The organism is Rhodococcus sp. W8901, assembly GCF_013348805.1.
Classification (GTDB): Bacteria; Actinomycetota; Actinomycetes; order Mycobacteriales; family Mycobacteriaceae; genus Prescottella.
Genome location: NZ_CP054690.1, coordinates 4969558 through 5084900 on the forward strand (window position 1 = coordinate 4969558; position 115343 = coordinate 5084900).

Annotated in this window: 104 protein-coding genes and 3 pseudogenes (1 of these 107 running past the window's edge); 55 read left to right on the plus strand and 52 right to left on the minus strand. The window is 68.4% G+C overall.

Annotated elements, in window-relative coordinates; translation table 11 throughout:
• Positions 1 to 245 precede the first annotated feature (245 nt).
• Positions 246 to 1337, plus strand: coding sequence for an IS110 family transposase (locus HUN07_RS23190; RefSeq protein WP_174913198.1), 1092 nt, complete (start codon positions 246 to 248; stop codon positions 1335 to 1337).
• A gap of 304 nt (positions 1338 to 1641) precedes the next feature.
• Here HUN07_RS23190 and HUN07_RS23195 read toward each other — a convergent pair whose 3' ends face one another.
• The 4 genes from HUN07_RS23195 to HUN07_RS23210 all read right to left on the minus strand — a co-directional run bounded on the left by HUN07_RS23195 (position 1642) and on the right by HUN07_RS23210 (position 4251).
• Entirely contained in the window at positions 1642 to 2607 is a 966-nt protein-coding gene (locus HUN07_RS23195; protein ID WP_114724618.1) for an IS481 family transposase, read from the minus strand.
• Positions 2608 to 2712: 105 nt separating this feature from the next.
• Positions 2713 to 3231, minus strand: a complete 519-nt coding sequence (locus HUN07_RS23200) for a hypothetical protein (RefSeq protein ID WP_174913201.1) — start codon at positions 3229 to 3231, stop codon at positions 2713 to 2715.
• Between the two features lie 168 nt (positions 3232 to 3399).
• Positions 3400 to 3774: a DUF4259 domain-containing protein gene (locus tag HUN07_RS23205; RefSeq protein WP_174914976.1), complete on the minus strand. Its 375-nt coding sequence runs from the start codon at positions 3772 to 3774 to the stop codon at positions 3400 to 3402.
• A 90-nt stretch (positions 3775 to 3864) separates the two neighbouring features.
• Positions 3865 to 4251, minus strand: a complete 387-nt coding sequence (locus HUN07_RS23210; protein WP_174913204.1) for an HsmA family protein — start codon at positions 4249 to 4251, stop codon at positions 3865 to 3867.
• Positions 4252 to 4584: 333 nt separating this feature from the next.
• On the opposite strand from HUN07_RS23210, the gene HUN07_RS23215 reads away from it, so the two are divergent.
• A complete protein-coding gene (locus tag HUN07_RS23215) occupies positions 4585 to 5361 on the plus strand; it encodes a CPBP family intramembrane glutamic endopeptidase (protein ID WP_174913207.1) in 777 nt (258 codons plus the stop codon).
• 181 nt (positions 5362 to 5542) lie between these two features.
• Here the strand turns inward: HUN07_RS23215 and HUN07_RS23220 are convergent, their stop codons facing one another.
• The 3 genes from HUN07_RS23220 to HUN07_RS23225 all read right to left on the minus strand — a co-directional run bounded on the left by HUN07_RS23220 (position 5543) and on the right by HUN07_RS23225 (position 7657).
• On the minus strand, positions 5543 to 6562 hold the full coding sequence (locus tag HUN07_RS23220) for a zinc-dependent alcohol dehydrogenase family protein (protein ID WP_174913210.1): 1020 nt from the start codon (positions 6560 to 6562) through the stop codon (positions 5543 to 5545).
• Between the two features lie 236 nt (positions 6563 to 6798).
• Positions 6799 to 7029 (minus strand): hypothetical protein, encoded by a 231-nt coding sequence (locus HUN07_RS27165; RefSeq protein ID WP_254622647.1) that lies wholly within the window; start codon positions 7027 to 7029, stop codon positions 6799 to 6801.
• A gap of 7 nt (positions 7030 to 7036) precedes the next feature.
• Positions 7037 to 7657 carry a hypothetical protein gene (locus tag HUN07_RS23225; RefSeq protein ID WP_254622648.1) on the minus strand — a complete coding sequence of 207 codons (621 nt, stop codon included), beginning with the start codon at positions 7655 to 7657 and terminating at the stop codon, positions 7037 to 7039.
• Between the two features lie 243 nt (positions 7658 to 7900).
• On the opposite strand from HUN07_RS23225, the gene HUN07_RS23230 reads away from it, so the two are divergent.
• On the plus strand, positions 7901 to 8368 hold the full coding sequence (locus HUN07_RS23230) for a hypothetical protein (RefSeq protein ID WP_174913213.1): 468 nt from the start codon (positions 7901 to 7903) through the stop codon (positions 8366 to 8368).
• Positions 8369 to 8415: 47 nt separating this feature from the next.
• Positions 8416 to 8934, plus strand: a complete 519-nt coding sequence (locus tag HUN07_RS23235; protein WP_174913215.1) for a hypothetical protein — start codon at positions 8416 to 8418, stop codon at positions 8932 to 8934.
• A 102-nt stretch (positions 8935 to 9036) separates the two neighbouring features.
• Here the strand turns inward: HUN07_RS23235 and HUN07_RS23240 are convergent, their stop codons facing one another.
• Positions 9037 to 9420, minus strand: coding sequence for a winged helix-turn-helix transcriptional regulator (locus tag HUN07_RS23240; protein ID WP_174913218.1), 384 nt, complete (start codon positions 9418 to 9420; stop codon positions 9037 to 9039).
• Positions 9421 to 9504: 84 nt separating this feature from the next.
• On the opposite strand from HUN07_RS23240, the gene HUN07_RS23245 reads away from it, so the two are divergent.
• Positions 9505 to 9915, plus strand: coding sequence for a RidA family protein (locus HUN07_RS23245; RefSeq protein ID WP_174913221.1), 411 nt, complete (start codon positions 9505 to 9507; stop codon positions 9913 to 9915).
• Between the two features lie 319 nt (positions 9916 to 10234).
• Here the strand turns inward: HUN07_RS23245 and HUN07_RS23250 are convergent, their stop codons facing one another.
• Positions 10235 to 10687: a hypothetical protein gene (locus HUN07_RS23250; protein WP_217487158.1), complete on the minus strand. Its 453-nt coding sequence runs from the start codon at positions 10685 to 10687 to the stop codon at positions 10235 to 10237.
• 311 nt (positions 10688 to 10998) lie between these two features.
• Here HUN07_RS23250 and HUN07_RS23255 point away from each other — a divergent pair, with 311 nt between their 5' ends.
• Positions 10999 to 11739 (plus strand): MBL fold metallo-hydrolase, encoded by a 741-nt coding sequence (locus HUN07_RS23255; protein WP_254623043.1) that lies wholly within the window; start codon positions 10999 to 11001, stop codon positions 11737 to 11739.
• Positions 11740 to 11849: 110 nt separating this feature from the next.
• On the opposite strand, the gene HUN07_RS23260 is transcribed toward HUN07_RS23255, so the two are convergent.
• A complete protein-coding gene (locus HUN07_RS23260) occupies positions 11850 to 12254 on the minus strand; it encodes a DUF4259 domain-containing protein (RefSeq protein ID WP_174913230.1) in 405 nt (134 codons plus the stop codon).
• A 289-nt stretch (positions 12255 to 12543) separates the two neighbouring features.
• Here HUN07_RS23260 and helR point away from each other — a divergent pair, with 289 nt between their 5' ends.
• From helR to HUN07_RS23285, 5 genes are all read left to right on the plus strand, one after another.
• Entirely contained in the window at positions 12544 to 14775 is a 2232-nt protein-coding gene (gene helR / locus HUN07_RS23265; RefSeq protein WP_174913233.1) for an RNA polymerase recycling motor ATPase HelR, read from the plus strand.
• Between the two features lie 301 nt (positions 14776 to 15076).
• Positions 15077 to 17473: a glycoside hydrolase family 5 protein gene (locus tag HUN07_RS23270; RefSeq protein ID WP_174913236.1), complete on the plus strand. Its 2397-nt coding sequence runs from the start codon at positions 15077 to 15079 to the stop codon at positions 17471 to 17473.
• Between the two features lie 307 nt (positions 17474 to 17780).
• Positions 17781 to 18086, plus strand: a complete 306-nt coding sequence (locus tag HUN07_RS23275) for a hypothetical protein (RefSeq protein ID WP_114723351.1) — start codon at positions 17781 to 17783, stop codon at positions 18084 to 18086.
• A gap of 57 nt (positions 18087 to 18143) precedes the next feature.
• Complete coding sequence (locus tag HUN07_RS23280; protein WP_174913240.1) at positions 18144 to 18320, plus strand: hypothetical protein; 177 nt, start codon at positions 18144 to 18146, stop codon at positions 18318 to 18320.
• A gap of 305 nt (positions 18321 to 18625) precedes the next feature.
• Positions 18626 to 20032 carry a WS/DGAT/MGAT family O-acyltransferase gene (locus tag HUN07_RS23285; RefSeq protein ID WP_174913243.1) on the plus strand — a complete coding sequence of 469 codons (1407 nt, stop codon included), beginning with the start codon at positions 18626 to 18628 and terminating at the stop codon, positions 20030 to 20032.
• A gap of 19 nt (positions 20033 to 20051) precedes the next feature.
• Here the strand turns inward: HUN07_RS23285 and HUN07_RS23290 are convergent, their stop codons facing one another.
• Positions 20052 to 20291 (minus strand): hypothetical protein, encoded by a 240-nt coding sequence (locus HUN07_RS23290; protein WP_254622649.1) that lies wholly within the window; start codon positions 20289 to 20291, stop codon positions 20052 to 20054.
• A gap of 20 nt (positions 20292 to 20311) precedes the next feature.
• Positions 20312 to 21091: an HNH endonuclease family protein gene (locus tag HUN07_RS23295; RefSeq protein WP_254622650.1), complete on the minus strand. Its 780-nt coding sequence runs from the start codon at positions 21089 to 21091 to the stop codon at positions 20312 to 20314.
• A 239-nt stretch (positions 21092 to 21330) separates the two neighbouring features.
• Between HUN07_RS23295 and HUN07_RS23300 the strand changes: the two genes are divergently transcribed.
• The gene (locus tag HUN07_RS23300; RefSeq protein ID WP_174913246.1) at positions 21331 to 22275 is read left to right on the plus strand and encodes an aldo/keto reductase; all 945 of its coding nucleotides are present in this window, start codon (positions 21331 to 21333) and stop codon (positions 22273 to 22275) included.
• Between the two features lie 74 nt (positions 22276 to 22349).
• On the opposite strand, the gene HUN07_RS23305 is transcribed toward HUN07_RS23300, so the two are convergent.
• Positions 22350 to 23366 (minus strand): beta-ketoacyl-ACP synthase III, encoded by a 1017-nt coding sequence (locus tag HUN07_RS23305; protein WP_114723348.1) that lies wholly within the window; start codon positions 23364 to 23366, stop codon positions 22350 to 22352.
• Between the two features lie 414 nt (positions 23367 to 23780).
• Between HUN07_RS23305 and HUN07_RS23310 the strand changes: the two genes are divergently transcribed.
• From HUN07_RS23310 to HUN07_RS23330, 5 genes and pseudogenes are all read left to right on the plus strand, one after another.
• A complete protein-coding gene (locus HUN07_RS23310) occupies positions 23781 to 24911 on the plus strand; it encodes a DUF4185 domain-containing protein (RefSeq protein ID WP_114723347.1) in 1131 nt (376 codons plus the stop codon).
• Positions 24912 to 24985: 74 nt separating this feature from the next.
• Entirely contained in the window at positions 24986 to 25420 is a 435-nt protein-coding gene (locus HUN07_RS23315) for a nuclear transport factor 2 family protein (protein ID WP_114723346.1), read from the plus strand.
• Between the two features lie 132 nt (positions 25421 to 25552).
• Positions 25553 to 26158 carry a class I SAM-dependent methyltransferase gene (locus HUN07_RS23320; protein ID WP_174913248.1) on the plus strand — a complete coding sequence of 202 codons (606 nt, stop codon included), beginning with the start codon at positions 25553 to 25555 and terminating at the stop codon, positions 26156 to 26158.
• 107 nt (positions 26159 to 26265) lie between these two features.
• Entirely contained in the window at positions 26266 to 28101 is a 1836-nt protein-coding gene (locus HUN07_RS23325; protein WP_174913251.1) for an acyl-CoA dehydrogenase, read from the plus strand.
• A gap of 760 nt (positions 28102 to 28861) precedes the next feature.
• Positions 28862 to 30753 (plus strand): annotated as a pseudogene (locus tag HUN07_RS23330) (YhgE/Pip family protein).
• Between the two features lie 76 nt (positions 30754 to 30829).
• Here the strand turns inward: HUN07_RS23330 and HUN07_RS23335 are convergent.
• Entirely contained in the window at positions 30830 to 32947 is a 2118-nt protein-coding gene (locus tag HUN07_RS23335) for a VanW family protein (RefSeq protein WP_174913254.1), read from the minus strand.
• 287 nt (positions 32948 to 33234) lie between these two features.
• A complete protein-coding gene (locus HUN07_RS23340) occupies positions 33235 to 34572 on the minus strand; it encodes an acetyl-CoA C-acetyltransferase (protein WP_174913256.1) in 1338 nt (445 codons plus the stop codon).
• A 173-nt stretch (positions 34573 to 34745) separates the two neighbouring features.
• Here HUN07_RS23340 and HUN07_RS23345 point away from each other — a divergent pair, with 173 nt between their 5' ends.
• Both HUN07_RS23345 and HUN07_RS23350 read left to right on the plus strand, forming a co-directional pair.
• Complete coding sequence (locus HUN07_RS23345) at positions 34746 to 36092, plus strand: 3-oxoacyl-ACP reductase (protein WP_174913258.1); 1347 nt, start codon at positions 34746 to 34748, stop codon at positions 36090 to 36092.
• On the plus strand, positions 36092 to 36964 hold the full coding sequence (locus HUN07_RS23350) for a MaoC/PaaZ C-terminal domain-containing protein (RefSeq protein ID WP_114723339.1): 873 nt from the start codon (positions 36092 to 36094) through the stop codon (positions 36962 to 36964). Before HUN07_RS23345 ends, HUN07_RS23350 begins: the two co-directional genes overlap by 1 nt.
• A gap of 75 nt (positions 36965 to 37039) precedes the next feature.
• On the opposite strand, the gene HUN07_RS23355 is transcribed toward HUN07_RS23350, so the two are convergent.
• Positions 37040 to 37366 (minus strand): MerR family transcriptional regulator, encoded by a 327-nt coding sequence (locus HUN07_RS23355; RefSeq protein WP_114723338.1) that lies wholly within the window; start codon positions 37364 to 37366, stop codon positions 37040 to 37042.
• A 459-nt stretch (positions 37367 to 37825) separates the two neighbouring features.
• On the opposite strand from HUN07_RS23355, the gene HUN07_RS23360 reads away from it, so the two are divergent.
• From HUN07_RS23360 to HUN07_RS23370, 3 genes are all read left to right on the plus strand, one after another.
• Complete coding sequence (locus HUN07_RS23360) at positions 37826 to 37969, plus strand: hypothetical protein (protein WP_174913260.1); 144 nt, start codon at positions 37826 to 37828, stop codon at positions 37967 to 37969.
• Positions 37970 to 38074: 105 nt separating this feature from the next.
• Positions 38075 to 38374: a WhiB family transcriptional regulator gene (locus HUN07_RS23365; RefSeq protein WP_114723337.1), complete on the plus strand. Its 300-nt coding sequence runs from the start codon at positions 38075 to 38077 to the stop codon at positions 38372 to 38374.
• Positions 38375 to 38436: 62 nt separating this feature from the next.
• Positions 38437 to 38592, plus strand: coding sequence for a DUF6131 family protein (locus tag HUN07_RS23370; protein WP_174913263.1), 156 nt, complete (start codon positions 38437 to 38439; stop codon positions 38590 to 38592).
• A gap of 57 nt (positions 38593 to 38649) precedes the next feature.
• On the opposite strand, the gene HUN07_RS23375 is transcribed toward HUN07_RS23370, so the two are convergent.
• Together HUN07_RS23375 and HUN07_RS23380 are read right to left on the minus strand one after the other, a co-directional pair.
• Complete coding sequence (locus HUN07_RS23375) at positions 38650 to 39243, minus strand: TetR/AcrR family transcriptional regulator (RefSeq protein ID WP_114723336.1); 594 nt, start codon at positions 39241 to 39243, stop codon at positions 38650 to 38652.
• A 94-nt stretch (positions 39244 to 39337) separates the two neighbouring features.
• Complete coding sequence (locus tag HUN07_RS23380) at positions 39338 to 40525, minus strand: glycoside hydrolase family 3 N-terminal domain-containing protein (RefSeq protein WP_174913266.1); 1188 nt, start codon at positions 40523 to 40525, stop codon at positions 39338 to 39340.
• 131 nt (positions 40526 to 40656) lie between these two features.
• Between HUN07_RS23380 and HUN07_RS23385 the strand changes: the two genes are divergently transcribed.
• The 4 genes from HUN07_RS23385 to HUN07_RS23400 all read left to right on the plus strand — a co-directional run bounded on the left by HUN07_RS23385 (position 40657) and on the right by HUN07_RS23400 (position 46947).
• On the plus strand, positions 40657 to 41124 hold the full coding sequence (locus HUN07_RS23385) for a universal stress protein (RefSeq protein WP_114723335.1): 468 nt from the start codon (positions 40657 to 40659) through the stop codon (positions 41122 to 41124).
• 55 nt (positions 41125 to 41179) lie between these two features.
• Positions 41180 to 42277 (plus strand): isochorismate synthase, encoded by a 1098-nt coding sequence (locus HUN07_RS23390; RefSeq protein WP_174913269.1) that lies wholly within the window; start codon positions 41180 to 41182, stop codon positions 42275 to 42277.
• Between the two features lie 142 nt (positions 42278 to 42419).
• Positions 42420 to 42593: a DUF2613 domain-containing protein gene (locus HUN07_RS23395; protein ID WP_114723333.1), complete on the plus strand. Its 174-nt coding sequence runs from the start codon at positions 42420 to 42422 to the stop codon at positions 42591 to 42593.
• Entirely contained in the window at positions 42574 to 46947 is a 4374-nt protein-coding gene (locus HUN07_RS23400; RefSeq protein ID WP_441346785.1) for an alpha-(1->3)-arabinofuranosyltransferase domain-containing protein, read from the plus strand. The genes HUN07_RS23395 and HUN07_RS23400 overlap by 20 nt, the downstream gene beginning before the upstream one ends.
• 71 nt (positions 46948 to 47018) lie before the next feature.
• Here the strand turns inward: HUN07_RS23400 and HUN07_RS23405 are convergent.
• Positions 47019 to 48017 (minus strand): annotated as a pseudogene (locus HUN07_RS23405) (acyltransferase family protein); the annotation flags it as partial.
• A gap of 216 nt (positions 48018 to 48233) precedes the next feature.
• Here HUN07_RS23405 and HUN07_RS23410 point away from each other — a divergent pair.
• On the plus strand, positions 48234 to 49382 hold the full coding sequence (locus HUN07_RS23410; protein WP_174913272.1) for a DUF3068 domain-containing protein: 1149 nt from the start codon (positions 48234 to 48236) through the stop codon (positions 49380 to 49382).
• 86 nt (positions 49383 to 49468) lie between these two features.
• Here HUN07_RS23410 and HUN07_RS23415 read toward each other — a convergent pair whose 3' ends face one another.
• Together HUN07_RS23415 and HUN07_RS23420 are read right to left on the minus strand one after the other, a co-directional pair.
• A complete protein-coding gene (locus HUN07_RS23415; RefSeq protein WP_174913274.1) occupies positions 49469 to 50482 on the minus strand; it encodes an alcohol dehydrogenase catalytic domain-containing protein in 1014 nt (337 codons plus the stop codon).
• An 83-nt stretch (positions 50483 to 50565) separates the two neighbouring features.
• Positions 50566 to 51768, minus strand: a complete 1203-nt coding sequence (locus HUN07_RS23420) for a polysaccharide biosynthesis protein (protein ID WP_174913277.1) — start codon at positions 51766 to 51768, stop codon at positions 50566 to 50568.
• 32 nt (positions 51769 to 51800) lie between these two features.
• Here HUN07_RS23420 and HUN07_RS23425 point away from each other — a divergent pair, with 32 nt between their 5' ends.
• Positions 51801 to 53570, plus strand: coding sequence for a hypothetical protein (locus HUN07_RS23425; RefSeq protein WP_174913280.1), 1770 nt, complete (start codon positions 51801 to 51803; stop codon positions 53568 to 53570).
• Here HUN07_RS23425 and HUN07_RS23430 read toward each other — a convergent pair.
• The gene (locus HUN07_RS23430; protein ID WP_174913282.1) at positions 53472 to 54725 is read right to left on the minus strand and encodes a glycosyltransferase family 4 protein; all 1254 of its coding nucleotides are present in this window, start codon (positions 54723 to 54725) and stop codon (positions 53472 to 53474) included. The two genes, HUN07_RS23425 and HUN07_RS23430, sit on opposite strands and share 99 nt — an antisense overlap.
• A gap of 180 nt (positions 54726 to 54905) precedes the next feature.
• Here HUN07_RS23430 and HUN07_RS23435 point away from each other — a divergent pair, with 180 nt between their 5' ends.
• The 5 genes from HUN07_RS23435 (at position 54906) to HUN07_RS23455 (ending at position 61700) form a co-directional block, all read left to right on the plus strand.
• Complete coding sequence (locus HUN07_RS23435; protein WP_174914980.1) at positions 54906 to 55661, plus strand: class I SAM-dependent methyltransferase; 756 nt, start codon at positions 54906 to 54908, stop codon at positions 55659 to 55661.
• 89 nt (positions 55662 to 55750) lie between these two features.
• Entirely contained in the window at positions 55751 to 56638 is an 888-nt protein-coding gene (locus tag HUN07_RS23440) for an ROK family protein (RefSeq protein ID WP_174913285.1), read from the plus strand.
• Positions 56639 to 56724: 86 nt separating this feature from the next.
• Positions 56725 to 58173, plus strand: coding sequence for an aldehyde dehydrogenase (locus tag HUN07_RS23445; protein ID WP_114723325.1), 1449 nt, complete (start codon positions 56725 to 56727; stop codon positions 58171 to 58173).
• Positions 58174 to 58628: 455 nt separating this feature from the next.
• On the plus strand, positions 58629 to 59588 hold the full coding sequence (locus tag HUN07_RS23450) for a cation diffusion facilitator family transporter (RefSeq protein ID WP_174913287.1): 960 nt from the start codon (positions 58629 to 58631) through the stop codon (positions 59586 to 59588).
• Between the two features lie 84 nt (positions 59589 to 59672).
• Complete coding sequence (locus HUN07_RS23455; protein WP_174913290.1) at positions 59673 to 61700, plus strand: APC family permease; 2028 nt, start codon at positions 59673 to 59675, stop codon at positions 61698 to 61700.
• Between the two features lie 33 nt (positions 61701 to 61733).
• Here HUN07_RS23455 and HUN07_RS23460 read toward each other — a convergent pair whose 3' ends face one another.
• From HUN07_RS23460 to HUN07_RS23495, 8 genes and pseudogenes are all read right to left on the minus strand, one after another.
• Entirely contained in the window at positions 61734 to 62351 is a 618-nt protein-coding gene (locus HUN07_RS23460) for a hypothetical protein (RefSeq protein ID WP_254622651.1), read from the minus strand.
• A 136-nt stretch (positions 62352 to 62487) separates the two neighbouring features.
• Positions 62488 to 63342, minus strand: a pseudogene (locus HUN07_RS23465) (SDR family oxidoreductase).
• 170 nt (positions 63343 to 63512) lie between these two features.
• Positions 63513 to 64091 carry a serine O-acetyltransferase EpsC gene (gene epsC / locus HUN07_RS23470; protein ID WP_114723314.1) on the minus strand — a complete coding sequence of 193 codons (579 nt, stop codon included), beginning with the start codon at positions 64089 to 64091 and terminating at the stop codon, positions 63513 to 63515.
• Positions 64092 to 64096: 5 nt separating this feature from the next.
• Positions 64097 to 65029: a cysteine synthase A gene (cysK, locus tag HUN07_RS23475; protein ID WP_114723313.1), complete on the minus strand. Its 933-nt coding sequence runs from the start codon at positions 65027 to 65029 to the stop codon at positions 64097 to 64099.
• Between the two features lie 231 nt (positions 65030 to 65260).
• Positions 65261 to 67090: a phosphoenolpyruvate carboxykinase (GTP) gene (locus HUN07_RS23480; protein ID WP_114723312.1), complete on the minus strand. Its 1830-nt coding sequence runs from the start codon at positions 67088 to 67090 to the stop codon at positions 65261 to 65263.
• Between the two features lie 296 nt (positions 67091 to 67386).
• Positions 67387 to 67692, minus strand: a complete 306-nt coding sequence (locus HUN07_RS23485; RefSeq protein ID WP_114723311.1) for a DUF6802 family protein — start codon at positions 67690 to 67692, stop codon at positions 67387 to 67389.
• A 92-nt stretch (positions 67693 to 67784) separates the two neighbouring features.
• On the minus strand, positions 67785 to 69185 hold the full coding sequence (locus HUN07_RS23490; protein ID WP_174913293.1) for a hypothetical protein: 1401 nt from the start codon (positions 69183 to 69185) through the stop codon (positions 67785 to 67787).
• A complete protein-coding gene (locus HUN07_RS23495; RefSeq protein WP_254622652.1) occupies positions 69182 to 69913 on the minus strand; it encodes a hypothetical protein in 732 nt (243 codons plus the stop codon). The genes HUN07_RS23490 and HUN07_RS23495 overlap by 4 nt, the downstream gene beginning before the upstream one ends.
• A gap of 162 nt (positions 69914 to 70075) precedes the next feature.
• Here HUN07_RS23495 and trmB point away from each other — a divergent pair, with 162 nt between their 5' ends.
• Genes trmB through HUN07_RS23510 form a run of 3 tightly spaced genes read left to right on the plus strand, consistent with a single transcriptional unit; the run spans position 70076 to position 74270 of the window.
• Positions 70076 to 70867, plus strand: coding sequence for a tRNA (guanosine(46)-N7)-methyltransferase TrmB (gene trmB, locus HUN07_RS23500; protein ID WP_114723366.1), 792 nt, complete (start codon positions 70076 to 70078; stop codon positions 70865 to 70867).
• Positions 70867 to 71544, plus strand: coding sequence for an NYN domain-containing protein (locus tag HUN07_RS23505; RefSeq protein WP_114723308.1), 678 nt, complete (start codon positions 70867 to 70869; stop codon positions 71542 to 71544). Before trmB ends, HUN07_RS23505 begins: the two co-directional genes overlap by 1 nt.
• A gap of 11 nt (positions 71545 to 71555) precedes the next feature.
• Complete coding sequence (locus HUN07_RS23510) at positions 71556 to 74270, plus strand: MMPL family transporter (protein ID WP_114723307.1); 2715 nt, start codon at positions 71556 to 71558, stop codon at positions 74268 to 74270.
• Between the two features lie 3 nt (positions 74271 to 74273).
• Here HUN07_RS23510 and HUN07_RS23515 read toward each other — a convergent pair whose 3' ends face one another.
• Together HUN07_RS23515 and HUN07_RS23520 are read right to left on the minus strand one after the other, a co-directional pair.
• Positions 74274 to 74954, minus strand: a complete 681-nt coding sequence (locus HUN07_RS23515) for a DUF1707 SHOCT-like domain-containing protein (RefSeq protein WP_114723306.1) — start codon at positions 74952 to 74954, stop codon at positions 74274 to 74276.
• Between the two features lie 17 nt (positions 74955 to 74971).
• Complete coding sequence (locus tag HUN07_RS23520; protein WP_114723365.1) at positions 74972 to 76162, minus strand: AI-2E family transporter; 1191 nt, start codon at positions 76160 to 76162, stop codon at positions 74972 to 74974.
• A gap of 224 nt (positions 76163 to 76386) precedes the next feature.
• On the opposite strand from HUN07_RS23520, the gene HUN07_RS23525 reads away from it, so the two are divergent.
• Complete coding sequence (locus tag HUN07_RS23525) at positions 76387 to 77844, plus strand: adenylate/guanylate cyclase domain-containing protein (RefSeq protein WP_114723305.1); 1458 nt, start codon at positions 76387 to 76389, stop codon at positions 77842 to 77844.
• A 28-nt stretch (positions 77845 to 77872) separates the two neighbouring features.
• The gene (locus HUN07_RS23530; RefSeq protein ID WP_114723304.1) at positions 77873 to 79045 is read left to right on the plus strand and encodes a lysylphosphatidylglycerol synthase transmembrane domain-containing protein; all 1173 of its coding nucleotides are present in this window, start codon (positions 77873 to 77875) and stop codon (positions 79043 to 79045) included.
• Positions 79046 to 79054: 9 nt separating this feature from the next.
• Here HUN07_RS23530 and HUN07_RS23535 read toward each other — a convergent pair whose 3' ends face one another.
• Complete coding sequence (locus HUN07_RS23535) at positions 79055 to 79738, minus strand: FadR/GntR family transcriptional regulator (RefSeq protein WP_114723303.1); 684 nt, start codon at positions 79736 to 79738, stop codon at positions 79055 to 79057.
• A 165-nt stretch (positions 79739 to 79903) separates the two neighbouring features.
• Between HUN07_RS23535 and HUN07_RS23540 the strand changes: the two genes are divergently transcribed.
• Entirely contained in the window at positions 79904 to 81616 is a 1713-nt protein-coding gene (locus HUN07_RS23540; protein ID WP_174913296.1) for a 2-isopropylmalate synthase, read from the plus strand.
• A gap of 148 nt (positions 81617 to 81764) precedes the next feature.
• On the plus strand, positions 81765 to 82316 hold the full coding sequence (locus tag HUN07_RS23545) for a YceI family protein (protein ID WP_114723301.1): 552 nt from the start codon (positions 81765 to 81767) through the stop codon (positions 82314 to 82316).
• Between the two features lie 74 nt (positions 82317 to 82390).
• Here the strand turns inward: HUN07_RS23545 and HUN07_RS23550 are convergent, their stop codons facing one another.
• The 4 genes from HUN07_RS23550 to paaZ all read right to left on the minus strand — a co-directional run bounded on the left by HUN07_RS23550 (position 82391) and on the right by paaZ (position 86701).
• The gene (locus HUN07_RS23550) at positions 82391 to 83242 is read right to left on the minus strand and encodes a DUF7927 domain-containing protein (protein ID WP_114723300.1); all 852 of its coding nucleotides are present in this window, start codon (positions 83240 to 83242) and stop codon (positions 82391 to 82393) included.
• Positions 83243 to 83917: 675 nt separating this feature from the next.
• Entirely contained in the window at positions 83918 to 84322 is a 405-nt protein-coding gene (gene paaI / locus HUN07_RS23555) for a hydroxyphenylacetyl-CoA thioesterase PaaI (RefSeq protein ID WP_114723299.1), read from the minus strand.
• Entirely contained in the window at positions 84319 to 84648 is a 330-nt protein-coding gene (locus HUN07_RS23560) for an EthD family reductase (RefSeq protein WP_114723364.1), read from the minus strand. Before HUN07_RS23560 ends, paaI begins: the two co-directional genes overlap by 4 nt.
• 1 nt (position 84649) lies before the next feature.
• On the minus strand, positions 84650 to 86701 hold the full coding sequence (gene paaZ / locus HUN07_RS23565; protein ID WP_174913299.1) for a phenylacetic acid degradation bifunctional protein PaaZ: 2052 nt from the start codon (positions 86699 to 86701) through the stop codon (positions 84650 to 84652).
• A gap of 274 nt (positions 86702 to 86975) precedes the next feature.
• On the opposite strand from paaZ, the gene HUN07_RS23570 reads away from it, so the two are divergent.
• The 9 genes from HUN07_RS23570 (at position 86976) to paaK (ending at position 94681) form a co-directional block, all read left to right on the plus strand.
• Positions 86976 to 87704 (plus strand): enoyl-CoA hydratase/isomerase family protein, encoded by a 729-nt coding sequence (locus HUN07_RS23570; RefSeq protein ID WP_114723297.1) that lies wholly within the window; start codon positions 86976 to 86978, stop codon positions 87702 to 87704.
• On the plus strand, positions 87701 to 88555 hold the full coding sequence (locus tag HUN07_RS23575) for a 3-hydroxyacyl-CoA dehydrogenase family protein (protein WP_174913302.1): 855 nt from the start codon (positions 87701 to 87703) through the stop codon (positions 88553 to 88555). The genes HUN07_RS23570 and HUN07_RS23575 overlap by 4 nt, the downstream gene beginning before the upstream one ends.
• 43 nt (positions 88556 to 88598) lie before the next feature.
• A complete protein-coding gene (locus HUN07_RS23580) occupies positions 88599 to 89390 on the plus strand; it encodes an enoyl-CoA hydratase-related protein (RefSeq protein WP_174913305.1) in 792 nt (263 codons plus the stop codon).
• A gap of 81 nt (positions 89391 to 89471) precedes the next feature.
• Positions 89472 to 90425 (plus strand): 1,2-phenylacetyl-CoA epoxidase subunit PaaA, encoded by a 954-nt coding sequence (gene paaA / locus HUN07_RS23585; protein ID WP_174913308.1) that lies wholly within the window; start codon positions 89472 to 89474, stop codon positions 90423 to 90425.
• Complete coding sequence (gene paaB, locus HUN07_RS23590; RefSeq protein WP_114723293.1) at positions 90422 to 90727, plus strand: 1,2-phenylacetyl-CoA epoxidase subunit PaaB; 306 nt, start codon at positions 90422 to 90424, stop codon at positions 90725 to 90727. The genes paaA and paaB overlap by 4 nt, the downstream gene beginning before the upstream one ends.
• Before the next feature lie 48 nt (positions 90728 to 90775).
• A complete protein-coding gene (gene paaC, locus HUN07_RS23595; RefSeq protein ID WP_114723292.1) occupies positions 90776 to 91693 on the plus strand; it encodes a 1,2-phenylacetyl-CoA epoxidase subunit PaaC in 918 nt (305 codons plus the stop codon).
• A gap of 1 nt (position 91694) precedes the next feature.
• Positions 91695 to 92219, plus strand: coding sequence for a 1,2-phenylacetyl-CoA epoxidase subunit PaaD (paaD, locus tag HUN07_RS23600; RefSeq protein WP_114723291.1), 525 nt, complete (start codon positions 91695 to 91697; stop codon positions 92217 to 92219).
• A gap of 2 nt (positions 92220 to 92221) precedes the next feature.
• Positions 92222 to 93319: a 1,2-phenylacetyl-CoA epoxidase subunit PaaE gene (gene paaE / locus HUN07_RS23605; protein WP_114723290.1), complete on the plus strand. Its 1098-nt coding sequence runs from the start codon at positions 92222 to 92224 to the stop codon at positions 93317 to 93319.
• A 66-nt stretch (positions 93320 to 93385) separates the two neighbouring features.
• Positions 93386 to 94681 carry a phenylacetate--CoA ligase PaaK gene (paaK, locus tag HUN07_RS23610; protein ID WP_114723289.1) on the plus strand — a complete coding sequence of 432 codons (1296 nt, stop codon included), beginning with the start codon at positions 93386 to 93388 and terminating at the stop codon, positions 94679 to 94681.
• 75 nt (positions 94682 to 94756) lie between these two features.
• On the opposite strand, the gene HUN07_RS23615 is transcribed toward paaK, so the two are convergent.
• From HUN07_RS23615 to HUN07_RS23625, 3 genes are all read right to left on the minus strand, one after another.
• Positions 94757 to 95365: a TetR/AcrR family transcriptional regulator gene (locus tag HUN07_RS23615; protein WP_114723288.1), complete on the minus strand. Its 609-nt coding sequence runs from the start codon at positions 95363 to 95365 to the stop codon at positions 94757 to 94759.
• 182 nt (positions 95366 to 95547) lie between these two features.
• Positions 95548 to 96330 (minus strand): SDR family NAD(P)-dependent oxidoreductase, encoded by a 783-nt coding sequence (locus HUN07_RS23620; protein ID WP_114723287.1) that lies wholly within the window; start codon positions 96328 to 96330, stop codon positions 95548 to 95550.
• Positions 96331 to 96915 carry a cupin domain-containing protein gene (locus tag HUN07_RS23625; protein ID WP_147283554.1) on the minus strand — a complete coding sequence of 195 codons (585 nt, stop codon included), beginning with the start codon at positions 96913 to 96915 and terminating at the stop codon, positions 96331 to 96333. It abuts the gene before it with no gap.
• Positions 96916 to 97023: 108 nt separating this feature from the next.
• On the opposite strand from HUN07_RS23625, the gene HUN07_RS23630 reads away from it, so the two are divergent.
• On the plus strand, positions 97024 to 97926 hold the full coding sequence (locus HUN07_RS23630; protein ID WP_174913310.1) for a LysR family transcriptional regulator: 903 nt from the start codon (positions 97024 to 97026) through the stop codon (positions 97924 to 97926).
• 44 nt (positions 97927 to 97970) lie between these two features.
• Here the strand turns inward: HUN07_RS23630 and HUN07_RS23635 are convergent, their stop codons facing one another.
• From HUN07_RS23635 to HUN07_RS23650, 4 genes are all read right to left on the minus strand, one after another.
• The gene (locus tag HUN07_RS23635; protein ID WP_174913313.1) at positions 97971 to 98879 is read right to left on the minus strand and encodes a LysR family transcriptional regulator; all 909 of its coding nucleotides are present in this window, start codon (positions 98877 to 98879) and stop codon (positions 97971 to 97973) included.
• A gap of 58 nt (positions 98880 to 98937) precedes the next feature.
• Positions 98938 to 99435 carry a 2,4'-dihydroxyacetophenone dioxygenase family protein gene (locus tag HUN07_RS23640; RefSeq protein ID WP_254622653.1) on the minus strand — a complete coding sequence of 166 codons (498 nt, stop codon included), beginning with the start codon at positions 99433 to 99435 and terminating at the stop codon, positions 98938 to 98940.
• Between the two features lie 78 nt (positions 99436 to 99513).
• The gene (locus tag HUN07_RS23645) at positions 99514 to 100572 is read right to left on the minus strand and encodes a 2,3-butanediol dehydrogenase (RefSeq protein WP_114723282.1); all 1059 of its coding nucleotides are present in this window, start codon (positions 100570 to 100572) and stop codon (positions 99514 to 99516) included.
• A 351-nt stretch (positions 100573 to 100923) separates the two neighbouring features.
• Positions 100924 to 103095: a phosphocholine-specific phospholipase C gene (locus HUN07_RS23650; RefSeq protein WP_254622654.1), complete on the minus strand. Its 2172-nt coding sequence runs from the start codon at positions 103093 to 103095 to the stop codon at positions 100924 to 100926.
• Between the two features lie 171 nt (positions 103096 to 103266).
• Between HUN07_RS23650 and HUN07_RS23655 the strand changes: the two genes are divergently transcribed.
• The 3 genes from HUN07_RS23655 to HUN07_RS23665 all read left to right on the plus strand — a co-directional run bounded on the left by HUN07_RS23655 (position 103267) and on the right by HUN07_RS23665 (position 105719).
• Positions 103267 to 103698 (plus strand): DoxX family protein, encoded by a 432-nt coding sequence (locus HUN07_RS23655; protein WP_114723281.1) that lies wholly within the window; start codon positions 103267 to 103269, stop codon positions 103696 to 103698.
• Between the two features lie 134 nt (positions 103699 to 103832).
• Complete coding sequence (locus HUN07_RS23660; protein WP_174913316.1) at positions 103833 to 104213, plus strand: DUF3054 domain-containing protein; 381 nt, start codon at positions 103833 to 103835, stop codon at positions 104211 to 104213.
• 33 nt (positions 104214 to 104246) lie between these two features.
• On the plus strand, positions 104247 to 105719 hold the full coding sequence (locus HUN07_RS23665) for a peptide MFS transporter (protein WP_114723279.1): 1473 nt from the start codon (positions 104247 to 104249) through the stop codon (positions 105717 to 105719).
• Positions 105720 to 105728: 9 nt separating this feature from the next.
• On the opposite strand, the gene HUN07_RS23670 is transcribed toward HUN07_RS23665, so the two are convergent.
• The 4 genes from HUN07_RS23670 to HUN07_RS23685 all read right to left on the minus strand — a co-directional run bounded on the left by HUN07_RS23670 (position 105729) and on the right by HUN07_RS23685 (position 109334).
• Positions 105729 to 106277: a hypothetical protein gene (locus HUN07_RS23670; protein ID WP_114723278.1), complete on the minus strand. Its 549-nt coding sequence runs from the start codon at positions 106275 to 106277 to the stop codon at positions 105729 to 105731.
• 80 nt (positions 106278 to 106357) lie between these two features.
• Complete coding sequence (locus HUN07_RS23675; protein ID WP_114723277.1) at positions 106358 to 107095, minus strand: SDR family NAD(P)-dependent oxidoreductase; 738 nt, start codon at positions 107093 to 107095, stop codon at positions 106358 to 106360.
• Positions 107092 to 108123 carry a phosphotransferase family protein gene (locus HUN07_RS23680; RefSeq protein WP_114723276.1) on the minus strand — a complete coding sequence of 344 codons (1032 nt, stop codon included), beginning with the start codon at positions 108121 to 108123 and terminating at the stop codon, positions 107092 to 107094. Before HUN07_RS23680 ends, HUN07_RS23675 begins: the two co-directional genes overlap by 4 nt.
• Entirely contained in the window at positions 108120 to 109334 is a 1215-nt protein-coding gene (locus tag HUN07_RS23685) for an acyl-CoA dehydrogenase family protein (protein WP_174913319.1), read from the minus strand. The genes HUN07_RS23680 and HUN07_RS23685 overlap by 4 nt, the downstream gene beginning before the upstream one ends.
• A gap of 176 nt (positions 109335 to 109510) precedes the next feature.
• Here HUN07_RS23685 and HUN07_RS23690 point away from each other — a divergent pair, with 176 nt between their 5' ends.
• Positions 109511 to 110569, plus strand: a complete 1059-nt coding sequence (locus HUN07_RS23690; protein ID WP_174913322.1) for a M48 family metallopeptidase — start codon at positions 109511 to 109513, stop codon at positions 110567 to 110569.
• Positions 110570 to 110584: 15 nt separating this feature from the next.
• On the opposite strand, the gene HUN07_RS23695 is transcribed toward HUN07_RS23690, so the two are convergent.
• A complete protein-coding gene (locus HUN07_RS23695) occupies positions 110585 to 111220 on the minus strand; it encodes a TetR/AcrR family transcriptional regulator (protein WP_174913325.1) in 636 nt (211 codons plus the stop codon).
• A gap of 146 nt (positions 111221 to 111366) precedes the next feature.
• Between HUN07_RS23695 and HUN07_RS23700 the strand changes: the two genes are divergently transcribed.
• Positions 111367 to 112299, plus strand: a complete 933-nt coding sequence (locus HUN07_RS23700) for a VOC family protein (RefSeq protein WP_174913327.1) — start codon at positions 111367 to 111369, stop codon at positions 112297 to 112299.
• Between the two features lie 11 nt (positions 112300 to 112310).
• On the opposite strand, the gene HUN07_RS23705 is transcribed toward HUN07_RS23700, so the two are convergent.
• From HUN07_RS23705 to HUN07_RS23715, 3 genes are all read right to left on the minus strand, one after another.
• Positions 112311 to 112775, minus strand: a complete 465-nt coding sequence (locus HUN07_RS23705) for a MarR family winged helix-turn-helix transcriptional regulator (protein WP_114723271.1) — start codon at positions 112773 to 112775, stop codon at positions 112311 to 112313.
• 57 nt (positions 112776 to 112832) lie between these two features.
• On the minus strand, positions 112833 to 114515 hold the full coding sequence (locus HUN07_RS23710) for an NTF2-like N-terminal transpeptidase domain-containing protein (protein WP_174913330.1): 1683 nt from the start codon (positions 114513 to 114515) through the stop codon (positions 112833 to 112835).
• A gap of 142 nt (positions 114516 to 114657) precedes the next feature.
• Positions 114658 to 115343, minus strand: partial view of a penicillin-binding transpeptidase domain-containing protein gene (locus HUN07_RS23715; protein WP_174913333.1) — the 3' end only. Its footprint extends 1078 nt past the window's final position; only the last 686 of its 1764 coding nucleotides appear in the window; its start codon lies off the right edge, out of view; the stop codon is at positions 114658 to 114660.

Consider the following 115343-nt stretch of genomic DNA (forward strand, 5'->3'; position numbering starts at 1 on the left):
CCCTCGGTTGGTGAGGATGTGGCCGGCGTGGGGGTCGAAGTCAACGTCGTTCATGCTCGCTGCGCTGCGCGTGCTCCACGTTGACATCGACAGCCTGCGCCGACCAGGTCGGCGGTGATCGAGGGACGCCCCAGAAGGCGACTGTGGACCGCTCTTGCGGGCCGGGACCTCACACACAAGATTCGTGGGTTACCGAGCAGACGAACCTGCCTGTTCGGCCTATCCGACAATTGTGGGAGGCCCCGGTGTTCACCGAGCGTACGAGCATTGGACTGGACGTGCACGCACGTTCAGTCGCGGCAGCGGCAATCGACAGCGTCACCGGTGAGGTGTTCCAGGCCCGGTTGACCCCGTCCTATGAGCACATCCGGTCCTGGGTCGCGGATCTACCCGGGCCGGCGGCGGCCGTCTACGAGGCCGGCCCGACCGGTTTCGGACTGTATCGGGCGTTGACCGACTCGCATGTGCGGTGCGAGGTCGCAGCCCCGTCGAAACTGCAGAAACCATCCGGGGATCGGATCAAGACCGACGCCCGCGACGCACTGCATCTGGCCCGGTTGCTGCGCCTCGACGAGATCACCTCGGTGTCGATCCCAAGCGTGGATCAGGAAGCGGCCCGAGATCTCGTGCGCGCTCGTGAGGACTGCCGCGGTGATCTGATGCGAGCACGGCATCGCCTGTCGAAACTGTTGTTGCGGCACGACATCGTCTACTACGGCGGCGCCGCCTGGACCGGAGCGCACGACCGCTGGCTACGCGCCGAAGCGGCACCCCAGTTGACCTCGCCTGCGACACGGATGGCGTTCGACGCCGACTACGACCACGTCCTCACGATGCAGGCCCGACGTGGGCGCCTCGACACCGCGATCGAAGAGATGGCTGCCGCCAGTGAGTTCACCCCGATCGTCCGCAGGATGTGCTGTCTGCGTGGGGTGAGCACCTTGACGGGCTTCGCGTTGGCGGTCGAGATCGGCGACTGGAATCGATTCACCGGCAACACGATCGGATCCTTCGTCGGATTGGTTCCGTCGGAGTACTCGTCGGGTTCGTCACGCGCACAAGGTTCTATCACCAAGACCGGAAACACCCATGCACGCCGGCTGCTGGTCGAGGCGGCCTGGCATCACCGGCCGCGGTATCACGTCGGCGCGGTGATGCGGTCGCGGTGGGACCGGGCACCGGCAGCTGCCCGGGCGCGTGGGGACGAGGGCAACCATCGCCTGCACGGCAGATGGGTGGGCTTCCTCGAACGCCGCAAACGCCCGACGGTGGCGAACGTGGCGATCGCCCGCGAACTGGCCGGTTGGTGCTGGTCCCTGGCGGTCATGGACGACTGACCGCCCACCGATCCGCTTCCTCCCCGGGTCGGTGGTGGCAGCGCGTGGATCGACCCGCGACACACCTATGAGCAGACCTTCGAGTCGACGCTCGATGCTAGACAAGCGGTTACGATCCAGCCGAAACCCACCGTCCTGCGGTAGCCAACCCGCGTATATCAGTCTGACCGCGCGTCGCACACCGACACGCTCACCACGCAGACTCCGGCCGAGGAAGCAACGAGGCGCCGTCAGGGTCGCTCCCCGGCGGCGCCTCACCATGGCCTCTTGACAATCTTCTCTACATATCAGGTGTACCTGGCCATCAGGTTGGTTGCAGTCGGCTGATCGGTGGGAGTCCTCCGAGTGCGCTGTGGCGTCGTCGAGTGTTGTAGTACTCGAGCCAGGGTGCAAGTGCGTCGGCGCGTTCGCTGTTGCTGGTGAAGACCTGACGGTAGGCCCACTCGGTTTGCAGGGTCCGGTTGAGGCGTTCGACCTTGCCGTTCTGCCACGGGCAGTGCGGTCTGATGAACTTCTGCTTGATCCCGTGTTCGGCGCAGACTGCGCGTAGGGACCATCGGTAGGCCCAGGCGTTGTCGGTCATCAACCGCTCGATTCTCGTGATGCCGCGGTCCGCGAAGTAGTCGATCGCACGGGTCAGGAAACCCGAACAGGTGGAGCCCTTTTCGTCTGGGAGGATCTCCGAGTAGGCGAGTCGGGAGTGGTCATCGACGAGCGAGTGGACGTAGTCGAATCCGGTCCGGGTGCTGCGGTCGCGGGCTGTCGATCCGGCGGCTCGTCCGTGTGCGCGCCATCCGCCACCGTCGGGGATTCTGCCGAGCTTTTTGACGTCCATGTGCACCAGTTCGCCGGGCCGCTCACGTTCGTAGCGCACGGCGGTGGTTTTCGACGAGCGGATCACCTGACCGGTCATCGGGTCCAAGTCCGCCAGGTGTGGCACCTGGTGGCGCCGTAGGACTCGGGAGACTGTGCGGGCCGGCACCCCGAGTTCTGCTGCGAGCCAGTCCGGCCCGCGTCGCTCACGCACACGGAGCTCGACGATCCGGGTCTCGACTTCGGCTGCGGTTCGGGTCGGCATGGTGTGCGGGCGGGAGGACCGATCGTGTAACCCGGCTTCGCCCTCGGTCTCGTAGCGGGCCACCCACGTCGACACGCACTTCCGGGATATCCCCATTGCGCTGGCGATATGCGCTTTCGGCCAGCCATCTCGGTAGCGCTCGACGATGAGCAATCTGCCGAGATATGTGGTTCGGGCATTACGGTGGGACACGAGAACCTCCGAGCGGATGTGGGCCTTAGACAAGCCACACCCCACTCGGAGGTTCTCTTCACATCAAGCCGACACGCCCGCTACCAACGTCCTGACCGGGTACACCTAGGTGTCATAGTCTCCGTCGTCCCACGGGGCGTAGAAGGCCATATAGTCGCCCGGTTCGACCGTGACATTCCAGTACCACTCATGGTCGTCCTCCGAATCCGGCCCGTGAAGGATCAACCCGAACTCGTGCCCGTGCGCCGTCACGGAGAACGGGGCGACGGTAATGTCGCAGAACGAGACTGGTTGAATCTCCGAAAGCAGGCGTTCGACGGCATTCTCCTGCTCGTCGAAGTGCGCGACGTTACCGGGAAGCGAACCATCCCCGGGTCGGGTTCCCAGTGGAACAATCGTCGAATCCACAAGCGCGCCGCCCACATCGAACAGGTATCTGGCTGCGAACTCCGCCCCGGACGCGTCGCCACTAGCCCACGCGAACGGAGTCGTGACAAAGAACTGGCGGCCGTCGACTGCCGTCCCGACGAACGCCGCGTGGTAGTCGTCATGCGCAATCACCAGGGACTGGGGAGCCAACTGTCCGTCAGCATCCCGCAAACCAGGATCGAGATGATTAGTCACCCAAAAATGATAACGATCAATCAACAGCACTGATGGAGATGCGCGACGGTGACACCCGGCTGCCGCAGGGGCGTGACCGGATCCGGATCCGTATGAGCAGTGGTGCTCGATACGTGTGTCTGCCGACCAGTCAGCCGCGCCAGTCCGCATGCGCCCCAGCCCGGCCCATCATCCCTCGCGCTCCGCCGCCACCTCGGCCAGTTGGTCGAAGGTCCGCACGAGGACCTCACGTCGCCGCTCCTTGTAGTCCGGCGCAGGCTCCAGCCCGTCGATCGCCCCGTCCCAGACGGCCAGGAACCGGTCTCTCCAGTCGGCGATGGTCCCCGGGTCGGGCAGGGTGACCCCGACGTAGTGCTGCTGCGAGATGAGATGGAGCAACTCCAGGTTGCACGGCACCGCGACACCCCAGTACTCGTCCGGCTCGATCTCGACCGGATCGCCGGACATCGCCTTGGTCACCTCGTCGACGAGCCGGCCGGTCATGTCGGCGAGATGATCGGCGGCGGTGTCGTCGTCGAAGTTTCCGCTGCCCCAGGTCCCCATACTGTCCACACCCTCCTGTATCCGATTCTGGCGACATCGAACCAGACAGCGCCGACATTCCGCCGACCGGCAGGCCAGGCCCGGGCCGCGCTAGCCGGTCATCGCGCCGATGGCCCCCGTGAAGTAGGGCACCAGCCAGATCGTCCACACGACCAGGCTGAACTGGTGGAACTTCGCCTTCTCGGAGGGACGATCGCGGAGGAGGACGATGACGGCCCACACCAGGTGAATGGCCATGAGCACGATGGCCACGGCTCCGGTGACGATCATGATCCTGTCGAAGGTGGATGTTCCGGTTTCCGTTGACTCGTCGGAGATTCGGCTCATCAGGAAGGTACCGGTGGCGTCGCAGACCAGGCCGAGCGCGAAGGCGCCGGCATGCCACCACTTCAGGGTCTTCTGGATGCGTTCCGACCACACGCCGATGGAGTAGAAGACCAGGGCAAACGTGATGACGATGATCGCGGTGGCCAGCATGCCCCGAGACTAGCCGGGGCTTGATGCCGATCCGCGACGCCTCGCCGCCATCTGCCGCCATCGGCTCGGAACCAGGCACATCGCCGCCGTGCTGAGATTTCGAAGGATCGCAAGGGTGCGAGCCGGCTAACTTCTCGTCTCCGGCGCCAGCGCCTCCGAGATCACCGCCCGGACCGGCGAGATCCACGTTGTGCCAGCGCAGTCGGGGCGGGATCACACCTGGGTACGAGGAACGGTTGATACCGTGGGTTGATGCGCTCCGGGGGGCGCCGCGTGAGGCTCTGCTGCATGACTTCACGACCGCCCCGGATGTGGGCGCCGACAATGGTTTACATGCTCGTCGTGTTTCTGGCCGGCGGCATCCTCGTCGCTACACAGTCCGCGACCGGACCCGATCCAGACCTACTCGAACTGGTGCAGTTCGCACCGGCAATTGCGGTTGTGGTGGTCCTGCTGGTCTGGTGGGGCCGGTGGCGTCCACCGCTCGAGGTGAGTCTGTGGCGGCCCGACGCCGCTCTGGCAGCCACCGCCGCCGGATCGGTGCTGGTGGTCTTGGCCTTGCCCGCAGTGGTGGTGGTCGCGCTCGGTGACAGCGTCAGCCTCTCCGCGGTGCACGCCGGGTCGGCACCGATCGGACTACTCGTCCTCGCGCAGTGTGTCGGCGCCTGCGGCGAAGAGATTGGATGGCGCGGCTTCCTGCAGCCCTACCTGCGCGGCAGGTACTCCGTACTGGTCACCGGCGTGCTGGTCGGGACCGTGTGGGGGGTGTGGCATGTGCAGATCTTCACGGTCGGGATCGCGTACGCGGCCGCCTTCCTGATGTCGACGATTACCATGTCGGTGCTGTTGGCGGTCCTCTTGGACCCGTTCCGCAACGGGAATCTGCTTGTCGCCACCCTGTTCCATGCCGTCGTCAACCTGGGACTGCTCGCCTTCGACGATGTCAGCGGCCGAGAGCCGCTGGTCTGGACGTTGATGGCGGTCGGCGCGGCGTGCTGCGCCGCCGCGATCGCGGCGGTCAGGAAGTTCAGAGGTCCTGCAGGCACCAGCGACCAATCGCAGGGCTACGCGACGGCCCACCGCGCTGCCGCGTCCCTCGATATCGAGTGATCACCGGCCGGTTGACATGACCAATCCACGTCTGCCGCAACATGACCCGCCGTTGGTGGACACCCACCCAATCGGGGCGTGTGGCGACCGCGCCAACAATGCCGTCGAAGGCAAGCCGCGCCAAGGTCTTTACACAACAGCGGTGTGGGCCGTTGCTCGGATTGCCGGACTTGCCTACCGGCTACGCTGCGAACACCAGCAGCGGTTTACCCCCGTGTGCGGCAGCTTCGGCCAAATAGACTGCTTCGCTGAACTTTTCGACGGGGATCGGCTGACCCTCCGGCACGCGCAACACTCCGCTGTCGGCGAGCCGAACTGTCCGGTCGATCGCGGCGGCCATCCGATCGTTCGGGCTCTCGGTGAACCAGCGGAACAGCCAGAACCCGCGAACGGTCTTTGTTTCGTAGATCAGTGAGCGCGCGAAGATGGGGATGGTGAGTTTGCCGGGATCGGTTTGGCGGTGCGTGGACAGCGCACCGTAGACGACCAACTCACCGTGCGGTGCCAGCGCACGCGACACGTCCGCACCCACCTGACCGCTGACGCAGTCGATCGCCTTGGACACGCCGTCGTGGCCCGCTATCTCGGCCACCCGTTCGCGCAGGTCCTCATCCTCCGTGCAGATCACCGCAGTGCCCCCCAGTGCGAGGATGCCCTCGACAGCGGATCGACGGCGGACCACGTTGAGGGTCTTGAAGCCGACGTGCGCGCCGAGTTGGATGACCGACTGGCCCACGATTGAACCGGCCGCGGTCTGCAGAAGCCATTCACCCGGTCGAACATCGAGCTCGTCACCGGTCAAGATCACTGCGGTGAGCGGATTGGTGAGAATCTGGGCGGCTGTGGAATCGCTCATGCCGGCGGGAACCGGCAAGACCCGCCCGGCGTCGGCGACGACATACTCCTGCCACGTGCCCTTGACTCCGATCGTGATGACGCGTTGCCCGACGCTCAGACCGTCTGTGCCGCTACCGAGTTCGTCGATCACACCGACGGATTCGATTCCGGGCACGGTGGGGAACTCCGGGATGAATCCGTATCGGCCGCGGATGGTGTGCAGATCGCTGGCATGGACGGGTACGGCGAGCACCCGGATCCGGACCTGGCCGGGACCGGGCTCCGGAATCGGGCGGGTCTGCAGGTGCAGAACCTCGGACGGCTCACCTACCGTGTCGGCGACGACAGACCACATGGTTCTCATCTTCCGGACGCTCCTTCGGTCGGATCCAGATCTCGCAACGGTTTCGGCTCGCACAATGTCTGCTGTGCCCGGTGACTGCGAAGATTCGGATCGGCGCGGTGCAATTCCAGCCCTACTGGTTCCAATGCTGCCACCACGGCGGGGCCGTTGCGGTCCAGACCGTCGTCTCACTCCCCGCCCCGCACGTTCGGGTACACCAATCCCGCGGGCACACTGTGCCGCCGCCTACGGGAGCGCTACCGTTCGGTCGCATCGGTAGTCGCGGCGCATTCAGCACACGCGCGCTCCAGTGCCTCGATGCGCGGCCGTCCCGCACCCGCCGGGGACCGTACCGCCAGCAGCGGCGGCCACGGCCAGTGCCGGCCGAGGCGGCCCCGCGCCCGTAGGAAGCCGAGTCCGAGCACGAGGCCGAAGATCAGGTGCCCGATCAGCGAGAGTGTGATCGTCGTCGGCGTCAGCGGAAACATGTCGTGCTCACCGCGCGGCGACAGGGCAACCGTTGCAATGAGCCCAGCCCATACGGGGACCACCGCGCCGGTGACGAACGCGAGGAGGACGGTGCGGCGGGACCGATGGTGGAGGCCTAGCGCGAGGGCGATGCGGAAGAAGGCGATTCCGAGTCCTCCGCCGTCGCCGAAGTAACGCCACAGGTAACCGACGATCGCGCCGGTCTGGGTGTCGGTTCCCCGAGCGGAGCCAGGTACCCATTTTCGGAATGAAGTCGTCCCAGAGACCGAGCAGATAGACGGTGTCGAGGCGGAAGACGTCATAGACCAGACACGCGAACATTCCCCAGCCGAGGCCGTGGCCGACGATGCGATCGATCGGGTGCGGAGCGATCACGCACAACACCACGAGGACGGCCGCGAGCGGAATGATCACCAGCGCGCCGGTGGCACTCATCGGCGCGACGCCGAACACCTGCGCCGAGATCGCGAGCAGCGGCAGGGACGCGAGCAGCAGGTACATGCCGATCCGGGCCAGGGTCCAATGGTGACGGACCGCCTTCCGGACGGATTCGACGGCGGGCAGGGCTGCGGCGGGCGGCCCGTGTTCGTGCACGTCGGGGATGGCGATACCGGGGATACGGGCCATGGCGGGCGGGGTCCTTTCGGTCGGGGGACCTCTCTCGACGAGTGGCCGGTTTCCGAGGCCTCTCCAGCGTCCGTCGGGTGCCCTGCCTGCGAATAGTCCCCCGAGGGGTGGTGAACAGCCACCCCTCACGCCCTCACGACTGCGACCTCCACCCATGACGCCCCACCCGTCGGCGCTACTCTGCTTTCCTGCAGCAACCTTCGCCCTGCGATCGCGGCCGGGCCACATCACCTGGGGGCAGTCGTGGGCTATGCATCCTTCACCAACTGGCGACGACTGGACGGTGACCCGGACGTCATCTGGCACGCATTCACCCACCCGGTGGAGACGGGGCTGTACGAGGAGCACAAGACGGAGACCGTGCTCGGGCCCGACTTTGCGATGGCCGCGGGGCACGGCTGGGACAGCAAGCACGGCGAGGAATGCGGCTTCGACGTCGTCCGATGGACCATCACCCGGCACGTGCCGAACGAAGTGTTCGAGTTCTCCGGCAAGCAGCGGGGGGTCCGGCAGAACGTCGTGCTCACCATGGAGCCCACGGACGGCGGCCACATCGTGACCGAGACCATCCACTTCCGCCCGGCACTTGCCGGCAAACCGGGTGCGCAACTGCTGTCCTGGCTGCTCCTGGCCACCGGCCTGCTGGCCAAGGTCGGCAATGACCACGGCGAGAATCTCGGCCTGCTCGAACAGCACGTCGCAGCCATGTAGCGGAACCTGTCGGCGCCTCGAATGATCTGGGGAAATAGGCTTTTGAAGTGACGGATCTGATTTCGAGCGGGATCACGGCCCTGCGTGCTGTTGGATGGGCGTGGGAGCCTGCAGGTGACCGGCAGGTGGTGTTTCCGGGTTCTCGTTACGAGGTGGTGCCGCCGCAGTTCTCGGCGTGGTCGTCGGCCTTCGGGCGCCTGTCGAACGCGGATGAGACAGTGTGGTTTCTGTCCGCAGGTGACTACTCGGCCGTCGGGGAAGACGCTTTTGCGTGGAACGAGTTCGAGATCATGAGTTTGGACGCCGCGGAGACCGACGAGCAGGCCTCGGCCGTCGTTCGCTTCTGGGACCGCCACCTTCCGATTCTGTTGTCGGTGAAGGACGGTTATTCGTATGTCGCGCTCGGGACGTCCGGTGAGGGTGCCGGAAGGGTGATCCTCGGCGAGGAGCCTGAGTTCGAGGAATCGGTGCCGCTAGCGGACGACTTCGACGAGTTCCTCGCCATCATCGCAGGCCGGCGGGACCCTGCCGATCCGCGTCCGTGGAACTTCCTCTTCGACAAGTGAATCGCTTCCTGCGTGGCCGGCACTTCAGCCCGGCACATCCAGGCGTCGAGTAGTTGTCGGCGCTTCTGCTCCCCCTCACCAACCTGTTCGGCGCCGAGAACGTCAGGCGAGTTCCGACTCGGCATCGAAGCGTGCGCGGGCGTTGTCGATGTCCGGCATGTACGTTTCGGCCCACCCGAGGAGGACGTCGACCGGGTGACGAAGGGTCTTGCCGAGCGGGGTGATCCGGTATTCGACGGCGATCGGGCGGGAACTGAGCAACTCGCGTTGGATGATGCCGTTGCGTTCGAGACGACGCAGCGTGGCGGTCAGCGATTTTTGTGTCACCGCGGGGATCGCGCGACGCAGATCATTGAAACGGCTCGGCCTCTCGCACAGTTCGTTGAGCACCGCCAACGACCACTTGTCGAGGATCTGATCGAGCAGCTCTCGATGAGGCGGGGCGATCGTGAGTTCGCCGCGAACGGCCGGGGAAGTAGCGCGCATGCTACCTAGTCTCGATGAAGTGACCTCCGTATACCAGGTATCAAAGTTATACCTATCCAGCTCGGTATTTCGAGGAGATCTCTCATGGCCGTTCAGTACCTCACGCCCGAGGGCATGACGCACCCCACTCCGTATCACCACGTCGCCGTCGGCTCCGGAACCCGACACGTCCACGTGGCCGGCCAGATCGCGCGACTCGCCGATGGAACCCCGGTGGCTCCAGGTGATCTCCCGGGGCAGGTCGCCCAGGCACTACGCAACACCGCTACCGGGCTGGCCGGGGCGGGCGCGACATTCAACGACGTCCTTCGCCTGACCTTCTACGTCACGCACTGGCATCCCGAGAAGATCGGCGAGTTCATGACCGGCGTCGAACGGGTCGCCGAGGACATCGGGCTCCCGCTGCCGCTACCGCCGGCATCGCTCATCGGCGTGGACTGTCTGTTCGAGCCGGACGTGCTCGTCGAGGTGGAGGCGACCGCCCTCATCGACTGACTGCATTCTCGGAGCCGCCCGTCTCGGAACAGACCGAGGGGCGACGTCGAAGGTTGTCCCGCAGGACAATCCCGCTTCGGCCCACGTCGCAGTGGTGGCCTCGGGTGGTGCGTGACAGTGCGCCCACCCGAGGGCTTCGCCTTCACTGGGACTGGCCGAGCCGGATCCCGGCCGCGAAGCCACCTCTCGCGGCTCGCTTGCGCTCTGCGACGCGCAGGACGTCGTCTAGGGTCGACCCGTGGAAATCGGCGATTCCGAGCACCACTTCCTGCCTCGACGGATGTATCGTGCTCTGGCTCAACGCAGTAGGCGATACGCCCTAGAGTCCCCTGAGCCCGAGCAGTCGACTCGCGAGGCGAGGTGGTCGATCCCCTCGCCCCGTCAGCCGATCTACGAGCTCGGGCGTGTGGGGTGGGAATGAGTCGAGGATCTCGGCGGGCCCGAACGTGATGGGTTCGCCTCGTTTCGTGCGGTCTAGAGCATCCGTCCAACCCGTGATGAGCAGATACCATCCCGCTTCCGCGACTACCGGCAAGTCTGAGGTCAAGACCGCGTCGATCTCCACGACGCCGTCGCTGAGCGAGGCGACGTCCTCGACCGTCCGAGATATCACCACGATCGTCACCGATGGGTCGCTGTTCCAGACCGTCGCGTCGGCCCATCGCTTGTAGAGCTCGGTTTCCTTGCGTTCTCGGGCGTCTTGACGCCACCAGAATGCGAGGAGTCCCGCCACGATGAGCCCAGTGGAGCCCCAGAGAACGAACTCGAACATGCCCACATCATAGGAATCGATCCGCCCGCCTGTCCGAGAAGCGGGCATATCCGAGCAGAGCATGCAGAGGTCGGCGACAAGCGCGTCAATGAGCACGATCAGAAGGCGATGAGTGTGAACGGTCCGAAGTACCCTGGCCCGCGGTGGGCGATGACCAGCCATTCAGGAGACACGCCCTAGGTGAAAACCGACGACGCCGTGATCATGGTGTGCGACTCCCTGTGTTGCCGCGGCGAGACCGGGCAGGCACCACGCCCGGCCAGATCGGCATGTCGATCGGGCGATACCGCAGAATGGGCGTCGTGACGAGAATGGACGAAGTGGCGTCCAACGTTTTCCGTGCCACCGGGACGGACGTCAACGTGGCGATTCTCCGAGACGGTGACGCCTTGACCCTGATCGACGGCGGCTATCCCGGCGACATCGGCGCCGTCGAAGGCGCAATCCGCTCCCTCGGCCGCCGTCCCGAAGATGTGCAGGGCATGCTGCTCACTCACGCACACATCGACCACATGGGTGCGATCGTCGCGTTCCACGACCGCTACGGAATTCCCGTGTTCACGGACCCTGCCGAGGTCGCCCACGTGAGACGGGACTACCTGGAGCAGGCAACTGCCAAGGACTTCCTTCCGATGCTTCACAGGCACGGAGTGCTGCCGTGGCTGCTGCGCATTGCACGGGCCGGGGCGACCAAGCCGCTCTCCCTCGACGACGCCCACGCCTTCCCGTCCGACGGCCCCCTCGACCTGCCCGGTGCGCCCGTCCCCGTGGCGACCCACGGCCACACGTCCGGGCACACGGCGTACCACCTGCCGCAGCACGGCGTGATCGTCACCGGCGACGCACTGGTCACGGCGCATCCACTGTCGAAACTGCAAGGCCCACAACTTCTCCCGGCGGTCTTCGACCACGGGACGTCGGACACTCTCGCCGCGCTCGACCATCTGGCGACGCTCGACGCGGAGACCATCCTCCCGGGGCACGGACCCTCGGTGTCCATGCCGATCGCCGCGGCCGTCGCGCAGGCAGTCGACAGGTACCGGATCGGATAGTCGACCGCCTCGTCGCGTGTCGTGCAATCCGTCGAGACGAAGGATCTGCTCGATCACGTCCTCACCGTGGCTCGTCGAGACGCGATGATCGCGAACCAGCGGATCCGCGCTCAGTTCAACGCCCGGAGGCTCTCCAATCTGCTCAGGATCGGCGCCCGCCACTCCTCGAGATCCTCCGGGCCGTTCTCGGCCCACAACTCGTGGAGCTCCGAGGTGTCGCTGTCGGCGATGGCGCGTCCGAGCGTCGTGAGGATCCACGCGCGCTGCTCCGTCGTCAGGGACCCGGTGTACGCGGCGGCGTCGATCCCCTCGAGCTGCGAGGGCGCCGACCGCAGTCCGTGGGCCACCGCGACCACCTCTGCGAGCGCGATTGCCGCCTGCGCGTCGTCCGCCTCGAGGTACTCGTCGTCGACGTGCCGGCAGTAGTCGTCGATGTCGAACTCGCCTGCCCGAATCGCCGCGAGCAGGTCGCCCGCTCCGTCGTTCTCGAACGGTCCCGAACCCCACGTCCCCACGTTCGCTCCTCCTGTTCCGCGGGCTGCTCAGCCCGTCGTGCCGACCCTACGGTCGACCACCGACAGTCCACGACCGGCGGCATCCAACGCCGAGTAGCCCATCGCGGCGAGCCCGATGGGTCGGCGTGACGGTGGAGGAAGTGAAGTTCGGAGGCCGGAAAGGGGGATGCCCGCTCCTTTCCACTTTCAACTTATAGCGCACAGGGGGCCTTGCGGCAAGGCCCCGGTCATGCCGCAGAATCGCTGGCCGAGGTCTGGAACTGAGGGAAACGGAAGCACCGGGATGCACATGTCGAATCAGGGGTACGACGACGAACTGCAGCACGAGCAGAGCTACGTGACCGGGCTCTACGCACGGCTCGACGCCGAACGCGCGCGGGTGAAGGGCAGGTACGGCGCGGAGTTGCGGGGACACGACGGGACACTCGTGGATCGGGAGGCCGAGGTGCGCGCGCTGGCCACCGAAGTGAAGCGGCTGGACGTGGCCGACAACGGGTTGTGTTTCGGCCGACTGGACTCCGTGTCCGGAGATCGTTCGTACATCGGCCGCATCGGCCTGTTCGACGAGACGAACGAGTTCGAACCGCTGTTGCTCGACTGGCGGGCACCGGCAGCCCGCGCGTTCTACGTCGCCACCGCCGCGAGCCCGGAGAACATGCGTCGGCGTCGCCAGTTCCACACGCGGGGGCGTCGAGTGGTCAGCTTCACCGACGAGGTCCTCGGCCGCCCCGAGGGTGACGAGCGGGCCGACGGCGCGGCACGGGGAGACTCCGCCCTGCTCGCGGCGGTCAACGCACCGCGCGGTGACGGGATGCGCGACATCGTGGCGACGATCCAGGCCGAGCAGGACCGGATCATCCGGCTCGACCACCCCGGCGTGCTGGTGATCGAGGGCGGCCCGGGCACCGGGAAGACCGTGGTGGCGCTGCACCGCGTCGCGTACCTGCTCTACACGCAGCGAGAGCGGATCGAACGCCACGGCGTGCTCGTGGTCGGACCCAACCCGGCGTTCCTGACCCACATCGGCCGCGTTCTGCCGTCGCTGGGCGAGTCCGACGTGGTCTTCATGACGACGGGCGATTTCGTGCCCGGTCTGCGCGTGACCGCCGAGGACGGACCGGAGGCCACGCGACTCAAGGGCTCGCTGAAGATCCTGGACGTGCTCGCGGCCGCGGTAGCCGACCGGCAGCGACTGCCCGAGGATCCCCTGCCGATCGAACTGTCCGACGTCACGGTGCGGATCGACGCCGAGACCGCACAGTGGGCCAGGGAGGAGGCGCGCGCGAGCGGGCGTCCGCACAACGAGGCCCGCGCGGTGTTCGCCGACGTCGTGACCTACGTACTGACCGAACGCGCGATTGCGCGGATCGGCCGGGGCTGGCTGACCCGGAAGGACGAGCAGGCGTGGGAGGAGTTGCGGGCCGACCTGGTCGCCGAGCTCGCCGACCACGATGCGTTCGCCGCCGCGCTCGACGAACTCTGGCCGAGCCTGACGCCGGAAACACTACTGGCACAGCTGTACACGTCCCCCGAACGGCTGCACGCGGCCGGCGCCGACCCGGCGCTGGGACGCGCCGACGGCGACGCCTGGACGGTGTCGGACGTGCCGCTGCTCGACGAACTCGTCGACCTGCTCGGCCCGGACCCGTCGGCCCAGCAGGCCGCCGACCGGGAGCAGAAGGCCGCAGCCGCGGCCGAGGCGTCGTATGCGGCCGGCGTGCTCGACCTCATGGTCGGTCGTGAGGACCACATGGACGACGACGACCATTTGTTCGCAACGGATTTGCTCTATGCCGAGGACCTGGCAGACCGGTTCGTCGAGCACGACACTCGGGAACTCGTCGAACGTGCTGCCGCGGACCGGGACTGGACCTACCGGCACGTCGTGGTCGACGAGGCCCAGGAACTGTCCGAAATGGACTGGCGGGTGCTGATGCGGCGCTGCCCGAGCCGATCCTTCACCGTGGTGGGCGATCTCGCCCAGCGCCGGTCGGCGGCCGGAGCGACCTCGTGGGCCACGATGCTGGATCCGTACGTGCCCGACCGCTGGGTCTACCGGTCACTGTCGGTGAACTACCGCACCCCGGCGGAGATCATGACCGTCGCCGCCGCGCTGCTCGCCGAGTTCGCGCCCGGAGTCCAGCCGCCGGAGTCGGTCCGTGCGTGCGGGGTCCGACCGTGGTCCAGACGGATCACCGAGGGCGAACTGGCCGCTGCCATCCAGGAATTCGCGGGGGACGAAGCCGGACGCCAGGGGACCAGCGTCGTGATCGGGCCGCCGGGGGTGCCGGGCACGGTGGCGGCGTCGGAGACGAAGGGCCTGGAATTCGACGCCGTCCTGGTGGTGGAGCCGGAACGGATCCTCGCCGACGGCCCCCGCGGCGCGGCCGAGCTCTACGTCGCCCTCACCCGCGCCACCCAACGCCTCGGCGTGCTGCACCAGGGCCCATTGCCGCAGACCCTGACCGGACTCGTCGAGACCGGGACACCTGCCCGGGCCGGGAATCGACCGTCGGCGTAGCGACCGGCGTCGGGCGGATTCACACCACCGGACCCTGCCACAGACGCACCGCGCCCGATCCGTCCGGCGTGCGCAGCTGCGTTCGGTCTCGCAGACTGACCGCCGCGAAGTCGAGGCCATCGGACACCGCCGAAACACCGCACGCTTCGAATTCTGCCGAGAACAGCGACCGACCGAACGTCGCGTCGAATACCTCCAGCCCTCCGGGCGACCCGACTTGGACATTTGACCAATTTCGGGAGTGCGCGGGCGCGGCGGCATCTAGGCTTGCCCGTCGTCCCCTCAGCGAACGGAAGTACCGGTGTCCCCACAGCGCCTTGCCTGGCTTGCCACTCTCACCTTGGGCCTGCTGGTCGTCGTCCAGGCCGCCGCGGATCCGAGCGGGCTGTTGAGCCTGGTCGGCTGGACCGGAGCCAACCTGTGGCCGATCCGTGCCCCGTGGCAGATCGCACCGTTCGTCGTCTATCTGCCGGTGCTGCTCGGTGTCACGTGGTGGGCGGTGCGCTCGACCGCCGGGTCGCGCTGGCTGTTCACTGCCGCCGCGTCGAGTGTCGTGCTCGCGGTGATGTTGGCGAAGTTCGCCATGTCGTTGGTGGCGGTGCACGACATCGGGACCGCCGCGTGGGGCGCGGGATTTGCCGCGGCCAAGGCGCTTCCGGCAGCACTGATCGTCGCCGGCGTCGTCGCGGTGGCCGGACGCAACCGCGCTGTCCCCGAGGTCCCCGCCGACGCGCCCCCGGTCCGGGTCGGGGCGCTCGTCTTCGGGGCCGCGGCACCCGTGCTGGCCGGGCAGTGGTGGGCGGGAGCGCCCTACGACCGGTGGATGCCGGCACCGAATCCGATGAACGGGCTGATCGCAACCGTCGGAGGTGTCGCCGTTCTCGTGCTCGGCACGATTGCCTGCCATCGGGTGCTCGGCCGCCGGATATCCGGCGGCCCCGCCGCAACCTTCCTCGCCGGGTGGTTCGCGGCGATGGGCGCGGGCATCCTGCTGGCACTCACCGCGACGATCGTCGGGCTGTTCTCCGATGACGGATTCGCCGGCGACCTCTGGCCGTTGATGTCCGGATACATCCGGTTCGCCGACGGCGTCTCCTACGGCGCCTGCACCGGTTGGATCGTCGGACTCGCCGCGCTCTGGGCGTACCGCCGTCGGGAGCAGCCGGCACCGGTCCCCCACACCGCAGCGTTGATCGGCGCAGTGGCGCTGCTCGCCGTCGCGATCGCCGTGCCGCTCCTCGCCCGGCCCGACGCCGCACCGACCGCCACTGCCTCGCCCGCGGCGGCCGACGCCGCCGACACCGGGGCCCTTCTCCCCCTGCGTGTCTCGGGCGAGGTTATCGCCGACTCCGCCGGCCGTGAGGTGCTGCTCCGCGGAGTCAACGTCAACCAGCTCGTCGACTTCTACGCGCCCCGGCCCGAGGTCCCGTCGACCCTGCCGCTGACCGACGAAGACTTCGCCGGGATCGCCGACCACGGGTTCAACGTGGTCCGCCTGGCACTGTCCTGGTCGGCGCTCGAGCCCGAGCCCGGACGCTACGACGAGGCCTACCTCGACCGGATCGAGCTGGCCGTCGCCCAGGCCAAGGCGCACGGCCTGTACACCGTGCTCGACATGCACCAGGACGGCTGGTCGAACGCCCCGTCCCCCGACGACGTCGACTGCCGACCCGGCACCTCGCCCATGTGGGGCTACGACGGCGCGCCCGAGTGGGCGACGATCACCGACGGCGCGCCGCGTTGCCAGTTCACCGGCCGCGACATCTCGCCCGCCGGCGGCCGCGCCTTCACCAACTTCTACTACGACACCGACGACGTGCAGGAGCACCTGGTCCAAGCCTGGGCGATGCTCGCGGGCAAGTTCAAAGACGAACCGGCTGTCGCCGGGTACGACCTGCTGAACGAGCCGAACTTCGGCGAGTCCGCGCCGCTGACCTCGTCGCTGCTGTTGGGCCGCTTCTACGACCGGACCATCGACGCCATCCGGGCAGCCGGCGCCGAGCAGATCGTCTACTTCGAGCCGAGCATCCTGTGGTCGGGCCTGGGCTTCGACAGCGGCCCGCCGGCCGGCTTCACCGACGATCGCAACATCGTCTTCTCCCCGCACCTGTACGCGGAGTCGATCACCATGGACGCCTCGCTGGGCCTGCCGACGATCGTCAGTATCGAACGGGGCTTCACCCTCGCCGAGCGGGTGGCAGACAAGTACGGGGTCCCGGTCTGGACCGGCGAGTACGGCTACTGGGGCGACGGCCTCGTCGACAACGCCACCCGCTTCGCGAAGGAACAGGACGCGCACGCCCAGGGCGGTGCGTACTGGGTGTGGAAGCAGTCGTGCGGGGACCCGCAGAACGGCATCCAGGAACTGGGCGACGGACTTATGCCGGTCCTGTGCAGCACCGGGGCCGACGCGCCGCGGAATACCGCGCTGCTGGACCAGCTCACCCGCGCCTACCCGCGATTCGCGCCCGGGCGGATCACCCATCTCGCGGCGGACGGGAATCGGTTGGAGCTGACCGGCCGCGCCGGTGACGGCAGCTGCCGGCTCGAGGTCTGGTTCCCCCACCCGGTCGGCACCGGAGCCTCGTTCGTCGACACGTTCGGGATCGACGACATCACGATGACGCCGCTCGGCCGGGGCACGCTGCTGACCGGATGCGCCACCGGCGACTACGAGGTCCATACGGACGGCGCCTGAGGCACTGCCGAACTCGGCTACGGGGCCCGGCGCCCGCCGACCCTCAACGCCGCGGTTCGACGTTCGGCACCTTGACCGATGCAGTGTCGCTGCGCCGCACCGTAGTGCGGTCGGCGCCATATGATGCGAGGGCCCGGCCGCGCGCCTGCGCGGCCGAAGCATGTCGACGCACCCCTGTCCTGGCCCGGATCCACTACCGGACCCGGGGACCACGAGGGCAACGAACCCTCGGATCTGCTGGACAGTCTCCGCCGAACACCTCACCTGGTGTGAGGCGCCGCGTCGCCTCGAGCCGCAAAGGAGTCACATGAACAACGAACTCGCGGATCCGGCAACCGCCGCGATCGCCAAGGGTGACGTCGTGTTCATCGGAAGTTCGGCCGCGCTCGAGGATGCGCGAACGCTGGCAGGCGCTCTCGGTCACCGCCGCGCCGACACCGTGGACAGCAGCATCGACTGCGCCGTGGTCGACGACGACGTCCTCGACGGCATCTGCACGGCAACGCAGGCGGCACTGCTCGTGCAGGTCCGAGCACTGGACGTGCCGGTCCTCACCGTTCACGATGCGCGCACCCGCTTCCGGATCGCAGCCGGGGTCCTGTCGCCGACGTGAGCTGACTCTCAGCCCAACCTTCGTCTTTTCACAGACTCCGGTGCTACAAAAATAAACATGTTGTGGCTGTGGGTCGTATTGGGCGCGTGGATCGTGCTCGCTTGCGGGGCGGCCGTCCTGATCGGACGGTCGATCCGTCGTGCCGACCGCGAGGAGCTCGGGTCGACCCTCGACTGGAATCCTGCCGACCTCGTGTCCGAGGACATCGAACGTCCTCGCGATTCACGGCACTGACCCTCTCCCCTGTCGCCGGATCACCCGGCATGTTCGGTGTCATCCCCACGCGATCTCGCCCGTGCCGAGAGTCGCGGTCGGGCACAGGAATCCGGCTAGGACGACGTCTACCGACGCGGGATCCGGGATCAATCGGACGATTCGACTCCGACACCGGACAATAGCCCAAAAACACGCATTCACCTGGACATTCGCACAGGTAGCGCAGTCTTCGACGATCCCGTACAACTGACGACAGACTCGTGATCTGCAGCACACCGTGCCCGGGGTTTCGCGGGCAGACCACCTACCGAAGGGTGCCCTGGATGCCGCTCCCCATGCCACCGGCCGACTCCGTCTTCCTGCTCGGTGAATCGCGGGAGCATCCCATGCACGTCGGCGGACTGGTCCTGCTGCAGCCACCCGACGGCGCCGAGTCCCACGACGTCCGGGCGATGCTCGACGCCGCCGTCGCCCGGAACGAGGTCACCCCGCTGCTGAGCCAGCGCGCCAGACGCTCCGTTTCGTCACTGGGACAGTGGAGTTGGGAGACCGACACGCAGTTCGACATCGGGCACCACATCCGGCACGACGCGTTGGCGCGGCCCGGCGGGATGCGCGAACTGTCGGCGCTGTTGGCACGGCTGCACGGAACACTGCTGGACCGCAACCGGCCGCGGTGGGAGATGCACCTGATCGAGGGCCTCGCCGACGGCCACTACGCCGTCTACACCAAGATCCACCACAGTGTCACAGATGGTGTGGGCGCGATGCGGTTGCTGCGCCGCTCGCTCAGCATCGACGCCGACAAGCGCGGCATGCCCGCCCCGTGGGAGCCCCGCATCCGGAGCGAACGTCCCACCCGCGACACCGGACTCGTCGATGTCCCCCTCGCCGCCGTCCGCGCCGCCGTGGACGTCATCGGGGAGGCCACCGGTCTGGTCCCCGCACTGACCGGGACGGTGCTCCGCGCGCTGCAGCGGCAGGGCGGGCCGGTTTCGTTCGCAGCACCGCACTCCGCCCTCAACGTGCCGATTACCGGCGCGCGCCAATTCGCTGCGCGCAGTTGGCCACTCGACCGCCTGCGTCTGGTCGCGAAGTACGCCGACGCCACGATCAACGACGTGGTGCTGGCCATGTGCTCCGGCGCCCTCCGCAGCCACCTGACGGAGCGGGGCATGCTCCCCGTCGCTTCGCTGGTCGCGATGGTTCCGGTCTCGCTGCGGGACTCGCGGGAAAGGCCGGAGTCGATTGTCGATCCGAACGACAAGAGCGGCAACGAGATCGGCACCCTCATGTGCAACCTGGGCACCGATCTCGCGGATGCCGGCGACCGGTTGGCGCGGGTGCACCGATCCATGATGGAGGGCAAGGCCTCGCTGCGTGGGATGAGCACCGCACAGATCGTCGCGATGAGCGCGCTCGGCTCGGCACCGCTGGCACTGGACATGCTGTTGGGCCACCACGGTCCCGTCCGACCGCCCTACAACATCGTCATCTCCAACGTGCCCGGCCCCAACGCGCCGCTGTACTGGAACGGTGCCCTCCTCGACGCGCTGTACCCGCTGTCGATCCCGCTCGACGGCCAGGCACTCAACATCACCTGCACCAGCACCGAGGAGTCGATCACCTTCGGCCTCACCGGGTGCCGCCGCGCGGTGCCGCGTCTCGAGCCGATCCTCGAACACCTCGACCACGAGCTGGCCGCCCTCGAGATCGCCGTCGGCATCTGACGCCCGCGGCGCCGGTGCGTCACGCTTCGAACGGAATCACATTGCCGGCGGCGTCGCGCGCCCCGACACCGGCTTCGATCGCGGTCGCGAGATCGGTGACCGACTCCCACCTGGCCGGCGGTTCGCCGTCGAGGTTGCCGATCGTGAACCACGCTTCGGTGTCGCGGTAGCGGACGAGCCCCCGCCCCAGGGCGTCGACCATGACATCGAGGGCACCGGACACCGTCCCTTCCTCCTCGGTCATGACGGCGGCGCTCACGGGGATCTCGACGATGTCGTTTATACGGACCCTCCTTGACGGACACAATCATCAACGGCGGTGCGCAGGGCGGCCTGCTCGGCGGTGTCGACGGCCAGCCCGTACTTTACCTTGATCTGCAGGTATCGATCGACGTACGCGCACCGGAACTTCCCGGGCGGCAAGTAGTTCGCCGCGTCCTGATCACCCTTCGACCTGTTGGCCGACGGATCGGATGCCGCAAGATTGATCGCGTCGTTGGCGATGCGGCGACGGGTGTCTTCGTCCCGGGTCGCGGCGCCCGACCGCCACGCTTCCGCCAACGCGACGATGTGTTCCGCATCGACGGCCGAGGACTCGGTCATCCACTTGTACGGCTTGAGTTCGCCGGTCTTGCGATCGAGAAATCCGTACTCGTCCCGCCACCCGCCGTCGGAACCGACCGACAGCTCACAGGTCTTCGGATCGAGCCGCACCGACCCCTCCGCGTCGCGCAACATCATCACGTCCCGGGTCGTGCACCGGCTGTACTGCGCGTACTCGGGACCGAACCCGTGTTCAGGCTGGTTCACGTCCCAGTGCGGGAACTGCTCGCGGCTGTACCCGGCCATCGGCAACTCGGGTGCGACCGTCACCTGTGCGAGCAGTTCGGCGAGTTCGCCGACGGCGACCGTGTCCTTCGCCGGCCCCGACTCCGGGCCGTCGACCTTCAACCACTCGTCGACCAGCACGTAGCCGACCGCCATGATCACGGCGAAACAAACTGACGCAGCGACGGTGAGCGCTCGGCGCACGGAGCGGGAGGCGCGAGACAACTTCACTCGGCCACCCCCGCGAGTGCGGACATACAGGACTTGTCGATTCTCACTGCACTCACGGGCGACCCGGATCCTCTTCTCTCGTACATATGTTCGCAGGGAAGATCCTAGACGGCCCGAAAAATCGGCTTGTCACCTGTTACCACACACCGGAATTCGCCCTCGCGTGCTTCCGTGAACTGGGCGTATTGTCCGAACCGGGCCGCTCACCGCCCCGCCCGAGTGCCAGTGTCAGGAGTTCGATGTCCACAAACATGCAGTACGTGAACCTCCCCGGAACCGACCTCGTCGTCTCGACTGTGTCGTTGGGCTGCAACAACTTCGGATCGCGTATCGATGCGTCGCAATCCCACGCCGTCGTCGACGCCGCATTCGAGCAGGGCATCACGTTCTTCGACACCGCCGACATCTACTCCACCGGCGAATCCGAGAAGATCCTCGGCGCAGCGCTGGCGGGCCGTCGGGACCGAGCCGTCATCGCTACCAAGTTCGGCGGACCGATGAGCGACGAGGACCGCGGCTCCTCCCCCGCGTACGTCCGACGCGCCTGCGATGCGAGCCTGCGCCGACTCGGGGTCGACCACATCGACCTCTACTACCAGCACATGCCCGACCCGACCGTGCCGATCGAGGACACCCTCGGTGCGCTCGACGAGTTGGTCCGGGCCGGCAAGGTCCGCCACGTCGCGTGCTCCAACAACTCCGCACAGCAGATCGCCGACGCGGTGGGGACCTCCCGCGAACGCGGCCTCACCCGCTTCGTCGCCGCCCAGATCGAGTGGAACCTTCTCGAGCGCAAGGTCGAGAACGACGTCGTGCCGGCCTGCGAGGAACTCGACCTCGCCGTGATCCCGTACTACCCGCTGGCCGCCGGACTGCTCACCGGCAAGTACCGCCGGAACACAGAGTTCCCGGCCGGCTCACGCTTCGACAAGTCGGAGTACTTCGCGGCCACCGCGACCGATGCGGCGCTGACGCGGGTCGAGGAACTCCTCACGCTGGCGAGCAAGCTCGACCGTCAGCTGTCCGAGCTCGCGGTCGCGTGGCTGGACGCCAAGCCCCAGGTCGCGTCGGTGCTGATCGGCTCCTCCACCCCCGCCCAGGTCGCCCGCAACACCTCGCACCTGCGTCGTCCGCTCGACGAGGACGAACTGGCACTGATCGACGGGTTCCTCGCGCAGCGCTGACTCGGACCGCACCCGAAAACGCGGTGGGCCCGCTCGATTCGATCGAGCGGGCCCACCGTGACAGTTGTGGAGCGTCAGTCCTGCGCGAGCGGCGGCAGGGTAACGACCTGACCCGCGTACGACAGACCGGCACCGAAGCCGACCAGCAGCGCCAGCTCGCCCGGCTTCGCCTTGCCCGTACGGATCACTTCCTCCATCGCCAGCGGAATCGACGCCGCGGACGTGTTGCCGGTGTCGGCGATGTCGTCGGACACCGGCACCGACTCGGGCAGCTTGATGCTGCGCGCGATGACCTCGTTGATGCGACCGTTCGCCTGGTGCGGGATGAACGCACCCAGATCCTCCATCGCGACCCCGGCCCGCTCGAGTGCCTGCGTGGCGACCTTGCCCATCTCGAAGGCGGCCCAGCGGAACACCGCGGTGCCCTCCATCTTGATCCACGGACGCTGCGACGGATCGTTGGCGAACGAGAGCCAGTCCGGCTCCTGGCGGATGGCCTGCGACTGCGAGCCGTCGGAGCCCCACACCACGGGACCGATGCCCGCGACGTCGCTCGGACCCACGACGACCGCGCCCGCACCGTCACCGAAGATGAAACGCACCGAACGATCGGTGGGCTCGGTGCTGTCGGACATCCGCTCGACGCCGATGACGAGAACGTACTGCGCGGTGCCGATCCGGACCATGTCGGACGCGATGGACAGCGCGTAGCAGAAGCCCGCGCAGCCGGCGGTGACGTCGAACGCCGCGGCGCCCCCCGTCCCGAGGACGTCGGCGACGATCGCGGCGCACTGCGGCGTCTGAGACGGGTAGGTCGAGGTCGCGACGACGACGGCGCCGATCTGCTCGCCGGTGAGGCCGGCGGCTTCGAGAGCCTTGCGACCGGACGAGATCGCCATCGCGAGCACGCTCTCCTCGTCGTTCGCGAATCGTCGGTTCTTGATCCCGGAACGCGACTGGATCCACTCGTCGGTGGAGTCGATCAGTTCGCAGATCTCTTCGTTGCTCACGACCCGCTGCGGGCGGTAAACACCCAAACCGAGGATGGCGGATTGCCGGACCTCGGTGGAGTTCGAGATCTGCGCACCCATGTTTGGTCTCCTCTACTGCGTATTCTCGCGACGCAGAACGCCACGCGACGACGCCCACGCGGCACCGTCTCCCACGACACGGTACTTCGCCCCACCCGCAGGTTGTGTTACTCGGGTCCCTGTATTCGCGCGTCGGCCGTCGGCCGCCGGCCTGCGGCGTCTTCCGTCCACCGGATCCCAGGGGCGGGCGAGGCCCGGGGAGCCGCACCCGCACACCGCGCCGGACAATCCTGAGATACCCGACGGGATCTCCGATTCGGACAATTTCGATACCGCTATCGAAGCATTTACACCGATGCCGAATTCCCCATTCTTCGAATAGCCTTTCCTGCTACCGTATTACGCGCTCACCGGAGCATCCAGGCAGTCGAGATCGCGGCCATACCGCCTGGCAGGGGTCCATTTCCACCAAAGATGGGAACATCCGTGAGACGAAGCCGATTCCGATCCGTCATCGTGTGCGCGATCTGCGCGACCGCATCGTTCGTCGCATTCTCCGGCCCCGCCGCGGCCGATCCCAATACGGTGAATCCCATTCCGGTGCTGAACGGAACGACCGGGGTGCCGATACTCCACGGGCGCAGCCAGGCCGTGGCGCAGGCCACCGGGCTGCTCAGCGCCAACCGCACCCAGGACTACAACGTGCTCGGCACGGACCTCGGCATCATGTGGGACAACGGGGACGGCCAGGTGCTGACCGCGTTCGGCGACACGGCCGGGCTCGGTATCCCGAATCTCCTCGCGGGCAGCCTGTGGTCCTGGCGCAGCAACATCCTCGTCCGCAGCTCCGACCGCGATCTCGCCGACGGAATGACCTTCGACAGCTCGCCGCGCGACATCCTCGGCCAGTCCAAGGAGCTGGTGCCGAGCCCGAAGATCCCGTTCGTCGAGATCAGCCGCATCCCGACCGCCGGGGTCGCGGCCGACGGGGTCCAGTACATGAGCCTCATGTCGGTGAAGGAGTGGGACGAGCCGGGCAAGTGGAAGACCAACTACTCCGAACTCGCTTTCTCCACCGACAACGGCGAGAACTGGGTGGAGGCGCCCGAGACCCGCCGACCGCCCGTGGGCGGAAACGCCAACTTCCAGATGGGCGCATTCGTCGAGGACGGCGGCTTCGTCTACCAGTACGGCACGCCCGCCGGCCGCGGTGGTCTGGTCTACCTCGCCCGAGTCCCCGAAAAGCAGATCCGCGACCTCGGCGCCTACGAGTACTGGGACGGCGGCAAGTGGGTGGCGAAGAACCCCGACGTGGCCGCACCCATCGTCTTCGGCGGCGTCGGCGAGATATCGGTGCAGTACAACGCGTTCCTCGGGCAGTACCTGCTGCTCACCACCGACAACCGGAACTCCGTCGTGATGCGCCGCGCACCGGCGCCCACCGGACCGTGGGGGCCCGCCGAGGTCCTCGTGGACGGCAACGAACTGGGATCGATGTACGGGGCGTACATCCACCCGTGGTCGTCCGGGCCGGACCTCTACTTCCTCACCACCGTGCATTCCAACTACAACGTCCTGCTCATGCACACGACACTGCAGAAGTGAGCCGAACGTCCCGTCACTGCTACCGTCCCAAGCAAACACTTGGTATCGACCGTGTCAGTGAGCGAGGAGACGACGTGGAGCAGCAGACGAGCACCGATCCCCGCGGTGAGATCCAGGATCTCCTGGCCCGCATCGCGCAGCTCGCCGACGACGGCACCGTCGAGGACTACCTCGACAGCTTCACCGCCGACGCCGTCTGGGAGTCGCAGCCCAACCCGGTGACGGGCATGGTCGCGCAACTCCGCGAGGGCGTCGCGTCGATCGAGGAGGGTGTGCGCGAACGGCGAGCCGGCGGCGTCCAGGGGCCGGGCACGTCGAGTCGGCACGTGATCACGACCGTCTCGGTGTCGCTGGACTCGGACGTCGAGGCGTCGTCGACAGCGTACTGGCTGTTCTTCCGCGACACCACGAGCGAGCCGCGACTCGCGGGCGTCGGGCGATACGACGACACGCACCGGTTCGAGGACGGCCGCTGGAAGCTGGCCCACCGGCGCATCACCGTCGGCTGACGCCCGCGCTTTGCGCACTTGTCGGTGATTTCGAGGCCCCCGCGAGATCGATAAGTGCGCAAATCGCGAACGGGGGATGAACGATCGCGAGGACACCGAGAAGCCACCCCGCCGGGCGATACCGTCTTCCCCATGAACGCACAGGACTGGGACGAACGCTATTCACAGGCCGACATGGTGTGGGGCACGCCGCCGAATCCGGTGGTGGTCGAGTTCGTGACATCGCTGCCCGCCGGGCGGGCCCTGGACCTCGCGTGCGGCGAGGGCCGGCACGCGCTGTGGCTCGCGACGCGGGGCTGGGAGACCACCGGCGTCGACTATTCGAAGGTCGCGATCGAGAAGGCCCGGGAGATCGCGAAGCAGTCACCGCGCTCGGTGCAGCAGCGCCTGCATTACGTCTGCGGCGACATCACGACGGCGGATGTGTCGGACTATGACCTGGTCCTCATGATCTTCGTCCACCTCGAACCGACACAGCGGCGCGCGCTTGTGAGTCGCGTCATCGAATCGCTGAAACCTGACGGAACCCTCATGATTCTCGGCCACGACGCAATCAACCTCACGCAGGGCGTCGGCGGCCCGCCCGATCCCGAAATCCTTTACACCCCTGAAGATCTGAAGCATGATCTGGAAGGACGCCTCGACGTCACGGTGGCCGAACGGCGCTATCGCGACGTCGAGGGCGGGACGGCGATCGACGCGCTCCTCGTCGCCCGCAGGCCCACTCTTGGCAGCTAACTTAATCGCGGGTAACATCGGCTAAGTTACCGACGAGTAGCTACTTGGGCGGTACTCACGGAACGCAAGACCGCACCAACGCAGTGCCACTTCAGGGAGAGCAAAACATGGGCCACTACAAGAGCAACGTCCGCGACCTCGAGTTCAACCTGTTCGAGGTACTTGGTCTGGACAAGCCGCTGAGTGAGGGCGTGTGGGGGGATCTCGACGCCGACACCGTCAAGGAGATGCTGTCCGAGGTCGCGCGCCTCGCGGAGGGCCCGCTCGCCGAGGCCTTCGCCGACACCGACCGCAATCCGCCGGTATTCGACCCCGAGAAGCACGAGGCGACCCTGCCGGAGTCCTTCAAGAAGTCGTTCAAGGCGATGTGGGACGCCGAGTGGTACCGCATGGGCCTGAGCGAGGAGATCGGCGGCGTTCCGGTTCCGCGCACGGTGGTGTGGGCCATCGCCGAGATGCTGCTGGGCGCACAGCCCGCCGCGTTCATGTACCAGGCCGGCCCGTCGTTCGCGGACGTGCTCTTCCACAACGGCACGGACGAGCAGAAGCAGTGGGCGGCAACCTGTGTCGAGCGCGGCTGGGGTGCCACCATGGTGCTGACCGAGCCGGACGCCGGTTCCGATGTGGGCGCCGGACGCACCAAGGCCATCAAGCAGGACGACGGCTCCTGGCACATCGAGGGCGTCAAGCGCTTCATCACGTCCGCCACCTCGGACGACCTGTTCGAGAACATCTTCCACCTGGTGCTCGCGCGCCCCGAGGGCGCCGGACCGGGCACCAAGGGCCTGAGCCTGTTCTTCGTCCCGAAGTTCCACTTCGACTTCGAGAAGAACGAGCTCGGCGACCGCAACGGTGTCTTCGTCACCAACGTCGAGCACAAGATGGGCCTCAAGGCGTCCACGACGTGTGAGCTCACGTTCGGCGGCCACGACGTTCCCGCGCAGGGCTGGCTCGTCGGCGAGGTCCACAACGGCATCGCCCAGATGTTCGACGTCATCGAGCACGCTCGAATGATGGTGGGCACCAAGGCCATCTCCACCCTGTCCACCGGCTACCTCAACGCGCGTGACTACGCCAAGGAGCGCGTCCAGGGCTCCGACCTGACGCAGATGACGGACAAGACCGCCCCCCGCGTCACCATCACGCACCACCCGGACGTGCGCCGCAGCCTCGCGATGCAGAAGGCGTACGCCGAGGGCCTGCGCGCGGTGTACCTCTACACCGCCGCGCACCAGGACGACGCGGTCGCCGCGCTGGTCTCCGGCGCCGACAAGGAGACCGCGTTCCGCGTCAACGATCTGCTGCTGCCGATCGTCAAGGGCGTCGGTTCCGAGCGGGCCTACCAGTACCTGACCGAGAGCCTGCAGACCCTCGGCGGCTCCGGCTTCCTGCAGGACTACCCGATCGAGCAGTACATCCGCGACTCGAAGATCGACTCGCTGTACGAGGGCACCACCGCCATCCAGGCGCAGGACTTCTTCTTCCGCAAGATCGCGCGTGACCGCGGCGTCGCCCTGGCCCACGTCGCCGGCGAGATCAAGAAGTTCATCGACAGCGAGGCGGGCAACGGCCGGCTCAAGGCCGAGCGGGCGCTGCTCTCGACCGCCCTCGAGGACGTGCAGGGCATGGCCGCGGTCCTCACCGGGCACCTCATGGGCGCCCAGGAGCAGCCCACCGAGCTGTACAAGGTGGGTCTCGGCTCGGTGCGGTTCCTGATGGCGGTCGGCGACCTGCTGGTCGGCTGGCAGTTGCTGCGTCAGTCCGAGATCGCGATCAAGGCACTCGACGAGGGCGCCTCCGACAAGGACAAGCCGTTCTACGAGGGCAAGGTCGCGACCGCGTCGTTCTTCGCGAAGAACGTGCTGCCCGAGCTGACCGCGACGCGAAACATCCTGTCGCACCTCGACAACGACATCATGGAACTGGACGAGGCCGCGTTCTGATTCCCTGATCTGATGTCCTGATCGACGAAGGAACCCCCGCACACCACGTGTGCGGGGGTTCTTTCGTCGGTGCCCGGGCGCGGGCGGCGCAGGTGTGTTTGGCTGTTGATGTTGATGCCCTGCCACCGAACCCGAGGTTGGTGACCTGCAGTGACCAGCATGGACGACCCGTACTCGCCGCCCGCTCCGCCACCGGCAGTGCTCGCCGAGGGACTGACCCGCCACGGCGCCCTGGGGCCCGTCTTCGGTCCCGTGGACCTGAGGATTCCGTTCGGGGGGCCGGCCGTGATCCAGGGTTTCGCGGGGTCGGGCCGCACGTCCCTGCTGCTCACCCTCGGCGGGCGGATGAAACCGTCGGGCGGGCGCCTCACCGTGCTCGGGCGCACCCGGCCGGCCGCGATCCGGGCGGTGTCCGCGATCGCCGGATTCGCCGGCATCGACACCATCTCCGAATCGGTGACCGTGCGCGATCTGATCACCGAGCAGATCCGCTGGGACGCAACGTGGTACCGGCTGATCCGCCGGGCGGGCCGGCGCGAGCTCGAGCAGGTGTGCGCACCGGTGTTCGGGGATCGGCCGCTGCCGCGGCTCACCGACTACGTCAGTGATCTCGACGAACTGGACGCGATGCTGTTGCGGATCGCCGTCGCCGACACCCAGGTTCCCCCGGTGCTGCTGATCGACGATCTCGAACAGGTGCGGGACGAGACCGAACGCGCCGTGCCGGGAACGGCTCGATCCCCGGAAGCGAGGAGTAGCCATGCTGGCAGGGATGTCGCTCGGTACCGAACTCAAGCGGTTCTCGCGCGGGCTGATGCCGCGGGTCGCGCTCGTGACGATCGTGCTGATGCCGCTGCTGTACGGCGCGCTGTACCTGTGGGCGTTCTGGGATCCGTTCAGCGAGACGGGCAAGATTCCGGTGGCGCTGGTCAACAGCGATCACGGCACCGTCGTGGACGGCAAACCCCTCAACGCCGGAGACCAGGTGGCGCAGGGGCTGATGGACTCCGGCGACCTCGACTTCCACGAGGTGAGCGCGTACGAGGCATCCACCGGCGTCGCGGACGGGCGCTACTACTTCTCGGTGACGCTGCCCGGCGACTTCAGCCGATCCGTGGCGTCCCCCACCGGACCCGATCCGCAGAAGGCCCGGCTGATCTTCACCTACAACGACGCCAACAACTACCTCGGCACGGTCATCGGGCAGAACGCCGCCCAACAGATCCTGAACGTCGTGGGCGCGCAGATCGGTGAACAGTCCGTGGATCAGGCGCTCGTCGGCCTCGGCGCGGCGGGCGACGGACTCCGCCAGGCCGCGGACGGTGCCGGGCAGTTGGCGGCCGGTGCGCAGGCGGCTGACGGTGGCGCACAGCAACTCGCGGTCGGCTCCCGCACGCTGGCCGACGGTCTCACCACCGCGCACTCCGGGGCGACGGCCCTCGCCGACGGCACGGCGCAGCTCTCGGCGGGCATCGACACCGCGTCCGGCGGCGCGACCGCACTGTCCGGGGGACTGGACCAGTTGTCGGGCGCCACAGCCCAACTCGGGAACGGCGCCGGACAGCTCAGCGCCGGTGTGACGCAACTGGTCGCCCAGGTGACCGGCACTCTCGGACCGGCGCTGGACCCGGCCCTGCGCGGGCAGCTCGCGCAGCTCGAGGACGGGGCACAGCAGCTCGCGTTCCAGCTCGGCGACCCGTCGAGCCCCTACGGTCGGGGATGTCCCAGGCCGTCGGCGGCGCCGGCCAGCTGCGGGACGGCCTCACGCAGCTGCAGTCCGGCGGGCAACAGGCGGCGTCGGGCGCCCGCACCCTCGACGACGGTCTGGCCCAGTTGTCCGGTGGCGGCGAGACTCTCGCGCAGGGTGCCGGGCAGCTCGCCGCCGGTACGACTCAGCTGAAGGACGGATCGGGCGAACTCGCGTCCCAGCTGAAACAGGGCAGCGAGCAGGTCCCCGCCTGGGATCCACAGCAGCGCACCGCCGTCGCGCAGACCCTGTCGGCCCCGGTGACGCTGGACCAGCACCACGAGAACCGGGCCAAGACCTTCGGCACCGGGTTCGCGCCGTTCTTCCTGCCGCTGGCGCTGTTCGTGGGCGGCATCATCACGTGGATGCTGTTGCGGCCGGTCCAGACTCGCCCGATCTCGACCGGGCTCGGCGCGATGCGGGTGGTGCTGGCGTCGTACTGGCCGGCCGCGCTGATCGTGATCGCACAGGTGCTGGTGATGTACGTCGTGGTGCACTTCGGTGTAGGACTGGTGCCGGTCTACGTGTTCGGCACCATCACGTTCCTGGGACTGGTCGGCCTCACCTACATGGCGCTGATCCAGGCGTTCAACGCGATCTTCGGCCCCGCCGTCGGACGCGTCGTCACCCTGGCGTTCCTGATGCTGCAACTGGTGTCGTCCGGCGGCATCTACCCCGTGGAAACCACCGCGAAACCGTTCGAGGTCCTGCACCCGTTCGACCCGATGACATACGCCGTCAACGGGTTACGACAGCTCACCGTCGGCGGCATCGACTCCCGGCTGTGGGTGTCGATCGCGGTGCTCCTCGGGCTGCTGTTGGCATCGCTGGTCGCCAGTTCGCTGTCGGTGCGGCGCGACCGTGCCTGGACGCTGATGCGGCTGCACCCGCCGATCGAGGTGTGAGACACCCTCATGAGCTGAAGGGACCGTTCACACGCCGACAGCGTATGAACGGTCCCTTCAGCTACGGACTCGGGGGCTACCCGCCGGGGGTGGGCGCCGGCGGCGCGCCTTCCCCCGAGGGCTTCGGCGCCGGCTCGTTCGACACGCACTTCACGATCGGGACCGGGTCGTACTTGACCGTCCGGGTGCTGCGCGAGATCTCCGCACCGGTCTTGGCGTCGGTGATGATCCGGGTGTCGCTCGTGGTGAATCCCGGTGCGCCGCCGGACGCCACGCAGTGCGGGCCGGCCGGGAGGCTGATCGTGTTCGGCGACGTCTGACTCGTCCGTCCGCCGGTCACGGATTCGACGTCGACCGTCTTGGTGCCCCAGATGCGCACCGTGATGTTCGAGTTGGTCCCGATGGTCTGGATCATCACGCCCGTCTTGTACGGGTTGCGGAACTTGAGGTCGATCGCGCCCTCGAACACCGTCGCCTCGCGCGCCGCCGGGTAGCGGGAGATGTAGTAGCTGTGCTCGGTGTGTTCGACGTCCTCCATGCCCGCGAAGTACGTGGCGTTGTAGAGGGTGGTCGCGAGCTGACTGATGCCGCCGCCGACCGCCTTGTCCGGGCGGCCGTTGTTGATGATGCCCGAGTCGACATAGCCCTGCGCCGCACCGCGGGGACCGGTCTGGGCATCGAACGAGAAGGTTTCTCCCGGCTTGACGAGCGCGCCGTTGATCTGACTGGCCGCGAGCCGGATGTTGACACCGGACGCGTACTCGAACCCGCCGGTGGTGTACTCGCCGATCACCTCGCGGATGCCGAGCGCATTCGCGCCCTCGGTGGTCAGAGCCGGCTCGACGGGCTCGTAGATCGCGGGAGTGGTTCGCTCACCGGGTACGGTGAGCAGCGCCGGCAGCGGTTCGAGGGTCTTGGGCCACTGCACCATGTCGCCGGTCACCGACGGGATCACCTGCGGCGCGCCGCTCGCAAGACTGATCTGCGCGTCCTTGGGCTTGACGTCGGTGCTCGCGAGCTGCGGCGCGAGGATTCCGGTGGCCGCCTCGACGTTGTACTGCGGGGACAGACCACCACCGCCGTCCGGAACGAAGGTGAGAACCTTGCCGACCTGGTCCCGTGGCAGCGTCGCGACCGCGCCGTCACGCCCGGTGACCACGACGTTCGCCGCGGCCGCGGGCGTCGCGACGTCGCGCAGCGCGGCATCGACGCCGGCCTGCGTCACCGTCACGTCCACGACGTCGACCGGCAGGTCGACGGTGGTGCCGAAGGCCCAGTCCTCGACGAACATGTCGGCGGCGTCGTCCGTCCGCAGGCTCTGCCCCGGCAACGGTGCGACCGGGACCGGGGTCGCGCCCTCGAACACGACGTTGCCCTCTCGGGGCGCCCGATCCGCTTCTTTCTGCACGCCGGCGATCGCGCCGTCGAGCGCGTTCTCGTCGACCGTCGAGACGAGCCCGACCTCACGGTTGGTGAACAGGGACGCGACGCGGGTGAACGGGTTGACCGGCTGGTCCCCGACACGGTCGAGGGTGGCGGCCCAGTCCACGCCGATACCGGCCTGCGCCGGCACGATCGTGCTCTCCGTGGTCCCGGCGAGCACCGGCACCGGGCTGTCCACTCGCGGGCCGAGTTCGGCGCGCAGCGTCGCCTCGGCCGACGACATGCTCTCGCCGCCGATCTCCACGCCGGCGACGGTGACGCCGCGCGGCACCCGGTCGGCGGAGACCACAAAGTCCACGGCATACGCGATGGCCGCCACTGCCACGACGCCGCCGGCGACCGCGGCATACTTCACCCAGCGCGGCCGCCCCTGCGACTCCGACTCGGGCGTGGTCTCCGACTCCGAAGCAGGCTCGGGAGCGGGCGCGGGCGCGGGCTCCGGCGTCGGCGTCGGCTCGGGATCGGCAGGGGTGATGGCGAAGACCTCGGTGGGGGCCTCGGACGAGACATCCGGTGCGGGCTCGAGGGAGGCGTCCGGTGTCGGCTCGGACGGCACATCCGGCGTGGGCTCGGACGGCACATCCGGCGTGGACTCGGACGGCACATCCGGCGTGGGTTCCGACGAGTCGTCCGGTGTCGGATCATCGGATTCCGACGGCACCGCCGGCATGATCTCGGTGGGATTCTCGTCCGGCTCCGGACCGTCCATGTGGTTTTCGGAACCGTTGTTGCCGTCGCGCTCGTCACTCATCAATGGGCCCTCCTGCCGAATCGACACCGTGCCGGGCCGTCGCGTTGCGTGTTTCTACCCGTGCAGCCTAGTCCTCGGGACTCCGGGCAACCGCTCGGGAATCCCGGTCAGCAGCCGCTGCTCGCATCATTCCATCCGCCCGAAGGGGCGGAGAGCGTAGAGCGGCCCCGTGTGATTGCCAGGTCGGGGGTCAGGCAATAACACGGGGCCGATTGGATTATCGCTCCCCTGCGGACCGCGTTACATCCTCGGTTCGGGTCAGTCGGATTTTCTGCCCGACCGGTCGATCAGACCTCGACGATGGCGGTGACGCCCTGACCGCCGGCCGCGCAGATGGAGATCAGGCCGCGGCCCGACCCCTTCTCCGCCAGCATCTTCGCGAGCGACGCCACGATCCGACCGCCAGTGGCCGCGAACGGGTGACCCGCCGCAAGCGACGATCCGTTGACGTTGAGCTTGGACCGGTCGATGCTGCCCAGGGCTCCGTCCAAGCCCAGGCGCTCCTTGCAGTACTCGTCGGATTCGAACGCCTGCAGCGTCGCCAGCACGACCGACGCGAACGCCTCGTGGATCTCGTAGAAGTCGAAATCCTGCAGCGTGAGACCGTTTCGGGCCAGCAGGCGCGGGATCGCATAGGTCGGCGCCATCAGCAACCCGTCGGCGCCGTGGATGTAGTCGACGGCGGCGGTCTCGGAGTCCACCAGGTGCGCCAGCACCGGCAGGTTCCGCTCGGCGGCCCACTCGTCGGTGGACAACAACACCGCGGAGGCGCCGTCGGTGAGCGGGGTGGAGTTGCCCGCCGTCATGGTCGCGTCGCCCAGCTTGGTACCGAACACCGGCTTGAGCGTCGCGAGCTTGTCGACATTGGAGTCGGGACGCAGGTTGTCGTCGCGGGTCAGGCCCAGGAACGGGGTGACGAGGTCGTCGAAGAATCCACGGTCGTAGGCGGCGGCCATGTTCTTGTGGCTCGCGGCCGCCAACTCGTCCTGGTCCTCGCGGCGGACACCGAACTCCTTCGCGGTGATCGCGGCGTGGTCGCCCATCGACAGCCCCGTGCGCGGCTCGCCGTTGCGCGGGATCTCGATGCCCAGCATCGACGGGCGCACCTGGCCGAGCAGCTTGACCCGGTCCGCGGTGGAGCGAGCGCGGTTCATCGAGAGCAGGAACTCGCGCAGTTCGTTGTTGACACCGATCGGCGCATCGGACGTGGTGTCCACACCGCCGCCGACACCGGCCTCGATCCGGCCGGCCGCAATGGCGTCACCGACCGCGATGATCGACTGCAGCCCGGTGCCGCATGCCTGCTGCAGGTCGTACGCCGGGGTGTAGGGGCTCAGCGCGCTGCCGAGCACGCACTCGCGCATGAGGTTGAAGTCGCGGCTGTGCTTGAGGACCGCGCCACCGACGACCATGCCCAGCTGCTCGCCCTGCAGCCCGAAGCGGCTGACCAGCCCGTCCAGCGTCGCGGTGAACATGTCCTGGTTGGACGCATGCGCGTACGCCCGATCCGAGCGCGCGAAGGGAATGCGGTTGCCGCCGACGATGGCGACGGGGCGAAGCTGCCGACCACCGGACTGCGGTGCGGACGCCGGCTTGGCGCTGCGATTACGGGCTCTGCTGGTCACGTCGGTCTCCATGTAGGTGGGGGGATCCCGCTGGAAATCTGCTCGAGATCCGCATGGTCGATCCGCCTCGGCGGTGGGTTCTGCACTCGACATTGAACTTACTCCAGAGTAAGTTCAATGTCGACACCGCACCCGGATGCACGGGTGCCCGATTGCGACAAAGAAGGTGGACCGTGGCAGCCAGCAAGGGCGCTCCCGACCTCTACTCACAGTTCCTCTCGTCCGCGCCGGGCGCGTTCATCGCCAAGCAGGCCGGGTTGCCGCAGCCGGAGAAGCTGCGTCGCTACAAGGCCGGCGAGCCGCCCCTGGCGGGCCCGGTCCTGATCGGCGGCGAGGGGCGTCTGGTGGAGCCGATCCGCGCGCTGCTGTCGGACTACCCGGCCGCGCAGCCGCACGACGACCGCTACGGCGCGCTGGTGTTCGACGCGACCGGCATCGGCCAGGTAACCGAGCTGGTGCAGCTGTTCGAGTTCTTCCAGCCCGTCATCCGCAACCTCGCGCCGTCGGCCCGCGTCGTCGTGCTCGGTACGACGCCGGAGCTTGCATCGGGCGTCGACGAGCAGATCGCCCAGCGTGCGCTCGAGGGCTTCACCCGCAGCGTCGGCAAGGAGATCAAGCGCGGCGCCACCGCCCAGTTGGTCTACGTCTCCCCCGACGCCGCCACCGGCCTGTCCGGCCTCGAGTCCACCCTCCGCTTCCTACTCTCGGCCAAGTCGGCGTTCGTCGACGGCCAGGTGATCCGGGTCGGCGCCGAGGACGCGGTCGCCCCCGCGAGCTGGGACCGCCCGCTCGAGGGCAAGGTCGCCGTCGTGACCGGCGCCGCGCGTGGCATCGGCGCCACCATCGCCGAGGTCCTCGCCCGCGACGGCGCGCAGGTCGTATGCGCCGACATCCCGGCCGCCGGCCAGGCACTGTCCGAGACGGCCAACAAGGTGGGCGGCACGTCCCTCGCACTCGACGTCACGGCGGCCGACGCAGCCGACAAGCTCGCCGAGCACCTGATGGAACGTCACGGCGGCGCGGACATCATCGTCCACAACGCCGGCATCACCCGAGACAAGACGCTCGCGAACATGGACGAGTCCCGCTGGAACAGCGTGATCGGCGTCAACCTCCTTGCCCCGCAAAAGATCACCGACACCCTGGTCGCCAAGGGTGTGCTCCGCGAGGGCGGCCGCGTGGTGGACGTGTCCTCGATCGCCGGCATCGCCGGCAACCGCGGCCAGACCAACTACGGCACCTCGAAGGCCGGCGTCATCGGCCTGGTCCAGGCCACCGCACCGGTGCTGGCCGAGAAGAAGATCACTATCAACGCCGTCGCCCCCGGCTTCATCGAGACCGCGATGACCGCCGCGATCCCGTTCGCGACCCGCGAGGCCGGACGCCGGATGAGCTCGCTGCTGCAGGGCGGCCAGACCGTGGACGTGGCGGAACTGGTGTCGTACTTCGCCAGCCCCGCGTCGGGCGCCGTGACCGGCCAGGTCGTGCGCGTGTGCGGCCAGTCGCTGCTGGGCGCGTGATGACCGGCCGCAAGGGAACACTCGTGCAGTTGCGCGAACAGCCCGGCACCCTCGACAACTACGCACGAGCGGCACTGGGCGCGCTGCCCTTCACCAAGCCCTCCGGCAAGCGCAGCCTGCCGAAGGAGACCCTCGCCCTGCAGGGTCTGCGGGTGGACAGCGCGAACCTTGCCGCATACGCCAAGGTGTGTGGGCTGCGGTTCGGCGACACGCTGCCGATCACGTACCCGTTCACACTCGTCTTCCCGAGCGTCATGCGGCTGCTCACCTCGCGCGATTTCCCCTTCCCTGCAATCGGTTCCGTCCACACCGACAACGTGATCGAGCAACTGCGCCCGATCTCGATGAGCGAGCCGCTGGACCTGAAGGTGCGTGCCGAGAATTTGCGGGCGCACCCCAAGGGCACACAGGTGGATTTCGTCAGCGAGGTCTCGGTGGGCCGGGAACTGGTGTGGCGCCAGGTCAGTACGTTCCTGAAGATGCACCCCACCGGCGCACCCAAGGAGCCGAAGCCCGAACACCCGAGCGAGGTGCCGCCCCCGCCCACCCGCACGTTGCGGGTGGACCAGCGGATCATCAGCCGGTACGCGGCGGTGTCCGGTGACCGGAACCCGATCCATGTATCCGCACTGGGCGCCAAGGCATTCGGCTTCCCGGGCACCATCGCGCACGGCATGTGGAGCGCCGCGGCCGCGCTGCAACTGCTCGAGGGCCGCCTCCCCGAACGGGTGACGTACAGCGTGCGCTTCGGCAAGCCGATCGTGCTGCCGGCCACGGTGAACCTGTACGCCGACCGGACGCCCGACGGCTGGGAACTGGCACTGAAGAATCCGAAGAAGGGCTACCCGCACCTCAGCGCGACCCTGCGGTAGGACCGGTACGCCCGCCCACGCCCGGGTGCAGTCGAGATGCCTCGCCTGCACCCGGGCGTCCGCGTCTGTCGGGGGTCAGGCCTGCCGACCGTCCAATTCGCCTCGCAGACGCGCATTCTCGGCGACGAGTTCGGCGTTGGAGGCCTCCAGTTCGAGGATCTGCCGGATCCCCGTCAGATTGACGCCGGCGTCGACCAGTTCGGACACCCGCGAGAGCCGGTAGATGTCCTCTTCGCTGTAGCGACGCGTGCCACCGCCGGTACGTGACGGCGTGATGAGCCCGCGACGCTCGTACAACCGCAGAGTCTGCGGACCGATTCCGGTCAACTCCGAAGTCACCGAAATTCCGTAGACTCCGCGGGTCGAGCGGGGCGGAGACTGTTGCGTCATCGTGGCCTTCATATCGCGTCGAGGTTGGTCGCGTGGGATTCACGCCCACAGGTGCCCCGTACGGACTCTCGAACGGCCTCTGCGAGCGGTTGCTCAGGCCCCACGGTATCACCGGGACCATACCGAATGTGCGGCAGCAGAGTCAGATTCCTTCACACCCTCCACACGGGTCGTCGGCGCGCCCGATCCTCGACTTCTTACATCTCGAGAATCTCCCCTCTCACCTGCACGGGAGATCCAATCCTCCGGCAGATTCAACATATCTGATTTGGCAGACATAGATTTTGTTGTACGGTTAGGGAGTCAAAGCTTCCAGATGCAAGCGAAGAAGAGTGAGACGGAGAAGTCAGCCCACGCCGAACGAGGCAGGCAGGCGCACTCCACCCCACCGGTCTTCCGAGCCCGAGCGGCGAACCGAGAGGTTTCGTCGACTACGGGTGGGCCGTATCAGAGAAGAAAGGATGACCACACGTGAGTGCGCATCGCCCGACCTTTGCAGGCCGAAAGTCCGCGACATGGTCGCTCAGCACCGAAGAAATCAAGCGCCGCTTGGAGCAGATGTACGGCGGCGACCCGGTCACACCGTCCGCCGACAACAGGCTCAGCGCCGCCTGACAGGCCGCACACCCGCGCAGCGCCCGACCGGCGCGCGCCTTCACGAGGCCCCGAGCCGCGCACAGACGCGATCGGCAGCCGACGAACATTCTCGAGGAGCATCCGATGACCGGAATCCGACCGAACCTCGCACCCCTGGCCGACACCTGGGAATGGCAGCAGCACGGCAACTGCCAGGGCATGAACGAAGCGGTCTTCTTCCCGCCGACCGGCGAACGCGGCAACGCCCGCATGATGCGTGAGCGCCGCGCCAAGGCGATCTGCGCGGCGTGCCCGGTCGTGGCCAAGTGCTTCGAGCACTCCCTCGCGGTGCCGGAACCCTTCGGAGTGTGGGGCGGCGTCGGCGAATCCGAGCGCGCGATGCTTCTCCGGGAACGACGCGCACCGCAACGTGGGGCCGCCTGACCACTCGCCACACCGCCGCCCATCGCGAACGGAATTTCTATCGAAAACGAAAGGGGCGAAACATGATCACCCTCGGCATCATCCTGCTCGTCCTCGGCCTGCTGATCAAGATCCCGATCCTGTGGACCCTCGGTGTCATCGCACTGATCGTCGGCGCCGTGCTGCTCATCCTCGGCGCGGCAGGTCGCGCCGTCGGCGGACGCAAACACTGGTACTGACAGAGCGACGGGCCCCGGGCGGAAACTCCGCCCGGGGCCCGTTCGCAAGGTCTGTGACTACTTCTTCTTGCCGGCCAGACCGCGCCACGCGAGGTTCTCGAGCAACTCGACGGCCGCGGCGACCTTGATCTCGCCACCGGCGACGCGGTCCGCGACCGCCTCGCCCGCGCCGACCAGCGCGACCGCCATGATCGAGAAGTCGGTTCCCGGCTCCGGATCCTTGGTGCTGGACTCGAGCAGCTTGGCGGTCAACTCGATCAACCGGTCGCGGCTGCTGCCGACCTGCGACGCGAACGCCTGCTGACCGATCGCCTGCCGATACAGCACCATCCAGGAACTGCGGTTGTCGTCGACGAAGCCGAGGAAGCCCGTCAGCGCGGCGCGCAGTTGTTCGCGCGGCGGCAGATTGGGATCGCCCGCCGGTGAGATGGCCTCGACGAAACGCAGCCCCTCACGGTGAATACACGCCGCGAACAGTTCGTCCTTGGACCCGTAGTACAGGTACAGCATCGGCTTGGAGATGCTCGCCTTGGCCGCGATCGAGTCCATCGACGCGTCGTGGAACCCGTTGTCGGAGAAGACCTCGACGGCAGCGTCGAGCATCTGCTGCTCACGGACGGCCCTGGGCAGCCGCTTGGTGCCACCAGCCATAATTCCTCCAACCACGGGTAAGAAGTGCCATCTTACTCGATGGTAAGAAGATCAACGGTCACGACAGGAGGCTCCATTGTGACCCAGATCCGGCTCAGCAGGTCACGGCACCCTTGGCGCGCGCCAACGTGAGCACCGAGGAATCGACCTGAGCTGCGGGCAGACGCCCGGACGACACCGCCTGTTCCAGATGATCCAGGACCCGCGGGACGTCGTCGGTCGTGAGCCACAGCGCGACCGTCACGCCGGACTTCAACGCCTGCTCCACGGCCTGAGCGATGTCGTAGCGGTCGGTGATGGCCTTCATTCCGCTCAGATCGTCGGTGAAGATGGGCCCGGTGAACGGGGGTGCGTCGTAGCCGGTGCCCTCGCGCAGCAGCGAGACCGCCTCCGGGCTCAGGCTCGCCGGAAGTCCGTTGGTCGTCAAACCCGGAACGCTCAGGTGTCCGAGCATGACGCCGACCTCGGTATCCACCAGGTTGCGGTACGGCACCAGGTCGGAAGTCTGCAACTGGTCCAGCGGCGGCGTGGTGACGGCACCGGTGTGCGAATCGCCCGATGCCGAACCGTGTCCGGGGAAGTGCTTGAGCACCGGCAGAATTCCGGCCTCACGCATGCCCTGCGCGTACGCCTCCGCGTATCGCGTCACCACCTCCGGATCGTCCGAGAACGACCGGTCCCCGATCACCGAGTCGGCCGGCTGACTGCTGACGTCGACGTCCGGCGCGAAGTTCACGGTGATACCGAGGCTCTTCAGCTCGCGTCCCCGCTCGAGCGCCATCTGGTACGTCTGGTCCGTCGTCATCGTCTGCGCGACCTCGCGCGCCGACGGGTCCGGCCCGAACAGTTCGTCCACGCGGGACACCCGGCCACCTTCCTCGTCGATCGTCACCATCAGTGGGATCGCGCTGGCGTCCTCGACCTGCGGGACCTCGCCGTTCGCGAGCATCGACTCGTCCGTCCAGCTGCCGATGAAGATGCCGCCGATCCCCTCCGACTTGACGATGTCGAGCGCGTCCGCGGTGCCGGTGACCCCGACGGTGAGCAACTGCGCGAGCTTCTGCCGCTGCGTGAGCGAATCCAGGAAGGCGGGACCGCAGACCGCGGACCCTCCGAACCCCGGCAGCGACGGACCGGACGGCTTGGTCTGCGACGTGGGCTGACTGGACGCGGACTGCGAGGACTGCGCCGTGGTGGTGGAGGTGTCGCCACCGTCGCCGGACGAACAGCCGACGGCCAGTCCGGCGCACAGAGCGAGGGCCAGGGCATGTCGGATTCGCATGAATCCGACGGTAGTCCACATCCATTCCGACCGTTTTTCGAGCCGAGCGGCGGGGGTAATGGCAAGGTAATCTCGAAGAACGGAAGCCGAAGGCCGCCAACGGCGGTCGACCCCGATTTCAGGAGGTCACAGTGCCTGCAGATCTCATGCTCATTGCTTACGACGGCTCCGACAACGCCAAGCGGGCGATCGAGTACGCCGGCCGCTTCCTTGCCGCGAACCGCGCCGTGGTCGCCACCGCCTGGGAGCCGATGGTCCGTCAGGCCGCCCGCATGTCCGGGCTGTCCGGCGTGATGCAACCCGAGTGGGTCCCGGACGAGGCCTCCGAGGATGTCGCGCTCACCGACGCGAAGGCCACCAACGAGGAGGGCGTCGACCTGGCGCTCGCCGTCGGCCTCAACGCCGAGGGCCGGTGCTGCGAGTCGGCAACCGCGATCTGGGCCACCATCGTCGAGTGCGCCGACGAACTGAACGCCGACATCATCGTCACCGGCACCCGGGGCACCACCGGACTGCGCTCGCTGCTGCAGAGCAGCGTCGCCGACCACGTGCTGCGGCACAGCCACCGGCCCGTGCTGATCGTGCCGCCCGGAAAGTGAGGCCGCGAACCTAGACGGCGTCGGGCCCGGCGGCCCGACTATCGTCGGCTTCACCATGGACGGCTTTCTCCTCTCGCGCCCCGACCGCACTCTTCGCACCACCGGGACACGGGAACGATTCGACAACACCGACGCGGCGGCGGACGCACTCGCGTCCGCCCGCACCGATGTGGTCGTCGGCGCGCTGCCGTTCGATCCGGCCGCACGCGCCGCCCTCACGGCCCCCGAGACCGTGTCGTGGACGCCCGGACCGTGGCACCCGGAGACCACCCCGCCTCTGCCCCGGGTTCGGATCGAACGCGAGATACCCAGTGCTGCAGTACATGTCGAGCGGGTTCGCGGGCTGATCGAGCGGCTGCGCCGCGGCGAGCTCGACAAGGTGGTCGCCGCCCGGGCCGTGCAGCTCGCGGCCGACGAGCCGATCTCACCGGAGACGCTGGCCGCGCGCATGGTCACCCGGCACGCGGCGGCCAACGGCTTCGCTCTCGATCTCACCGCCGCAGGCGACGGCTATGTCGGGCACACGCTCGTCGGCGCGAGCCCCGAGATCCTGCTGAGCCGACGCGGCCGCACCGTCACGTGCCGACCGCTGGCCGGGTCGGCACCGCGCCACGCCGACCCGGACGCCGACCGTGCCGAGGGGGCGGAACTGCTGGCGTCGTCGAAGAATCTGGCCGAGCACGCGTTCGTCGTCGAATGGATCCGCGACATCCTCGGCCCGCTGTGCGTGGACCTGGACGTGCCGGTCGCGCCCGAGCTCACCCGGACCGGCGAACTGTGGCACCTGGCCAGCCCCATCCGCGGTGAACTGCGGGACCCGTCCGTCGGCTCGCTCGAGCTCGCCACCCTCCTGCACCCGACCCCCGCGGTGTGCGGCACACCCACCGCCCGCGCACTCGACGCGATCCGCGAACTCGAAGGAGACCGCCGCTTCTACGGCGGCGCGGTCGGCTGGTGCGACGGGGCCGGCGACGGCGACTGGATAGTGGCGATCCGGTGCGCCGAGATCGACGACGACGGGACCACGGCACTCGCGTGGGCGGGGGGCGGGATCGTCGCGGCCTCGGACCCCGAGACCGAGCTCGACGAGACCACCACCAAGCTCGGCACGCTGCTCGGCGCCCTGGGTGTCGATGCTCGCGAACCGGCGTGAGCTGGCCCGACAGCGAGCCGACCGCCGCCACGGGCCGGGAATGGAGCCGTCCACGACGTCACGGGTGATACCTTGACCCGGACATCACGTACGCACGAGTAGGACCCCGCGTACCCGGCGGCTTGATCATGGGAGATCAGAGATGGCGAAGTTCCTTGTCCCCGGCATTGCCAGCGCTGTGATCGGTGCTGTCGTCGGCGCCGGCGCCATCCTCGGCATCACCGCAGCCGTCGAGGACAACACGCTCCCCGACATCGACCGTTCCGGTAACGCCAACTCGTCTCTGCTGAACCAGGTTGAGTACGGCAGCCGCTGAACCCGCTGGTATCGCGCGTTCCCGCACCTCCCCCTCGTCCGGCGGTTCCGCCGACGGGGGGCTTTCCGTCGAACCCTCGACTGAACCCCTGACCCGGCGCTGGCTGATCGGCGCCGGGTTCGTCGCGTTGATCATGTGCCTGCTGCAGTCGCCGGGCCTGACCGTTGCCGACACCAAGTACGACCTCACCGAGAACCCCATCGGGTTCCTCGCCCGCGCCGCCCACCAGTGGAACAGCCAGGCGCCGCTGGGGCAGGTGCAGAACCAGGCCTACGGCTACTTCTTCCCGCACGGCGCCTTCTTCGCGTTCGGGGAACTGCTGCACATTCCACCGTGGATCACCCAGCGGTTCTGGTGGGCGCTGCTGATCGTCGCCGGCTTCTGGGGTGTCATCCGGGTCGCCGAGGCCCTCGGCATCGGCAGCCGCAGTTCCCGCATCATCGCGGCCGTGGCCTTCGCGCTGTCGCCGCGCGTGCTGACGACGATCGGGTCGATCTCGTCGGAGTCGCTACCGATGATGCTGGCCCCGTGGGTGCTGCTGCCGGTGATACTCGCGACCAGGCCGGCCGGGCCGGGATCGCGCAGCCTGGGCCGGCTCGCCGCGCAGTCGGCGCTCGCGGTCGCGCTGATGGGCGCCGTCAACGCCGTCGCCACCGCGGCCGCGTGCATGATCGCCGGGCTGTGGTGGATCGCGCACCGCCCCAACCGCCGCTGGTGGGTGTTCACCGCATGGTGGATTCCGTGCCTGCTGCTGGCGACACTGTGGTGGATCGTCCCGCTGCTGCTGCTCGGCCGGGTGAGCCCGCCGTTCCTCGACTACATCGAGTCGTCGGGCGTCACGACGCAGTGGACGTCGCTCACCGAGGTGCTGCGCGGCACCGACAGCTGGACCCCGTTCGTCTCCCCCGAACGCGTCGCCGGCACCGTCCTGGTCACCCAGCCCGTCGCCGTCGTCGCGACCGGCCTGATCGCGGCCGCCGGGCTGGCCGGGCTGTGCATGCGGTCCATGCCCGCGAAGGGCCGCCTGACGCTGATCCTGCTCGTCGGCATCGCCGGGCTCGGCGCCGGCTACGTCGGCGAACTCGGCTCCCCGATCGCCGAGCAGGTCCGCGCCTTCCTCGACGGCACCGGCGCCCCGCTGCGCAACGTCCACAAGCTCGAGCCGCTGGTCCGGCTGCCGCTCGTTCTCGGCCTCGCGCATCTGCTGGCCAAGGTCCCGCTGCCCGGGTCGGTGCCGCTACGACGCTGGCGCAGCGCGTTCGCGCACCCCGAACGCGAACCGATCGTGGCCCTGACCAGCCTGCTGCTGGTCGCACTCACCCTCACGACGTCGCTGGCGTGGTCCGGCCGGCTGGCCCCGCGCGGCGCATACGACGAGGTGCCGTCGTACTGGCACGACGCCGCGCAGTGGCTCGAGGACAACGCCGCGGGCGGCGGCGGCGACGGTTCCGGCGCGGACGCCGAACGCGCGCTCGTGGTGCCCGGCGCCCCGTTCGGCTCCCAGGTGTGGGGACTGACCCGCGACGAACCGCTGCAGCCGCTCGCGTCGACGCCGTGGGCGGTGCGTGACGCCGTCCCGCTGGTCCCGCCGGGCGCGATTCGCGCCCTCGACTCGGTGCAGCGCCTCATCTCCGACGGCCGCCCGTCCGACGGACTCGCCGACACCCTGCTCGCCCAGGGCATCCGCTACGTCGTGGTCCGCAACGACCTCGATCCCGAGACGTCCCGCTCCGCCCGGCCGCTGCTGGTGCACCAGACGGTCGACGGCTCGCCCGGCTTCGAGAAGGTCGCGCAGTTCGGCGACGACATCGCCCCCGAGACCGCCGAGGACGTGGTCGTCGACAGCGATCTGCGTCCCGGGTACCCGGCGATCGAGATCTACCGGGTCACCGCGCCCGGCGCCGCGACACCGCCCGCCGGCCCGTACACCGTCGACCTGGACCGGGTGCCCGTCGTGCAGGGCGGCCCCGAGTCGCTGCTGCGGCTCGCCGAGAACGGGACCGTCACCGGGCCGGCGCTGCTCGCCACCGACGCCGCGCGCGCCGGGATCGACGCCGGATCGGTCACCGTCACCGACACCCCCACCGACCGTGAGACGGACTTCGGGCAGGTCGACAACCACAGCTCCGCGCTGCGCGGCCCCGACGACCCGCGTCGCACCTACAACGCCGTCCCGGACTATCCCGTCCCGGACGCGCCGCTGGTGCACGGCGAGTGGTCCGGCGCGACGATCACCGTGTCGAGCGCGGCGTCCGACGCCACCCAGCTGGGCGGCACCGCGCCGGGCAGCGGTCCGGCCGCCACCGTCGACGGCGACCCGGCCACCGCGTGGCTCAGCAACGGACTCGAGACCGCGCGCGGCCAGTGGCTGCGACTGGACTTCGACACCCCGATCACCCGCGGCATGCTGCACCTGACGACCAGTCCGGCGGCGTTCGGACCACCCGTCAAGTGGCTGCGGATCGAGACGCCGAACGGCTCGACGTCGGTGAAGGTCGACAAGCCCGGCAAGCCGGTCGACGTGTCGCTGCCGTCCGGCACCACGCCGTGGCTGCGGATCCTGGCCACCCACACCGAGGACGGCTCGCCCGGCTTCCAGTTCGGCATCAGCGATCTCACCGTCGACGACTATTCGAGCGGCACCCCGGTGCCCGTCCCGATCGTGCACCGCACAGTGCTGCCCCCGACGCCCGACGGCGCCGCGGTGCGCGGCTGGGATCTGGGCCAGGAACTTCCCGGACGGTCGGGCTGCGCCGAGGGCCCGGACCGGGTGCACTGCAGCGGATCCCTGGTCCTGCCCCCGGAGGAACCGGGCACGTTCACCCGGACCCTGTCGGTGCCCGAGGCCGCCGCCGTCACGCCCGAACTGACGCTGCGGCCGCGTCCCGGCGCCGCACTCGAGGCGCTCGTCGCCGACCCCGGTGCGGTGTCCGCGCACGGACCGTCCGACGGTGTCGAGTTGCGCGGCACGGCGGGCGCCGCGGTGGACGGCGACGTCGCGACGTCCTGGACGGCCCCGGCGGACAGCGCGAAGGGCAAGGGGGGATTGCCGACCCTGACGATCCGGCTGCCGCAGCCGACCCTCGTCACCGGCCTGACCGTCACGCCCAGCCCCGGCAACCTGCCCGCGTCCCCCAGCCGGGTCGCGGTCAACCTGGGGAACGGACCGCAGACCCGCGACCTCGACGACGCCGAGGACCCGTCCGCGCCGCAGACGATCTCCCTCGAACCGCACGTCACCGACACGATCGTGCTGACCCTCGTGCGCTGGCACGAGGTGCTCGACCGGACCGCGCTCGGCTTCCTGCAACTGCAGCCGGCCGGGCTGTCCGAGGTGGCCGCGCTCGGCGAGGACGGCCGCCCGGTCGCGGGGACCGCGACCGCGGCGGCCGACCGCACCACGGTGGGTTGCGATGTCGGGCCGACCATCTCGATCGGCGGCACCCTGGTGCGGACCTCGGTCACCGCGACCGCCGAACAGTTGGCGGCGGGACTGCCGGTGACCGCGACCCCGTGCGCCCCGGCCGTCCCAGCCGCGCTGCCCGCCGGCCGTCAGGACGTGGTGGTCGCGCCCGGACCGGCGTTCACCGTCGACAGCCTGCGCCTCGACGCGGCCCCGGCCGCGCCCGCCGCCGCGCCCGCCTCGCCGACCGTGGGCCGGTGGACCGAGAACCTGCGCGAACTCGACGTCGCCGCCGCCGACACCGACCAACTGCTGGTGGTGCCCGAGAGCACCAACAGCGGCTGGATCGCCACCGCACCCGACGGCACCGAACTGCAACCGGTGATCGTGAGCGGGTGGCAGCAGGGCTGGATCGTGCCCGCCGGCACGGACGGCGTCGTGACGCTCGAGTTCCCGACCGATCGCTGGTACCGCGCCGGGATCGCGTTCGGCCTCGCGCTGCTGATCCCGCTGCTGCTCCTGGCCCTGGTCCCGCGGCGGCGCACCCGCGACCTCGGACCCGCGCCGCGACCGTGGCGGAGCGTCGTCGCCGCTTCCTTCGGGGTGGTGGCCGTCGCGACCGTCGTCGCCGGGCCGGTGGGAACCCTTGTCACCGTCCTCGTCGCGGCCGCCGCGCTGGGACTGTCACGGTGGCGTGGACCGTCGTTCGCGGCGCGGGTACTCGTCGGCGTCGCGGGTGTCTCCTCGGTGCTCGCCGCCGTCCTGCTCTCGACCGGGCCGTGGCGGGCCGCCGACGGCTACGTCGGGCACTCCTTCCTGATTCAGCTGTTCGCGCTGATCGGGGTGGTCTGCGTGGGCGTCTCCGCGTTGCCGCTGTCGCGCTCGCCGATGTGGCGCCGCCTCTCCCAGCGGTGGACCGCCCGGCGGGACGGCTCCTCCACCAACGCGTAACTGGCCGACGCGACCGCGATGCTCAAAACCGTCGTGACGACGAGGACGAACACGAAGTTGCCGTTGAACGGTGCGATGCCGAACATCGGGAACACGATCGACAGCACCGCGAGATGCCAGATGAACAGGCCGTAGGACCAGCGTCCCACCGCCAGTGCCGCCGGACTCGCCAGGATCCGGTGGCGGTGCCCGCCCAGGACGAGCGGCGCGAGCAGCGCGAAACTCATCACCGCACCCAGCGCGATCTTGGTGGCGTACTGCCAGGGTTCCGGCCGCACCAGGCCCTCGGGTCCGGCCAGCCACGTCGTCGACACCCCGAACGCGACCGCTGCGATCGCCGCCATCGCGACCCGGTGCTGCGACAGGCGGTGCACCCACGTCCCGCTCACCATCGCGAGCTCGGCCAGCAGCATCCCGGCGGCGAACCACGGGATGTAGCCGGGCAGCCAGTTGTCGTGGTGGATACCGTCCGGGGCAGGGATCGGCAGGAACGCCCACACCAGGCTCACCGTCGCGGTCGCGAGCAGGACCGGCACCCGGAAGCGGGCCGCCGGGCCGCGCAGCCGCACCAGGGCCAGCGCGACGATCGGCAGGATCAGGTAGAACGCCACCTCCACTGACAGGCTCCACAGCTGCGTCATGCCCTCGGTGAGCGTGAGCGGCACGAACACCTGGATCAGCGCGAGATTCGCGACCCACACCTTCCAGCCGCCGCCGGCCGCCGGCAGGAACAGCAGGACCAGACACACCAGCACCCAGTACGCGGGCAGGATGCGTGTCGCGCGGGAGATCCAGTACTTGACGATGGTCGGCGGGGTCCCGAGTCCGCGGGCCGCGGCGGCGTGCGGACGCCACAGCAGAAAACCCGACAGCGCGAAGAACACCGCGACCGCCAGATCGAACCGCCCCCAGATCCGGCCGACGACGGGATCGCCGACCGCGCCGGTCTGGAACGCCACGTGCGTGACCAGCACGCCGAGCGCCGCGGCTCCGCGCATGCCCTCGAGCGAGGGAAGGAAAGCCCGCGGATTGCCGACTGGGGCCGGGATGTCGAGGTGGGAGCTGTTCATCGTCGTTCAGTGTGCCCGGACCGCCCACGAATCCGAAAGAGCACACCAGGAGCGACGGGAACGCGACCGAAATCGGTGCGCTGACGCAAATGGGACAACGGGACTGTTAGTGTCTGAGCTCACGTGGTGTCAGGTTCGAAGGCACCGTGCGACCCGTGCAGCGGGCACGCTGCCGGTGGGGGTATCTCAATTCCGAACATTGAGTTAGGAGACAGCATGGCCGAGCGTTCAGGCCCGAGCCGGATACTTGCGTGCATTCTGGTAGGCCTCGGGACCTTCCTGCTGGCCGTGGCAGTCCTCATTCCCGCGTACACCGTCGACAAGCTCAAGAAGACGCCGCTCGACCTCGAGGTCACCACCGTCGCCACCGGCAACGGTGACGTGCTCGACTCCAAGGCCCTGCTCGCGGGCAAGGCCGAGGTCAACACGAACGTGCCGATCGTCGCGCAGCGCTACGTCATCACCGAGCAGCCGTCCGACGCGGACGTCATCTCGCTGCAGGCCGGCCAGTCGGTGATCCGCACCGACAAGCAGGGCGACAGCGGTCTGCTGACCGCGACCGTCGACCGCGTCACCGCGGACCGCGTCAGCTCGATGCCGGTCGAGCCGCCCGTCGGCACCATCCAGACCGCGTCGAACGAGCCGGCCGAAGAGGTGTCGCACACGGGTCTGCAGTACAAGTGGCCGTTCGATGCGGAGAAGAAGAGCTACCCGTACTTCGACCTGAACTCGCGGAGCACGCAGGACATCAATTTCGTTGAGGAAACCGAGATCAACGGAATGAAGGTGTACCACTACAACCAGAAGATCGAGCCCGTCGATCTGTCCAAGGTGGTGCCGGCGCCCACCAACAAGTTGACGCTGCCCGCCGCCACCTGGGGCGTCCCCGGCGACCAGCAGCCGGTCACGATGGTCCGCTGGTACCAGAACGAGCGCGATATCTGGATCGATCCGGTCACCGGCGTCGTCATCAAGGGCCAGGAGAAGCTGTACCAGTACTACGCCCGCGACAAGGCCAAGCCCGAGGTCACAGTGCTCAAGGTGACGCTGCCGTTCGACGAGAACACCATCGAGTACCAGATCGGCCAGGCCAAGGACGGGCAGGACAAGCTGTCGCTGTTCGGCCGCACCCTGCCGATCGTCGCCGGCATCCTCGGCGCCATCGCGCTGATCGCCGGCATCGTGCTCGGCCTGCGCGGCGGACGCGGCAACAAGGGCGCCACCGCCGGTGGTCCTGCGAACCCGCCCACCGGATCCGGCCAGGCGCCCAACGGCGACCACGACTGGACGTCGGACAAGACCGAGGAATTCCCCACGGTCAACATGGACAAGGGCGGTTTCACCGAGCCGCCGCGCCAGCAGTGACCGGCGCTTCCTGACGAAGTAGCGAACCCCCGCGCGGATCACCGCGCGGGGGTTCGTTCGTCCCAGGGTTCCCCTCTCGCAGGCGGTCACATGGTGAGGACCATGCGATAGCGCGCGCGTCCTGCGACCGTGGCGGAGTAGGCGTCGGCGGCATCCGCCAGGGGGCGTTCCTCGATTCGGGCACGCACCCCCGACAGGACCGCGAACCGCATCGTCTCCTCGACGTCGCGGGCGGTACCGGACGCGTGACCGTTGACGCTGATGCCGGGCAGGACCAGCTGTACCGGGCTGATCGGCAGCGGCTCCGACGGGACGCCGATCACGACCAGTTCGCCCTGCGGACGCAGCCCGCCGACCGTGTCGGCCATCGCCTGCGAGTTCGCCGCGGTCGCGAGCACCACCGTCACGCCGCCGAGTGCCCGCAGGGCCTCGCTGACGTCGCCGGCGGTGGAGTCCACGTAATGGTGGGCGCCGAGCGCTCGGGCGTCGTCGCCTTTACCGGCGCCACGGGCGATTGCGATCGTTTCGAAGCCCATCGCCCGGGCGAACTGCACACCGAGGTGGCCGAGGCCGCCGACCCCCAGGACGGCGACCCGGTCGCCGGGCATCGCCTTGGACTTCCGCAGCGCGTCGTACGTGGTGACACCCGCACAACTCATCGGTGCCGCTTCCGCGAAGGACAGTTCGTCCGGAATCCGGGCGAGCGCATTCGCCGGCGCTGTCACGGACTCGGCGTAGCCGCCGGGATACTGCCAGCTCGGCACCTGCAGGTTCTCGCAATAGACCAGGTGCCCCTGCCGGCACGGGACGCACCGGTTGCAGCAACCGCCGAACCAGCCGACCGCGACCCGGTCCCCGACGCTGTAGTTGTCGACGCCGGCACCGAGTTCGGCGATCGTCCCGGCGATCTCGTGGCCGGGCGTGAGCGGCCAGGACATCCCGGGGAATCCGCCCTCGACGAATCCGTGGTCGGTACCGCAGATTCCGCAGGCGGCGACCGCGATGCGTACATGATCGCGTTCGGGAGACTTGGTCTCGACGTCGACGAGTGTCAACGGTTCACCGGCGGACTGGACGTGCACTGCTCGATGAGTAGGCATCTGCATCCTCACGATGTGTGGTTGTCCCGGACTATCGGGGCCACCGTCCAGTCAAACTCTCCGGTACGGCCCGAGGCAAGGGGTCATTGCGCCGGGACGTCGTCGCTGCGGGCGCTCCGCAACGCGAGCACAGCCGCCGTGCAGGCCGTCAGCGTCGCCACGGAGGCCGCGACGACGACGAACTGACGGACGGTGTCGGCGACGGTGAACATCAGCACCGCCTCGACCGCCAGGCCCACCCACGCGACGATCGCGAGATGCGTGCGCTCCCCCGCGATCGCGGACAGCAACGCGCCCTGCAGCACCGCCAGCGCCGCACCGTTCAGCGCGAACATCCACAGGATTCCCTGGACCGGCGCGTAGTCGTCGCCGAACAGCATCGTCGCGATCGGCGCGACCACGGCGGCGCCGATCACCAGGAGCGCCCCGAGCCCGGTCAGCACGGTCAGCGCGGACCGCACCGCGCTGGCCGAGTGCACCGGATTCGCCATCCGCGGGTACAGCACCACCCCGATTGCCTGCGGCAGCCAGAACGCGGCCTTGGTCGCGACCGCGCCCGCCGCGTAGATACCGGCGTCGGCCTCGGGAAGCACGACGCGTGCGATCAGCAGGTCCACCGACGACAGCGCGATCATCGCGAGCTGCACCTGCGACGCGCGGAGCACCGTGCCGACCCCGACGCCGGCGCCGCCGACCACGCGCTCGCCCCGTCGCCGCTCGAGCAGTCGCGCGACGACGACCATCACGGCGGTCCCGACCGCCCCGGCGAGCAGCATCGGCCCCGGTCCCCCGCCGATCGCCAGCACCGCGACCGCGGGCACCACCTTCGCGACACCGGCGCCGGCCAGCACGACGCTGAGGTCGGCGAAGCGGCCGGCGCCCTGCAGTAGACCCTGTTCGGTCGCCAGCAGCACCAGCAGCGGGGCCGCGACGAGAGCCCACAGCGTGGCGGTCAGGCTCGTGTCGAGCGCCCACGAGATGCCGGGTACGAGGAGCAGGGCGATCGCCGCGACGATGGCCGCGCAGCGGTATCCGAGGGCCCGCAGCTCGGTGTGGCCCTTGCCGTGCACCAGCTCTCGGGCCACGACGCTCTGCAACGCCAGGGCGGGCACCGCCAGCACCAACTGGGCGGCGAGCAGACTCGCGAATTCTCCGTACGCGGACGGCCCCAGCCAGCGCAGGGCCAGCAGCTGCAGCACGTAGGCGGCGAGGTTCGCCGTCATCGAACCGGCCGTCACCATCGTCATCCCGGCGACAGTGGAGCCGGTGAGGGATTGGCGTGGCATCCGCTCATGATGCACCACGTAAGGTGCCGCTCATGACGGCACGGCGGACGACGCTCACACGCGCCGCGCCGAGCCTCTACAGCCTGGCGCTGACCGGGCTGATCCTCGGACCGCTGCTCGGCCCCGGCTACCTGCTGCTCCGCGACGCGGTGAGCACACCGCGGTCGTACCTCACCGATTCGGCGCTGGGCCTGACCGACGCCGCGGCGCGCGCCGTCCCGCAGGACTGGCTGATCGCGGTGCTCAGTTCCGTCGTCGACGGCGGTGTCGTGGTCAAGGCGATCCTGTGCGCGGCGCTGTGGCTCGCCGGCTGGGGTGCGGCCCGGATGGTGGCGGTGCTGCTTCCGGGGTCAGGCCTGGGCCCGCAGCTGGTGGCGTCGACGGTGACGCTGTGGAACCCGTACGTGGCCGAGCGTCTGCTGCAAGGACATTGGAGCCTGCTCACCGGATACGCCGCGTTACCGTGGGTCGTGTGCGCCGCCGTCGCGATCCGGCGCGGACGCCCGGGCGGCTGGTGGTCACTGACGCTGTGCCTCGCCGCGGCGGGCCTGACGCCGACCGGCGCGCTGCTCGCGGTGGTCGTGGCGCTCGCCGCCCTCGCGGCGCCCGGCGGCAGCGGACGCGCGCCACTGCGGCTGCTGCGGACGGGGGGCCTGTTCGTCGCGGTGTCGGCGCCGTGGCTGATCGCGACGGCCGGTTCCGGCAGCGGCGGGACGTCCGACCCGGCTGGGGTGGCGGCGTTCGCGTCCCGCGCCGAGCCGGGCCTCGGCACCCTCGGCAGTGTCGCGGGGCTGGGCGGAATCTGGAACTCCACCGCCGTCCCGGGCTCGCGCACGTCCCTGTGGGCGCTGGTCGGGACGCTACTGCTGCTCGCGGTCGTGGGCTGCGGGCTGCCCGCGCTGTGGCGGCGTCGGCGCCATCCGGTGATCGTCGCGCTCTCGGTCCTCGCCGCCGCCGCGGTGCTGCTGCCCGCGCTCGGCGCGACGGGCTGGGGGCTGGCCGTCGGCGAGTGGGCGGTGGTGCACGTGCCGGGGACGGGGCTGCTGCGCGACACCCAGAAGTGGGTGGCGCTCGCCGCGCCGCTGTACGCACTGGCCGCGGCGGCCGGGGTGCGGACGCTGAACACCCGGGCGCCGCTGCCCGGTGCGGTCCCGGTCGCCGCGATCGCCGCGGTCGTGCTCGCGCTGCCCGACCTGGTGTGGGGTGTCGGAGGCGCGCTGCAGCCGGTGCAGTATCCGGCGTCGTGGCAGCGGGTGGTCGAGACCCTCGAGGCGTCACCGGCGCCGGGCGATGTCGCGGTGCTGCCGGCCGGGATGTTCCGGAAGTTCCCCTACAGCGGCGACGCCCCGGTGCTCGATCCCGCGCCGCGGATGCTGCCGGCGGACGTGCTGCAGACCGGACAGCTGGTGGTGGGGCAGGCGTCGGCGGTCGGCGGTGAGGGCGCGCGGGCCTCGCGCGTCGAACAGTTGCTGCTGACGGGGGCGTCGCCGAAGGAACTCGCCGAGGATCAGGTGCGTTGGGTGCTGGTCGAACGCACCACCCCGGGCCCCCTCGGCGACTCGCAGCACACCCTCGACGATCTCGAAAAGACTTGGGAGGACGACGAACTCGCGTTGTACCGGGTTCCCGGCGAGATTACGGTCGGTGCGACCGGGTCCGCGCGGGCGGTGTCCACGGGCGCGCACCTGCTGTGGGCGGCGCTGCTAGTGGGCGGCGGTCTCGGCTTCCTGGAGTCGCGGCGGCGCAACCGTGCCGGTTTCGGAGCCGGCGATGAGCCCCGACACGTGCCACCCGGCGGCTGACGCGGCGAGTACCGCGTACACCCCGGACGCGGTCTGTGCCCACGAGAACTCGGACGCCCGCAGCCGGGCCTTGTCGCCCAGCTCGGCGCGCAGTTCGGCGTCGAGCAGCAGCGATTCGACGGCGGTCGCCAGCGCGGGCACCGCGGCCGCCCGATCCGACGCAGCATCGTCGGAGTCGCCGCCCACGAGCAGACCGGTGACGCCGTCGATGATCGAGTCGGTAAGTCCCTTGGAGCTGCGGTAGCCGACCGTGGGGACACCGTGCTGGGCGGCCTCGATCACTGCGAGTCCCCAGCCCTCCTTGCGGGACGGCATCACGTGCACCCACGAGCGCGCGAGCAGTGCGTGCTTGCGGTCCTCGGGCACGTGTCCGTGGAACGTGACGGCGTCGGCGATACCCAGCTCGTGGGCCCGTTCGCGCAGGTTCTGCTCCCACCAGCCGCCGCCGACGACGTCGAGGTGCAGCGCGGGAATGGTCCGGCGCAGCGTCGCGACGGCGGCGAGCGCGTCCTCGATCTGCTTGTGCGGCACGAGCCGCGACAGCACGCACACACTCGGATGCGCGGTGCGGGTGTGCCCGCTCCCCGGCTCGACGCCGGCCGGGATCGCGTCGGCGCCGTTGCGGACCACCGCGATCCGCTCGCGCTCGACGCCGAGGTCGGTGAGCTCGTCGGCCGACGGCAACGACACCGTCAGGTACTGGCTCTCCCGGTGCACGCGCGGCGACAGCCGCGACTCGATCCACCAGCCGACGCGCCCCATGAGTCGACCGGCGACCGGCCACTGCTCGCGGTGGCAGTGGTGCACCAGCACGGTCACCGGCGCGCCGGACACGGCCTTCGAGAAGAAGGGGATGCCGTTCTGGGTGTCGAGCACCGCGTCGGGGCGCAGTCCGGCGAGCGGTCCGAGACCGAGACGGCCGGCGACGATCGCGCCGAGCGCCCGGGGGTACACCGTCAGCCGTCCGCCGCCACGACTGATCCGGACACCGTCGACGATCTCCTCGCGCGGGGCACCCGGGTAGCCCGCGGTCCGCAACGTGACCTTGATGCCGCGTCGAGCGAGGCCCGCGCCGACCTCCTCGAGGTACCGCTCGCTGCCACCGCCCTGGGGATGCCCGGTGTCGCGCCAGCACAGCAGGAGAACCTCTCGCACGTGCGTGCCCCCTCACTGGCTCGGACCGTTGCCTGCGACACACCTTATCGGCTGGACGCGGCCCGCCCTACCGTCAAGTAGTGGAATCCGGCGAACGGGAGCGCGGTATGTCCGATCGATAAGGTTCCTCCCGTGACTCCCGCCCGCGCACGCCGTCTCGTCCCCACCCGCGCACCTCGAGTGACCCGGCATTTCGCCCGCCGCGCAACCCTGAAGCGGTCGGTCGGGCTGCTCAGCGACTTCCGGTACGAGCAGACCGACCCGGACCTGTTCTACGGCGCCCTCGCCCGCGACTCCGTCGAACTGATCGGCGACCTCTATCGCGGCCTCACCGACGCGGACCTGACCGGCACGACGGTGCTCGACGTGGGCGGCGGCCCCGGCTACTTCGCGGACGCGTTCGGGCAGGCCGGTGCCCGCTACATTCCGGTGGAGCCCGATCCGTCGGAGATGCACGCGGCGGGCCTGACGGTCGGCGACTCGATCCGCGGCTCGGGGCTGGCGCTGCCGATCCGCACCGGATCGGTGGACGTGTGCTTCTCGTCGAACGTCGCCGAACACGTGTCGCAGCCGTGGGTGATGGCCGAGGAGATGCTGCGGGTGACGCGCCCCGGCGGGCTGATGGTGCTGTCGTACACGCTGTGGTGGGGCCCGTTCGGCGGGCACGAGACCGGCCCGTGGCACTACCTCGGCGGCGAATACGCGGCCCGGCGCTACAAGCGCAAACAGGGCAAGGAACCCAAGAACCGTTACGGCATCTCGCTGTTCGACATCGGTGCCGCGGACGGGTTGAGGTGGGCGAAGGACCAGACCGGCGGCGACGTCCTGGCCGCGTTCCCCCGCTACCACCCGCGCTGGGCGTGGTGGATGGTGAAGATCCCGGTGCTGCGCGAACTGCTGGTGAGCAACCTGGTTCTCGTGGTCCGCAAGCGCTGACCCTCCGGTCGCCGCACGAGGTGCGGGCGCTCCGACGGGGAGAACCGGAATCGGCAGGACGAGCCGCACAGGGAACTACGCTCGGGATCATGACCGCACTCGCGCTCGATGTCGGCGGCACCAAGATGGCGGCAGCGCGGGTGCTGCCCGACGGCTCGCCCGATCACCGGGTGACCGTCCCGACGCCGCAGTCCGGGGTGTGGGACGCGTGCGGCGCGCTGCTCGAGCGAGCGGCCGGCGGCGAACCGATCACGTCGGTCGGCATTGCGTCAGCGGGGCCGGTCGACACCACCGCGGGCACGGTCGCGCCGGTCAACATCGCCGAGTGGCGGGACGGCTTTCCGATCGTCGACGCCGTCCGGACCCTGTTCCCGTCCGCAACCGTGCGTCTCGCGCTGGACGGGGCCGCCGCCGCTCTGGCCGAGCACCGACTGGGCGCGGGCCGAGGCACTCCCGATCTGCTGGGCGTCGTCGTCTCGACCGGGGTGGGCGGCGGCGTGATCCGCGGCGGCCGGATCGTGGGCGGACGCACCGGCAACGCGGGCCACGTCGGACACATGGTGGTGCCGGGCGGCGCCGAACAGTGCGGATGCGGGGCATTCGGCTGCCTCGAGACCGTCGCGAGCGCTCCGGCCGCGCTGCGGTGGGCACGGACCAACGGGTGGGACGGCGCCACGGCTGCCGATCTGGCCGTCGACGCAGCGCTGGGAGAACCCACCGCGGCCGACGCCCTCGAACGGGCCGGCACCGCGCTGGGGCAGGTGTTGGCGTCGGCGGCAGCGTTGCTCGACATCGGCCTCGTCGTCGTCGGCGGCGGTTTCGCGCAGGCGGGCCCCGCGTTGTGGGATCCCATGATCGCGGCGGCGGCGCGGCACGCACGGTTGTCCTTCCTGCGCGACCTTCGGCTGGCGCCCGCCGATCTCGGTGTACTCGGCACCCTCACCGGCGCCGGGCTGCTTGCAACGGACGGCGTCTGACCTGCGATCGGACCTCGCCTATTCCAGTTGGCTGTAACGTGTTCTAGTGTGACCCAGGGCACTCCACAAGAGCGAGGAATGGACTGATGACCGACTACGACAAACTCTTCATCGGCGGACGATGGGTCGCGCCGGCCACCGACCAGCGGTTGGAGGTGTTTTCCCCCGCTACCGAAGCGCGCGTGGGCAGTGTCCCCGTCGCCGCTCCGGCAGACATCGACGCCGCCGTCGGCGCAGCACGCGCGGCCCTCGAAGCGGGCCCGTGGGCCGAGACCACACCGGCCCAGCGTGGCGAGATCCTCGCCAAGGTCGCCAAGCTCATCGAGGAGCGCAGCGCGGAGCTGATCTCCACCATCTCCGACGAGATGGGCGCGCCGGCATCGGGCGTCGAGGTGATGCAGAAGACCATGTCGCTCGCGACCCTCAACTACTACGCCGGGCTCGCCACCGAGTTCCCCTGGGAAGAGGTCCGCACCGGGCCGTTCGGCCAGAGCAAGATCTACCGCGAGCCGGTCGGCGTCGTCGGCGCGGTCATCGCGTGGAACGTGCCGCTGTTCCTCGCGATCAACAAGCTGGCTCCGGCCCTGCTCGCGGGTTGCACCGTGGTGCTCAAGCCGGCGCCGGAGACTCCGCTCAACGCCAACATGGTCGCCGACATCTTCACCGAGGCCGGCCTGCCCGAAGGCGTGCTGTCGATCGTGCCGGGCGGCGCGGAGACCGGCGAGTACCTGGTCTCGCACCCCGACGTCGACAAGGTCACCTTCACCGGCAGCACCGCCGTCGGCCGCAAGATCGGCGCGATCGCCGCCGAGCAGCTCAAGCGTTGTTCGCTCGAGCTGGGTGGCAAGTCGGCCGCGATCCTGCTCGAGGACATGGACGTCGCGGCGACCGTCCCGATGCTGGTGATGTCCGGCCTCATGAACTCCGGCCAGGCGTGCGTCGGCCAGACGCGCATCCTCGCGCCGCGCTCGCGCTACGACGAGATCATCGAGGCCATGGTCCAGACCGCCGGGTTCATGCCGGTCGGTCGTCCGGCCGACGAGGGCGCGACGCTGGGCCCGCTCATCACCGAGAAGCAGCGCGACAAGGTCCTCGGCTACATCGAGAAGGGCAAGGCCGAGGGTGCGCGCGTCGTGCTCGGCGGCGGCGCCCCGGCCCACCTGGACACGGGTTGGTTCGTGGAGCCGACGATCTTCGCCGACGTCGACAACTCGATGACGATCGCCCGCGAGGAGATCTTCGGACCGGTTCTGTCGGTGATCCCCTACGACACGGTCGACGAGGCCGTCAAGATCGCCAACGACTCGGAGTACGGCCTGGCCGGTTCGGTGTACACCACCGACATCGAGAAGGGCATCGAGATCGCCAAGCAGATCCGCACCGGCACGTACGCCATCAACTGGTACGCGTTCGATCCCGGATGCCCGTTCGGCGGCTTCAAGAACTCCGGCATCGGCCGCGAGAACGGACCGGAGGGCCTCGAGGCCTACTGCGAGCTCAAGTCCGTCCTGATGCCCCCCGGCTACACCGGATAGGCATAGAGGCACGATCGACATCCGTCAGGCGCGGTCCGAGGACATCTCGGGCCGCGCCTGACGCGTTTCCATCCGCCGGGCTACTGATCCGACGGACCGGTGATCGACTAGCTCAACTCGGCGGATCCGGCCATCAGCTTGCCCAGATCGCCGGCCAGGTTGCCGAGCTTCGCGACCGTACGTAGAAACTCGATGATCTGATTGAACTCCACGGTGTTCCTTTCACGATTCCCGTCGCCGGCGATGCCCTCGCCGCCCGTCTGTTGCGGCCGCAGTGTTCAGATTCAGATGCCCTGCACCACTGCAGGTGCGCATCTCCTTGGATAGCGTGGATCCCCACCACGCGACCGGTCGGCGCGGCAATTGTGCGCGATTCAACGCAAGCCTTGCGGGGTCCCGCACGCGCCTGACGCGTTCGACCGGCATCGTCGCGGGCTCGCGCCTAGCCTGAGGCGATGGCGACCTCACCGACCTCGCATGCGGACTCCGGCGGGGAGAGCACCCTCACCGTCGTCATTGCGTTCGTCGCGAATGCGTTGATCGCAGTGGCGAAGTCGGTGGCAGCGGTGCTCACCGGATCGGCGTCGATGGTCGCCGAGGCGACGCACTCGTGGGCCGACACCGGTAACGAGATCCTGCTGCTGGTCGCCGACCGCCGCGCCCGCAAGGTCCCCGACCGCGCACACCCCCTGGGCTTCGGCAGGGAGGCATACATCTGGTCGCTGTTCGCCGCGCTCGGCCTGTTCGCGGTCGGCGCGGGAGTCTCGATCACCCACGGCATCCAGGAACTGGTGAATCCGGCGCCGGCGTCGGACTTCGGCGTCGCGTACGCGGTGCTGGGGATCGCGTTCGTGCTCGAGGCCATCTCGTTCCGGCAGGCGTTCAAGCAGTTGCGGGGCGAGGCGCACGACGCCCACCGCGACATCCTCGCGCACGCGCTGCTGACGTCGGATCCGACGGTCCGGGCGGTGTTCGCGGAGGACGCGGCCGCGCTGATCGGCCTGGTCATCGCGTTCGCGGGCGTCCTCGCGCACCAGTTGACCGGATCGCCGATCCCGGACGCGGTCGGGTCCATCGCGGTCGGCGTGCTGCTCGGCGTCATCGCGCTGGTCCTGCTCGACCGCAACCGCCGGTTCCTCGTCGGCGAGCCCGGCACCCCGGAACTGCGCGGCCAGGCGGTCGCGAAGCTGCTGAGCTACCCCGAGGTGGAGCGCGTGACGTACCTGCGGATGGAGTTCCTCGGACCGCACCAGGTGTACCTGGTGGCCAGCGTCGACCTCATCGGCGACTACGCCGAGTCCCGCGTCGCGCACACCCTGCGCGACCTCGAGAACCGGATCACGACCGAGACCGCCGCTGTCCGGAAGGCCGTGCTCACGCTCTCGACGTCGGAGGAACCGAGCCTGTCGGTGTGATCGTCTGCGGCCCATCCGCGATCCCAGGCGAGTAGAACTGAAGGAGCGTCGGCCGATACGGACCTGGAGCACCCTGGAGAACCCATGGACCCGCCCGCCAGTTCGGCCCCTCGGGACGCCGGGGCGAGCGGAACGTTCGAGCCCGTCCTGCCCGAGAGGCTCGGTTACCGGATCAAGTGTCGTCTCCTCGGTCCGCCGCTGACCACCGCCCGACTGCATCAGGAGCGGCTGTCCAAGACCACCGCGCTGGGTGTGTTGTCGCCGGACTGCATCTCGTCGTCCGCGTACGGCCCGGAGCAGGTACTCATCGAGTTGCTGCCGTACGCAGCGCTGGCCGCGTTCACGCTCCTGCTGCCGATCACCGGCGTCATCCTCGTCATCCTGATCCTGCTGACGCTGTCGTACCGGCAGGTGGTCATGCTCTACACCCGCGCCGGCGGCTCGTACGTCGTCGCGCGGGACAATTTCGGCCCCAAGACCGCCCAGATCGCGGCGGTCGCGCTGCTCATCGACTACGTCGTGACCGTCGCGGTGCAGTCCGCCGCCGGCACGGTGGCGGTGGTGTCGGCGGTCCCGGCGCTGGGCCCGTACAGCCTCGAGATCACCGTCGGCGCGGTGCTGCTGCTCGCGTACGGCAACCTGCGCGGCCTCAAGGAGGCGGGGCGCGCGTTCGCGTTCCCGATGTACTTCTTCGCGATGTCGATCGGGATCGTCATCGTGGTCGGGGTGATCCAGGCCCTGACCGGCAACCTCGACCGGATCGACCCCACCACCCTCGACGGCGCCGTCGAGGTGCACCACGCCGACGGCCTGGTCATGGGGGCCACGGTCCTGGTGATCCTGCGCGCGTTCGCGAACGGCGGCACGTCGCTGACCGGATTGGAGGCGATCAGCAACGGCGTCAGCGCCTTCCAGAAACCGGAGGGCCCCAACGCCCGGCGCGCGCTGGTGATCATGGCGTGCATCCTGGCGTTCCTCGTCTCGGGAGTCTCGCTGCTCGCCTATCTCACCCACGCCACCCCGTACGCCGCCGGATATCCGTCGGTGATCAGCCAGGAGGCGCGGATCGTCTTCGGCTCGGGCACGCTCGGCGACGTCCTGTTCGTGGTGGTGCAGATCGCGACCGCGCTGATCCTGTTCACCGGTGCGAACACCAGCTTCAACGGCTTCCCCTTCCTCGCCAGCTTCGTCGCCGACGACGCCTTCCTGCCGCGGCAGTTGCGGCGCCGCGGCCACCGCCTGGTGTTCTCCAACGCGATCATCGTGCTCACCGCGGTCGCGATCGTCCTCCTGATCGCGACCGACGCCAAGGTCAACGCGCTCGTCCCGTTCTACGCGATCGGGGTGTTCACCGGATTCACGATGGCCGGCCTCGGCATGGCCCGGCACCACCAGAAGACCCGCGCTCCGGGCTGGCGCCGCGGCCTGGCGATCAACCTGGCCGCCGGCATCACGTCGCTGATCGTGGTCGCGATCTTCGCGATCGCGAAGTTCACCGAGGGCGCGTGGGTGGTGGTGATCGTGTTCCCGATCATGGTGCTGCTGCTGATCCGGCTCAACCGCGAGTACCGCAACGAGGCCGCCGAACTACGCGAACTCGGCGACGCCGAGGCCGACACCGAGGCCGTGTACTCGCACCACATCGTCATCGTGCTGGTCGACGCCCTCGACCTCGCCACCATCGAAGCGCTGCGATACGGTCGCAGCCTGCGCCCCAGCGAACTGCGGGCCGTGCACTTCGTCCTCGACAGCGCCCGCGCCGCGAACCTCAAACGGCAGTGGGAGCACAGCGACCTCGTGGTGCCACTCGAGCTCATCGAATGCCCGGACCGCCGCCTCTACCACGGGGTCCTCGAGATGATCGCCCGCGCCACCGCGCCCCGCACCGAGATCAGCGTGCTCCTGCCACGCCGCATCTACGGCTCGATCCTCGGCCGAGTGCTCCACGACCGCACCGCCGAACACATCGCCAAGGCCATCAGCGACGTCCCCCACGCCGTCGCGATCATCGTCCCGTTCGACGCCTCCAACCGCACCGGTGTCCTCCGGGCACCGCCCCCGCCACCTACCCGCACAAGCGGAAGAGGCCCGTCACCCGCTGTCGGCGAATGACGGGCACCTTCAGGATTCGTCGGACGACCAGCCCTAGCTAGCCGCGCCGGCAGCTCCGCCGATCGAGCCGATCAGCGGCAGCAGGCTCGCGATGTCGATGCCGGCCTCGAGCGCCGTGCTACCGAAGGACAGCGCCGGCGACAGGCTGCCGATGCCGTCCGGAACGATCACCGGCACCATCGAGACACCGACGTTGGTCGGGTTCAGGACCGAACCCCACCCGCCGCAGGTGCCGAGGTAAATGTAGACACCGTTGTCGACCTGCAAGGTCTTGGTATTCGCATTCGGGCCGGGGTTGAGGAGGTTGTTGCTCGCCGCGGGGCCGAGACGCAGCCCGGGCGACGCCATGATCTGGACGAGCTTGCCGAAGTCCTTGTTGTTGTACGCGACGAAGGCCTCGAGACCCTGCTGGCCGTCGAGCAACGCCGAGGTGCAGCTGGACTCGTTGAACGCGCCCTCCGCCTTCTTCGGGTTGGTCAGCGTGAGTTCGAGGTTCTTGCCCCCGAAGTCACCCTGCTCGACCTTCAACTCCGGCCCGTCGTAGCGGTCGGCCGCGGCGGCCGTACCCGTCCCGGTCAGCGCCAGACCGGCGACCATCGCCGTCGATGCAGCCAGCCCCACCGCAACCTTCTTCATCCTGCGAAGCTTCACGTGTTTCCTCCGTTTCCGATGCGACACCCCGGTCGTCGCCGCAGCTGAGCCGGGGCGAGATCGGCCCCCTATCGTGCCACGCCGCAGTCACCGACGAGCTTTGCGCCGCACCTGAACCGAAAGAGCCTTCAGTTGGTCATCGGGAGCCGGGATACCTCAGGAACCGCGTCAGGTAGGGCACTATGCGGGTCACCGGGACCGGTCGAGGCCAGGAGTCGGCACGGAAGTAGGCGTCCGATCCGCCGTCGACGAAAACAACACTCCCGCAGAGGAAGTCCGCCGCGTCCGACAGCATGAACACGACCCAGTCGCCGAGCTGGCCGGCGTCGCCGAAGCCGCCGACCGGCACCGGGAATCGTCGGACCGTCTTCGCCTCCGAAGGTGTCGCAAGTTGCTCCTCGAGCAGCGGCGTCATGATCGCACCCGGAGCGAGGACGTTGAGCCGGATCCCGGCACCAGCCCACTACTCGGCCGTCGCGTGCCGACGGGCCCATCGGGTGACAGCGATTTTCGATCCGGCGTAGAGGATCGGTGCCGCGCCCTTGCCGAACCAGCGCACCGACCGCACCGCCCTGTCCACATCAGCGGACAGGAAGGCGTTAATGGTGCGCCGCGGCACCGCGGGTGTCACCGTCGTCGAATTACTACCGAACACAACCACTTTGGCCCTGCCGGATGCCGCCAGCGCTGGGCGCCACCCGTCGAGCAATTCCACGACACCCAGATAGTTCACCGCGCCGATCAGGGGAAGCCGGTCGGCACCGGGCGCCGGGCCCACTCCGGCGGCGAGCACCGCACCGTCGAGCCTGCCTCCCGCCCGCGACAACACTTCCCGCACAGCGTGACTGCGCCCCGCGACAGTGGACAGATCGGCGACCACCTCGGCTGCGGAGAGGTCGACACCGATGACGGTGTGTCCCGCCGCAGTCAGCTTGTCCACGACCGCGCGCCCCATACCCGACGCCGAACCCGTGACGGCATAGACACCCATCCAGCACACTCCCCCGGAACGGCCGATCGGCGCCGGGGACCGTCCCCGACGAGGCCGTCGATGAATTTGACACCCTACGCCGCCACCTCGTCGACCATGCCCGAAAAGAGCTGAAGGTCCCTTCACGCGCTGCCAGCGCACGGAGGGACCCTTAAGCTAGGGAGCCGGGCTCAGATGTACATGGCCGGATCGATGTACGACGTCGGATCGACCAGTTGCTCGTGGCTCTTGCGCTGCCGCACCGACGCCGGGATACCCGTCGCGATGGCGTCGGCGGGGACGTCACGGGTGACGACGGCGTTGGCGCCGATCGCGCTGTCGTCGCCGATCACCACCGGCCCCAGCACCTTCGCGCCGGCGCCGATGGTGACGCGGTTGCCGATCGTGGGGTGCCGCTTGGTCTTCGCGAGCGACCGCCCGCCGAGCGTGACGCCGTGGTAGATCATCACGTCGTCGCCGATCTCGGTGGTCTCGCCGATCACGACGCCCATGCCGTGGTCGATGAAGAACCGCCGCCCGATCGTGGCACCGGGATGGATCTCGATGCCGGTGAGGAACCGCGTGAACTGGGCCAGCATGCGAGCCGGGCCGCGCAGCGCGGGCTTGGCCCACATGCGGTGCGCCACCCGGTGCGACCAGATAGCGTGCAGACCCGAGTACACGACGGCGTTCTCGACGTCGCTGCGCGCGGCCGGATCCTGGCCTCGTGCGGCCCGGAGATCCTCCCGGATGGTGCGCAGGACACTCACAGTGCTCAGCCCCGGATGTGCTCGAACAGCGGGGTGGAGATGTACCGTTCGCCGAAGTCGGGCACCACCACGACGATCATCTTTCCGGCGTTCTCGGGACGCTTCGCCAACTCGAGGGCCGCCCACACGTTCGCGCCCGCCGAGATGCCGCCGAGGATGCCCTCGTCGGTGCCGAGGCTGCGCGCGACGCGGATGGCGTCGTCGAACTCGACGTCGATGATCTCGTCGTAGATCTCGCGATCGAGGACCTCGGGCACGAAGTTGGCGCCGATGCCCTGGATCTTGTGCGGTCCGGGCTGGCCGCCGTTGAGGATCGGCGAGTCGGCCGGCTCGACGCCGACGATCTGCACGTCCGGCTTGTGTGCCCGGAGGGTGCGGCCGACGCCGGTCAGGGTGCCACCGGTGCCGATGCCCGCGACGAAGATGTCGACCTCGCCGGCGGTGTCGGCCCAGATCTCCTCGCCGGTGGTGCGCTCGTGGATCGCCGGGTTGGCGGCGTTCGCGAACTGGCGAGCCAGGACGGCGTTGTCGTTCTGCGCGACCAGTTCCTCGGCCTTCTTCACCGCACCGGCCATACCCTCGGCGCCGGGCGTGAGCACGATCTCGGCGCCGAACGCGCGCAGCATGACGCGACGCTCGGTCGACATCGTCTCCGGCATCGTGAGGATGACCTTGTAGCCGCGGGCCGCGCCGACCATCGCGAGCGCGATGCCGGTGTTGCCGGACGTGCCCTCGACGATGGTGCCGCCGGGCTTCAGCTCACCGGACTGCTCGGCGGCGTCGATGATCGCGACACCGATCCGGTCCTTGACGCTGTTGGCGGGGTTGTAGAACTCGAGCTTCGCAACCACCTGGGCGCCGAGGCCCTCGGTGAGGCGGTTCAGCCGCACCAGCGGGGTGCGCCCGACCAGCTCGGTGACGTTGTCGTAGATCCCCATGCCGAATCCTCCTCGCGGCCACTCGGGCAGCCGGGTCGTTGTCTGGTTGGAGTTATTGCACCATCCCGTCGCGACGGGCATCCCATCGGGTCCGCTCATGTACGAACGTATACACACGACGACATCTTGGGGCGCCGACGTGGAGCCCACACCCGCCAACCCCCTGAACGCCGAATGTCACATCGGTTCAGTTGGACTGAACCAATGTGACATTCGGCTACGAAACGGGGATCAGCTCAGGCGCTGCTTCAGGGCCTCGAACTCGTCGCGGACGCCCGAAGGCACCTTCTCGCCGAGGAACTCGAGCCACTCCTCGATGAGCGGGATCTCGGCCTTCCACTCCTCGACGTTCACGGCCAGGGCCTCGTCGACATCCGCGGCCTCGACGTCCAGGCCGTCGAGCGTGAGGTCGGCGGCGGTCGGGACGAAACCGATCGGGGTGCTGACGGCGTCGGCCTTGTGCTCGATGCGGTCGATGATCCACTTCAGCACGCGGGAGTTCTCGCCGAAACCGGGCCACAGGAAGCGGCCGTCGTCGCCACGACGGAACCAGTTCACGTAGAAGATCTTGGGGAGCTTCTCCGAGTCGGCGTTCTTGCCGAGGTTGATCCAGTGGTTCAGGTAGTCACCGGCGTTGTAGCCGAGGAACGGCAGCATCGCCATCGGGTCGCGGCGCACGGCGCCGACCTTGCCCTCAGCCGCAGCGGTCTGCTCGGACGACAGCGTCGCACCGAGGAAGGTGCCGTGCTGCCAGTCGAACGACTCACTGACCAGCGGAACCGTGGTCTTGCGACGTCCACCGAACAGGATCGCCGAGATCGGGACACCCTGCGGGTCGTCCCACTCGGGGGCCAGGATCGGGCACTGCGACATCGGGGTGCAGTAACGCGAGTTCGGGTGGGCAGCGTTGGTGCCGGACTCGGGGGTCCAGTCGTTGCCCTTCCAATCAAGGAGATGCTGAGGTGTCTCTTCCAGACCCTCCCACCACACGTCACCGTCGTCGGTCAGGCCGACGTTGGTGTACAGCGTGTTGCCCGCCTCGACCGTCTTCATGGCGTTGGGGTTGGAGCCGTGGTTGGTGCCCGGCGCGACGCCGAAGAAACCGAACTCCGGGTTGACGGCGTACAGACGGCCGTCCTCACCGAAACGCATCCACGCGATGTCGTCACCGAGGGTCTCGGCACGCCAGCCCGGGATGGTCGGCTGGATCATCGCGAGGTTGGTCTTGCCACACGCCGACGGGAATGCCGCGGCGACGTAGTAGGCCTTGTCCTCGGGCGAGATCAGCTTGAGGATCAGCATGTGCTCGGCCAGCCAGCCCTCGTCGTGCGCCATCGCGGAGGCGATACGCAGCGAGTAGCACTTCTTGCCCAGCAGAGCGTTGCCGCCGTAGCCGGAGCCGTAGCTCCAGATCTCGCGGTCCTCGGGGAAGTGGGTGATGTACTTGGTGTCGTTGCACGGCCAGGGAACATCAGCGACGTCGCCCACCAGCGGAGCGCCCACCGAGTGCAGCGCCTTCACGAACGGGCGGTCGGTGCCCATCTTCTCGAGCGCGGCCTTGCCCATGCGGGTCATGATGCGCATCGAGACGACGACGTACTCGGAGTCGGTGATCTCGACGCCCAGCTTCGGGTCGTCGGCGCCGAGGGGACCCATGCAGAACGGCACCACGTACATGGTGCGACCGCGCATGCTGCCGCGGTACAGGTCCGTCATGAGGGCCCGCATCTCGGTCGGGTCCATCCAGTTGTTGGTCGGGCCGGCGTCGATCTGCTCCTTCGAGCAGATGTACGTGCGGGACTCGACGCGCGCAACGTCGGACGGGTCGGAGTTGCCGAGGAACGAGTTCGGCTTCTTCTCCTCGTTGAGACGGGTGAACGTCCCGGCCTCGACGAGCTGATCGGTCAGGCGCTCCCACTCCTCGTCGGAGCCGTCCGCGAAGACGACCCGGTCGGGCTGGGTCAGCTCGGCAACCTCTTGCACCCAGGCGAGCAGCTCGCTGTGCTCAGTGGGGGGTGTGCCGTCAGTTCCGTTCAGACCGGGGATGGTCGCTGAGGTCATCAAACTCTCCTGGGGTGGGGCCGGGAACCGATCCAACCACGTCAGCCCCGCACATGACGGGGCTGAGAGGTAAGCCGAACCGATTTCCCCCTCTCGGCGGGGTGCAGCCCGCCCACTCCGCTGCTGCTCACGTACGTCACCGTGGACAACGAACGAAGGACACGGGTGCCGGGTGTCCTAGCTATAGAGGTTAACGCCGCGCGTCCAGGTTGGGGGAACCGGGTGTCGTCGGTTCGGTCACAGGAACGATTCAGACGACGACGGGATCCTGCCGCGGCAGCGGACCTGCGCGTTCGCTACGCGCCGAGGGTCCCCTCGTCGGTGCGTTCCCACCGCTCCCCGCCGTCGGCGTCCCGATGGAATTCCCAGGACGAGTAGTCGCCGTGGCCGCCGACGATGGTCAGGTTGTCGGCGTCGCCGTCGCCGTCCAGGTCGCTCGCGACGATCATCGCGTCGTCGACCTCGAAGGTCTGGGTGTCGAGGATGCCGTCGCCGTCGATGTCGTGCGCAGGCCCGGTCAGGTGCACCGCACCCGAGTCGGCCCCGAACGAGTCGAGATCGACGTCCGGCAGGTTTCCCGTCACATCGTCGGTCGTGATCATGATGCCTCCCGCTGGTCGTGCCACTACAACTGTGGCTACGACGTTGGACGCGCCGCCGCTCCACTCGGTTCCACCGCGTTCGTCGGCGTTCCTCAGTGCCCCGCGAGCCCCGAGAACCCCTCGAGCACCCGCAGGAGGACGGCGTGGTCCCGCTCGCAGGACGCGAGCCGGCCGCTGCGTTCCGTCGCGAGACGCCGGGCCTCGACGTCGAGGGCGGCCAACTCCTCGTCGACGGTGACGGTGGCGGCGCGACTGTCCGCGACGATGCGGGCACCCACCGCGGCCTCGGTCTCGAGGATCCGCCCCAACACGCGCTGCTCCAGTTCGGCCCGCAGCTGCGCGGTCGTGTCCGACGCCCACTGCCGCAGGTGTGCCCGGTCCGCGACCAGGCGGCGGGACCGCGCCAGCCACCAGGCCGCGGCGCCGCCGAGCATGAGAGCGATCGGGATGGTCGCGATGTCGAGCGCCGGCACCATCGAGATCGGCGCCACCGCGAGACGTCCCAGGCCCACACCGGCCGATGCGCCGACGACGACCATCATCCCGTCCTCGACACCGCGGTGCCGCGGCTCCGGCCCCGACGGCGCGGCCGCCGGTCGACCCGCGTCCGCAGGCGGGACATCGGACACCCCGGCCCGACGGACCAGCTCGCCGAGGTGCCGCTCGACCGCGGCGTCGAGCTCGGCGGTGGCTGCGGCGGCCAGGTGGCCCATCCGTTCCGGGAAGGCCTGCAGTTCGCGGCGTCCCGCACGATCGATCTCCGTCCGCGCCGTCGCCGACACCGCCCGGACCCGGCCGCCGGCCTCGTGCAGCAGGTCGACGCGGGCGCGCTGGACGTCGGCGCGCAACCGGCCGAGCCGCTCGGCCCGGCCCCCGTCCCGCTCCATCGCGAGCCGGGTCCTGCGCGCACGCAGCGCGGCGGCGGCCTCGTCGCTGCCGTCACGCAGGGCCCGCGCGGTGCCGGTGATCTGTCGACACGTCCGTTCCACCAGCGAGACGGCTCCGCGGCGCGCGTTGCGCTGGGCCGTGGTGTCCGGGTCCTCGGCGAGCGCCTCGCGCACCGCCGCGGTCATTAGATCCGGCGAGGACAGGACCCGGACGTCGGCGAATCTGATCGAGTGCGCCCGCAGCAGCGCCTCGTCCCGCTCCCGCACCGAGTCCCGGTCCGGATGCTCGCCGGCGCCGGTCGACACGAAGACGACGCGTTCGACGTCGTGCGCGGCCGCGTCGAGCGCGGCGAGCTCGTCCCGCCCCAGGACCGAGGCCGCGTCGAGCACCATCACCACGACGCCGGCGCCGTCCGGTGCGTCGATCGCGGGCTCGAACGGTGCAAGGGCGTCGAGGACCGGTCTCGGGTCGATCCCGCGCACCGCGACCACGTGCACGGATCGCATCCCGGTCCGAGCATCCTCCCGCCATCCCCGCAGTCCGTCCGGGTTCCACCGCTCGACGATCCGCTGTGCGTCGGGTGGAAACCCGCCGACCTCGGTCACCGGACGGCCTCGCGGACGCGGGCCCGCCGGAGCGCCGACTCGACCCGTCGCCGATTCGCCGGGCCGTCGGGCAGCGACCGGGCGGCCCGCGCCGCCGCGTGGACGGCCTCGTCGCTGCGCAGGTACTGCTCGACGGCGTCCCGGTGCGGCCCGGGGGCCGCGGCCTCGGCGAGCGCGCGCAGCAGCGTCCGGGTCCGCGCGGCCTGCGCGCTGCGGACGCAGTCGGCGACGGCGGACACCACGTCGTCGACTCCGACGGAAGTGTCCGGGTCCGGGCCCGCCACCATCGGCACGGTCGGTACCCCGGTCTCGGCGGTGCACTCGATCGCCGTCCGCACCGCCACCGCCCAGGACCCGAGCATGTCGGCCTTGCCGAGGATCGCGACCGTGACATCGCGCGGCGCGCGCCGCAGTGCCTCGACGTCGGGCGTGCGCGGAGCACCGGCGAGCAGGTAGACGACGACGTCGCCGTCGAAGTCGGGGTCGGCCGATTCGGGGGCGTCGACGGCCGTCGACTCGGCCACGTCCGTGAACCCGGACCGCTCGAGCAGGCCGACGGTGGTGGTGCGCCCGGCACCGGCACGGCCGACGACCTGGATCCGAATCGGTTCCCGGTAGTCGTCCAGGGCACGCAGTGGCGCGCCGCCGACACCCGCGGCGAACCGGCCGAGCTGCGCCAGTTCCGCTGTCGTCGCGGCCCTGTGCTCCACGACAGTTCCGTTCCCCACCGTTACCTCCCCCACCCGACCCACTCCCCTGCCCGGGACCTCCGCCGCCGAGAATACCGCCGACTACCAGGGAGAACGCCTGGATTTCGGGGTATCCCCGCCACCGAACCAGACCAAAGTGTCCATATTATCTGCAGACCGAGTCGGCCCGTGATCGTGGACATACGTGACAATGGTCGGGTGAACGACGCCCATCAGGATGCACCCGAGATCCCGCACGACGACATCGACAACTCTGCTGCCGACTCCGCTGCGGAGGAAACGACCGGTGAGTCGCGGGGGTCGCGCCTGTACCCGCGGGTGACGAGCTTCCGGTCCCGGCGCGGTTCGCTGACGGACCCGCAGCAGGGCGCGTGGGATCGGATGTGGCCGACGATCGGCGCCGAGGTGGGCGACGAGCTGCTCGACACCACCGCCTGGTTCGGCCGCGAGGCACCGCTGATCATCGAGATCGGTTCCGGGACCGGCACCGCGACGGCCGCGATGGCCAAGGCGGAGCCGCACGTGAACCTCATCGCGGTGGAGGTCTACCGGCCGGGTCTGGCGCAGTTGCTGCAGACGGTCGAGCGCGAGGAGATCCCGAACGTCCGGGTGCTGCGCGGCGACGCCGTCGAGGTGCTCGAGAACATGGTCGCGCCCGAGTCGCTGACCGGCGTCCGTGTCTTCTTCCCGGATCCGTGGCCCAAAGCCCGCCACCACAAGCGTCGGCTGCTGCAGGCGCCCACGTTCGCGCTGATCGCGAGCCGCTTGAAGCCGGGCGGAGTGCTGCACGTCGCGACTGATCACGCCGAGTACGCCGAGGCGATCGCCGAGGCCGGAAACGCGGAGCCGCTCCTCACCGAACTCGATTGGGAGTCGCCGATGACGCACGAGCGACCGGTCACGAAGTTCGAGGACAAGGCGCACAAGGTCGGAAGCGCCATTACAGAACTCATCTGGGGGAAGATCAAGTAATGAGTCTCAGCACGCCGGGCACGGCTACCAATTCCCCTGAGGGCGACGGCCGCGACATCCGTCACAAGCGGGTGCTTCTCGTCTGGGACGCCCCGAATCTCGACATGGGCCTGGGCGCGATCCTCGGCGGTCGCCCGACGGCCGCGTACCGGCCGCGGTTCGACGCGCTGGGCCGTTGGTTGCTCTCCCGCACCGCCGAGCTTTCCGCCACCGAAACTGCCGTACTCGAGCCCGAGGCGACGGTCTTCACGAACATCGCCCCTGGTAGCGCGGATGTTGTCCGCCCCTGGGTGGAGGCCTTGCGTAATGTGGGCTTCGCGGTGTTCGCCAAGCCGAAGGTGGAGGAGGACAGCGACGTCGATGCCGACATGCTCCACCACATCGAGCTCCGCCGTGGTGAGGGTCTGGCCGGTGTCATGGTCGCTTCCGCCGACGGACAGGCCTTCCGTGAGCCGTTGGAGGACATCGCAGCAACCGGCGTGCCGGTGCAGGTTCTCGGGTTCCGTGAGCACGCCAGCTGGGCGGTCTCGTCCGACATCCTGGACTTCGTCGATCTCGAGGACATTCCGGGTGTCTTCCGTGAGCCTCTGCCACGGGTCAGCCTGGAATCCCTGCCCGACGAGGGCGCCTGGTTGCAGCCGTTCCGCCCGCTTTCCGCCCTGCTTGTCGGGCGCTGAGGAGTCCATACGTGTTTGCTCGCTGGGGAGATCTGGTCTACCGAGCCCGTTTCACCGTCATCGCAGTGATGGTGGCCGGACTGTTGGCGCTGGGCGCCTACGGTTCCGGTCTCGGTGACCACCTCAGTCAGAGCGGCTGGGACGACCCCGGCTCGGAGTCCGTGGCGGCGGCCAAGCTCGCCGACGGGACCTTCGGCCGGGACACCAACGGTGACGTCGTGGCGATGTACACCGCCCCCGAGGGAAAGACGGTCGACGACCCGGAGTTCACTGCGAAGGTCACCGACAGCCTGCAGCGACTGGTGCAGGAGCATCCCGACGAGGTCGCGAAGTTCAACGGCAGCTACTTCACGTTGCCGAACACGCCGCGGCTGCCGGCTCTGGCCACCGAGGACCGCTCCCATGCGATCGTCAGTGTCGCGCTGAAGGGCGACAACGACACCGCGATCACCAACAACTTTCGTGAGGTGCGGGACGCCTTCGACATCGACGGGGTCGAGGTCCAGCTTGCCGGCATGCAGCCGGTCGCGAGCGCCATCAACGACACGATGGCCAACGACCTCAAACGCATGGAGCTCATCGCAATCCCGGCGGTCGGGGTGCTGCTGTTCTTCGTGTTCGGTGGCGTCATCGCCGCTGCCCTGCCACTGATAGTCGGTGGTCTGACGATCCTCAGCGCCAACGGCATCGTGCGGGTGTTCACGCACTTCGCCGAGATCAACGTGTTCGTCGCGTCGGTGGTCTCACTGATCGGGTTGGGTCTGGCGATCGACTACGGCCTGTTCATCGTCAGCCGTTTCCGCGAGGAACTCGGCGACGGGCGCAACACCAAGGACGCGGTGCGCCGCACTGTGATGACCGCGGGCCGCACCGTGCTGTTCTCCGCGACGATGATCGCGGTCAGCCTCGGCGGTCTGATCCTGTTCCCGCAGGGCTTCCTCAAGTCCGTCGCGTACGGCGCGATCGCGACGGTGCTGTTGGCGGCGTTCACCTCGGTCACGGTGCTGCCCGCGATCCTGAGCATCCTGGGCCGGCGGATCGACAAGTTCGGCCTCAAGCGGTTCGGCCAGATCAAGTCGACCGAGGAGATCGAGTCCAGCATCTGGGGCCGCCTCACTCGCTGGGTGATGCGCAACCCGATCAAGGTCACGATCCCCATCGTGGTCGGGTTGCTGCTCATGATCATCCCGCTGACGGGCATCAAGTTCGGTGGCATCAACGAGGACTACCTCCCGACGAACAACCCGACGCGGATGGCGCAGGAACAGTTCGACGAACTGTTCCCCGGTAACCGCACCGAACCGGTGAAACTGGTCATCGAGGGCGCCGACGGCACCCAGGTGGGCCAGATCCTCAAGACCGCGAGCGGGGCGCCCGGCCTGGTCGAGAAGTTCTCGATCACCGGCCCCGCGAAGGACGGCGTCCAGGTCCTCAAGGCCGGTCTGGTCGACCGCAACGACTCCGCCCCCACCATCGACTATCTGCGCGCGATGGACATCCCGGACGGCGTGGACGTCCTCGTCGGCGGCACCCCGGCGATCGAGCAGGACAGCATCAGTGCGCTGCTCGACAACCTGCCGCTCATGATCGTCACGGTCCTGACCCTCACGACGCTGCTGATGTTCCTGGCATTCGGCTCGCTGGTGCTGCCCATCAAGGCCGTGCTGATGAGCGCGCTCGGCCTCGGCGCGACGCTCGGCATCCTCACCTGGATCTTCATCGACGGCCACGGCTCGGGTCTGCTGAACTTCACGCCCGGACCGATCACGTCCCCGGTCCTGGTGCTGATCGTCGCGATCATCTACGGCCTGTCCATCGACTACGAGGTGTTCCTGCTCTCCCGCATGGTCGAGGCCAGATCGCAGGGCGCCAGCACCACCGAGGCCATCCGGATCGGCACCGCGCACACCGGCCGGATCATCACCGCGGCCGCACTGATCCTGATCGTCGTCACCGGCGCGTTCGGATTCTCCGAGCTGGTGATGATGAAGTACATCGCATACGGCATGATCTCGGCGCTCGTCATCGACGCGACCCTGATCCGCATGTTCCTGGTGCCGGCGGTGATGAAGCTGCTCGGCGACGACTGCTGGTGGGCGCCTGCCTGGATGAAGCGCATCCAGGAGAAGGTCGGGCTCGGCGAACCGATCCTCGACAGCGAACTCCCGGGTGACGTTCCCGAGCTGACGGCGACGGATGCACCGGCCGCTGCGCCCAACCCCGAGCAGGTCCTCGCTGTGGCTCCGGCCGGCGCGACTCGTGACTCCGACCCCCTGACGCAGCCGATCCCCCGGATCCCGACGACCCCGCGGGCCCGTGCGGCCACGCCGCGTCGCGGCGCTACGCGACCCGAACCGTCCGAGCAGCCGCAGCAACCGACCGCGCCGCCGACCCCGGAACCGGTCGCGACCGCCCCTGCCCCGAAGCCCGAGAGACGTCCGCGGCCGTCCACCTCGGACGACGACGGAGAGGTCGCGTGGCTGGCCGCGCTGCGGGCACCGAACACCGGTGTCATGCCGGTCGTGAAGCCTGCCGCCGCCGAACCCGCACCCGCCCCGGAGCCCCGGCCGGCGCCGGCACCCGAGCCGGTCCCGGCACCAGAGCCCGCGGCTCGGCACGGCGCAAACGACGATCTGTCCGACACCGACACCGGGCGCCATCGTCGCGGTGACGGTGTCGCGGTGAGCGTCAGCGAGCTGCTCGCCCGCCACCGCGACGACGACTGACCGTCAGCTGCCGAGCATCTTGCGCAGCGCCGTGCCGTACGGATGGCGCGCGGTGATCGACCCGAACCGGATCCGACCCCGCACCACGAGGTGCAGCGGCCCGTAGGGCGGGCCGGTCCGGACCTTGTTCGACACCGAGCCCGCGACGGCGTCGACCCCGTTGAGGTCGACGGTCGCCTCGGTCGGAACGACCAGCGTCACCGACCCGCAGTAGTCGTCGACGGTCAGATGCACCACCTGTGTCTGCATGACGGCCTCGGTGAAGTCGAGGGTCGAGGTGCCCATCCGGGAGTCGAGGAACAGGGTCGGCGGGACGTTCCAGCGGCCCTTGCGGGTGATCGTCGACATCCGACTGCGGATGACCAGGGGCTGCTGCGCCGGGTGGCCGGTGGCGTACCCGGTCGGCGGGCCCGCGACCGGGACCGTCGCGGGCGGAGGAACCGGTGCCGCGGGGACCGGCGCCGACGTCGGGTGCTGGCCGGCGAAGTAGGCCGGGTCGATCTGCATTCCGGGCAGATCGACGAGCACCGCGTTCAGCTCACCGCGGGTCTTCGCGGCCAGCGCGGTGTCCATCCGTTCGGTGAACTCGCCGAGCGACAGCATTCCCTGACCCACCGCGCGTTGCAGCAACTCACCGACGTGTTCGCGTTCCGCGTCCGATACCCGCAGATCTCTTGCCTCCATTCCGGCAAGGATAGTTCTCAGTCGCGTGGTGCGGCGGGTCGCCCGAGGTCGCCGTCATCGGGTTCGTCCGGTGTCGCGGGGAACATCGGCACCGACGGGTCGGTGCTGGCGAGGGACTCGTAGGCCTCCTCGGCCTCCTCCTGGTCCTCGGCGCACAGCGAGCGAACTGCCGTGTTCAGGAACGCGACGATCGGAACGGCCAGCAGGCCGCCGACGATGCCCGCGAGCACGATGCCGGTGGTGATCGCGAGGACCACGGCGAGAGGATGCAGGCGCACCGCGCGGCCGAGCAGCAGCGGCTGCAGCACGTGCCCTTCGAGCTGCATGATGCCGATGATGATGCCGAGCACGATCAGGGCGGTGAGCAGGCCCTTGGTCACCAGGGCGACCAGGACGGCGAGGAAGCCGGTGACGAAGGCGCCGACGATCGGGATGAACGCGCCGATGAAGACGAGCGAGGCGAGGGGCAGTGCGAGCGGCACCCCGAGGATCGCGAGCCCTGCGCCGATGCCGATCGCGTCGGCCGCGGCCACGGCCACCGTCGCCCGGGTGTAGCCGACCAGGGAATTGAATCCCTGCCGCCCGGCCAGTCGGACGCGTCCGCGCTGGCTCCTCGGGATCAGCCGGGTGACGAACTCCCACACCTGGTCGCCGCCGTACAGGAAGAAGATGAGCGTGAACAGGGTGAGGAACGCGCCGGCGAAGATCTCCCCGACGACGGTCGCGGTGGTGAGCGCACCGCTGGTCAGCGCCTCCTGATTGGATTGGATGGCCTTGACGACGTTGTCGCCGGCGTGCCGGATCTGGTCCTCGCTGAAGTGCAGCGGCCCCTCGGTGAGCCAGTCCTGCACCGTGGTGACGCTGGCGGTGAACTGGTCGCTCAGGACGGGCAGTCCCTCGACGAACTGTTCCACGACGAACGCCAGGATCGCGCCGACGACGCCCATCGTGCCGACGACCGCGATGATCACGGCGCCGGAGCGGGGCACACCGCGGCGGTGCATCCAGTCCACGGCGGGCATCAACAGCGCCGACGCGAGCAGCGCGATCGCGACCGGGATGACGACCGCCTCGAGCTTCGAGACGACGAACCCGAGGGCGAGCAGTCCGGCGAACAGCACCAGCAGGCGCCACGTCCACGCTGCGCCGATTCGGACGAGCGGGTGGACGGCGTCCGACACCGGCCGGGCCGGCGCCGTCGTCGGCACCGCGGACGCCTCCGATTCCGCCGGTGGGGCGGCCTCTTCCGGATCCTTGTCGCTCACCGCGCGAGCGTATCGGGAGGACGACCGTCGGTGGCGGCGAAACGACCGTCTGGCGCGGCAACCGTGTGCGCTGCCGGGCCGCGAAGGATGTCCCGCTAAATTATGAGGTCGTGTGGGCTTCGTACCGAGCAGTGGCGCTGACGATTCGCAGTCGTTGGCCTCTCTACATGCTCTCGATGCTCGGGGCGAACCTGATCGGCGCGGTGTTGGTGTTCGCGTTCGTCCGGTACGGCATCCCGATTCCGGAGTCGGCCGACATCATCAACGACCACGTCCGGAACTTCGCCGTATTCAGCACGTACCTCGTCTTCGCCGGCGTCGTGAGTCTGACGGCCGCGGCGATGATGCTGCGGTCGGTGATCCGCTGGCAGCTGCGGGGCGGGCCGCCGACGCGCGGTGAGCAGATGGCCGCGCTGCACGCGCCGCTGCGTCAGGCGATCGTGCATCTGGCGTTGTGGTTCCTCGGCGGCGTGATCTTCGTACTGCTGACCGTCGAGGAGATGCCGGAACTCGCGGTGGCCGTCGTCGTCACGGTCTGCATGGCCGCGACCACGACGTTCGGCTTCACGTACATGCTCGGCGAGCGGATCCTGCGTCCCGTCGCGGCGCAGGCGCTCAGCGAGGGCCAGTTCGACCGGACGATGGCGCCCGGCGTCGGCACCCGGCTGGCGATGACGTGGGGGCTGGGCACACTGATGCCGGTCATCGGCATCATCCTGCTGTGTGTCACCCAGCTGACCACCGATCTCGAGTTCTCGCCGGGAGCACTGGCGTGGGCGATCCTGCTGCTGTCGATCATGACGATCGGCCAGGCGTTCGCATTGTCGATGCTCACCGCCAGTCAGATCTCCGATCCGATCCGGCAGCTGCGCCGCGCGATCGAACGGGTGCAGCGCGGCGAGACGGACGTGCGGGTGGAGGTGTTCGACGGCTCCGAGATCGGTCGCCTGCAGGTCGGCTTCAACCGGATGATGCGCGAGGGCGACGAGCGGAAGCTGCTGCGTGAGCTGTTCGGTCAGCACGTCGGCGAGGACGTCGCCCGGCGAGCGCTGCAGTTCGGTACCGAGCTGGGCGGCGAGACCCGTTTCGTCGCGGTCCTGTTCGTCGACATGGTCGGTTCCACCGGTGCGGCGGCCGAACGTCCGCCGGGCGAGGTCGTCGAGCTGCTCAACGAGTTCTTCCGCGTGATCGTGGACGTCGTGGACCGGCATCACGGGTTCGTCAACAAGTTCATGGGCGACGCGGCGCTCGCGATCTTCGGCGCCCCGCTGGACCGTCCGGACGCGCCGACCGCCGCGCTGGCGGCGGCGCGCGAGCTGCGGTTCGCGCTCAACGAGATCACCGGCCTCGACATCGGCATCGGCGTGTCGGCGGGCCTCGCGGTCGCCGGCAACATCGGCGCGGCCGAGCGGTTCGAGTACACGGTGATCGGCGACCCGGTGAACGAGGCGGCGCGTCTCACCGAGCTGGCGAAGCTGCGTCCGAGCCGGGTCCTGGCCTCGACCAGCGCCCTGTACTTCGCCGACGACGAGGAGCAGGCGCACTGGGAGCTGGGTGATCAGGTGCAGTTGCGGGGCCGTCGCCGCAACACGCATCTGGCGTGGCCGGTGCTGTATCCGGAGTGATGTGAGCAGGCTTGGTTACGCTGGGCTCGTGGCACAGCCGGAGCCCGACCCCCGAGGCGGCGACACGAGTCGGCCGCGCGGTCGCTTCTGGTGGCTCAAGTGGGTGGCCGGTGTCCTGCTGCTGGCGCTGCTGATCGGCGAGGGCATCTATCTGTGGCCGCGGCTGCACGAGTCGTGGCAGGCCCTGTCGGAGATCCATTGGGGCTGGTTGGCGCTGTGTGTCGTCGCGCAGGCGGTGTCGCTGAGTGGCTACGGCCGCGTCCAGAAGCAACTGCTGCGCGCCGGCGGTGTGGCGGTGAGCCAGCGCAAGTCCGTCGCGGTGATCTACGGGTCGACGGCGATGGCGTTGACCCTGCCCGCGGGGCAGGTCTTCTCGACGGCGTTCACGTACAAGGAGACCCGACGCTGGGGTGCCAGTCCGCTGGTCGCGTCGTGGCAGCTCGCGATCTCCGGCGTGATCGCGGCCGCGGGTCTCGCACTGATCGGTGTGTCGGGTGCGCTGCTGGTCGGCGGGTCGGTGAGCCCGTTCACGCTGTTGTTCTCGGTGGCCGGGCTGATCGCGCTGCTGTACGCGGGCCGGTACGTCTCGGCGCATCCCGATTCGATCGGGGCCGCCGCGCGATGGGTGCTGATCCGGGTGAACCGGCTACGCGGCAAGCCCGCCGACACCGGCATGGACGCGGTCCGCACCACGATCGAGCAGCTCGACTCGGTCCAGCTGGGCAAACGTGACGCGGCGCTGACACTGGGCTGGTCGGCGGTCCACCGGGTCGCGGACGTGGTGTGTCTGGGTGCGGCATGCTTCGCGATCGGCGCTGATCCGTTGCTCGCGGGACTGCTGATCGCCTTCGCGGCGGGCAAGGCGGTCGCGACGATTCCGGGCGCGCCGGGCGGCCTGGTCTACGTGGACGCGACGCTGATCGCCGCCCTCACCACCGCGGCGAGCATCAGCGCGTCGCAGGCGGTGGCGGCCGCGTTCGTCTACCGCGGCGTGAGCTTCATCCTCGTCGCGATCGTCGGCTGGATCGTCTTCCTGTTCCTCTTCCGCGATCGGCAGCACGAGGATCCGGGGTTCGACGTCGAACTCGAACAGCGCGACCCGACGGCGTTGCCGGAGCGGCGGGACGTGTCGGATCCGACGTCGTCGATTCGCGATCCGCACATCGAGATGCCACGGCCACCCACAGAAGTAACCGAGTGACCTCGGCCGTCAACCGAGGTCGGCTGCCATCGCCTCGAGGTGCGCGCGGCTGACCCGGACGGCCTGCTCGACGTCGCCGGCGGCGATGGCCTCGACGAGCGCGAGATGCTCGTCGGCGTTCGGTTCGGCGTGCCGATCGCGCAGCCCGAGCAGCGCGATCATGTCGACGAGCGCCTCCGCCAGTCTCGGCGTGAACGTCTCGAACAGCTCCGTCAGCACCGGGTTGTGCGCGGCCAGGACGACCGCGCGGTGGACCTCGATGTCGGCGTCGACGAACTCCCGGTCGGGTGCGTCGGCGGCGGCCGCGCGCAGGTCGAGGGCCCGGCGCATCGCGGCGATGTCGGCGGCGGTGGCGCGGGAGGCCGCGAGCCGGGCGGCCTCCACCTCGATCGCGGTGCGCACCTCGACGACGGCGGCGATCGCCTCGGTCCGCACCACCGCCTCCCAGCCGTCGGCCTCGGGTTCGAGCCGTTCGACGAACACACCGGATCCCTGCTTCGGCCGCAGCATCCCCTGCCCGGCGAGCATCCGCAGCGCCTCGCGGATCGTGGACCGTCCGATGCCGAGTTCGCCGGCAAGGGTGGTCTCGCCGGGAAGTTTCGAACCGATCGCCCACTCCCCCGCCTGCAGCCGGCGTCGTAACTGTTCGGCGGCCTGATCGGCCAGCAGGCTGCGGGTCAGTGGGGCGGTCACCCAAACTCCTCAGGTTGTCAGACAAGTTGTTTTGCTCTAGCTTAGCCTGCATGGCTTATCGCGGACTGCTCCTCGGCTGCCGCGGCGGGGTCTGACCGGACCGGCACCCCGCCGCGGGGTTCCGTCGTGCCGGTCGACCCTTCCGACCCGCACAGGAGTCACGCCATGAACTGGAATCGCCAGCGCCCGTCGTCCATGCCCAGCCACCGCTACCGCCCGTACTCCGAACGGGTTCCGGTGCCGCTGACCGAACGCCACTGGCCCACCGCCCGCACCACCGTCGCACCGCTGTGGGTGCCGGTCGATCTGCGCGACGGCAACCAGGCCCTCGCCGAACCGATGGACCCGGCCCGCAAGCGGCGCTTCTTCGACCTGATGGTCGCCATGGGCTACAAGGAGATCGAGGTCGGCTACCCGTCGGCCAGCCAGACGGACTTCGACTTCGTCCGCGACCTGGCCGAGCAGTCCCTGGTGCCCGACGACGTCACGATCGTCGTGTTCACCGCGGCGCGAACGGATCTCATCGAGCGCACCTTCGAGTCGGTGCGCGGACTGCCGAACGTGGTGCTGCACATGTACACCGCGACGGCGCCGACGTGGCGCGACGTGGTCCTGGGCCACGACCGGGAGGCGCTGCACCGCTTGATCTTCGACGCCGCGCAGGACGTGGCCCGCTGCGGCGAGCGGCAGCCCGGGGTGCGGTTCGAGTTCTCGCCCGAGGTGTTCAACCTGACCGAACCCGATTACGTACTGGAGGTGTGCGACAGCCTGACCGAACTGTGGGACGCCTCCCCCGACCGCCCGGTGATCCACAACCTCCCTGCGACGGTGGAGATCTCGACGCCCAACGTGTACGCCGACCAGATCGAGTACATGCACCGGAACCTGACGCGGCGTGACTCGGTGATCCTGTCGGTACACCCACACAACGACCGCGGCACCGGGGTGGCGTGCGCCGAACTGGCGGTACTGGCCGGCGCACAGCGCGTGGAGGGTTGCCTGTTCGGCAATGGCGAGCGCACCGGCAACGTCGACCTGGTGACGCTTGCCCTCAACCTGCACGCGCAGGGCGTCGACCCGATGATCGACTTCTCGGACATCGATGCCGTCAAGCGAACCGTGGAGCACTGCAACCGAATCGACGTGCACGAGAGGCACCCGTACGGCGGCGATCTGGTGTACACCGCGTTCTCGGGCACCCACCAGGACGCGATCAAGAAGGGATTCGCGCACCACTACGCGTCGGCCGAGGCGGCGGGAATCGATCCGAGCACGGCGCCGTGGGATGTGCCGTATCTGCCGATCGACCCACGCGACGTGGGTCGCGACTACGAGGCGGTGATCCGCGTGAACAGCCAGTCGGGCAAGGGCGGGATCGCGTATCTGCTGCAGACCGGGTACGGCATCGACCTGCCGCGGCCACTGCAGATCGACTTCGCGAAACGCGTCCAGCGGGCCACCGACGACAGCGGCGCGGAGATCACCGCCGAGCAGTTGTGGGAGTTGCTGCACGCCGAGTACGGCTTCGACGGCCGACTGGGCCAGTGGTCGATCGAGCATCGAGAGGGCGGCGATCACCTGCGGGTGCGGGCCGAGTTCGACGACTCGACGGTGGCCGGCGAGGCCTCGGGCACCGGGCCGGTCGAGGCGCTCACCCGGATCCTGGCCGAGCACGGCCATACCGTGGAGGTGCTCTCATTCGGGCAGCAGTCGGTGGGCTCGGGCAGCGACAGCCGCGCGGTCACCTACGCCCAGTGCGGCAACGGTGACGGGACCGCGCACTGGGGTGTCGGCTTCGACCAGTCGGTGACGGCGTCCACACTGCAGGCCGTTCTCGCCGCGTCCACCCGCACCCCCTCCCCCGATTCGCGCACGTAGCGGTACCCGCGCCCTGCCGCGAACACCGATAAGTGCGCAAATCGCGCAGCGTGAGCGAGGTCACCTCCGGTTGCGGAATGCCCGGACCGGTGCCACCGTTGTAACCACAGTCTTTGAAGTTTCAACTACTTGCATCGGGAGCACACACATGACCACTGCCATCACCCTGCCCAACCTGTCCGCCGGCACCTGGGCCATCGACCAGTCCCACTCGACCGTCGGCTTCATGGTCCGCCACCTGGTGGTCAGCAAGGTCCGTGGCACGTTCAACGACTTCAGCGGTTCGATCACGGTCGGCGAGGACGGTCTGCCGTCCGTGCAGGCCGAGATCCAGGTCGCGTCCATCGACACCAACAGCGAGCAGCGTGACGGCCACATCAAGTCGGCCGATTTCTTCGACGTCGAGCAGTTCCCGACGGCCACGTTCGTCTCCACGGGCGTTCGCCCCGCGGGCTCGAACTTCGTGGTCGAGGGCGAGTTCACGCTGCACGGTGTGACCAAGCCGGTCGAGCTGGCGCTCGAGTTCCTGGGCGTCAACCCGGGCATGGGCAACGGCCCGGTTGCCGGTTTCGAGGCCTCCACCACCATCAACCGCAAGGACTTCGGCATCAGCATCGAGATGCCGCTCGAGGGTGGCGGCGCCGTCGTCGGCGACAAGATCGCCATCAACCTCGAGATCGAGGCCGGCCTCCAGGCCTGATCCAGGCCCCACAGACTGCGCACCCGTCACGGCAGAAGTGCAAGCCGTGACGGGTGCGCTGTCATGTCAGCCCGTCAGGACGCGGTCGCCCGACGACGGACCGCCCAGAACACGCCGCCACCGGCGAGTACGACCGCAGCCGCGCCACCCGCGACAGCCGGGTTCACCATCGGCACGGCCGCGCTGTCGGCCGTGGGCACCTCCGCACACACGGCGATACCCGTGCAGCTGGCCGGAGCCTGCGCCGGAGCAGCAGCCGGATCCGTCACCGCCGCAACGAGATTGTGGTCACCCTGCGACGCGAACGGCTTGACCGCCACCGCATAGGTCACCGTCACCGACTGCCCCGGCGCCACCGTGCCCGCGACACCGTAGTTGCCACCGTTCGGCGACACCGTCAGCGCCGCATCGCTGCTCGTCGGCCCCGACACCAGATCCGCATCGTCGAGCAGACCCGACAACACCAGCGCCTGGTCCACGGCCACCGGCTGACCACCGGTGTTCGTGAACGTGGTCGTGTAGTTCACCACCTGGCCGTCCGACACCGCACCCGACGCATCCGACGACGTCGTCACCTGCAGATTCCCCAGCGGCGCATCCAGAAACAGCAAGATGTTGTCCACGACAGCGTCGGTATCGTTCAGGTCCGTTCCGGGCGAGAAGTTTGCTTCGACGCCGATTTGGCGCGTGCCCGCGGGAACTGGGGCGGACTGTTGCCGGCGCACGAATCCGGTTGCGTTGCCTCGCTCTGCGGGCGTTACCGGCGGCAGCGTGATGCTGCTGATCTCCGTGCCGTCGACATCGAGGAATTTGTAGTTGATCTCGACCTTGTCGTTGTCGGTCAGGTACCCACCGAGCAGTGCGGACACGTTTGCCGTCGCGGCGCCCGCGTCGATCGATGCCGCAGAGGGGGTCGTGTCCACCATCTGCCACATACGATGGCCGCTGTTGTAGCCGCCTGAACCCGCGAAGAGACTGATACCGCCAGGGAACGTACCCGTGACTTGCCCGGCACTGTTGACAAGATTGGGTGCCGGATAATTCGAGGTGGACCCGTACCTGACCCAATTGACAGGTTGGGCCTGGATCCACCCGGTCATCCCGTCATCGCCACCACCGTTGACGGTCAACTGACCCGGCTGGGCTGCCATCGGCGCAGCGCCCGCCGGCGCCGCCGTCATCGCTCCCGCACCGGCAATCGCCGCGGCGGCCAGAACCAGGCCTGCCCCCCGACGCGCCATCGATACACCCATCAACTCTCCTCACCGAAAGTATCTGTCCGACAAACCCGGTTGCCGGCCAGAGGCCCGAGTCGGCCCCACCGGACACTAGGAAGAATCGAGACCGATCGGTCTCCGGGCGAGGGCGTTCGTGCGGCCCCCCGCACGAATACGCGGATTCCCGCCCGGCAGGGTGACGAACCGCAAACGAGCAGCGTGACGGCCACATCAATCGAGGCCTTCACCACCATCAACCGCAAGGACTTCGGCCATCAGCGTCGGACTCCAGGCCTGGTCCGGCCCCACAGGCTGCGCACCCGACACGGCGTGTCTGCCGCGGCGGGCGCGCTCCTGTCCCGGAATCCGGGGCCGGAAGCCGGCTCACCGAGAGCGCGCGACGAACCGACTGTCGCCACGGAACTCAGCGACGGACTTGCCTCGAACCCGGACGGTGACATCGTAGATACCGTTGCGGCCGTAGCGTTCCCGCTCGACCGCCTCGGCAATCAGCTCGTCGCCCAGTCGCGTGGGGGCCAGGAACCGGATGTCCGCCCGAGCGGCGACCGCCGGCTCGTCGTACCCGTTGCACGCGAGCGCAAATGCCGTGTCCGCAAGGGTGAACACGAATCCGCCGTGCGTGATTCCGTGCCCGTTCACCATGGTCTCGCGGACCGTCATCGACGCGACCGCACGGCCCGGGAACAGTTCGCGCACCTCGATCCCCAACGCCCGGGACGCCACATCGGCCTCGAACATCTCTTGCGCCGAGGGGAATTCGACTGTCATACTTCTCCCTCCCCGCCGTGCACCGATTCCTCTTCCAGCGTGTACATCGTCACCCCTCCGGTGGCGAAGTTGCGGACATCCCTGGCGGCGTCCCGCATCTCCTTCGACGCCAGTCCGGCGTGCATCGTCTCGGCATCGGGGAAGCACAGCGACGCAATCGCATAGTAGGCAGGGGCGGCGCCGTCGAGTGCGCTGCACTTTCCCCACGTGTAGCCGGACAGGCCGGGGATCTTGCGCGCCAACGGAATGTGCGTGGTGCGGTAGTGGGCGTCGAAAGCACCTGAATCCTCGGGGTGGCCGTAACAGACCACCACCCTGCAGCCCATGTCAGCGCCCTCCACCGCTGGACGCTCCCTTGGCAACGAGGGTGAGGACGTCGTAGGTCGCGACAGCATCGCCGTCCTGATTCGCGACCACGGCATCCCACCGCACCTCGCCGTAGTCGGCGCTGCTGCGCGGTGTGATCAGCTTCGCGGTCAACGTCACGGTGAGGCTGTCGCCCGCCTTCACCGGGGTCAGAAAACGCAGATTGTCGACGCCGAAGTTCGCGAGGACCGGTCCCGGGTTCGGCTCGACGAACAGCCCGGCCGCGAGCGAGACCACGAGGTAGCCGTGTGCGACGATGCCGCCGAAGAGGGGGTTCGCTGCCGCGGCATCAGGATCGGTGTGCGCATAGAAGGTGTCGCCGGTGAACTCCGCGAAGTGGTCGATGTCCGCCAGTGCGACCTGCCGCGGTCCTCCGACGACCGTGTCACCGATCCGCAACTCCGCCAGGTTCTTCCGGAACGGATGGACACCGTCGTCGGTTCGCCGCGACCCGGGAACCCAACGATTGCCGACGGCAGTCAGGATGTCGGGGGTCGCCTGGACCGCGGTGCGCTGCATGTGATGCAGGACTCCACGGATGCCACCGAGCTCCTCACCGCCACCAGCGCGGCCCGGACCACCGTGGACGAGCACGGGAAGCGGCGAGCCGTGTCCGGTCGATTCCCGCGCATCGTCCCGGTTGAGAACCAGGACGCGGCCGTGGAAGGGCGCGAGCCCCAGCACGATGTCGCGGGCGAGCCCGGCGTCGCGGGTGACGACGGAGGCCACGAGGCTGCCCTTGCCGCGGGCCGCGAATTCGATCAGCTCGGCGGTACCGTCGTATCCGATCACCGTGCTCACCGGCCCGAACGCCTCGATGTCGTGTGGCTCGTCGGCGGCCTTGTCATCGCAGCGCAGCAGGATCGGAGGCAGGAAGGCGCCGGTCAGCCTGTCCGCCCCCACGACCTCGAAGTTCTCCGGATCCCCCACCACGATCCGTGCCGACTTCGTCAGTCCACGAAGCGCTTTCAGCACCTCATCGCGCTGCTCGATGCTCGCCAGGGCGCCCATCGTGACACCCTCGGCATCGGGGGCCCCGACCACGACCCGCGACAGGCGGCCCCGCACGGCCTCGACCACGTCGTCGACGAGGCCCGAGGGAACGAGGGCACGGCGGATCGCAGTGCACTTCTGGCCGGCCTTGACGGTCATCTCCGTGACGAGCTGTTTGACGTAGAGCTCGAACTCCTCGCTGCCGGGTTCGACGTCCGCACCGAGAATGGAGGCGTTGAGCGAATCCGCTTCGGCGTTGAAGTGCACACCCTCGGCGACGACTCTCGGATGGACCCGCAGCATCGCCGCGGTGTCCGCGGATCCGGTGAACGCGACCGAGTCCTGCCCACCGAGGTGGTCGAGCAGATCACGCGCGCTACCCGACAGCAGCTGGACCGACCCTTCCGGCAGCAGTCCGGACTCGATGATGCGGCGGAACACCAGTTCGGTGAGATAGGCCGTCTGGCTGGCCGGCTTCACGATCGACGGGACTCCGGCGATGAATGCCGGCGCGAGCTTCTCGAGGAAGCCCCACACCGGGAAGTTGAACGCGTTGATCTGGACGGCGACACCGCGACGCGAGGTGTAGACGTGCTGGCCGAGGAAGGTCCCCGCCTTGCCGAGTTGCTCATGGGGCCCGTCGAGGTGGACGGTGTCGTTCGGTAGTTCGCGCCGCGCCTTGCTCGCGTAGCTCAGCAGGGTTCCGAAGCCACCGTCGATGTCGACACCGGAGTCGCGTCGCGTCGCGCCGGTGGCAGTGGACAGCTCGTAGAACTCTTCCTTGCCGGCCATGAGCGTCAGGGCCAACGCCTTCAGCGCTGCGGCGCGCTCGTGGAAGGTCAGTTCGGTCAGGGCGGGCCCGCCGACCGCACGAGCATGCGCCACCATCCCGGCGATGTCGAGCCCGGTCGACGAGATGCGTGCCACCTCGGAACCGTCCACCGCGCTCAGGAGCGGCGTTCCAGCATCGGGAGCCGTGTACCAGCTCCCGGCAACGTAACTTTGCACTAACCTGCTCACGAAAACCTCTTTCCACCGTACGTTCGGTCGGTAATCAGAATCGCCAGTACGGCGTCCGATTGTCAAGGTTCAATGCAATATTCAGCACCGGTCACGCGTTCGACCGGATTCGTCGGAACCCTTGCGTCCCGACCGAAGGTTCGGTTATTAATTGAGACGAGCACACTGCGAAGGAGACGAAAGTGGTGCAAGTAATCCCGATGTGCGGAGCCCGCATCCCACACGAGCGCGCGGGCCGTGCCCTCGCCCGGGCCCCCCTGTCGAGTGAGGCGCCGTGAATACCCTGACGATCGACGATCGTGCCGACCGGATGGTGGTCACCCTCCATCGCCCGCAGCAACGCAACGCGATCAACGCCGAGATGATCTCGGAACTGCACCGGGTGTGCGCGCTCCTCGAGGACGCACCCAAGCCGTTGTTGATCAGCGGATCCGGCGATCACTTCGCGGGCGGTGCCGATATCGCGGAACTGCGGGACCGGGGACGCGACGAGGCGCTCGCCGGTATCAATCGCACTCTCTTCGACCGCATCGCCAGGCTGCCGATGCCCACCGTTGCAGCAGTGAGCGGATTCGCGCTCGGCGGCGGAGCGGAACTGTCGTACGCCTGCGACATCCGTGTCGCGACGGAAACCGCGGTGTTCGGCAACCCCGAGCCGGGTCTCGGCATCATGGCCGCCGCCGGCGCCAGCTATCGCCTGCAGGAACTGGTCGGCAAATCGATCGCCAAGCAGGTGCTCCTCGCCGGCCGCAACCTCGACGCAGCGGCGGCGCTGCGCTGCGGGCTCGTGATCAGCGTCGTGGCCCCCGGCGAACACGTCGCTGCCGCACACGACATCGTCGATCGCATCAACCGCTCCGCACCGCTGGCGCTCAGGCTCACCAAGCTGATCGCCGATGCACCCGGGACCCACTCCTTCGCCGACGACATCGCCCAGGCCGTGTTGTTCGAGAGTCGGGACAAACACGACCGCATGACGGCCTTTCTGGAGAAGAAGAAATGACGAACACAATCCCCGGCCACGTCGGTGTCGTCGGTGGCGGACGAATGGGCGCCGGCATCGCGCAGGTGTTCGCGACGCTCGGTTCCACGGTCACCATCGCCGAGAGCGGCGACCGACAGGCGGCACTGACCCGGGTCTCGGACGGACTGGACCGCGCCCACGAACGCCGAAGGCTCGGCGAATCCGATCCGGCAACGGTACTCGGGCGTGTGTCGCTCGTCGACGCACCGGACGAGCTGCCCACCGGACTCGATCTCGTGGTCGAGGCTGTCCCGGAATCCGTGCAGCTCAAGCTCGGTGTGCTCTCCCTCGTGGAGAAGACGGTCGATCCGGCGACGGTGATCGCGACCAACACCAGTTCGATCTCGATCGCCGAACTCGGTGCGGTGCTGGATGATCCCCGCCGACTGGTCGGCATGCACTTCTTCAATCCGGTACCGGCGTCGACGCTCGTCGAGATCATCCGGACTCCGTCGACCGACACCGCCGTCGTGGCGCGGGTGTGCACGTGGGTCTCCCAGCTCGGCAAGTCCCAGGTGCTGGTCAACGACTCGCCGGGCTTCGCGACGAGCCGGCTCGGGGTCTGTCTCGGGCTCGAGGCGATCCGGATGCTCGAGGAAGGTGTCGCCGATGCCGAGTCCATCGATCGTGCAATGGAGTTGGGATACAGGCACCCCATGGGTCCGCTACGTTCCACCGATCTCGTGGGCCTCGACGTTCGACTCGCCATCGCCGAGCACCTGACGGAGACGCTCGGTGAACGCTTCAGGCCTCCCGCCCTACTTCGCGAGAAGGTGGCGCGAGGCGAACTCGGCCGCAAGGCGGGCCGAGGCTTCTTCAACTGGTCCTGAGGCGACACTCGGGCCCGAATCCCACTGACAGGAGATGCATTCCATGAGCGGTATCGACAGGATCGGGCTGTCCACGACTGCGGGCCTGGCAACGATCACCCTGCGCCGACCCGGCGCGTCCAACGCGCTCGATCGCGCAGCGAAGGAACAGCTGTCGGCGGCGGTCGAGACGGTAGCCGGAGACCGATCGGTGCGCGCGCTCCTCCTCGAGGCCGAGGGCAGGAACTTCTGCGTCGGCCAGGATCTCGCCGAGCATGCCGCCGGCCTCGCGGCGGATCCCGCACGCGCGATGGACACCGTCGGCGCACACTACAACCCGTTGCTCACTGCGCTCGCCGCGGTGCGCGTACCGGTCGTCGTCGCGATCAACGGCGCGTGCGTGGGGGCAGGCCTGGGCATCGCACTGGCAGGAGACATCCGGATCGCCGGGGAGAGCGCCAGGTTCGCCACCGCCTTCACCGGGATCGGGCTGGCGAGCGATTCCGGATTGAGCCACACACTGGTCGAGATGCTCGGTCCGAGCCGTGCGACGGGCCTGTTGATGCTCGGCGACCGGTTCTCGGCCGCCCAGGCCCTCGACTGGGGTCTGGTCCACCGCGTCGTGCCCGACGGCGACCTCGTCGATGCCGCCCGGGCGCTGGCGGGCGAACTCGCGTCAGGACCGACCGCGGCCCACATGCACGTGAAGCGCCTCGTATCGGCGTCGTCCACGGGTCTCGTCGAGGCGCTCGAGCGTGAGCGTGCGGCACAAGAGGATCTGGGACGATCGGCGGATCATCGCGCCGCGGTCGACGCGTTCCTCGCCAAACGCGCACCGTCCTTCGAAGGCCGCTGACCGCGCCGCGCACGCTTGTGCCACGCGTCACTTCCATGCATACTCACACCAACCGATCATTCGGTATTAGAAGCAGGACATATGACCTCGTCTATCGCAGAAAATGAGCTCCAGAGCCACTTCGAGGAGACCATCTCGGCCGACCTGCGAGTCGAGCCGCGGGACTGGATGCCCGAGGGCTACCGCAAGACGCTGATCCGGCAGATCGCGCAGCACGCGCACTCCGAGATCATCGGCATGCAGCCCGAGGGCGCATGGCTGACCCGGGCGCCGTCGTTGCGCCGCAAGGCGATCCTGACCGCGAAGGTGCAGGACGAGGCCGGCCACGGCCTGTATCTGTACTCCGCGGCGGAAACCCTCGGCGCCGACCGCGGCGACCTCACCGAGAAGCTGCTCGACGGGCGACAGAAGTACTCGTCGATCTTCAACTATCCGACCCTGACCTTCGCCGATGTCGGCGTGATCGGTTGGCTCGTCGACGGTGCCGCGATCTGTAATCAGGTTCCGTTGTGTCGCAGTTCTTTCGGTCCGTACGCGCGGGCGATGATCCGCGTGTGCAAGGAGGAATCGTTCCACCAGCGGCAGGGCTTCGAACTGCTCATGACGATGATGCGCGGCACCGACGCCCAGCGCGAGATGGTGCAGGAATCGGTCGACCGCTGGTGGTGGCCGGCCCTGATGATGTTCGGGCCGCCCGACGACCGGTCACCGAACTCGGAGCAGTCGATGAAGTGGCGCATCAAGCGACACACGAACGACGAACTGCGTCAGCGGTTCGTCGACATGTCCATACCGCAGGCCGAAGCATTGGGCGTGACATTCCCGGACCCCGACCTGAAATGGAACGCCGAGCGCGGCGCGTACGACTTCGGCGAACCCGACTGGAGCGAATTCATGCAGGTGATCGGCGGGAACGGTGCGTCCAACGTCGAGCGCATCGCCAATCGCCGGGCCGCTCACGAAAACGGCGCCTGGGTACGCGAGGCCGCGACCGCCTTCGCCCGCCGGGCGAGCACCAAGGAGAACACACGATGAATGCAGCCGACCGAGTCACCAGCGCCGACTGGCCGTTGTACGAGGTATTCCTCCGCGGCAAACGCGGACTCAATCACGTCCACGTCGGTTCGCTGCACGCCGCCGACGACGAGATGGCGCTCAGGCACGCCCGCGACGTGTACACCAGGCGCAACGAGGGCGTGAGTATCTGGGTGGTGCAGGCGAACTCGATCGCGGCATCCAGTCCGTCCGAGAAGGATCCGTACTTCGCACCGAGCGGCGACAAGGTCTACCGCCACCCCACCTTCTACGAAATCCCCGACAACGTTCCCCACATGTGATCCGGCCGGCTCGCTCGCGCGGCCGTCCACAATCTTCGAGGATGCACGATGACCGACCACGACCATGCCTTCGACGGCCTCGTCGACGAGGACAGCCACGGCCAGTGGGCCTTCGGCACCAGCTTCGACGACCCACTGGCCGGCGTCGACACCACGGTCCCCGACGACGTCGATCTCTCGGCGCTCGCCACCTATTGTCTGATGCTCGGCGACGATGCGCTGATCAGTTCGCAGCGCCTGACCGAGTGGATCACGCGCGCACCGGAACTCGAGGAGGAGGTCGCTCTCGCCAACGTCGCGCTCGATCTGCTCGGCCAGGCGCGCCTTCTCCTGGCGCGGGCGGCCGCGGCCGATGCGGCCGTCGTGCCGCGGATCTCCGACACGGCACAGCTTCCGGGCGAGGATGCGCTCGCCTTCTTCCGCGACGAGAACCAGTTTCGCAACGTCCGACTCGCCGAGATCGACAACGGCGACTTCGCGCAGACCGTGACGCGTCTGCTGGTGTTCTCGACGTGGCGACTCGCACTCCTCGACCGGCTACGGAAGTCACGTGATCCGGTCCTTGCCGCCGTGGCCGTCAAAGGCGTCAAGGAACTCACCTACCACCGCGACTACGCCGCCCGCTGGGCCGTCACACTCGGTTGCGGCACAGCCGAATCGAAGGCGCGGATGGAGTCTGCCCTCAGCCGTGTCTGGCCGTTCGTCGACGAGCTCTTCGTCCCCACCAGCGAGGAGCGCGCGCTCGCTGCGGTGGGTGTGGCGGTCGATCCCGGCGAACTACGGGAGGAGTTCGACACGGTTCTCGATCAGGTGTTGCACGCTGCCGAGCTGTCCGCGCCGACCGGCCGCGTCGCCGGCACGGTAGGAGGACGCGCGGGCCGTCAGGGCCTGCACAGCGAAGCGCTCGGATTACTCCTGGCCGAGATGCAGGTGGTCGCCCGGGCACATCCGGAAGGCGTGTGGTGACATGTCCGCTTCCACCCACGCCGAGCCGCACGTCCGCGATGCGCGGCGCATCGCGGAGTCGGTTCTCGACCCCGAGATGCCGATGCTGACCCTCGCGGATCTCGGGGTCCTGCGCGATGTCGAGGTAGACGCAGACGGTGCCGTGGTCGTGACCGTCACCCCCACCTATTCGGGTTGCCCCGCCATGGCGACGATGCGCGACGACATCCAGCACCGTCTACAGCTCGCTGGCTTCCCGTCGGTCGAGGTGAGGACCACGCTCTCGCCTCCGTGGAGCACCGACTGGATCAGCGACGAGGGGCGTCGGAAACTGCACGAGAACGGCTACTCCGTGCCCGGTCCGGCACCACGCCGCGGCGCGGGCCCGGTGCCGTTGACGCTCACCGCCGCGCCTCGGACGATCGAATGCCCGCGGTGCGGTGGCGCCGAGACCCGCCTCGACTCCGAATTCGGGGCGACACTGTGCAAGGCCCTCTACCGGTGCCTCGATTGCCTGGAGCCCTTCGATCATGTGAAAGAGATCTGAACATGGACACTGTGGACACCACGAAACCCGCTGTCTCGACGCGCAACAGGACCTTCCACACCCTCACGGTCGCAGAAGTGGAGGCGCTGTGCGACGACGCCGCTGCGGTCACGTTCGAGATTCCTGCCGACCTCTCCAGGGAGTTCGCGTTCGGTGCCGGCCAATCCCTCACGCTCCGCCGCACGGTGGACGGCGTCGAGCACCGCCGCTCGTACTCCATCTGCGCCCCAATCGGTTCCAGCCCCCGAATCGGGGTCCGCGAAGTCGCCGACGGGCTCTTCTCGAACTGGTTGGTCCACCAGGTACGCCGGGGCGACAAGATCGATGTCCAGCCCCCGTCCGGATCGTTCGTCGCCGATCCCACCGTCGGTGGCCGGCACGTCCTGATCGCGGCGGGCTCCGGGATCACCCCGATGCTCTCGATCGCCGCGACCATGCTCGCCAATCCCGAAACCGAAGTGGTTCTCCTCTACGGGAATCGGCGCACGCGCTCGGTGATGTTCGCCGAGGAGATCGCCGACCTCAAGGATCGATACGGTGCGCGCTTCCACGTCGTCCACGTCCTGTCTCGGGAGCCCCGTGAGGTGGAACTCTTCACCGGCCGTCTCGACGCCGACCGGCTCCGCGCGATCTTCGGCGCCGTGGTGCCGATCGCCGGTGTCGATCATTTCTGGTTGTGCGGGCCGTACGGCATGGTCACCGATGCCGAAGTCGTACTCGGCGAGCTGGGCGTCGACCCGAAGCGTGTCCACCACGAACTGTTCTACGTCGACGCCGTGCCCCCTCCCCCGACACGCCACCGTGACGAAGGGGTCACCGGCCCCAGCAGCGAGGTCACCCTCGTCCTCGACGGACGCTCGACCACCGCGACGTTGCCCCGGGACGAGACGATCCTCGACGCAGCAGAGAAGTACCGATCGGATCTGCCGTTCGCCTGCAAGGGCGGAGTATGCGGAACCTGCCGCGCGAAGGTCACCCACGGAGACGTCGACATGCGGCGCAACTACGCGCTCGAGGACTACGAGGTCGATGCCGGCTTCGTCCTCACCTGCCAGAGCTATCCGGACAGCGACGACGTGACCGTCGACTTCGACGCCTGACCGCCCGGCCCCGCCCCTCACCACATCGACCCCAGTCGCACCCGACCGCGGCACCCGGAGACCACTATGACCAGCACCGTCACCCCGTCACAGGACATCGAATTCGCTACGCGCGACCGCATCTCGTCCCTACAGCTCGAACGCCTGCAGTGGACGCTGCGCCACGCCTACGAGAACGTCACGCACTACCGGAAGGCGTTCGACGACGCCGGGGTTCACCCCGGCGATCTGAAGGATCTCGGCGATCTCGCGAAGTTCCCGTTCACCGCGAAGGCAGATCTGCGAGACAACTACCCGTTCGGAATGTTCGCGGTGCCACAGGACCAAGTGTCGCGAATTCATGCGTCGTCGGGCACGACGGGACGTCCCACCGTGGTCGGGTACACCGCGACGGACCTCGACAACTGGGCCGACCTGATCGCGCGGAGCCTTCGCGCCGGTGGCGTGAAGCCCTCCGACAAGGTCCACGTCGCGTACGGCTACGGACTGTTCACCGGTGGACTCGGCGCCCACTACGGAGCGGAAAGGCTGGGCTGCACGGTCATTCCGATATCGGGGGGCATGACCGAGCGTCAGATCCAGCTGATCGAGGACTTCCGTCCGGATGCGATCATGGTCACCCCGTCGTACATGCTCACGATCGTCGATGCGATGCTCGCCAAGGGAATCGATCCGGCCCGAACATCCCTGCGCACGGGCGTGTTCGGAGCAGAACCGTGGACCGAGGAGATGCGCGGCGAACTCGAGCAGCAGTTGGACATGGATGCCGTCGACATCTACGGCCTCTCCGAGGTCATGGGTCCTGGTGTCGCGATGGAGTGCGTGGAAACCAAGGACGGCCTTCACATCTGGGAGGACCACTTCTACCCGGAGGTGATCGACCCGGTCACCGGCGAGGTGCTGCCCGATGGCGAGGAGGGCGAACTCGTCTTCACCTCCCTCACCAAGGAGGCGATGCCGATCATTCGCTACCGCACCCGGGATCTCACACGACTGCTACCGGGAACTGCGCGCACGATGCGCCGCATGCAGAAGGTGACCGGGCGAACCGACGACATGATCATCCTGCGCGGGGTCAATCTCTTTCCGACCCAGATCGAGGAGCTCATTCTCGCGGTGACCGGACTGGCACCCCAGTTCCAGTGCGTTCTCGACCGCCCCGGCCGCATGGACGAGCTCACCGTCCGCGTCGAGTCCCGGCCGAACAGCTCGACTCACGAGGCCGATCAGCAGGCCGCCCGGCTGCGGCAGTTGGTGAAGAACCGCATCGGTGTCACCGTCGCCGTGGAAGTCCTGGCCCCGGGGAGCCTGGACCGATCGATCGGCAAAGCTCGTCGCCTGATCGACAATCGACCATCCTGAGAAGACGTGGGGCGCCTCGGATCGAATCCGAGGCGCCCCACGTCTTTTCGGTACGCCTGTCCGCGAAAGTGAGGGTCAGGCCCTCATCCCGTCGAAGGTGAGCGCCACCACCGCATCGGCGAGCTCGGAGACCGATTCGCCCCCGCGCGGCCGGTACCACTCGATCAACGAGTTCACCATTCCGAAAACCAGCCGGCTCGTGAGCGCCGGGTCGATACCCGGCCTGAGGTCGCCTTCTTCGGCGGCGGCCACCACCAGATCACTGACGAAGACATCGAATTCACGCCGGCGTGCGAGCGCACGTCTCTCGACGAGAGTGTTCCCGCGAACCCTGAGAAGCAATGTCACGTAGGGAAGCTCGGTCACGAGCACCTCGACACTTCGCCGAACGAGGTACTCGAGTCGATCGATGGACCGCCCGCTGGTCACCTGATCCTCGGTCGTGACCGCGAAGAGCGCATTGAGAGCCCGGGCCAGCGCGAGCTCCAGGAGCTCCGACTTGCCGGACACATGGTGATAGATCGACGACTTCGTGATGCCGAGCCGCTGAGCGAGCGCCTCCATGCTGGTGCCGTCGTACCCCTTGTCGTTGAACACCTTCACCGAAACGGCAAGCAACGAGTCGAGATCGTATCCTGGTCGCCCAGGCGATCCCGCTCTTCGGACCGGACCTGCCGCTGCCATCTCGCGCGTTCCTTCCAGGACGTGGACACCCGCCGCAGAACGTGCGGCTCGGCACCAGCCTACCGAAGGTTCGGTAATCCCCGTGGCCCGACCGTGAAATCGGGAGGTTCACCGGGCACGACAACGACCACTCCCCTCCGTGCACATCATGCGAAGGGAAGTGGTCGAGTCGTGGCGGAGTGCTACGGGAGCACCGCGCCGCCGTCCACGTGCAGAGACTGCCCGGTGACGTTGACCGCGTCGGCCGAGAGCAGGTACGCGACGGCACCGGCGACATCCTCGATGGTCTGCGGGCGCTTCATCGGGATGAGCTGGTCCACCATCGCGCCGAAGATCTGCTCGGGCGCCACCCCGGCCAGGGCCGGTTCGTGCTCGGCGAGCCAGCCGGCGGACTGTCGCCACATGTCCGTCCAGATCAGGCCGGGCAGAACCGCATTGACGCGAACGGAAGGGGCGAGCGCGCGAGCCGATGATTGGGTCAACGCCAGCACGGCCGCCTTCGACGAACCGTATGCGGTCAGCAGCTCGTGCCCATTTCGGGCCGCGATCGACGAGAAGTTGACCACGGCCCCTTCACGCCCACGCGTGGCCAGCTCCGCAGCGAAGGCCTGGAGAGCGAAGAAGACCCCGCGGACGTTGACCGCGTAGGTCTTGTCCCAGGTCTCCACATCGAGTGCGTCGTACTGCCAGAATCCGCCGAGCCCGGCCACGTTGACCAGTCCGTCGAGGTCATCGTGAGCGGCGAAGGCCTCCACGACGGCCGCCTGCAACGCGCCCACGTCGCAGATGTCGACGACGTGAGTGGTCACCGCCACTCCGCAGGACCCCACTGCGGCAGCGGTTTCCGCCAACCGCTCCTTGTCGATGTCGATCAGTGCCAGCCCCCGACCTTCTGCGGACATCCGTTCGGCCACGCCGCGACCGAGGCCGCCACCGGCGCCCGTGACGAGGACCGCGCCCGCCATCTAGCGGCCCGTCCGAGCGGGCAGGTGCGCGATCGCGTTGTTCGCTGCGGCGAGGTCGTAGAGCAGTTCGTGCGTGATGACTCCGGCAACGGTGCCGTCCTCGTTGTACCCGACGATCGGGCCGTGGAAGATGCCGAACATCAGGGACTCGACCTCCTGCCTGGGCAGGTGCACGATGCCGGCCGGTTCGTAGATGTAGTGGTTGGGGCCGATGGATTCGGCCTCACCCTCATACGCCCAGCGGCCGAAGATGTTGTACGCCTCCGCGGCGCCGCAATGCATGTGCAGCGGCGCCTGCGCATTCTCCGCCACGTACAGCAGAATCGAGGCCGCACCGGTGGTCTCGTTGATGTTCAAGAGCTTGAAGGACGTTCCCGGCATCGGGAACGGGGTCCACGGGATATCGTCACAGTTGTTGACCCGGGACGCGAGACTGAGGGTCGGTCCCGTCACCGGAGAGCTCGCGCGAGCGAAGACCTCTGCGACCGGGGCGTTGGACTGCGGGTCGATCTCGGGTCCGGTCAGTTGCGGGCGGATCGGGTCGACCACATGGGCGTCGGCTCGGTGAGTGACGTTGACAGACATCGTATTTCCTCCTGTATTCGGGGACACCCCAATGCTCCGATGTGGCGGCCGTCACGTCCATGACGTATTCTCGCCCGATCGTTAGACGAATACCTAAGGTCGTGCACGATGGATCTGAATCTACGGCTCGTGCGTTACTTCGTGGCAGTCGCCGATGCCGGGACTTTCACGAAAGCAGCTGAGCAACTGCATATTGCGACACCGTCGCTGAGCCAACAGGTGCGTAAGCTCGAAGAGGCGTTGGGCGTCTCGCTGCTCGAGCGAGATCACCGCGGGGCTCGCCTCACCGAAGCCGGACTCGACTTCCTCGACGAGAGCCGAATGCTGCTGGCCGCCGCCGAATCTGCGGTGGGCGCGGCCCGTCGCCACAAGCGCAGCTCATCGGGGAGGGTGCGCCTCGGGTTCCTTGCCGGTGGGGCCGGGGAGCTGACCCGTCCGATCATCGACGAGTTCCATCGACGAGAACCCCAAGTGGAACTGGAACTGACGCAACTGGTGTGGGGAGACGAACTCTCGGCATTGACCTCCGGTCGGGTCGATATGGTCGTCGCCCGCCCGCCTCTCGAGTCGCACCCTCGGCTACGCCGGGTCGTTCTGTTCGAGGAGCCTCGTGTCCTGCTGATGGCACACGACCACCCGCTGGCCCGCCGACGGAAGCTACGAATCGTCGACCTCGCCGACGTCGTTCAGGTGGACACCCGAGAAGGGACCCGAGACTGGCGCAACTGGTGGTCGATCGATCCACGGCCGGACGGCACGCGTCCCACCTACGGCCCGATGGTGAGCAGCATCGAGGAGATGGTCCAGGTCGTCGCGACCACCGATGCGGTTGCGATCACAGGTGCAGGCGTGGCCAGTCTGTTCCGGCGAGCGGACACCACCTCGCGACCCATCGTGGACGCCGAACTGTCGACCGTCGAACTCGTTTTCCTCGCCTCGGATACACCCCGCGCCGTCGAACGTTTCGTTGCGGTTGCGCTCGGGCTGAGCGCAGTCCTCGGCACCCGCTGATCCAGAGGGCAGCGCCCCGTCACGACTTTGCTGGAGCCCAAGCTTCACTTCATTGGCGGCTTCACGGCTGCTTGGTGACAGGCCTGGCCGATCGCATCCTGGAGCGTTGTCAGCTCCGGCCTTCGGTTGCCTTCCAAAGTGCACAGGGTAACCACGCTCGGGCTGATGTCGTCGATGGGCACGAAGCTGACCAGCGGATGACGGTAGTACGTAGGCAGCGACTCAGGCGTGGTGGTGACACCCGCGCCGGCGGCGACCGCTTCGAGTAGTTCTTCTACTGTCGATACTGCAAGACTCGGTTCGGCTCGGGTGCCGTCCGGCCGCGGGTTCACCATCCAGAAGTCGGTCCATTCCGGCGGCCCGCCGCTGCTGCTGATGAACGGCTCTGTGGCAATCTCGGCGAACCGGATCGATTCCCGGGCGGCCAACGGGTGGTCGTGGGCAAGCACGGCCACCCGTCGCTCGGACAGAATTCGCCGGCGCCGGACTCCCTCAGCAGGAAACGGTTCCCGGACAAACACTGCATCGATGTCGCCGGCCAGCAGTGGAGCCAGTTGTTCGCTCCACTCGAGGTGGTGCAACTTCACGTGCAGATCCGGATCAGCGGAGCGGAGCCGATCCAGCACGGCAGTCGTGAGCAGACCGGCACCGGTTGCCATGAACCCGATATCGATGCTGCGACGGCCCAGACGGACCGATTCACGCCACCGCAGAAGGGTCTCGTTGGCGGCCACGACTGCGCGTGCCTGCGGGATCAGCGCGCATCCGGCTTCGGTCAGCTCGACGTGTCGAGAGTTGCGTTCGAAGAGCAGGAAACGCAGGTCCTTCTCCAACCGGGACACCTGCTGACTGAGCGCCGGTCCCGTCATGTGTAGCAGTGTGGCGGCACGTCCGAAGTGCAGCTCGTCCGCCACGGCTAGGAAACACCGAAGCGCCTGCGGCGAGACATACATGCTTCACCTCGCACGACATCGGTTGGAGAATCAGGTGTCAGGCTAGCCGATTCGGCGGCTACCCGATCGCCTTCGCGTGCATCTCCTGGGACGGATCAGTGGCGTAGTCGACCAGCTGGAGCTTCTCGACGGCGCCGTTGTCACGCGCCATGTAGTAGTGCAATCGGGCGTCCGCGACGACCGCGAGTCCGCCATCAGGCAGGTAGCCGGCGATCGGGCCCTCGACCATGGCGAGCATGACACAGCCGTCCGGGGCGATCGGCGTGTGCACGGCGCCGGCAACCTCGCAGGTGTACATGCCGGCCATGCCGGGATCGTCCTCCTCGTAATAGAATCCGCCTTCCAGTAGATATGCCTGCACATTTCCCATATGCCAATGCGGAGTGGCAACGGTGCCGGGATCCACTTTCAGGATGAGGGTGAACGCGCCGGTCACGAGATTGCAGTACAGAAGCTTGAATCGCGTTCCGGGCATCAGCCAGTCGGTCCACGGAATGTCGTCGGGGTCGACGAATTCCTTTCTTGCGCCCTTCGGCGTGACGCCGGGGTTGGTCATCCAGAATGTCGGTCCGAGGTTCGAGCCAGTGGTCATGGTTTTCCCTTTTCTATTACGTGCGTGGAGGCTTCGGGTCCGTCAGCCGACTGCGGCCATGTCGACCAGGACCTTGATGGCTGTTTGGTCCCGGAGTGGGCCGAACCCATCGGTGATGAGGTCCTCGAATGCGATCGTCTGCACCCAACTGTCCAGCGGATACGCCCCACGAGCCATGAACTCGATGGCCTCCGGATAGTCGCGGCAGTATGCGATGGAGCCGACGATCTCGCACTCGTTGAACAGGATCTCGGTGGGGTTGAACTCGACCGGCCGCTGGTGCACCGCGACGACCACAACTCGGCCGTGCGCAGCTGTCGAGCGGACCGCATTCAGGAAAGTGGCCGGTACGCCGGCCGTCTCGAACGATCGCGCGACGCCGGCTCCATCGGTGTTCGCACGCAGTTCCGCGACGACATCCGTTTCACTTGGGTCGATGACCCTCGTCGCTCCGACAGCTTCGATCGCCGCGCGCCGCGCCGCCGACGGCTCGATCACGGTGATGTCCTCGATACCTGTGGCCCTCAGCGCCAGGAATACTCCGATTCCGATGGGACCGGCCCCATGGACCGCGACGCTGCTGCCCGGAGCGACATCGCCACGACGCACGGCGTGCAGGGCCACGGCGAGGGGTTCGATCAACGCTCCCTCGCGGGTGCTCATCCCGTCAGGAAGCCGATAGACGTGGTCGGCGTCGACGACTGCATACTGTCCGAGTCCACCCCCGCCGGCCCAGCTGTAGCCGACTGCGGCGATATTGCTGCAGAGGTTGTACGAGCCGGCCAGACAGGCCGCGCATCGTCGACAGTTGACGGTGGGTTCTACCGCCACGGCGTCGCCGACCGACAGCTCGTCGACGTCTGCCCCTACCTCCACGATCTCTCCGGAGAACTCGTGACCGAGAACCACCGGGACGCTCACTCCAGTGAGAGGATGCGGCGTTATCGGCGCCATCATCGGCGCGTGATAATACTCGTGCAGATCACTGCCGCACAGGCCATTGAAATGCACCCGAACTTTCACCTGACCAGGGCCTGCAATAGGCTCAGGGATATCTTCGAAACGGATATCGCCAACTCCGTGGTAGCGGGCTGCCTTCATTCTTGAAACTCCCGTGTTTCGAGACTCATATAGGTTCTGACGTGATGTAGACAACAGTCGCACTGGGCGTGCGGAGAAGTCCAGGTACTTTCTTTCGTGTATCGATAAGCCGCGCTTATCGATCGGGAGGAGTTCTTCTTCAGTCTGCAGGCGGCCGGATCACGTTTGATGCACGCCGCTTACGAGGCGAGGACGCCCCCTACGCGGCCGCCACACCTACGCCGCCGACATCGGGAACTCGGCGCCCTGGCGCGCTACACCGCCCGAAAGCCGATGAAAGCCGATGAAAGCCGAAGGAATGTAGGGCATTACACGGCGTGACCAAGCTGCCGTGGCGGGTGCGCTCCTGCCTCAGGACCCCGGGAACGGGATCGGCAACGTGCTCGACCCGGTCACGGGTGCCGGCGGCTGCGGCAGCAGCGTGAGGTCGCCGGTCGCGGCTACCTCGACGGGGTCCTGACTGACACTGTCGGCACCGTTCTCGAGGTGTCCCATCCAGCGGCGCCGGAACGACGGATCCTCGTCGACGGTGAAAGACGCGTCGTACCAGCCGTGCCGTGACGGCACGCTCCACGACCCCGGCTCCCCCGGCGCCAGTCGGTCGGCGCCCGCGGGGAGCCGCACCGTGAGGTCCGTGTCGCCGTGGTTCACCGCGGTCACCGTCAGCGTTCGGGTGCCGGCGTCGACGGTGGTCCGCATGTCCAACCGCGCTGCGGGCCCGTCGACCGATCCGCCGAACTCGCGACGGAAACCGTTGGGGCCGATCATCGTCAGGTCGTAGCGCTCGCCGCTGACCGTGACGGTGTCGCTGTGGTCGCCGAGCACGTCGAAGTGCCGGGGCAGCTCGAACTCACCCGCGTACGGGTACAGCGCGAGGTGGACGCTCTCGGCTCCGGTGTTGCGCATCCGGACGGTCAGCGACCGCACCTCCGGATCGAGAGCGACGTCGGCGTCCGGCTGATACGGCAATGCGCGAGCGGGCCGGGTCCCGCTCTCCTGCACCGGCATCCGCTGCTGCTCGGGCGGGGCGGGCTTCCACCGCGGGGTGAGCGGCGGAGCGGGCGGCGGTGGCGTGAGCGACGGCCGGGCACGCGGGTTGTCGAAGTCGAACGCCGACGTCAGGTCGCCGGCGACGGTGCGCCGCCACCCACTGATCTCCGGCTGCGTGAACCCGAACCGCCGCTCCAGGAACTGGGTGACCGATGTGTGGTCGAATACCTGCGAGCACACGTAGCCGCCGACGGTCCACGGCGAGATCACCGTCATCGGCACGCGCGGCCCGAGGCCCAGTGGCTTGTCGCCCACGTACTCGTCGGTGACGTCCCGCGGCGGCAACGGCGGCGGCACGTGGTCGTAGTAGCCGTCGTTCTCGTCGAAGTTGAGCAGGACCGCCGTCTTCGACCAGGTGTCGGGGTCGGAGGCGATCGCGTCGAGCACCTTGTAGACCAGGCTCGCGCTGGACGCCGGGGACGACACCATCGGGTGCTCGCAGTCCACCGCCGACGGCACCAGGTACGACACCTGCGGCAGCGCGGCGGCCTCGACGTCGGCGCGGAACACGTCCGCGAGCGTGCCGGGCCGCTCGCGGCGCAGTGCGCGGTCGTACAGGCGACGGTCCGGTCCGTCGAGTCGTGCCACGCCCTCGTCGAGGCACCGGAGCAACTGGTTCTGCACGTCCACCGGCAGCAGTGGCAGCGCGACGTAGAGCGCCGCGAGCGTCGGGAACTGGTAGGGCACCAGGACGGGATGCCCGAGCAGCGCGTGCACGATCTGTTCGAACCGAACGAAGTACTCGAGGTTGTTGTCGGTGAAGTTGTCCCACTCCTGGTAGGTCCGCCAGCTCACGCCGGCCGTCTCGAGCCGTTCGGGCACCGTCGTCCACGTGTAGCCGCCGTGCCACGGCATGTACGAGTCGTTGGTGACCGCGCGGGAACCGTCGGCCTCGAATCCGGTGTAGCCGCTGATCCAGTAGTTGCGGTTGGGTGCGGTCGAGGTGGGTACCGAGCAGTGGTAGGCGTCGCACACCGTGAAGGACTCGGCGAGTTCGAACTGGAACGGGATGTCGAGCCGGTCGTAGTGCGCCATCGTGGCGGCGGTCTTGGCGGGGATCCAGCCGTCGTGCCAGCCGCCCTCGACGGCCGCCTGCCCGCCTGCCCACTCGTGGTCGAGCGCGTCCACGTTCTGGGTGTCCATTCGCTGCGCGCCCGCCGCGTCCCGGATCCGGTACGGCACCACCACGGAGTCCCGGTCGGGCTGCTCGTACACGGTCCGCCCGGTGCGCAGCGTCAGCGCGTTGGGATCACCGAAGCCGCGCACACCCCGGAGGGTGCCGAAGTAGTGGTCGAAGGCGCGATTCTCCTGCATCAAGAGTACAACGTGTTCGATCGACTCCAGGCCGCCCGGCGGGACCGGCGAGGCGAGGGCCGCCTGCAACGACGGCGGCAGGAGCGATCCCGCCGCGGCGGCGCCGACGGCACCCGCACCCACTCTCATGAACCGGCGGCGAGACATCTCGAACGTCACTGAACCTCCTGAACAGGCGAATCGGACGCAGTTGCGGGGAGGTTATCGAAGCGGTGAGCGGCCCGGAGCCGAATTCACCGCATCCGCGATGAGTTTCGAGCGGGCGCCCGGTCTGTACGGCAAAAGGCTCCGCGCATCGGGCGCGGGGCGGCCCGAGGAACGGAGCTCGCCATGACCGCTGCAGTCCCCCACACCCGCACCGTCCCCAGCACCGCCGCCGTGTCGTCGCGGGCCCGCCTCATCGGACTCGTCGTCACCGGCCTGGTCGTGGCGTTCCTGCTGTTCGACGCCGGCATCCATCTGGCGAACATCCAACCGGTCCGCGACTCGATGGCGGAGTACGGCTTCCCCGACTACGCGCCCTACATCATGGGTGTGGTGATGCTCGTGTGCCTGGCGCTGTACCTGGTGCCGGTCACGTCGATTCTCGGCGCCGTGCTGCTCACCGGTTATCTCGGCGGGGCGGTCGCGTGCAACATCCTCACCGAACAGTCGCTGCTCTCGACGATCCTGTCCCCGGTGTACGTCGGAATCTTCGTGTGGGGCGGGCTGTACCTGCGTGACGCGCGGGTCCGCGCGATCATGCCGCTCGTCCGCGACTGACGCCGACCGTGGCCGCGCCGTCCGCGGTCACGACGCCTGATCCGCCCCGGTTGCCCTGCTCGGCGAGGGCAACCGGGGCGCGCTTTCCGCCGGGTCCGTCGTGACGGATCCGGCGTCGGCATAGGCTGGTCGTCGTGAAGAAGTACGTCCCCGCCGCCGTAGTCGACATTGTGCTGGTCCTCGCGTTCGCCGCGGCGGGCCGCAGCAGTCACGAGGAGGCCGTTCTCAGTGGGTTGCTCACCACGGCGTGGCCGTTCCTGGTCGGCCTGGCTGTCGGATGGCTGATCACGTTCCTGCTCTACCACGACAAGTTCGACGCCGTGCTGGCTTTCCCGACCGGCGTCATCGTGTGGGTCTCGACGCTGGTGCTCGGCATGCTGTTGCGAGTGGTCAGCGATCAGGGCACCGCCTTCTCGTTCATCCTCGTCGCCGCGTCGTTCCTTGGCCTGTTCCTCATCGGCTGGCGGGCGATCTACCAAACAGTCAGGCGGCGGCGCACCCTCAGCGGACTCTGAGGCCGCGTGACGCAGGATGAATCGGGGGCTCCGATGACTTCGAAGGTCGAACCGCATTCCGGAAGAACCGATTCCGATCGGGGGTTCTTCGGACAGCCGTTCGCGTTGGCCAACCTGTTCGGCGTGGAGATGTGGGAACGCTTCTCCTTCTACGGCATGCAGGGCATCCTGCTGTACTACCTGTACTACGAGGCGGACCAGGGCGGCTTGGGCCTCGACAAGGCCGCCGCCACGAGCATCGTCGGCGCCTACGGCGGCACGGTCTACCTGTCCACGATCGTCGGGGCGTGGATCGCGGACCGAATACTGGGATCCGAGCGGACGCTCTTCTACAGCGCGTGTCTGATCATGTTGGGCCACATCAGCCTGGCCGTACTTCCCGGGCTCGCCGGGGTCGGCGTCGGACTCGTGTTGATCGCGTTCGGCAGCGGCGGCCTCAAGGCGAACGCGACCTCCCTCGTCGGCGATCTGTACGCCCCGGACGACGAGCGTAGGGATGCGGGCTTCTCGATCTTCTACATGGGCATCAACCTGGGTGGCCTGATCGGTCCGCTGCTGACCGGGTGGGCGCAGACGAACTGGGGATTCCACGTCGGCTTCGCCCTCGCCGCGGTGGGTATGGCGCTCGGCCTGATCCAGTACACGTTGGGGCGCAAGCGTCTACGCGGGATCGGCGACAGCGCGCCCAATCCCCTGCCCGTAGCCGACCGCCCCCGGGTGATGGTGCTCACCATCGTGGTTCTAGTCGTCGTCGCGGCCCTGTCCCTGACGGGCGTGATCACGACCGGCAACCTCTCGGAGATCGTCGTCGCGCTGACCATCGTCGCGGCCGTCGCGTACTTCGCGGTGATCCTCACGAGCAGTCGGATCACCGGGACCGAGCGCAGCCGGGTGTTCGCATTCATCCCGATGTTCATTGCGAGCGCCGCGTTCTGGTCGCTGTTCCAGCAGCAGTTCACGACCGTGGCGATCTACGCCGACAAGAGACTGGACCGCAACCTGTTCGGTTGGGAGTTCCCGCCCACCTGGGTGCAGTCGATCAACCCCGTGTTCATCATCATCTTCGCCGGGGTGTTCGCGGCGGCGTGGACCAAACTCGGTTCCCGCCAGCCGTCGTCGCCGATCAAGTTCGCGCTCGGCACCGGCATCATGGGCGTCGCGTTCCTGTGCTTCATCCCGATGTCCGGCGGAGGCGCCAACAGCGCACCGCTGTTGGGCCTCGCCGGCATCCTGCTGCTGTTCACCTTCGCCGAACTGCTGCTGTCCCCCGTCGGACTGTCGCTGTCCACCAAGCTGGCCCCCGCGGTGTTCCACACGCAGATGGTGGCGCTGTTCTTCCTGTCGGTGGCCCTGGGCTCGAGCCTCGCCGGCACCCTCTCGGGCTACTACGACGAGAGCAACGAGGTGCCGTACTTCGCCACGGTCGGACTGGCGTCCATCGGCATCGGTGTCCTGCTGGCGATCCTGTCGCCGTGGATCCGGAAGCTGATGCGCGGCGTGCACTGACCGCCGTCGTCACAACACGGTGCCGTCGACGGGTTCGATCTCCACGCAATACCAGTCGACGCTCTCACCCCGCCCGGCGTCGAAGGTCTGGACCCGGTCCCACGGCGGCACGGACCGGAACCGCAGCGACCCGGATCGCAGACTGGCGCCGTCGTACCATCCGGGTCGGCTGGGGGTCCGGTAGGGCCGGACCAGAACACCGGTGCGGACGATCCGGCCGCGAACCTTCGATCGGAGCCGGGACGTCGCCCAGGCGTAACGGTCGAACATCGGGGTCCCGGACAGCAGGACCGCGGACCCCGCCCCGTCCCGGGCCTTCGCCAACACCGATCCCAGTGCCCCCAGGTCGAGGACGCAATGCGGACCGTCGTCGTCTCCGACGACGCCTGCGACATCGGTGGAGAGAATTTCGCCGGGAAGGGGGCTGTCCTGGATCTCGGTGCCGGCGTCGAACCAGACGGCCGAGCCCTCGATCACGTCGCCGACACGCAGTGCGTCGTAGCCGGGTTCGAGGTCGACGAGCATCCACAGGGTCCGACGCGCGTCGGTTGTCATCATCGCTCCCCGCGCACTCGGAAGATCCGATGGTCGACGCCATCGGGCGCGGGGTCACCTACCGGCGACGATACCCACTCCCGTCAGGCCTCGTACCCCGATGTGCCCGCCCGGCTCAGCACCAGCTTCGACAGCACCGCCCGGTCCGACAGGCGCAGCACGACGTCGGCCAGTTCGACGACGTCGTTCACCGTCAGCATCGTCTCGGCCGGGATGCGGTCCTTGGTCCACTCCGACATGTCGGTGTCGACGTAGGCCGGGGCGATCGCGGTCCCGGCGATCCCGTTGCCGGACTCCTCCAGGTTGAGGGTCTCGACGAGCGAGATCAGCGCGGCCTTGGTCGCCCCGTACACCGCGAGGTTCGCTTCCGCGTACACGCCCGTGATGGACGAGATGGCAACCACTTTCGCGCCTCGGCCGGGATTGTCGGCAGCGCCCTTGCGCAGCAGCGGCACCGACCGTTGCAGCAACGCGAAGGGAGCCGCGAAGTTCACGGCGACGGTCTTGTCGAACCGCCGCATCGGAAACTCCGCGACGGCCCCAGCGGTGCCCACGCCGGCGTTGAGGACGAGCGCGCGCATCGACCCGAACCGGTCCTCGTGTGCCCCCGCGATCGACGCGGCCGCCTCGGGATCGGCCATGTCCGCGGCGACGGCCACGACGTCGGGTGCCCCCGCCGCCCGCAGGTCCGCGGCGACCGCGTCGAGGCGCGACTGGTCCCGGGCGGTGACGGTGAGGGCGTAGCCCTGGCCCGCGAGACGCTGCGCGATGCCCAACCCGATGCCGCGGGACGCTCCAGTGATCAGTGCACTGTTGGTCATCGTGTTCCCTCTCCCAGGGCAGCGAGACCGGCCGCGACCAGCGGCGGTACGGCCTCGTGCGCCTGCGCGAATCCCTCTCCCGTGGTGGCGCCCTCACGGTGGCGATGCGTGATGCCCTCGGCGATCACCGCCAGTTTGAAGTTCGCGAGCCCCAGGTAGAACGACCAGTGGTCGATGGCCCTGCCGGTGGTGGTGGCGTACTTCTGCGCGAGGTCGTCGGTGGACGGCAGCCTGGTGCTCGTCCACGCGGCGGGTTCGCCGAGGATGACGTCGAGCGCGGGATGCCGGTAGACGCACATCTGGGCCAGATCGGAGAGCGGGTCGCCGAGTGTCGACATCTCCCAGTCCACCACCGCCACAACTCGTCCGGGATCGTCGGTGGCGACGAGGGTGTTGTCGATCCGGTAGTCGCCGTGCACGATCGCGGACTGCGACGTGGCCGGGATGGCGTCCGCGAGCAGTCCGTGCAGCCGTTCCAGGTCCGGCAGTTCGCGGGTCTTGACCCGCTCCCACTGCCGCGCCCACAGCGCGACCTGCCGGGTCAGATACCCGTCGGGCCGACCGAACTTCTCGAGACCCACCGCCCGGTAGTCCACATCGTGCAGCGCCGCGAGCACTCGCACCAGTTCGTCGGTGCACGAGGCGATCTCGACGTCGCTCAGGGTCGCGAGATCGTCGACGGTCCGGATCACCCGGCTGTCGACGAATCCGGTGACCGCGAACGGGGCGCCCATCACCGACTCGTCCTCGCACAGCACCACGGTGGGCGCCACCGGCACCGGCGAGTCCTGCAGTGCGGCGCACACACGGTACTCCCGCGCGACGTCGTGCGCCGACGGCGTCAGGCCCGCGGTCGGGGGCCGCCGCAGCACCCACTGCGACGCGTCGTCGAACACCCGGTAGGTGAGGTTCGACTTGCCCCCGGAGATCAGTTCGGCACGAAGATCACCGGTGGTGGACACCTCGGACTCGGCGAAGAACCGTTGCAGTGCAACCAGGTCCAGCCCATCCAGCCGCGCCGCGGTCACGACCGGCCTTCCTCGCGGGCGGCACGCTTCGCCTTGCCCACGGCGCGCTTGGCCAGTGCCCAGCGGTGCACCTCGGACGGACCGTCGTAGACACGGAACGGACGCACCTCGCGGGACAGACGGGCCAGCGGCAGATCGCCGGACACGCCCATGCCGCCGCACATCTGGATCGAGCGGTCGACGATACGGAAGATCGCCTCGGATCCGAAGGCCTTCGCGATCGAGGTCGAGTCCGACGCGGTCTCCCCGCGGTCGAGTTCCCAGCATGCGCTGACCAGCAGGGCGCGCGTGGCGGCGATGTCGATCTCGTTGTCGGCGACCATCTTCTGGATCATGCCGAGATCGCCGAGCCGGGACCCGAAGCCCTCACGCTTCGCGACGTACGCGACCGCGACGTCGTGCCCGCGGCGCGCCGCGCCGAGCCACCGCATCACGTGCGTCATGCGGGCGGGGCCGAGCCGGACCTGCGCGTAGGCGAAGCCCTCGTCGACGGCCCCCAAGACGGCCTCGTCCGGCACGAACAGATCCTCGAAGAACACCTCGCAGTGGCCGCCGATCATCGCGCGGTCGAGCGTGTCGATGTGCCGACCCACCCGGATTCCCGGCGCGGACGCGGGCGCGAGGAACATCGTCGCACCGCCGCGGTCACCGGGCGCTCCGGACGTGCGGGCCATGATGATGAAGAAGCCGGCACCGTCCGCACCGGTGATGAACCACTTGTGGCCGTTGATCTTCCATCCGCCCGGCGCCTTCTCGGCGCGCGTCGTCAGCGCCGCGGGGTCGGAGCCCGCGCCCGGCGCGGGTTCGGTCATCGCGAATGCCGAGCGCACCTCGCCGCGAGCGAGCGGCCCCAGGAACTGCTCCTTCTGCGCCGCGTCCGCGACGTGTGCGAGCAGGTGCACGTTGCCCTCGTCGGGCGCCCCGATGTTCAGGGCCGTCGGCCCGAACAGCGAGTACCCGGCGGCCTCGAACACCGGCGCGCGATCGCTCATGTCGAGACCGAGACCGCCGTATTCGACGGGCGCGTGCGGGGCCAGCAGCCCTCGCCCCTTCGCCTCGGCCTGGAGTTCGACGCGCAACGCGTCGCCTCCGGCCGCGGTGATATCGCCACTATGGGCATCCTCGATCGGCAGGACCACGTCCCGCACGAACTCGCTGGTGCGCTCGATGAGCGCATCCACCTCGGGCGAGTACGACAGATCAACAGCCACGCCACACCTCCGACTACCGGCTACTACCTTACGACCGAGCGATCGCTCGGTCGGTCTGGATTACGGTCGCACAGCGACAACTCCCCGTCAAGCCCCGACCCACCGTCGTACCGAATCGAACCCGACAAACCGACCAGTAGCTACTGTGGTGGACGACCATCGACGAGGAGGACGATGTGACCACCAGCCCGGATCGCACGCGAATCGAGTTCCCCGGCATCAGCTCGCGCGCGTGGGAGCACCCCGCGGACCGTGCAGCTCTTGTCACACTGCGCACCCTGAAGGGTTTCGGCACCATCGTGCGCACGTTGTCGGGGTTGCTGCAGGAACGGCAGCACCGCCTGATGTACCTCGCCACCTCGATCCGCGTCGACGAACGGCAGTTCCCGGATCTTCACGACCTACTACGTGACTGCGTCGAGATACTGGGGGCCGAGGAGACGCCCGAGCTGTTCGTCCTGCAGTCCCCGGCGGTCAATTCGTTCACGATCGGCATGGACAAGCCGTTCATCGTGGTGACCACCGGGCTGCTCGATGTCATGAACTACGAGGAACAGCGCTTCGTCATCGGCCACGAGCTGGGTCACGCGCTGTCCGGGCACGCGGTGTACCGCACCATCCTGCTGCACCTGATGCGGCTGGCCGGCACGATCGGCTGGGTCCCGGTCGGCGGTTGGGCCCTGCGAGCGATCATCGCGGGGCTGATGGAGTGGCAGCGCAAGTCGGAACTGTCGGGCGATCGGGCGGGCCTGCTGTGCAGTCAGGACGTGCACACCGCGTTGCGGGTCCAGATGAAGCTGGCCGGCGGTTCGCGGGTCAGCGAGATCGACCCCGACGCGTTCCTCGCGCAGGCCGCCGAGTACGACGCGAGCGGCGACCTGCGCGACGGGGTGCTCAAGCTGCTGAACATCGAACTGCTGTCCCACCCGTTCTCGGTGCTCCGGGCGGCCGAGCTGAAGCGGTGGGTGGACGACGGCGAGTACGCGCAGGTTCTGCGCGGCGAGTACCCGCACCGATCGACGGACGACGATGCCCGGATCGGCGACGAGTTCCGCAATGCCGCCAAGACCTACAAGCAGAACTTCGATCAGTCCGACGACCCGCTGATCCGCGTCCTGCGTGACGTCGGCAGCGGGCTCGGCGACGCCGTCGGTGCCGTCGGGCACGGCGTCGGCGAGGTCGCGGCCGACATCAAGGAACGATTCTCACACTGGCGCAGAGGCTCCGGCGACTGACCCGTACACCATCTCCTACTCGGCGACCGGCGCCGACGAGCAATCGGCGCCGACCGCGCCCCGGGCGATCGCGCTGTAGCGCTCGACCACCTCGTCGGGGCTGAGCGGTCCGTCGGGCCGGTACCAGCTGGCGACCGCGACACAGAGCGTGGCGACGGCGCGGCTCGCGTCGCCCGGGTAGGGGGTGTCGAAGTCACCGGCCTGCACCCCGGCCAGGATGACGGCGTCGAGCATCCGCTGCTGTTCGTCACGCATCGCGACGTACTCGGCGCGACCTTCCGGCTCCATGCTGCGCATCTCGGTGGAGGCGACGAACGCCTGCTCGCGCCGGAACATGTGGAAGCGCAACAGCGATTCGACGACGGCGTCGAACTGCTCGCGCGGCAACGGCCCCGCCTCGGCGAGCGCCCGCCGGCTGCGGTCGAGCAGGTCCGTCATGATCACCTGAGTCAGCGCCACCAGCATCGACTGCTTCGACGGGTAGTGGTGGTACAGCCCCGGCACCGACAGCCCGGCCCGCGCGGCAATCTCCCGAATCGACGAACCCTCGTAGCCGCGCTCGGCGAACAGTTCCAGCGCCGCTGCGAGCGGGCCGGGCAGCGCCGCGTCCCCGTAGAGCCGCCACGATCCCGGTGCCACGTCCGATGTCATGCCCCCACCGTATTCACGACGCCCTGCCGTGTGCGACTCCGCCCGGCGCCGACATCCCAAATATTAATTGGGCTTGCCAATGATTGGATTACCCGTGTAACTTCGGCGACCAATCCACTTCCACCGTCCCCGAAGGAGATCGGCCGATGATCCAGGAACTGTCGTACATCGGAATCGCGTCACCGCGATCGGAGGACTGGCGCGCCTACGGCACACGACAACTCGGCGCGATGCTGACCGACGACGGACCCGACGGCGCGGTCCGGCTCGCGGTGGACGACGTCAGCTACCGGATCGCGGTCCATCCCGGAGAGCAGGACGAATTCCTCTACGCCGGTTGGGGAATGGCGAACGAAACCGATCTGCAAAGCTTCGTCGAGAAGCTCGAGACACACGGCGTCGTCGTGCACACCGGTGACGCCACATTGCTCGCCGAGCGACAAGTCGCCGAGCTGTCGTGGTTCGAGGATCCGTGGGGGATCCGGCACGAACTGTCCTGGGGCAAGCTCGCGACCCCCCTGTCGTTCACTCCGGGACGCCCCATGCGCGGCGGCTTCGTCACTGGCGATCAGGGCCTCGGACACGTCGTGTTCCAGGTACCGGATCTCGACGAGGCCAACCGGTTCTACGTCGATGTCCTCGGCTTCCGCCTGTCGGACCGCATCGCCACCGATCGGTACACGGTGCGCTTCTACCACGTCAACGGCCGCCATCATTCGCTCGCGCTCGCGGAGCTACCGGGGTATGTCGGGTTCAACCACCTCATGCTCGAGGTCGAGAACATCGACGATCTCGGCACCGCGATCGACCTGCTCGACGAGACGGGAACGGAGGTGATGCAGACACTCGGCCGGCACACGAACGACCTCATGACGTCGATCTACATCAGTTCACCGTCGGGCCTGCAGATCGAATACGGCCACGGGGGCCTGGTCGTCGACGACCTGAGTTGGATTGCCCGCACGTACGACCAACCGAGTTACTGGGGACACCGGCGGCCCGCGTCGAGCCGTTCCCGCGTCCCAGGAATCGTCCGGCCGGCCCCGGAGCCAGCCGACGCGAACGCCGCGATTCCGTGAGCCGGGACGGCTCAGTCGCGGCAGCCGGAAGGCTCCTCCAGGTTCGAGATCCAGTCGACGGCCTCGCCGAGAACAGCGCGGTGGCTCGGGGACAGTCCGCCGAACACCGCCTCCTCGACCTCGTCCAGGGCCCGGTCTGCGTCGACCAATGTCGCACGCCCCTGGTCGGTGATGGAGACGATCTGGCGGCGACGATCCTCAGGATCGCGCTCCCGGACAATGTCCTGTGACTTCTGCAGCCCGTCCAGGTAAGCGACGATGTCTCCCGGGTCGAGCACCACCCGTGAAGCAAGTTCCTTCTGGTGGCACGGGCCCAGTTCGTTCAGGATGCTGAGAATCGCGTGCTGGTTGGGAAGCAGACCCACCTCGGACAGCTTCGCGCCGTAGACCTGCCGCACCTTCAGTGCCGACTTCACGAACCCGTATCCGAGTCTGTCCGCGAGCGGCGGCGTCTCGGAACGGCGTGTGGATGGCATGGGGCGAGTATAGAGAGCAGAGCAGCCATCCCTATCGGCTCACTTCACTCACTTCACTCACTTCTGGATGGGCTTGGCGATTTCCTTCATGAGCAGGTCCGTCATCTTCAGTGCCCGATCGCCGCCGTCGGCGTCGGCGACGAACACCGCGAAGGCGAGGTCGCCGCGCGAACCGAAGAACCACCGGTCGCTGTCGTTGCCGGACGCGATCCCGATCAGATCGGGGTACTGCTTGAGGAAGGACGCCGGCCCGGTCTGGACGTTGTCGCGCATCGCGTTCCGCAACTGGTCGTTGACGTTCGCGGGAAGCGCGTCCTCGACGTTCTTCGCGGTGGCCTGCTGGCCCTCGACGATCATCGGCATCGGGGCACTGCCGCGGGCAACGGACGCCGCCACCATCGCGAGACCGAAGGGGCTCACCTGTGGCTCCGAACCGTTCTTCGACTTCATCACCTGGTCGACGCCCGACTGTGACGCGGTGAGCACCGCCGTCTCCGGTTCGAGACCGGACATCTCGTAGTTCAGGCCGATGCCGAGCTGCCGTCCGGCGCGCTCGAGGTCGTCCTCACTCACGTCCTTCGGGTCGACACCCGCCTGCAGCGCCGCGGCCTTGCGGACCAGATCCACCGAGTTGCCCGCCGGGTAGAGGCTCGAGAACGCGATGGGTCCCTGCTCGATCGCCTGATTGTTCTGCGCGGCAACGACGACCGCACCGGTCGACGGCCGGATCGCGACGATCGCGGAGGGGGTCCCGACGCTGACGACGGCATTCTCCGCCGCCAACTGCAGCTGCGAGTCGATGGTGGCCTTGATGTCCGGCCCGGGAGGGCCCTGGTAGCCCACCTGCTGCTGCATCGCCCCGTCCGGCTCGACGACGTTGACCGCCCAACCGGCGGTGGCGTCGCGGTTCGCCTGCCACACCGTCCGCAGCGGGTCGAGCAGCGGTGTCACGATCCGGCGGTCGGTGGTGATGAGCTTGGGCTGCTTGTCGACGACGACGCCGGAGATGCCCTGGAGATCGCGTTCGAGGTATTGGAAGTCCTGGTCGCGCAACAACACCGCGACCACCTTCTCCCCCGGCTTCTCCGCAAGATCCTTGCGCATCAGGTCCGCGGTCACGAGCGGGGCGACCGGCTCCAGCGCCTTCGCCAACCGATCGGTCGTCGCGACCGGGTCTGGCATCGAGGACGGATCGAGCGTGATCGCGTTGATCGTCTGCTCCGCCATCAAGGGGTTACCCGCGCCGTCGAGCACGCGGGGTGGCGCGGCATCGGTACGGTCGTACCGGACCGTGCGCCCGTGTCCGAGCGCCGGCGCGAGCAGGGTCGGATCCCACGAGACCCGCCAGCCGACCGAGAGCTTCCGGACGCCGCCGTCGACGTAATAGCTCCAGTCCTTGCCCTCGCCGAAGTTCCACGCGGTGTCGACGGTGAAGAATCCGGAATCGCCGTTGAGTTCCATGAACTGCGCGAGGGTCCACGTGGATTCCTTCGCGTCGAGTCCGTCGAACATCTGCTGGATGGATTCCTCGGCCGCGTTCGGGTAGGACGTCAACGACGCTGCGGCCGAGGCGTCCCGATCGTTCAAGGCCTGTACGAAACCGTTCACCACCGACTGCGCGCTCGCGTCGGACTTCTGTCCCACACAGGACACGAGCGCGACGGCCAGGACGGCCACGAGGCCGAGCGGCAGGGCGATCGCACAGCTACGCCGTAGGCGGGGCGAGGCTCGGAAACCCATGGCCACAATCCTCCCGTTTGTCACATGCGTAACAAGCACGGATCGCCTACGAAGAAGTCACGATTGCGCCACTGTCGCCCAGTGCCTATATCTCCCCGTGACCATGCGAGCCCGACTCGAGACCTACCCGACCCCGGTGGAGCTACCGCAGGAAACGTCCGGCAGCGTCCAGCGCGGGGCCCGAACTATCCGCTCCCGCAACGAAAACCGCGAAAGCCAGGTCGTTGTCGATGCCCACGAACCATCCGTGTGAGCCTGTGCCAACACCGTACTCTGCCGTGCCCGTCTTGCCCTCGAGGTTCGGAAGATCGGCCAGAACCTTCGCGGTCCCGTCCGTGACCGTCTCGCGCATCATCGCCCGGAGGTCCTCGCCGACGGTGGCCGGCACCGGCGCCACGGTACGGTCGGCGGCGCCGGGCTGCCCGGCAATGATCATCGGCGCCGGCGTGGAACCGTGGGCGATGGACGCGGCGACCAGCGCCATCCCGAACGGTGACGCCGTCACCTCGCCCTGGCCGATCGCCGACTCGACACGCTCGGCCGGGGTGTCGGCGGACGGCACGGTTCCGGTGACGGTGGTGAGCCCGGGTGTCGTGTAGTCCACGCCCAGACCGAACTGAAGCGCGGCCTGCTGCAGCGCATCCGGTGGCAGCGAGACGGCCAACCGCGCCATCGTCGTGTTGCACGAGTGTGCGAACGCCGAATGCAGCGGCACCGACCCCAGGTCGAAGTTGTCGTCGTTGGGGATCTGGCGGCCCTCGACGTTCTCGGTGCCCGGACAGGGCAGCACGGTATCGGGCGTGACCTTCCCGGCCTGCACCGCGGCCG

What these genes read in the sequence shown, in the direction of transcription:
- HUN07_RS23205 (WP_174914976.1), bottom strand. Translation starts at nt 3,774, where the DNA reads ATGGGGACCTGGGGCAGCGGAAACTTCGACGACGACACCGCCGCCGAT.
- HUN07_RS23210 (WP_174913204.1), bottom strand. Translation starts at nt 4,251, where the DNA reads ATGCTGGCCACCGCGATCATCGTCATCACGTTTGCCCTGGTCTTCTAC.
- HUN07_RS23215 (WP_174913207.1), top strand. Translation starts at nt 4,585, where the DNA reads ATGCTCGTCGTGTTTCTGGCCGGCGGCATCCTCGTCGCTACACAGTCC.
- HUN07_RS23220 (WP_174913210.1), bottom strand. Translation starts at nt 6,562, where the DNA reads ATGAGAACCATGTGGTCTGTCGTCGCCGACACGGTAGGTGAGCCGTCC.
- HUN07_RS27165 (WP_254622647.1), bottom strand. Translation starts at nt 7,029, where the DNA reads ATGTTTCCGCTGACGCCGACGACGATCACACTCTCGCTGATCGGGCAC.
- HUN07_RS23225 (WP_254622648.1), bottom strand. Translation starts at nt 7,657, where the DNA reads ATGGCCCGTATCCCCGGTATCGCCATCCCCGACGTGCACGAACACGGG.
- HUN07_RS23240 (WP_174913218.1), bottom strand. Translation starts at nt 9,420, where the DNA reads ATGCGCGCTACTTCCCCGGCCGTTCGCGGCGAACTCACGATCGCCCCG.
- HUN07_RS23245 (WP_174913221.1), top strand. Translation starts at nt 9,505, where the DNA reads ATGGCCGTTCAGTACCTCACGCCCGAGGGCATGACGCACCCCACTCCG.
- HUN07_RS23250 (WP_217487158.1), bottom strand. Translation starts at nt 10,687, where the DNA reads ATGTTCGAGTTCGTTCTCTGGGGCTCCACTGGGCTCATCGTGGCGGGA.
- HUN07_RS23255 (WP_254623043.1), top strand. Translation starts at nt 10,999, where the DNA reads ATGGACGAAGTGGCGTCCAACGTTTTCCGTGCCACCGGGACGGACGTC.
- helR (WP_174913233.1), top strand. Translation starts at nt 12,544, where the DNA reads ATGTCGAATCAGGGGTACGACGACGAACTGCAGCACGAGCAGAGCTAC.
- HUN07_RS23275 (WP_114723351.1), top strand. Translation starts at nt 17,781, where the DNA reads ATGAACAACGAACTCGCGGATCCGGCAACCGCCGCGATCGCCAAGGGT.
- HUN07_RS23280 (WP_174913240.1), top strand. Translation starts at nt 18,144, where the DNA reads ATGTTGTGGCTGTGGGTCGTATTGGGCGCGTGGATCGTGCTCGCTTGC.
- HUN07_RS23285 (WP_174913243.1), top strand. Translation starts at nt 18,626, where the DNA reads ATGCCGCTCCCCATGCCACCGGCCGACTCCGTCTTCCTGCTCGGTGAA.
- HUN07_RS23300 (WP_174913246.1), top strand. Translation starts at nt 21,331, where the DNA reads ATGTCCACAAACATGCAGTACGTGAACCTCCCCGGAACCGACCTCGTC.
- HUN07_RS23305 (WP_114723348.1), bottom strand. Translation starts at nt 23,366, where the DNA reads ATGGGTGCGCAGATCTCGAACTCCACCGAGGTCCGGCAATCCGCCATC.
- HUN07_RS23310 (WP_114723347.1), top strand. Translation starts at nt 23,781, where the DNA reads ATGGGAACATCCGTGAGACGAAGCCGATTCCGATCCGTCATCGTGTGC.
- HUN07_RS23320 (WP_174913248.1), top strand. Translation starts at nt 25,553, where the DNA reads ATGAACGCACAGGACTGGGACGAACGCTATTCACAGGCCGACATGGTG.
- HUN07_RS23325 (WP_174913251.1), top strand. Translation starts at nt 26,266, where the DNA reads ATGGGCCACTACAAGAGCAACGTCCGCGACCTCGAGTTCAACCTGTTC.
- HUN07_RS23335 (WP_174913254.1), bottom strand. Translation starts at nt 32,947, where the DNA reads ATGAGTGACGAGCGCGACGGCAACAACGGTTCCGAAAACCACATGGAC.
- HUN07_RS23350 (WP_114723339.1), top strand. Translation starts at nt 36,092, where the DNA reads ATGACCGGCCGCAAGGGAACACTCGTGCAGTTGCGCGAACAGCCCGGC.
- HUN07_RS23355 (WP_114723338.1), bottom strand. Translation starts at nt 37,366, where the DNA reads ATGAAGGCCACGATGACGCAACAGTCTCCGCCCCGCTCGACCCGCGGA.
- HUN07_RS23365 (WP_114723337.1), top strand. Translation starts at nt 38,075, where the DNA reads ATGACCGGAATCCGACCGAACCTCGCACCCCTGGCCGACACCTGGGAA.
- HUN07_RS23370 (WP_174913263.1), top strand. Translation starts at nt 38,437, where the DNA reads ATGATCACCCTCGGCATCATCCTGCTCGTCCTCGGCCTGCTGATCAAG.
- HUN07_RS23375 (WP_114723336.1), bottom strand. Translation starts at nt 39,243, where the DNA reads ATGGCTGGTGGCACCAAGCGGCTGCCCAGGGCCGTCCGTGAGCAGCAG.
- HUN07_RS23380 (WP_174913266.1), bottom strand. Translation starts at nt 40,525, where the DNA reads ATGCGAATCCGACATGCCCTGGCCCTCGCTCTGTGCGCCGGACTGGCC.
- HUN07_RS23390 (WP_174913269.1), top strand. Translation starts at nt 41,180, where the DNA reads ATGGACGGCTTTCTCCTCTCGCGCCCCGACCGCACTCTTCGCACCACC.
- HUN07_RS23395 (WP_114723333.1), top strand. Translation starts at nt 42,420, where the DNA reads ATGGCGAAGTTCCTTGTCCCCGGCATTGCCAGCGCTGTGATCGGTGCT.
- HUN07_RS23410 (WP_174913272.1), top strand. Translation starts at nt 48,234, where the DNA reads ATGGCCGAGCGTTCAGGCCCGAGCCGGATACTTGCGTGCATTCTGGTA.
- HUN07_RS23415 (WP_174913274.1), bottom strand. Translation starts at nt 50,482, where the DNA reads ATGCCTACTCATCGAGCAGTGCACGTCCAGTCCGCCGGTGAACCGTTG.
- HUN07_RS23420 (WP_174913277.1), bottom strand. Translation starts at nt 51,768, where the DNA reads ATGCCACGCCAATCCCTCACCGGCTCCACTGTCGCCGGGATGACGATG.
- HUN07_RS23425 (WP_174913280.1), top strand. Translation starts at nt 51,801, where the DNA reads ATGACGGCACGGCGGACGACGCTCACACGCGCCGCGCCGAGCCTCTAC.
- HUN07_RS23440 (WP_174913285.1), top strand. Translation starts at nt 55,751, where the DNA reads ATGACCGCACTCGCGCTCGATGTCGGCGGCACCAAGATGGCGGCAGCG.
- HUN07_RS23445 (WP_114723325.1), top strand. Translation starts at nt 56,725, where the DNA reads ATGACCGACTACGACAAACTCTTCATCGGCGGACGATGGGTCGCGCCG.
- HUN07_RS23450 (WP_174913287.1), top strand. Translation starts at nt 58,629, where the DNA reads ATGGCGACCTCACCGACCTCGCATGCGGACTCCGGCGGGGAGAGCACC.
- HUN07_RS23455 (WP_174913290.1), top strand. Translation starts at nt 59,673, where the DNA reads ATGGACCCGCCCGCCAGTTCGGCCCCTCGGGACGCCGGGGCGAGCGGA.
- cysK (WP_114723313.1), bottom strand. Translation starts at nt 65,029, where the DNA reads ATGGGGATCTACGACAACGTCACCGAGCTGGTCGGGCGCACCCCGCTG.
- HUN07_RS23480 (WP_114723312.1), bottom strand. Translation starts at nt 67,090, where the DNA reads ATGACCTCAGCGACCATCCCCGGTCTGAACGGAACTGACGGCACACCC.
- HUN07_RS23485 (WP_114723311.1), bottom strand. Translation starts at nt 67,692, where the DNA reads ATGATCACGACCGACGATGTGACGGGAAACCTGCCGGACGTCGATCTC.
- HUN07_RS23505 (WP_114723308.1), top strand. Translation starts at nt 70,867, where the DNA reads ATGAGTCTCAGCACGCCGGGCACGGCTACCAATTCCCCTGAGGGCGAC.
- HUN07_RS23515 (WP_114723306.1), bottom strand. Translation starts at nt 74,954, where the DNA reads ATGGAGGCAAGAGATCTGCGGGTATCGGACGCGGAACGCGAACACGTC.
- HUN07_RS23525 (WP_114723305.1), top strand. Translation starts at nt 76,387, where the DNA reads ATGCTCTCGATGCTCGGGGCGAACCTGATCGGCGCGGTGTTGGTGTTC.
- HUN07_RS23540 (WP_174913296.1), top strand. Translation starts at nt 79,904, where the DNA reads ATGAACTGGAATCGCCAGCGCCCGTCGTCCATGCCCAGCCACCGCTAC.
- HUN07_RS23545 (WP_114723301.1), top strand. Translation starts at nt 81,765, where the DNA reads ATGACCACTGCCATCACCCTGCCCAACCTGTCCGCCGGCACCTGGGCC.
- HUN07_RS23550 (WP_114723300.1), bottom strand. Translation starts at nt 83,242, where the DNA reads ATGGTGGACACGACCCCCTCTGCGGCATCGATCGACGCGGGCGCCGCG.
- paaI (WP_114723299.1), bottom strand. Translation starts at nt 84,322, where the DNA reads ATGACAGTCGAATTCCCCTCGGCGCAAGAGATGTTCGAGGCCGATGTG.
- HUN07_RS23560 (WP_114723364.1), bottom strand. Translation starts at nt 84,648, where the DNA reads ATGGGCTGCAGGGTGGTGGTCTGTTACGGCCACCCCGAGGATTCAGGT.
- HUN07_RS23575 (WP_174913302.1), top strand. Translation starts at nt 87,701, where the DNA reads ATGACGAACACAATCCCCGGCCACGTCGGTGTCGTCGGTGGCGGACGA.
- HUN07_RS23580 (WP_174913305.1), top strand. Translation starts at nt 88,599, where the DNA reads ATGAGCGGTATCGACAGGATCGGGCTGTCCACGACTGCGGGCCTGGCA.
- paaA (WP_174913308.1), top strand. Translation starts at nt 89,472, where the DNA reads ATGACCTCGTCTATCGCAGAAAATGAGCTCCAGAGCCACTTCGAGGAG.
- paaB (WP_114723293.1), top strand. Translation starts at nt 90,422, where the DNA reads ATGAATGCAGCCGACCGAGTCACCAGCGCCGACTGGCCGTTGTACGAG.
- paaC (WP_114723292.1), top strand. Translation starts at nt 90,776, where the DNA reads ATGACCGACCACGACCATGCCTTCGACGGCCTCGTCGACGAGGACAGC.
- paaD (WP_114723291.1), top strand. Translation starts at nt 91,695, where the DNA reads ATGTCCGCTTCCACCCACGCCGAGCCGCACGTCCGCGATGCGCGGCGC.
- paaE (WP_114723290.1), top strand. Translation starts at nt 92,222, where the DNA reads ATGGACACTGTGGACACCACGAAACCCGCTGTCTCGACGCGCAACAGG.
- paaK (WP_114723289.1), top strand. Translation starts at nt 93,386, where the DNA reads ATGACCAGCACCGTCACCCCGTCACAGGACATCGAATTCGCTACGCGC.
- HUN07_RS23615 (WP_114723288.1), bottom strand. Translation starts at nt 95,365, where the DNA reads ATGGCAGCGGCAGGTCCGGTCCGAAGAGCGGGATCGCCTGGGCGACCA.
- HUN07_RS23620 (WP_114723287.1), bottom strand. Translation starts at nt 96,330, where the DNA reads ATGGCGGGCGCGGTCCTCGTCACGGGCGCCGGTGGCGGCCTCGGTCGC.
- HUN07_RS23625 (WP_147283554.1), bottom strand. Translation starts at nt 96,915, where the DNA reads ATGTCTGTCAACGTCACTCACCGAGCCGACGCCCATGTGGTCGACCCG.
- HUN07_RS23630 (WP_174913310.1), top strand. Translation starts at nt 97,024, where the DNA reads ATGGATCTGAATCTACGGCTCGTGCGTTACTTCGTGGCAGTCGCCGAT.
- HUN07_RS23635 (WP_174913313.1), bottom strand. Translation starts at nt 98,879, where the DNA reads ATGTATGTCTCGCCGCAGGCGCTTCGGTGTTTCCTAGCCGTGGCGGAC.
- HUN07_RS23640 (WP_254622653.1), bottom strand. Translation starts at nt 99,435, where the DNA reads ATGACCAACCCCGGCGTCACGCCGAAGGGCGCAAGAAAGGAATTCGTC.
- HUN07_RS23645 (WP_114723282.1), bottom strand. Translation starts at nt 100,572, where the DNA reads ATGAAGGCAGCCCGCTACCACGGAGTTGGCGATATCCGTTTCGAAGAT.
- HUN07_RS23655 (WP_114723281.1), top strand. Translation starts at nt 103,267, where the DNA reads ATGACCGCTGCAGTCCCCCACACCCGCACCGTCCCCAGCACCGCCGCC.
- HUN07_RS23665 (WP_114723279.1), top strand. Translation starts at nt 104,247, where the DNA reads ATGACTTCGAAGGTCGAACCGCATTCCGGAAGAACCGATTCCGATCGG.
- HUN07_RS23670 (WP_114723278.1), bottom strand. Translation starts at nt 106,277, where the DNA reads ATGATGACAACCGACGCGCGTCGGACCCTGTGGATGCTCGTCGACCTC.
- HUN07_RS23675 (WP_114723277.1), bottom strand. Translation starts at nt 107,095, where the DNA reads ATGACCAACAGTGCACTGATCACTGGAGCGTCCCGCGGCATCGGGTTG.
- HUN07_RS23695 (WP_174913325.1), bottom strand. Translation starts at nt 111,220, where the DNA reads ATGACATCGGACGTGGCACCGGGATCGTGGCGGCTCTACGGGGACGCG.
- HUN07_RS23700 (WP_174913327.1), top strand. Translation starts at nt 111,367, where the DNA reads ATGATCCAGGAACTGTCGTACATCGGAATCGCGTCACCGCGATCGGAG.
- HUN07_RS23705 (WP_114723271.1), bottom strand. Translation starts at nt 112,775, where the DNA reads ATGCCATCCACACGCCGTTCCGAGACGCCGCCGCTCGCGGACAGACTC.
- HUN07_RS23710 (WP_174913330.1), bottom strand. Translation starts at nt 114,515, where the DNA reads ATGGGTTTCCGAGCCTCGCCCCGCCTACGGCGTAGCTGTGCGATCGCC.